At 54.1% G+C, this 114,973-nt stretch carries 105 protein-coding genes and 1 pseudogene (1 of these 106 cut by a window edge); 50 read left to right on the top strand and 56 right to left on the bottom strand.

The window, feature by feature from the left end; all coding sequences use genetic code 11:
• From FEE96_RS00005 to FEE96_RS00015, 3 genes are all read right to left on the bottom strand, one after another.
• Window positions 1–781: flagellin N-terminal helical domain-containing protein (locus FEE96_RS00005; RefSeq protein WP_138160861.1), on the bottom strand; the 781-nt coding region annotated here is incomplete at its 3' end.
• Between the two features lie 209 nt (window positions 782–990).
• Entirely contained in the window at window positions 991–1,350 is a 360-nt protein-coding gene (locus tag FEE96_RS00010; protein ID WP_138160863.1) for a flagellar export chaperone FlgN, read from the bottom strand.
• Window positions 1,343–1,636, bottom strand: a complete 294-nt coding sequence (locus FEE96_RS00015) for a rod-binding protein (protein ID WP_425467291.1) — start codon at window positions 1,634–1,636, stop codon at window positions 1,343–1,345. Before FEE96_RS00015 ends, FEE96_RS00010 begins: the two co-directional genes overlap by 8 nt.
• A gap of 126 nt (window positions 1,637–1,762) precedes the next feature.
• Between FEE96_RS00015 and fliK the strand changes: the two genes are divergently transcribed.
• The 3 genes from fliK to FEE96_RS00030 all read left to right on the top strand — a co-directional run bounded on the left by fliK (window position 1,763) and on the right by FEE96_RS00030 (window position 4,850).
• Window positions 1,763–3,244: a flagellar hook-length control protein FliK gene (gene fliK / locus FEE96_RS00020; RefSeq protein WP_138160865.1), complete on the top strand. Its 1,482-nt coding sequence runs from the start codon at window positions 1,763–1,765 to the stop codon at window positions 3,242–3,244.
• A 4-nt stretch (window positions 3,245–3,248) separates the two neighbouring features.
• Complete coding sequence (locus FEE96_RS00025) at window positions 3,249–3,926, top strand: flagellar hook capping FlgD N-terminal domain-containing protein (RefSeq protein WP_138160867.1); 678 nt, start codon at window positions 3,249–3,251, stop codon at window positions 3,924–3,926.
• A gap of 72 nt (window positions 3,927–3,998) precedes the next feature.
• Entirely contained in the window at window positions 3,999–4,850 is an 852-nt protein-coding gene (locus tag FEE96_RS00030; protein WP_246079226.1) for a phosphotransferase family protein, read from the top strand.
• On the opposite strand, the gene FEE96_RS00035 is transcribed toward FEE96_RS00030, so the two are convergent.
• The 5 genes from FEE96_RS00035 to FEE96_RS00055 form a co-directional block, all read right to left on the bottom strand.
• On the bottom strand, window positions 4,823–6,142 hold the full coding sequence (locus FEE96_RS00035) for an NAD(P)/FAD-dependent oxidoreductase (protein ID WP_171021573.1): 1,320 nt from the start codon (window positions 6,140–6,142) through the stop codon (window positions 4,823–4,825). The two genes, FEE96_RS00030 and FEE96_RS00035, sit on opposite strands and share 28 nt — an antisense overlap.
• Complete coding sequence (locus FEE96_RS00040) at window positions 6,142–6,957, bottom strand: ABC transporter permease (RefSeq protein ID WP_138160871.1); 816 nt, start codon at window positions 6,955–6,957, stop codon at window positions 6,142–6,144. Before FEE96_RS00040 ends, FEE96_RS00035 begins: the two co-directional genes overlap by 1 nt.
• Window positions 6,954–7,835 carry an ABC transporter permease subunit gene (locus tag FEE96_RS00045; protein WP_138160873.1) on the bottom strand — a complete coding sequence of 294 codons (882 nt, stop codon included), beginning with the start codon at window positions 7,833–7,835 and terminating at the stop codon, window positions 6,954–6,956. The genes FEE96_RS00040 and FEE96_RS00045 overlap by 4 nt, the downstream gene beginning before the upstream one ends.
• Window positions 7,835–8,962 (bottom strand): ABC transporter ATP-binding protein, encoded by a 1,128-nt coding sequence (locus FEE96_RS00050; RefSeq protein ID WP_138160875.1) that lies wholly within the window; start codon window positions 8,960–8,962, stop codon window positions 7,835–7,837. Before FEE96_RS00050 ends, FEE96_RS00045 begins: the two co-directional genes overlap by 1 nt.
• A gap of 99 nt (window positions 8,963–9,061) precedes the next feature.
• On the bottom strand, window positions 9,062–10,147 hold the full coding sequence (locus tag FEE96_RS00055; protein ID WP_138160877.1) for a polyamine ABC transporter substrate-binding protein: 1,086 nt from the start codon (window positions 10,145–10,147) through the stop codon (window positions 9,062–9,064).
• Window positions 10,148–10,287: 140 nt separating this feature from the next.
• Here FEE96_RS00055 and FEE96_RS00060 point away from each other — a divergent pair, with 140 nt between their 5' ends.
• From FEE96_RS00060 to FEE96_RS00085, 6 genes are all read left to right on the top strand, one after another.
• Entirely contained in the window at window positions 10,288–10,974 is a 687-nt protein-coding gene (locus FEE96_RS00060) for a GntR family transcriptional regulator (protein WP_138160879.1), read from the top strand.
• 64 nt (window positions 10,975–11,038) lie between these two features.
• On the top strand, window positions 11,039–12,430 hold the full coding sequence (locus FEE96_RS00065; RefSeq protein WP_138160881.1) for an aspartate aminotransferase family protein: 1,392 nt from the start codon (window positions 11,039–11,041) through the stop codon (window positions 12,428–12,430).
• 297 nt (window positions 12,431–12,727) lie between these two features.
• Complete coding sequence (locus FEE96_RS00070) at window positions 12,728–13,828, top strand: ABC transporter ATP-binding protein (RefSeq protein WP_138160883.1); 1,101 nt, start codon at window positions 12,728–12,730, stop codon at window positions 13,826–13,828.
• 82 nt (window positions 13,829–13,910) lie between these two features.
• Window positions 13,911–15,014 carry an extracellular solute-binding protein gene (locus tag FEE96_RS00075; RefSeq protein ID WP_138160885.1) on the top strand — a complete coding sequence of 368 codons (1,104 nt, stop codon included), beginning with the start codon at window positions 13,911–13,913 and terminating at the stop codon, window positions 15,012–15,014.
• Between the two features lie 87 nt (window positions 15,015–15,101).
• Window positions 15,102–16,373 (top strand): ABC transporter permease, encoded by a 1,272-nt coding sequence (locus FEE96_RS00080; protein ID WP_138160887.1) that lies wholly within the window; start codon window positions 15,102–15,104, stop codon window positions 16,371–16,373.
• Between the two features lie 5 nt (window positions 16,374–16,378).
• On the top strand, window positions 16,379–17,554 hold the full coding sequence (locus tag FEE96_RS00085; protein ID WP_138160889.1) for an ABC transporter permease: 1,176 nt from the start codon (window positions 16,379–16,381) through the stop codon (window positions 17,552–17,554).
• A 102-nt stretch (window positions 17,555–17,656) separates the two neighbouring features.
• On the opposite strand, the gene FEE96_RS00090 is transcribed toward FEE96_RS00085, so the two are convergent.
• Together FEE96_RS00090 and FEE96_RS00095 are read right to left on the bottom strand one after the other, a co-directional pair.
• Entirely contained in the window at window positions 17,657–18,961 is a 1,305-nt protein-coding gene (locus FEE96_RS00090; protein WP_246079228.1) for a lytic murein transglycosylase, read from the bottom strand.
• Between the two features lie 82 nt (window positions 18,962–19,043).
• Window positions 19,044–19,793, bottom strand: a complete 750-nt coding sequence (locus FEE96_RS00095) for a helix-turn-helix transcriptional regulator (RefSeq protein ID WP_138160893.1) — start codon at window positions 19,791–19,793, stop codon at window positions 19,044–19,046.
• Between the two features lie 84 nt (window positions 19,794–19,877).
• Here FEE96_RS00095 and FEE96_RS00100 point away from each other — a divergent pair, with 84 nt between their 5' ends.
• Window positions 19,878–20,579 (top strand): glutathione S-transferase family protein, encoded by a 702-nt coding sequence (locus FEE96_RS00100; RefSeq protein WP_138160895.1) that lies wholly within the window; start codon window positions 19,878–19,880, stop codon window positions 20,577–20,579.
• On the top strand, window positions 20,576–20,992 hold the full coding sequence (locus tag FEE96_RS00105; RefSeq protein ID WP_138160897.1) for a DUF1801 domain-containing protein: 417 nt from the start codon (window positions 20,576–20,578) through the stop codon (window positions 20,990–20,992). Before FEE96_RS00100 ends, FEE96_RS00105 begins: the two co-directional genes overlap by 4 nt.
• A gap of 30 nt (window positions 20,993–21,022) precedes the next feature.
• Here the strand turns inward: FEE96_RS00105 and rnr are convergent, their stop codons facing one another.
• Genes rnr through dapE form a run of 3 tightly spaced genes read right to left on the bottom strand, consistent with a single transcriptional unit; the run spans window position 21,023 to window position 25,077 of the window.
• Window positions 21,023–23,284 carry a ribonuclease R gene (gene rnr / locus FEE96_RS00110; RefSeq protein WP_138160899.1) on the bottom strand — a complete coding sequence of 754 codons (2,262 nt, stop codon included), beginning with the start codon at window positions 23,282–23,284 and terminating at the stop codon, window positions 21,023–21,025.
• A gap of 30 nt (window positions 23,285–23,314) precedes the next feature.
• Window positions 23,315–23,920 carry a TIGR04282 family arsenosugar biosynthesis glycosyltransferase gene (locus tag FEE96_RS00115; RefSeq protein WP_138160901.1) on the bottom strand — a complete coding sequence of 202 codons (606 nt, stop codon included), beginning with the start codon at window positions 23,918–23,920 and terminating at the stop codon, window positions 23,315–23,317.
• A gap of 11 nt (window positions 23,921–23,931) precedes the next feature.
• A complete protein-coding gene (gene dapE, locus FEE96_RS00120; RefSeq protein ID WP_138160903.1) occupies window positions 23,932–25,077 on the bottom strand; it encodes a succinyl-diaminopimelate desuccinylase in 1,146 nt (381 codons plus the stop codon).
• A 252-nt stretch (window positions 25,078–25,329) separates the two neighbouring features.
• Between dapE and FEE96_RS00125 the strand changes: the two genes are divergently transcribed.
• Window positions 25,330–26,421, top strand: coding sequence for a transporter substrate-binding domain-containing protein (locus tag FEE96_RS00125; protein ID WP_138160905.1), 1,092 nt, complete (start codon window positions 25,330–25,332; stop codon window positions 26,419–26,421).
• Window positions 26,422–26,436: 15 nt separating this feature from the next.
• On the opposite strand, the gene FEE96_RS00130 is transcribed toward FEE96_RS00125, so the two are convergent.
• On the bottom strand, window positions 26,437–26,784 hold the full coding sequence (locus FEE96_RS00130) for a hypothetical protein (RefSeq protein ID WP_138161628.1): 348 nt from the start codon (window positions 26,782–26,784) through the stop codon (window positions 26,437–26,439).
• A gap of 156 nt (window positions 26,785–26,940) precedes the next feature.
• Here FEE96_RS00130 and FEE96_RS00135 point away from each other — a divergent pair, with 156 nt between their 5' ends.
• Entirely contained in the window at window positions 26,941–28,515 is a 1,575-nt protein-coding gene (locus FEE96_RS00135) for a choice-of-anchor L domain-containing protein (protein ID WP_138160907.1), read from the top strand.
• Between the two features lie 4 nt (window positions 28,516–28,519).
• Here FEE96_RS00135 and FEE96_RS00140 read toward each other — a convergent pair whose 3' ends face one another.
• Window positions 28,520–29,221, bottom strand: a complete 702-nt coding sequence (locus tag FEE96_RS00140) for a histidine utilization transcriptional repressor HutC (protein WP_138160909.1) — start codon at window positions 29,219–29,221, stop codon at window positions 28,520–28,522.
• Between the two features lie 78 nt (window positions 29,222–29,299).
• Here FEE96_RS00140 and FEE96_RS00145 point away from each other — a divergent pair, with 78 nt between their 5' ends.
• Complete coding sequence (locus FEE96_RS00145) at window positions 29,300–29,833, top strand: HutD/Ves family protein (protein WP_171021575.1); 534 nt, start codon at window positions 29,300–29,302, stop codon at window positions 29,831–29,833.
• Here FEE96_RS00145 and FEE96_RS00150 read toward each other — a convergent pair.
• Window positions 29,830–31,197, bottom strand: coding sequence for a formimidoylglutamate deiminase (locus FEE96_RS00150; RefSeq protein WP_138160913.1), 1,368 nt, complete (start codon window positions 31,195–31,197; stop codon window positions 29,830–29,832). The genes FEE96_RS00145 and FEE96_RS00150 overlap by 4 nt on opposite strands.
• 74 nt (window positions 31,198–31,271) lie before the next feature.
• Between FEE96_RS00150 and hutI the strand changes: the two genes are divergently transcribed.
• Genes hutI through hutU form a run of 4 tightly spaced genes read left to right on the top strand, consistent with a single transcriptional unit; the run spans window position 31,272 to window position 36,449 of the window.
• Window positions 31,272–32,486, top strand: a complete 1,215-nt coding sequence (gene hutI, locus FEE96_RS00155; protein WP_138160915.1) for an imidazolonepropionase — start codon at window positions 31,272–31,274, stop codon at window positions 32,484–32,486.
• A complete protein-coding gene (gene hutH / locus FEE96_RS00160; RefSeq protein ID WP_138160917.1) occupies window positions 32,483–34,006 on the top strand; it encodes a histidine ammonia-lyase in 1,524 nt (507 codons plus the stop codon). The genes hutI and hutH overlap by 4 nt, the downstream gene beginning before the upstream one ends.
• The gene (gene hutG / locus FEE96_RS00165; protein ID WP_138160919.1) at window positions 34,003–34,785 is read left to right on the top strand and encodes an N-formylglutamate deformylase; all 783 of its coding nucleotides are present in this window, start codon (window positions 34,003–34,005) and stop codon (window positions 34,783–34,785) included. The genes hutH and hutG overlap by 4 nt, the downstream gene beginning before the upstream one ends.
• Window positions 34,782–36,449: a urocanate hydratase gene (gene hutU / locus FEE96_RS00170; RefSeq protein WP_138160921.1), complete on the top strand. Its 1,668-nt coding sequence runs from the start codon at window positions 34,782–34,784 to the stop codon at window positions 36,447–36,449. The genes hutG and hutU overlap by 4 nt, the downstream gene beginning before the upstream one ends.
• A 137-nt stretch (window positions 36,450–36,586) precedes the next feature.
• Here hutU and dapD read toward each other — a convergent pair whose 3' ends face one another.
• From dapD to FEE96_RS00185, 3 genes are all read right to left on the bottom strand, one after another.
• Window positions 36,587–37,414 carry a 2,3,4,5-tetrahydropyridine-2,6-dicarboxylate N-succinyltransferase gene (gene dapD, locus FEE96_RS00175; protein WP_138160923.1) on the bottom strand — a complete coding sequence of 276 codons (828 nt, stop codon included), beginning with the start codon at window positions 37,412–37,414 and terminating at the stop codon, window positions 36,587–36,589.
• Window positions 37,415–37,676: 262 nt separating this feature from the next.
• Window positions 37,677–38,276 carry a GntR family transcriptional regulator gene (locus tag FEE96_RS00180; protein ID WP_138160925.1) on the bottom strand — a complete coding sequence of 200 codons (600 nt, stop codon included), beginning with the start codon at window positions 38,274–38,276 and terminating at the stop codon, window positions 37,677–37,679.
• Window positions 38,277–38,314: 38 nt separating this feature from the next.
• On the bottom strand, window positions 38,315–39,235 hold the full coding sequence (locus FEE96_RS00185) for a threonine/serine dehydratase (RefSeq protein WP_138160927.1): 921 nt from the start codon (window positions 39,233–39,235) through the stop codon (window positions 38,315–38,317).
• Between the two features lie 75 nt (window positions 39,236–39,310).
• Between FEE96_RS00185 and FEE96_RS00190 the strand changes: the two genes are divergently transcribed.
• Window positions 39,311–40,159, top strand: a complete 849-nt coding sequence (locus FEE96_RS00190; RefSeq protein WP_138160929.1) for an LOG family protein — start codon at window positions 39,311–39,313, stop codon at window positions 40,157–40,159.
• 43 nt (window positions 40,160–40,202) lie between these two features.
• On the opposite strand, the gene FEE96_RS00195 is transcribed toward FEE96_RS00190, so the two are convergent.
• The 3 genes from FEE96_RS00195 to FEE96_RS00205 all read right to left on the bottom strand — a co-directional run bounded on the left by FEE96_RS00195 (window position 40,203) and on the right by FEE96_RS00205 (window position 42,549).
• Window positions 40,203–40,412, bottom strand: a complete 210-nt coding sequence (locus tag FEE96_RS00195) for a hypothetical protein (protein ID WP_138160931.1) — start codon at window positions 40,410–40,412, stop codon at window positions 40,203–40,205.
• A gap of 262 nt (window positions 40,413–40,674) precedes the next feature.
• Entirely contained in the window at window positions 40,675–41,862 is a 1,188-nt protein-coding gene (rlmN, locus tag FEE96_RS00200; RefSeq protein ID WP_138160933.1) for a dual-specificity RNA methyltransferase RlmN, read from the bottom strand.
• A gap of 150 nt (window positions 41,863–42,012) precedes the next feature.
• The gene (locus FEE96_RS00205; RefSeq protein ID WP_138160935.1) at window positions 42,013–42,549 is read right to left on the bottom strand and encodes an invasion associated locus B family protein; all 537 of its coding nucleotides are present in this window, start codon (window positions 42,547–42,549) and stop codon (window positions 42,013–42,015) included.
• A gap of 169 nt (window positions 42,550–42,718) precedes the next feature.
• On the opposite strand from FEE96_RS00205, the gene FEE96_RS00210 reads away from it, so the two are divergent.
• On the top strand, window positions 42,719–43,717 hold the full coding sequence (locus FEE96_RS00210) for an asparaginase (RefSeq protein WP_138160937.1): 999 nt from the start codon (window positions 42,719–42,721) through the stop codon (window positions 43,715–43,717).
• Window positions 43,718–43,752: 35 nt separating this feature from the next.
• On the opposite strand, the gene FEE96_RS00215 is transcribed toward FEE96_RS00210, so the two are convergent.
• The 6 genes from FEE96_RS00215 to FEE96_RS00240 form a co-directional block, all read right to left on the bottom strand.
• A complete protein-coding gene (locus FEE96_RS00215) occupies window positions 43,753–44,067 on the bottom strand; it encodes a YciI family protein (RefSeq protein ID WP_138160939.1) in 315 nt (104 codons plus the stop codon).
• A 46-nt stretch (window positions 44,068–44,113) separates the two neighbouring features.
• Complete coding sequence (locus FEE96_RS00220; protein WP_138160941.1) at window positions 44,114–44,542, bottom strand: SRPBCC family protein; 429 nt, start codon at window positions 44,540–44,542, stop codon at window positions 44,114–44,116.
• Window positions 44,539–44,859 carry an ArsR/SmtB family transcription factor gene (locus FEE96_RS00225; protein ID WP_138160943.1) on the bottom strand — a complete coding sequence of 107 codons (321 nt, stop codon included), beginning with the start codon at window positions 44,857–44,859 and terminating at the stop codon, window positions 44,539–44,541. The genes FEE96_RS00220 and FEE96_RS00225 overlap by 4 nt, the downstream gene beginning before the upstream one ends.
• A gap of 64 nt (window positions 44,860–44,923) precedes the next feature.
• The gene (locus tag FEE96_RS00230; protein WP_138160945.1) at window positions 44,924–45,682 is read right to left on the bottom strand and encodes a TSUP family transporter; all 759 of its coding nucleotides are present in this window, start codon (window positions 45,680–45,682) and stop codon (window positions 44,924–44,926) included.
• A 6-nt stretch (window positions 45,683–45,688) separates the two neighbouring features.
• On the bottom strand, window positions 45,689–46,564 hold the full coding sequence (gene serB, locus FEE96_RS00235) for a phosphoserine phosphatase SerB (protein ID WP_138160947.1): 876 nt from the start codon (window positions 46,562–46,564) through the stop codon (window positions 45,689–45,691).
• Window positions 46,565–46,657: 93 nt separating this feature from the next.
• Window positions 46,658–47,698, bottom strand: a complete 1,041-nt coding sequence (locus FEE96_RS00240) for an AI-2E family transporter (RefSeq protein WP_138160949.1) — start codon at window positions 47,696–47,698, stop codon at window positions 46,658–46,660.
• A 225-nt stretch (window positions 47,699–47,923) separates the two neighbouring features.
• On the opposite strand from FEE96_RS00240, the gene FEE96_RS00245 reads away from it, so the two are divergent.
• The 4 genes from FEE96_RS00245 (at window position 47,924) to FEE96_RS00260 (ending at window position 52,378) form a co-directional block, all read left to right on the top strand.
• Window positions 47,924–49,069: a phosphoserine transaminase gene (locus FEE96_RS00245; RefSeq protein ID WP_138160951.1), complete on the top strand. Its 1,146-nt coding sequence runs from the start codon at window positions 47,924–47,926 to the stop codon at window positions 49,067–49,069.
• Between the two features lie 139 nt (window positions 49,070–49,208).
• Window positions 49,209–50,804: a phosphoglycerate dehydrogenase gene (gene serA / locus FEE96_RS00250; protein ID WP_138160953.1), complete on the top strand. Its 1,596-nt coding sequence runs from the start codon at window positions 49,209–49,211 to the stop codon at window positions 50,802–50,804.
• Between the two features lie 150 nt (window positions 50,805–50,954).
• Complete coding sequence (locus FEE96_RS00255) at window positions 50,955–51,548, top strand: ATP-dependent Clp protease proteolytic subunit (RefSeq protein WP_246079230.1); 594 nt, start codon at window positions 50,955–50,957, stop codon at window positions 51,546–51,548.
• A 98-nt stretch (window positions 51,549–51,646) separates the two neighbouring features.
• Window positions 51,647–52,378 carry a metallophosphoesterase family protein gene (locus FEE96_RS00260; protein ID WP_138160955.1) on the top strand — a complete coding sequence of 244 codons (732 nt, stop codon included), beginning with the start codon at window positions 51,647–51,649 and terminating at the stop codon, window positions 52,376–52,378.
• Window positions 52,379–52,566: 188 nt separating this feature from the next.
• On the opposite strand, the gene tdh is transcribed toward FEE96_RS00260, so the two are convergent.
• Window positions 52,567–53,625 (bottom strand): L-threonine 3-dehydrogenase, encoded by a 1,059-nt coding sequence (gene tdh / locus FEE96_RS00265; protein ID WP_138160957.1) that lies wholly within the window; start codon window positions 53,623–53,625, stop codon window positions 52,567–52,569.
• Window positions 53,622–54,809, bottom strand: a complete 1,188-nt coding sequence (locus FEE96_RS00270) for a glycine C-acetyltransferase (protein ID WP_138160959.1) — start codon at window positions 54,807–54,809, stop codon at window positions 53,622–53,624. Before FEE96_RS00270 ends, tdh begins: the two co-directional genes overlap by 4 nt.
• A 182-nt stretch (window positions 54,810–54,991) precedes the next feature.
• Between FEE96_RS00270 and FEE96_RS00275 the strand changes: the two genes are divergently transcribed.
• Together FEE96_RS00275 and FEE96_RS00280 are read left to right on the top strand one after the other, a co-directional pair.
• Window positions 54,992–55,486: a GAF domain-containing protein gene (locus FEE96_RS00275; RefSeq protein WP_138160961.1), complete on the top strand. Its 495-nt coding sequence runs from the start codon at window positions 54,992–54,994 to the stop codon at window positions 55,484–55,486.
• A gap of 56 nt (window positions 55,487–55,542) precedes the next feature.
• On the top strand, window positions 55,543–56,094 hold the full coding sequence (locus FEE96_RS00280; protein ID WP_212744718.1) for an AAA family ATPase: 552 nt from the start codon (window positions 55,543–55,545) through the stop codon (window positions 56,092–56,094).
• A gap of 22 nt (window positions 56,095–56,116) precedes the next feature.
• Here the strand turns inward: FEE96_RS00280 and FEE96_RS00285 are convergent, their stop codons facing one another.
• Window positions 56,117–56,683 carry a helix-turn-helix domain-containing protein gene (locus FEE96_RS00285; RefSeq protein ID WP_138160963.1) on the bottom strand — a complete coding sequence of 189 codons (567 nt, stop codon included), beginning with the start codon at window positions 56,681–56,683 and terminating at the stop codon, window positions 56,117–56,119.
• Between the two features lie 111 nt (window positions 56,684–56,794).
• On the opposite strand from FEE96_RS00285, the gene FEE96_RS00290 reads away from it, so the two are divergent.
• Window positions 56,795–57,970, top strand: a complete 1,176-nt coding sequence (locus tag FEE96_RS00290) for an acetyl-CoA C-acyltransferase family protein (RefSeq protein WP_138160965.1) — start codon at window positions 56,795–56,797, stop codon at window positions 57,968–57,970.
• A gap of 113 nt (window positions 57,971–58,083) precedes the next feature.
• Here FEE96_RS00290 and ubiB read toward each other — a convergent pair whose 3' ends face one another.
• Together ubiB and ubiE are read right to left on the bottom strand one after the other, a co-directional pair.
• Complete coding sequence (gene ubiB / locus FEE96_RS00295; RefSeq protein ID WP_138160967.1) at window positions 58,084–59,613, bottom strand: 2-polyprenylphenol 6-hydroxylase; 1,530 nt, start codon at window positions 59,611–59,613, stop codon at window positions 58,084–58,086.
• Window positions 59,614–59,616: 3 nt separating this feature from the next.
• Window positions 59,617–60,369 carry a bifunctional demethylmenaquinone methyltransferase/2-methoxy-6-polyprenyl-1,4-benzoquinol methylase UbiE gene (ubiE, locus tag FEE96_RS00300; protein WP_138160969.1) on the bottom strand — a complete coding sequence of 251 codons (753 nt, stop codon included), beginning with the start codon at window positions 60,367–60,369 and terminating at the stop codon, window positions 59,617–59,619.
• A gap of 84 nt (window positions 60,370–60,453) precedes the next feature.
• On the opposite strand from ubiE, the gene mutM reads away from it, so the two are divergent.
• The 7 genes from mutM (at window position 60,454) to FEE96_RS00335 (ending at window position 67,704) form a co-directional block, all read left to right on the top strand.
• The gene (gene mutM, locus FEE96_RS00305; protein WP_138160970.1) at window positions 60,454–61,305 is read left to right on the top strand and encodes a bifunctional DNA-formamidopyrimidine glycosylase/DNA-(apurinic or apyrimidinic site) lyase; all 852 of its coding nucleotides are present in this window, start codon (window positions 60,454–60,456) and stop codon (window positions 61,303–61,305) included.
• A 62-nt stretch (window positions 61,306–61,367) separates the two neighbouring features.
• Window positions 61,368–62,144: an enoyl-CoA hydratase gene (locus tag FEE96_RS00310; protein WP_138161631.1), complete on the top strand. Its 777-nt coding sequence runs from the start codon at window positions 61,368–61,370 to the stop codon at window positions 62,142–62,144.
• A gap of 220 nt (window positions 62,145–62,364) precedes the next feature.
• On the top strand, window positions 62,365–62,628 hold the full coding sequence (gene rpsT, locus FEE96_RS00315; RefSeq protein ID WP_138160972.1) for a 30S ribosomal protein S20: 264 nt from the start codon (window positions 62,365–62,367) through the stop codon (window positions 62,626–62,628).
• 557 nt (window positions 62,629–63,185) lie between these two features.
• Window positions 63,186–64,613: a chromosomal replication initiator protein DnaA gene (gene dnaA / locus FEE96_RS00320; RefSeq protein WP_138160974.1), complete on the top strand. Its 1,428-nt coding sequence runs from the start codon at window positions 63,186–63,188 to the stop codon at window positions 64,611–64,613.
• A gap of 206 nt (window positions 64,614–64,819) precedes the next feature.
• Complete coding sequence (gene dnaN, locus FEE96_RS00325) at window positions 64,820–65,938, top strand: DNA polymerase III subunit beta (RefSeq protein ID WP_138160976.1); 1,119 nt, start codon at window positions 64,820–64,822, stop codon at window positions 65,936–65,938.
• Between the two features lie 51 nt (window positions 65,939–65,989).
• Window positions 65,990–67,087 carry a DNA replication/repair protein RecF gene (gene recF, locus FEE96_RS00330; protein ID WP_138160978.1) on the top strand — a complete coding sequence of 366 codons (1,098 nt, stop codon included), beginning with the start codon at window positions 65,990–65,992 and terminating at the stop codon, window positions 67,085–67,087.
• Window positions 67,084–67,704 carry a LysE family translocator gene (locus tag FEE96_RS00335; RefSeq protein WP_138160980.1) on the top strand — a complete coding sequence of 207 codons (621 nt, stop codon included), beginning with the start codon at window positions 67,084–67,086 and terminating at the stop codon, window positions 67,702–67,704. Before recF ends, FEE96_RS00335 begins: the two co-directional genes overlap by 4 nt.
• On the opposite strand, the gene FEE96_RS00340 is transcribed toward FEE96_RS00335, so the two are convergent.
• Window positions 67,701–68,297 (bottom strand): TetR/AcrR family transcriptional regulator, encoded by a 597-nt coding sequence (locus FEE96_RS00340; RefSeq protein ID WP_138160982.1) that lies wholly within the window; start codon window positions 68,295–68,297, stop codon window positions 67,701–67,703. The two genes, FEE96_RS00335 and FEE96_RS00340, sit on opposite strands and share 4 nt — an antisense overlap.
• Before the next feature lie 86 nt (window positions 68,298–68,383).
• Here FEE96_RS00340 and FEE96_RS00345 point away from each other — a divergent pair, with 86 nt between their 5' ends.
• Together FEE96_RS00345 and gyrB are read left to right on the top strand one after the other, a co-directional pair.
• Entirely contained in the window at window positions 68,384–68,977 is a 594-nt protein-coding gene (locus FEE96_RS00345) for an NAD(P)H-dependent oxidoreductase (RefSeq protein WP_138160984.1), read from the top strand.
• Between the two features lie 84 nt (window positions 68,978–69,061).
• On the top strand, window positions 69,062–71,479 hold the full coding sequence (gene gyrB, locus FEE96_RS00350) for a DNA topoisomerase (ATP-hydrolyzing) subunit B (protein ID WP_138160986.1): 2,418 nt from the start codon (window positions 69,062–69,064) through the stop codon (window positions 71,477–71,479).
• A 52-nt stretch (window positions 71,480–71,531) separates the two neighbouring features.
• Here the strand turns inward: gyrB and trhO are convergent, their stop codons facing one another.
• Window positions 71,532–72,443 (bottom strand): oxygen-dependent tRNA uridine(34) hydroxylase TrhO, encoded by a 912-nt coding sequence (gene trhO / locus FEE96_RS00355; RefSeq protein ID WP_138160989.1) that lies wholly within the window; start codon window positions 72,441–72,443, stop codon window positions 71,532–71,534.
• Window positions 72,444–72,541: 98 nt separating this feature from the next.
• On the opposite strand from trhO, the gene pncA reads away from it, so the two are divergent.
• The 3 genes from pncA (at window position 72,542) to pncB (ending at window position 76,804) form a co-directional block, all read left to right on the top strand.
• Window positions 72,542–73,141, top strand: a complete 600-nt coding sequence (gene pncA, locus FEE96_RS00360; protein ID WP_138160990.1) for a bifunctional nicotinamidase/pyrazinamidase — start codon at window positions 72,542–72,544, stop codon at window positions 73,139–73,141.
• A 65-nt stretch (window positions 73,142–73,206) separates the two neighbouring features.
• Window positions 73,207–75,453, top strand: a complete 2,247-nt coding sequence (locus FEE96_RS00365; protein ID WP_138160992.1) for an ATP-binding protein — start codon at window positions 73,207–73,209, stop codon at window positions 75,451–75,453.
• Between the two features lie 61 nt (window positions 75,454–75,514).
• Entirely contained in the window at window positions 75,515–76,804 is a 1,290-nt protein-coding gene (pncB, locus tag FEE96_RS00370; RefSeq protein ID WP_138160994.1) for a nicotinate phosphoribosyltransferase, read from the top strand.
• 41 nt (window positions 76,805–76,845) lie between these two features.
• On the opposite strand, the gene FEE96_RS00375 is transcribed toward pncB, so the two are convergent.
• Genes FEE96_RS00375 through FEE96_RS00400 form a run of 6 tightly spaced genes read right to left on the bottom strand, consistent with a single transcriptional unit; the run spans window position 76,846 to window position 83,020 of the window.
• Window positions 76,846–77,742 carry a DMT family transporter gene (locus FEE96_RS00375; RefSeq protein WP_246079233.1) on the bottom strand — a complete coding sequence of 299 codons (897 nt, stop codon included), beginning with the start codon at window positions 77,740–77,742 and terminating at the stop codon, window positions 76,846–76,848.
• Between the two features lie 3 nt (window positions 77,743–77,745).
• A complete protein-coding gene (locus FEE96_RS00380) occupies window positions 77,746–79,203 on the bottom strand; it encodes an aldehyde dehydrogenase family protein (RefSeq protein WP_138160996.1) in 1,458 nt (485 codons plus the stop codon).
• The gene (locus FEE96_RS00385) at window positions 79,196–79,669 is read right to left on the bottom strand and encodes a GNAT family N-acetyltransferase (protein ID WP_138160997.1); all 474 of its coding nucleotides are present in this window, start codon (window positions 79,667–79,669) and stop codon (window positions 79,196–79,198) included. The genes FEE96_RS00380 and FEE96_RS00385 overlap by 8 nt, the downstream gene beginning before the upstream one ends.
• Complete coding sequence (locus FEE96_RS00390; RefSeq protein WP_138160999.1) at window positions 79,666–81,264, bottom strand: ABC transporter ATP-binding protein; 1,599 nt, start codon at window positions 81,262–81,264, stop codon at window positions 79,666–79,668. Before FEE96_RS00390 ends, FEE96_RS00385 begins: the two co-directional genes overlap by 4 nt.
• Entirely contained in the window at window positions 81,261–82,076 is an 816-nt protein-coding gene (locus tag FEE96_RS00395; RefSeq protein ID WP_138161001.1) for an ABC transporter permease, read from the bottom strand. Before FEE96_RS00395 ends, FEE96_RS00390 begins: the two co-directional genes overlap by 4 nt.
• Window positions 82,073–83,020 (bottom strand): ABC transporter permease, encoded by a 948-nt coding sequence (locus tag FEE96_RS00400; protein ID WP_138161003.1) that lies wholly within the window; start codon window positions 83,018–83,020, stop codon window positions 82,073–82,075. The genes FEE96_RS00395 and FEE96_RS00400 overlap by 4 nt, the downstream gene beginning before the upstream one ends.
• A 194-nt stretch (window positions 83,021–83,214) precedes the next feature.
• Between FEE96_RS00400 and FEE96_RS00405 the strand changes: the two genes are divergently transcribed.
• Genes FEE96_RS00405 through sigJ form a run of 3 tightly spaced genes read left to right on the top strand, consistent with a single transcriptional unit; the run spans window position 83,215 to window position 85,008 of the window.
• Window positions 83,215–83,601 (top strand): hypothetical protein, encoded by a 387-nt coding sequence (locus FEE96_RS00405; protein ID WP_138161005.1) that lies wholly within the window; start codon window positions 83,215–83,217, stop codon window positions 83,599–83,601.
• Entirely contained in the window at window positions 83,598–84,137 is a 540-nt protein-coding gene (locus FEE96_RS00410; protein WP_246079235.1) for a hypothetical protein, read from the top strand. The genes FEE96_RS00405 and FEE96_RS00410 overlap by 4 nt, the downstream gene beginning before the upstream one ends.
• Entirely contained in the window at window positions 84,130–85,008 is an 879-nt protein-coding gene (gene sigJ / locus FEE96_RS00415; RefSeq protein WP_138161007.1) for an RNA polymerase sigma factor SigJ, read from the top strand. The genes FEE96_RS00410 and sigJ overlap by 8 nt, the downstream gene beginning before the upstream one ends.
• Before the next feature lie 42 nt (window positions 85,009–85,050).
• On the opposite strand, the gene FEE96_RS00420 is transcribed toward sigJ, so the two are convergent.
• Window positions 85,051–86,529: an ABC transporter substrate-binding protein gene (locus FEE96_RS00420; protein WP_138161009.1), complete on the bottom strand. Its 1,479-nt coding sequence runs from the start codon at window positions 86,527–86,529 to the stop codon at window positions 85,051–85,053.
• 164 nt (window positions 86,530–86,693) lie between these two features.
• On the opposite strand from FEE96_RS00420, the gene panB reads away from it, so the two are divergent.
• The 3 genes from panB (at window position 86,694) to glpK (ending at window position 89,938) form a co-directional block, all read left to right on the top strand.
• On the top strand, window positions 86,694–87,533 hold the full coding sequence (panB, locus tag FEE96_RS00425; protein ID WP_138161011.1) for a 3-methyl-2-oxobutanoate hydroxymethyltransferase: 840 nt from the start codon (window positions 86,694–86,696) through the stop codon (window positions 87,531–87,533).
• Window positions 87,530–88,387, top strand: a complete 858-nt coding sequence (panC, locus tag FEE96_RS00430) for a pantoate--beta-alanine ligase (RefSeq protein ID WP_138161013.1) — start codon at window positions 87,530–87,532, stop codon at window positions 88,385–88,387. Before panB ends, panC begins: the two co-directional genes overlap by 4 nt.
• A gap of 66 nt (window positions 88,388–88,453) precedes the next feature.
• Window positions 88,454–89,938 carry a glycerol kinase GlpK gene (gene glpK / locus FEE96_RS00435; protein ID WP_138161015.1) on the top strand — a complete coding sequence of 495 codons (1,485 nt, stop codon included), beginning with the start codon at window positions 88,454–88,456 and terminating at the stop codon, window positions 89,936–89,938.
• 66 nt (window positions 89,939–90,004) lie between these two features.
• Here the strand turns inward: glpK and FEE96_RS00440 are convergent, their stop codons facing one another.
• The 11 genes and pseudogenes from FEE96_RS00440 to FEE96_RS00490 all read right to left on the bottom strand — a co-directional run bounded on the left by FEE96_RS00440 (window position 90,005) and on the right by FEE96_RS00490 (window position 99,132).
• Window positions 90,005–91,261, bottom strand: coding sequence for a flavin-dependent oxidoreductase (locus FEE96_RS00440; RefSeq protein WP_138161017.1), 1,257 nt, complete (start codon window positions 91,259–91,261; stop codon window positions 90,005–90,007).
• An 80-nt stretch (window positions 91,262–91,341) separates the two neighbouring features.
• Window positions 91,342–91,884: an isopentenyl-diphosphate Delta-isomerase gene (locus tag FEE96_RS00445; RefSeq protein ID WP_138161019.1), complete on the bottom strand. Its 543-nt coding sequence runs from the start codon at window positions 91,882–91,884 to the stop codon at window positions 91,342–91,344.
• A 146-nt stretch (window positions 91,885–92,030) separates the two neighbouring features.
• Window positions 92,031–92,492, bottom strand: coding sequence for a c-type cytochrome (locus tag FEE96_RS00450; RefSeq protein ID WP_138161021.1), 462 nt, complete (start codon window positions 92,490–92,492; stop codon window positions 92,031–92,033).
• 115 nt (window positions 92,493–92,607) lie between these two features.
• Entirely contained in the window at window positions 92,608–93,633 is a 1,026-nt protein-coding gene (locus FEE96_RS00455) for a P1 family peptidase (protein ID WP_138161023.1), read from the bottom strand.
• A gap of 3 nt (window positions 93,634–93,636) precedes the next feature.
• Window positions 93,637–93,996, bottom strand: coding sequence for a cupin domain-containing protein (locus FEE96_RS00460; protein WP_138161025.1), 360 nt, complete (start codon window positions 93,994–93,996; stop codon window positions 93,637–93,639).
• The gene (locus FEE96_RS00465) at window positions 93,993–94,739 is read right to left on the bottom strand and encodes an SDR family oxidoreductase (protein ID WP_138161027.1); all 747 of its coding nucleotides are present in this window, start codon (window positions 94,737–94,739) and stop codon (window positions 93,993–93,995) included. Before FEE96_RS00465 ends, FEE96_RS00460 begins: the two co-directional genes overlap by 4 nt.
• Before the next feature lie 63 nt (window positions 94,740–94,802).
• On the bottom strand, window positions 94,803–95,222 hold the full coding sequence (gene arfB / locus FEE96_RS00470; protein WP_138161029.1) for an alternative ribosome rescue aminoacyl-tRNA hydrolase ArfB: 420 nt from the start codon (window positions 95,220–95,222) through the stop codon (window positions 94,803–94,805).
• Between the two features lie 57 nt (window positions 95,223–95,279).
• On the bottom strand, window positions 95,280–95,912 hold the full coding sequence (locus FEE96_RS00475; protein WP_138161031.1) for a queuosine precursor transporter: 633 nt from the start codon (window positions 95,910–95,912) through the stop codon (window positions 95,280–95,282).
• A gap of 109 nt (window positions 95,913–96,021) precedes the next feature.
• Complete coding sequence (locus FEE96_RS00480) at window positions 96,022–96,930, bottom strand: esterase-like activity of phytase family protein (RefSeq protein ID WP_138161033.1); 909 nt, start codon at window positions 96,928–96,930, stop codon at window positions 96,022–96,024.
• Window positions 96,903–97,724: a penicillin-insensitive murein endopeptidase gene (mepA, locus tag FEE96_RS00485; protein ID WP_138161634.1), complete on the bottom strand. Its 822-nt coding sequence runs from the start codon at window positions 97,722–97,724 to the stop codon at window positions 96,903–96,905. The genes FEE96_RS00480 and mepA overlap by 28 nt, the downstream gene beginning before the upstream one ends.
• A gap of 44 nt (window positions 97,725–97,768) precedes the next feature.
• Window positions 97,769–99,132, bottom strand: a pseudogene (locus FEE96_RS00490) (MFS transporter).
• Window positions 99,133–99,327: 195 nt separating this feature from the next.
• On the opposite strand from FEE96_RS00490, the gene FEE96_RS00495 reads away from it, so the two are divergent.
• From FEE96_RS00495 to yaaA, 3 genes are all read left to right on the top strand, one after another.
• Complete coding sequence (locus tag FEE96_RS00495) at window positions 99,328–99,615, top strand: YggT family protein (RefSeq protein WP_138161035.1); 288 nt, start codon at window positions 99,328–99,330, stop codon at window positions 99,613–99,615.
• Window positions 99,616–99,739: 124 nt separating this feature from the next.
• The gene (recQ, locus tag FEE96_RS00500; RefSeq protein ID WP_138161036.1) at window positions 99,740–101,788 is read left to right on the top strand and encodes a DNA helicase RecQ; all 2,049 of its coding nucleotides are present in this window, start codon (window positions 99,740–99,742) and stop codon (window positions 101,786–101,788) included.
• Between the two features lie 30 nt (window positions 101,789–101,818).
• Window positions 101,819–102,592, top strand: a complete 774-nt coding sequence (yaaA, locus tag FEE96_RS00505) for a peroxide stress protein YaaA (RefSeq protein WP_138161635.1) — start codon at window positions 101,819–101,821, stop codon at window positions 102,590–102,592.
• A 13-nt stretch (window positions 102,593–102,605) separates the two neighbouring features.
• On the opposite strand, the gene FEE96_RS00510 is transcribed toward yaaA, so the two are convergent.
• Window positions 102,606–105,017, bottom strand: coding sequence for a response regulator (locus FEE96_RS00510; protein ID WP_138161037.1), 2,412 nt, complete (start codon window positions 105,015–105,017; stop codon window positions 102,606–102,608).
• 147 nt (window positions 105,018–105,164) lie between these two features.
• Here FEE96_RS00510 and FEE96_RS00515 point away from each other — a divergent pair, with 147 nt between their 5' ends.
• The gene (locus tag FEE96_RS00515) at window positions 105,165–110,603 is read left to right on the top strand and encodes an alpha-2-macroglobulin family protein (RefSeq protein ID WP_138161038.1); all 5,439 of its coding nucleotides are present in this window, start codon (window positions 105,165–105,167) and stop codon (window positions 110,601–110,603) included.
• Window positions 110,604–110,713: 110 nt separating this feature from the next.
• Window positions 110,714–112,726, top strand: coding sequence for a penicillin-binding protein 1C (pbpC, locus tag FEE96_RS00520; RefSeq protein ID WP_138161636.1), 2,013 nt, complete (start codon window positions 110,714–110,716; stop codon window positions 112,724–112,726).
• Window positions 112,727–112,895: 169 nt separating this feature from the next.
• Here the strand turns inward: pbpC and FEE96_RS00525 are convergent, their stop codons facing one another.
• Together FEE96_RS00525 and FEE96_RS00530 are read right to left on the bottom strand one after the other, a co-directional pair.
• Window positions 112,896–114,938 carry a hypothetical protein gene (locus FEE96_RS00525; RefSeq protein ID WP_138161039.1) on the bottom strand — a complete coding sequence of 681 codons (2,043 nt, stop codon included), beginning with the start codon at window positions 114,936–114,938 and terminating at the stop codon, window positions 112,896–112,898.
• Window positions 114,935–114,973, bottom strand: the 3' portion of a protein-coding gene (locus tag FEE96_RS00530) for a DUF4159 domain-containing protein (RefSeq protein ID WP_138161040.1). 2,733 nt of this gene lie beyond the right edge of the window; the window shows 39 of its 2,772 coding nt (coding positions 2,734–2,772); its start codon lies off the right edge, out of view — the gene reads right to left on this strand; its stop codon occupies window positions 114,935–114,937. Before FEE96_RS00530 ends, FEE96_RS00525 begins: the two co-directional genes overlap by 4 nt.

Below are 114,973 nucleotides of genomic sequence, written 5' to 3' on the forward strand. Positions count from 1 at the left end.
GTTGCTGGGTCTGCAGGGCCTTCAACCGAGCAGAGGCCTCTTCCATGTTGGTGTCGGTCATCGAACTAACACCCATTTTCATGGAGTCGGTTAGTTTGCTGACAAAATCACCCTGATCTTTCAGACGCGCGGTATCCGAACCGAGTGCAGCAGCACCATCAATGGCCACTGTCAGGAAACCTTCGATTTCTGTCAGCGCAGTTGCGGCGTCAGTCACGTTGGTGAAGGAGGTTAGGTTCGAAGCCAGGTCGATATCGGTTTCAAAATCTACAGTATCAACAGTGATTTCAGTTGCTGTTGGTGTACCCGTAGCACCAACCCGATCCAGTGATGCCAGAACACCCAATGATGTTGCGCCGTTGCCGTCAACGTCAGCAGCCAGAAGGTTGGCACCATTGAACTGTGCAGCACCGATAATGGCAGCAACCTGTGCAGCCTTTGCATCAATGTCGTTTTGGATCTTGGTGTGGTCGACGTTTTCAGACTGCGCTGAGACGATCAGTTCTTTGATTTCAGTTAGTTTTTCCACGATCTGTTCAGCACCGGCCGAAGCAACCGAAACAGTGGCTTCACCAACTGCCAGGCTTTCGGAGATGGCTTCAAAGCCTGCGATATCGGATTCCATTGTTTTCGAAATCGCCCATACAGCGGCGTTGTCGCTGGCGGATCCAACCCGCTTACCGGTGGAAATTTCGTTCTGAGCCTGTGTCAGGTTGTCGTTCACCGACTGCAGAGTCTGCAGAGCAACCATTGCACCATTGTTTGTCAGAATGCTGGTCATAGATACTATCCTTTGATTGCAGGGCGCTTTGGCCCCATCATATCTTGCCCCGTTGGGACATGGTTTGATGTCATTCTGACTGGTGCGTTCGGCCTCTAGCGTTCGCGCCACCCCGTCATCGAGGTGCAAGAACACACTGGCCTGATAGGTGCTAAGAGAGTGCTAATCTCAAAAAAGGCTTCCTTAGAATTTTTCCTAAATTGCTAAGATCAAGCGCGTTTTTCCAAACTGACACTTCCGCGGGTACCATAGCGAGTTCTACGACCTGCTTTGTCATAAACGTCCAAACCTTTGCGCACACGACGCAGTTCCGCCATGCGTGCTGCAACTGCACGGATCCCTTCCATCGCGCTATCCAGAAGAACCTGGTTGCGTGAAACTTTACCTTGGACCTGCGACAATGTTTCGTGCTCCAATTCACCGATAGCGTTCAGATCAGTAATCAGAGTTTCCTTTTTAGCAATCAGTCCACTCAATTTTGTTAGATCGCCGTTGACCAGAGCTTGGCGTTCTTGGTCTAGGATTGAATCAAGGTCATTGATCAGGGCTTGTGGGTTTTGGTCAGTCATTTTGAGCCTCCTTCATAGAGTTGTAGAGCGATTCGGCTAAGCCAATGCCGCCTGCTTGCGCCATTTGTTCCGCCTGAGCGCGGACTAGAAATGTAGAAAACTGGTCTTCACCAGAGCCGCCACCAAATGATTCGCGGCTTTCGCCCAATCCGGCTGACTTCAACATTTCCGCAAGAAACGTTGCTTCCAACTGTACTGCAGCTTTGCGCAAGGGGTCTTGCTGATCAGGCATTGGCTGATGTGACGTAGCCATTGAGGGCGAAATTGAGGCAGTGATATTGGGCATTGGGCGTCTCCGCGTGAATATCTACGAATTACGTCGATTTTTCTTAGACTGCGCCATAACCGGTTAAAATTACCGTAACCGGTTTGTGTAATTAAGGAGGGGTCGAGATAGAATGTCCGGAACAACATGCTTAAACATATACAATCAGGAACGGCTTTTGATGTGGTCAAAAGTTCAGTTGCGCCAAAGTCAAATTCGGCCAGTACTGGTGCGGATTTTCAAAATTTCTATTCAAAAACTGAAAAAAATCAGAATATTACTGGTGACGAAGTACAGCCAGAAGCTCTTGATCCTGAAACAGACCTGCCGATAGCGCCCCAAATTGATGAAGCCATCGATTCGTCAAAAGGTGAGGGCGCCGGTGCAAGTAATCTAGCAGAATCAAAATCCGACGCGGATGATGCTGGCACCACGGACACCGAGAACACAGTACCATTTGTCACAGTTCAAGAGCATTCGGCATCAACTGTGACCCGCTCCGCATTGTCGGTTGAGTCGAGTGAGGCTGGAAAGCAACGTGAGATCACCGGAGATACAACGAGCAAGGGCTCGGGAACTGTACAGGCGACCGCTACATCTACGCCAGCGTCTGTAACTGGTTCACAGTTGGATAAAGGTGACGCTACTGGGCCGAAGCCGGAACAAATTGTACGGCAAGATGCAACTCGGCAGTCGGGACAGCGCAGCGTTGCTGAGTTGCAATTGGCTACGGCACAGTCTGCAGCCAATGAGCAGCATCAAGCAGTGAAGTCTAGTGTTGCAGCAGAGCAGCAACAACAAAACATGGACCGGCTTAGGAACCGATTTGTGCCAGAAAAACAGACGGCATCTGTCAATTCCGCCCAACATACTGGAGAGGTTCGATCGTTTCCAACGATTACAAAGAATTCAGATGCAGTCGAAGCGGAAACTCCGCGGCAAAGGCGTTTTGCACAATCTGCTGACGGTGTGGAGGTTACTACCGGTGATAAGTTGTCCCGCCAGCCAACTGCGCCGACAAATATCGTTGTGACCCAAAATGCTGCTGCAGCGCAGCCCTCGATAGCGGGGCAAGCTGCAGTGAGTGATGCCGAGGTTTTGTTGGATCATTTCAACAAGAACCTAATGTTGGACCCTCTGTCATCAGAGCCTGCTGGGCTGTCTCAATTACTTACTGAGGCAGTGATGAGTCCGGGTACTGCGCACCGCCCGGAAACTCCGCGCCTGGTGGCGGCTCAACTCGCAACGGCCCTGGCAACCAAGGGAGAGCGAAATATTGATGTTGCCCTTAACCCAGAAGAATTGGGTCGAGTGAAAATGCGTGTAACAACCACTGATTCGTCGGTGATTGTGATGATCACGACAGAGCGACCCGAAACCGGCGATATGATGCGCCGCCATATCAATGAGCTCGCAGATGAGTTTCGCCAAATGGGATTTGAGGACATTTCCTTTGAATTTGGCGGTGAGGGCTTCGCTGGCCAGATGGGTGAGGGAGCCGAACAAGGCGCTTCGTTCGGCGGCGGGTCATCTGAAGCGAGTGACACTGATCCCCTCGCCAATAACGTTCCGGAGCCGGCACAGAAAAACCTTCGCCTGGGTGAAACCGGGCTGGATATGAGGATATAAATCAATGCCAACAGCAGTAAGTTCAGCCACACAAGTAGCGCAACAGTCCACTGCGGCAAATTCAGCCGTTACAGATGCGTCATCGTCTGACTATGAAACCTTTCTGAAGATGCTGACCGCACAAGCACGCTATCAGGATCCCTTGGAGCCGATGGATTCGTCCGAATATGCTGCCCAGCTTGCTCAGTTTTCAATGGTGGAACAGCAAGTTGAGAGCAATACATTGTTGGAAGCAATGGCTCAGCAAATGGGCTTAGCCAATATGGCTGCGATGTCTGGCTGGGTTGGGATGGAAGCGCGGGCTGCTGCGCCAGCTCATTTTGATGGTTCGACACCAATCACAGTTGCACCGAATCCGGCTGCTGCTTCTGATACTGTTCAGTTGGTGGTTATGGATTCTGACGGCAACGAAGTGCAACGTGTCCCCTTGCCTGTTTCCGCCGATCCCTATCAGTGGAACGGTCTGAACGATGAAGGCGACCCATTTGCTTCTGGAAACTATTCGTTCACGGTTGAAAGCATCAACAATGGTGAAGTTATCATGTCTGAAACTGCAGAAGTTTACACTCGCGTCCAAGAAACTCAGATGCAGGGTAACGATGTGGTCTTGATCCTTCAGGGCGGGTCAGCGATTTTGGCCTCGTCGGTAACGGCTTTGCGTAATCCAACCAGTTCTGGTTGAGGCAGGGGCGTTCCGATTACCTTTGCTTTCCTGAATTCAGGGAGGTGTTAATCGGAGCCTGTCCTGCAACCAGTGACCACTCAGAACGAAACTGATCTTTTTGCGCATTTACAATTGCGTGGACTGGAAGTTGAAAATCCCGAACGATTGTCCGGGGGGCGGTCAAACTGTGTTTGGCGAGCGGGTGAGATTGTCGTCAAACTGTATCTGAAATATGGTGAAAATCCTCTGTTTGCCAACGATCCTAAGCGCGAGAGGGCTAGTTTATCTGCCTTGGCGGGCACCGGTATGGTGCCACGGCTACTGGATGCCGGAGTATTTAATGATCATCACTGGTTGGCATACTCCCATATTGAGGGTTCCATCTGGCAGTCGGGAACACCTCATGTTGCGCAACTACTGGGGCGACTACACGACCAACCTAGATTTGCTGATTTGCCCGGCGGATGCAACGGAAGCACTAGCCTAGCGGCGCAAACGCGGGCGATTTTGGCGCGTTGCAAAACTACAGGGCACCTGCAGCATCTGTCGCCAGTTGGGCAAGTTGCACCGCTTGAAAAACGGACACTAATTCACGGTGATCCGGTGCCGGGTAATCTGCTGGAACATGATGGTACCCTAACTCTGATCGATTGGCAGTGTCCTCAACTCGGTGATCCAGCAGAAGACCTGGCTCTATTTCTCTCCCCTGCGATGCAGCTTCTGTATCGGGGGCACCCACTTACGCTGGCAGAAGAAAACGATTTTGTTGCGGCGTATCCAGACCGGCGCGTGGTGGAGCGGCTGAAGTATTTAAAGCCCTGGTTTCATTGGAGAATGGCGGCGTATTGCCAGTGGAAAGCAGAATTGGGCGGCAACCGAGACCAAGAGGCAATGCTGCTAGAGCTGGATGCGCTTCAATCCATCAGCCCTAAGGCAACATAGGCTGGCGGCATCAATAGCCGCCGGGCCCGTCCCAGCGGAAATTTCGGCATAGATTGGACCGCTTTGGAATAGGGCATATCGGGCACTCGCCCTTGTACCAAATTTGCCAACAAACGACCGGCATATGTGCCCATCGCAACGCCGTTTCCGTGATAGCATAATCCGGCAAACATACCTGGCATTTCAGGCACTGGCCCTACATAGGGTACCAAATTTCGTGACAAGCAGACCATTCCCGACCAGCAGTGGGTGGTTTCGACAGAGCTCCAAGCGGGAAACATCTTTTCAAAGTCATGGCGTAAGTGACGACGAATTGAAGCTTCAGCGCGGCCAGATGACATCAGCCCCCCACGCATCCCAAACAAAAACCTGCGGTTGGGCATCAGTCTGAAGTAATGCAGCAGGTTTCGACTGTCGTAAGCCATCTGATCGCTGAACCAGCCCTGTGCTTGAAGTTCGTCCTCAGTCAACACGCGTGTCACCATTGCGGTGGATTGGGTGGGCATATAGCGCCCCGCCAACCAAGGCGGAAGATCTTCTGACGAATAGCCATTGGTGGCGATAACCACCTGCCCAGCTCGCAATACACCCTTTGGGGTCGTGACTACAAAGCTTTCACCATTTTTGGATATTTTGGTGGCAGGGCTATGCTGAAACAGGTTTGCGCCCGCTGATTTGGCGGCTTGAGCCAATCCGAACAGGTATTTCCGAGGGTTCATCCCAAAGCCAACAGGTGTGGTGAGTGCCCCATAAAAAGGGCCATTTAGTCCATGCTCAGCCAGTTGATCCTTCTCGAGAAGCTCGACTGGTTCGCCAGCCTGAGTCATCGCGTGGGCTTCGACCCTCAAACGGTTCATCGCTTTGGACGAATGTGCCAATTGAGTTTCGCCGTGTGAATGCGTTTCAGCCTCGATCCCATGGGTGTCGAGCAACTGCCGGACCAGATTAACAGCGGCCACCTCACTCGCCTCGTAAGTTTCAGCAGCTTGAATGCCGAACCGACGACGGAGTGCGGTACCGCTCAGTTTGGAGCCACCCATACAACAAAAGCCACCATTGCGCCCTGATGCGCCCCAGCCAGGGGATTCTGCCTCTAAAACGGCAACGTTGGTGCCGTCTTGAGCCAAGTGCAATGCAGCCGATAAGCCAGTAAAACCACCGCCTACAATTGCGACATCGACCTTTTCCTCGCCACACTGGACTGGCCAGTTGGGCGCTTCGATGGTTTGATCCCACCAGCAACTATCCCGTGGGCCGGGCCCATAAGCGTAATCGGAATAGATGCGCCGCATCAGCTCCGCACCGCTTCCTGTTCTTCACGTTTTTGCCGCACCATCTGATGTTTGGTGATCAGGGAGGCAGTGATTACGCCGAAGGTGACGATCGCAATCATAATGGTCGACAGCGCGTTAATTTCTGGGGAGACGCCTAGTCGTACGGCTGAGAAGATGCGGATGGGTAAGGTCGTTGCCGAAGGCCCTGTGGTAAATGAAGCAATCACCAGATCATCAAGTGACAAGGTGAACGCCAACAACCAGCCAGAAATTACGGCCGGAGCAATGATCGGTAGAGTGACCAACCGGAATGCTTGGGCTGCTGAACAGCCAAGATCCAATGCCGCCTCTTCCAGAGATCGATCAAACGTTACAAGTCGAGATGATACCACGACAGAGACATAGCACATCGAAAATGTACTATGGGCCAGTACAATAGTCAGGACGCCGCGATCTAGACCAATGCCGATGAACAGTAACAATAGGGAGAGGCCGGTTATCACCTCGGGCATCACCAGCGGCGCGTAAATCATGCCAGAAAACAGCGTCCGGCCCATGAAACGGCCACCACGTACCAGTACGTACGCGGCCATTGTGCCTAACACCGTTGCAATGGTTGACGAAAATACGGCGACTTTGATGGTCACCCACGCGGCATTAAGAAACGCTTCGTTATGAAGCAGTTCACCATACCATTTGGTCGAAAACCCAGCCCAGACAGTGACCAGCTTGCTTTCGTTAAAGCTAAAAATGATCAGGATGATCATTGGGATATAGAGAAAGGCGAACCCAAGGGTCAGCGAGACCACATTAAACCAGCTCGTTTTATTCATTGCTCGGCCTCCTGCTGTTTCTGCTGATTGCGTTGGAACAGTACGATGGGGATGATCAAGATCAGCAGGAGAATTACTGCTACAGCGCTTGCCACTGGCCAGTCCCGGTTTGAGAAGAATTCTTCCCACAAAACTTTGCCGATCATTAGCGAGTTAGAGCCGCCCAGTAGGGATGGGATCACAAATTCACCAAGCGTCGGAATGAATACAAGGAAGCACCCTGCAATAATGCCGGTTTTTGACAGTGGAATTGTTACCAACCAAAACGCGGTCAATCTGGAACAACCCAGATCTTCTGCGGCCTCAATCAGTGATCCATCCAGGCGCTCCAGTGCTGAATAAATCGGTAGAATCATGAACGGCAGGTAGGTGTAGACAATGCCAATATAGACGGCTGTATTGGTGTTGAGAATAATGAGCGGCGTGTCGATGATGCCGGTCCAGAGCAGGAATTGGTTCAAAAAACCTTCGTTGCTGAGAATGCCCATCCAAGCATAAACCCGAATCAGGAAAGAAGTCCAAAAAGGCAGGATTACCAACATCATCAGGGTCGGGCGCCACTCTGAAGAAGCTCGTGCCATCCCGTAGGCCATCGGATAGCCCACCAATAGAGTCAGAATCGTCGACACAGTCGCGATCTTGAGGGAGCTGAGATAGGCCTTCCAATACAGGTCATCTTCGGTCAGGAAGGTGAAATTTTCAAAATCCAACTGGCTGAAGTAAGTTCCTATCCCTTCTGCCCAACTGAATTTCGGTACATAGGGTGGGATTGCCAATGCTGCGTCGGACAGTGAAATTTTTACCACAATCACAAATGGCACTAAAAATAGCAGCAACAACCAAGCAAAGGGCGGGGCGATCAGGAAAAAGCGTCGCATCAACTTGCCAGTAGAACGCCTGCCGTGGCGGTCCAGGACAGCCAGACAGTGTCTTCCCATGTATAGCTGCGGCGCGATATCCGCCGGGTGTTTGCAGCCTGTGCCTTAATCACCTCTCCCGAAGGCAGTTCGACATGGTAGGTTGAGATATTGCCGAGATAGGCAATGTCGAGAACTCTACCCTGAACCGTATTGGCGGCACCTTCAGGTTTGTCAGTTGAAATCGCGACTTTTTCTGGACGGATCGCCAAGTGGCATTTCTGTCCGTCTGAGAACGACACACTTGAGGTGGCCTTCAATGGCGCCAGGCCATCAGCCCAATCGATCGAATATGAATCTTCACCAGCGGCACTGGTGGTGCCCTCAATGATGTTCACATCGCCAATAAAATCGGCGACATAGACGGAGTTAGGTGTTTCATAAATGCGATCAGGTGTTGCCACTTGGATGATCTTACCGTGATCCATCACCGCCACCCGACTGGCAACTGTCATCGCTTCTTCCTGGTCGTGCGTGACTATCACAAAAGTCGTGCCGGTTTTCTCTTGAATATCCATCAGTTCAAACTGGGTTTCCTGGCGCAGCTTTTTGTCAAGCGCACCTAAAGGTTCGTCTAGCAGCAGTAACTTGGGAGCTTTGGCTAAAGAGCGTGCAAGTGCCACCCTTTGACGCTGACCTCCCGAAATTTGATGTGGCTTGCGGCGGGCAAATTGTTCAAGACGAGTTAGCCGTAGCATTTCGTCAACGCGGTTGTTGATGTCAGGTTTGGCCATACCTTCGCGTTTCAAGCCAAAGGCAATATTTTCCCATATTGAGAGGTGTGGAAACAGGGCATAGGACTGGAACATCATATTGGTGGCGCGCTTGTTCGGTGGAACTGGAGCGATGTCCTGACCGGCAAGTAGAATTTTACCAGTTGTGGGCGTTTCAAACCCCGCAAGCATCCGCATTAGGGTGGTTTTACCACAGCCAGATGGACCCAGAAGCGCATAGAATTCGCGCTCATAAATGTCGATGGTCAGATTATCGATGGCCGTAAATTCACCAAATTTTTTGGTAACGTTCTGGAAATGGATCAGCGGTTTTTCCTGCGGATCGTCCCAGGGTTCGAATTCAACAGTAGTCAAGCCAGGTCCCTTCCTGCGCGCACAGAATCCTGCGCATTATTTGGTGCAGTTAGTGCGGCAGGGCACAAAAAAGTGCCCTGCCGTATTTTGCAATCCGAATCAGATGCCGGATTTGATCTTGGTCCACATGCGAGTGACTTTGCGCTGTACTTTGACCGGGTAGGGGCGGGTGGTGTACAGGTTCTGCAACGTCGCTTCGTCTGGATAGATAGCTGGATCACCGATCACGTCTTCTTCCAGCATTGGCTGGCTCGCCTTGTTGCCGTTGGCGTAATAGACGTAGTTGGATGCAGCAGCCATGTTACCTGCGTCCATGATAAAGTTCAGGAACTTATGTGCAGCTTCGGGGTTAGGTGCGTCCACGGGAATGGCCATTTGGTCAAACCACATCAGTGCGCCTTCACTGGGGGCATTATAGGCAATCTCGACCCCATTATCGGCCTCGGCAGCACGATCACGAGCCTGAAGGATATCACCAGACCAGCCGATCGCTACACAGATGTCGCCATTGGCCAGAGCATTGATGTACTCCGAGCTGTGGAATTTTTGTACATACGGGCGTATTGCCGATAGAACGGGTTCGGCTTTGGCAATTACATCCGGGTCCTGGCTGTCGGGATCTTCACCGATGTAAGCTAGAGCGGCCGGAATGATTTCGGATGGAGCGTCCAGAAAATGCACGCCGCAATTCGCCAGCTTTTCCATATTTGCCGGATCGAATACTAACGATAGCGATCCAACCGGCGCGTCATCACCCAGGGCTTCTGCTACCTTGGCTGTGTTGATGCCGATGCCGGTGGTGCCCCACATGTAGTTGATCGAATGTGCATTGTCGGGGTCGTATTGGGCAGTGCGTTTTTCGATTACATCCCACATGTTTTCAGAGTTTGACAGTTTGGCCATATCAAGCGGTTGGAACGCGCCGGCGATGATTTGACGCTGTAGGAACGTGCCAGATGGCACTACAACATCATAACCGGAGCCGCCCGCAAGCATTTTGGTCTCTAGCACCTCGTTACTGTCGAACACGTCATAAATCAGCTTGATGCCTGTTTCTGCTTCAAACTTGGTCAACAACTCTTCGTCGATATAGTCGGACCAGTTGTAAACGCGGACCTCTTCGGCGGTGGCAGCAGCGCTGCTCAGAGCGACGATGGCGGTCAATGTCATCGTTTTGAGTGTCATGAGTATCTCCCTGTGCGTGCCGGTTTTGCGATCCGGCTGGAAGGATTTGATCAAGTTTTGCCTCTTTCGGCAATAGTGTTTATGTTTCCACTACCGGCAATTTCGCGCAAGCTGGTCAAAATTGAGAAGGAAACGCTACTGTGAGACCACCCAATAGTCAGCCCTCAGAGGCGTCGGGTAGTGGGGCCAAAGCCCCCGCGCATGAGACAGTTTATCAAACATTGCGTAAGCAGATTCTGTTTGGTGATTTTGCACCCGGTCAGGCCGTCACAATCCAAGGTTTGACAGGATCTCTGAACGTTGGAATGACGCCTGTACGTGAGGCGATCAGAAGGTTGATTTCGGATGGTGCATTGGTCTTTCAAGGCAATCGCCGTGTATCAGTTCCGATCCTATGTGCCAGCGATATAGATGAGCTAAATTACGCAAGAAAAACAATAGAATGTGAGATTGCACGCCGCGCCACCTCACGCGTATCACCTGAAGACATACTAGAGCTACAGGCGATAGATGATGCTCTGGATCGGGCTATATCGACGGGAGATGTGGCGGGTTATCTAGCCCAAAACTATCGCTTCCATACAGTACTCTATAGCCATGCGGATGCCCCAGTCCTGACGGACCTAGCGGATCGACTTTGGCTTCGATTCGGGCCGTCTCTCCGGGTGGTTTGCGGACGCTTCGGAACCCAGAGTTTCCCAGACCGCCACAAAGACATTCTTGAAGCGTTGCGGAAGGCAGATTCTGAATTGGCGGCTTTGGCGATGGGACGCGACGTTGCGCAGGGCATGGAGCAGGTAAGTCTGGGTCTGGATGAAGGTAACTGATTCGATTGACTCTGGATAATTTGATCATATTCTTGGGGCAGTCTCTGAAATAGGAGTTCATCTGATGAACGCAATCACCAATCATTTGCCCACCGCCGAACTGCAGGCTTTGGATGCGGCTCACCATATGCACCCGTTTACAGCCAACGCTGAGCTGGCTGAGAAGGGTGCGCGCGTTATTACCCGTGCGAGCGGCATCACCCTCACTGATAGTGAAGGTAATGAGATCCTCGACGCAATGGCCGGCCTTTGGTGTGTGAACATCGGCTATGGCCGTGATGAGTTGGCTGATGTCGCGGCACGTCAGATGCGCGAACTGCCTTATTATAATACCTTTTTCATGACCACCCATGCGCCGGTGATTGCGTTAGCCGCAAAAATTGCCGAACTGGCGCCGGGTGATTTGAACCACGTCTTTTTTGCTGGCTCCGGTTCTGAAGCTAATGACACCAATATCCGTATGGTGCGCCACTACTGGGCAGAAAAGGGCAAGCCAACCAAGTCAGTCATCATTAGCCGCAACAATGCTTACCATGGCTCGTCCGTAGGCAGCGGTTCATTGGGCGGCATGAGTGGTATGCATGCTCAGGGTGGACTCCCGATCCCGGATATCCACCATATCGAACAGCCGCATTGGTGGGCCGAAGGGGGGGATATGGACCCCGAAGAGTTCGGTTTGCTGCGTGCCCAAGAGCTCGAAAAGGCAATTCTGGAGCTGGGCGAAGAGCGCGTCGCAGCCTTTATCGCCGAGCCGGTGCAAGGAGCTGGAGGTGTGATTGTACCGCCTGCCAGCTACTGGCCGGAAATTCAGCGGATCTGCGACAAGTATGAGATCCTGTTGATTGCGGATGAGGTGATTTGTGGATTCGGGCGTACAGGCAACTGGTTTGGATGCCAGACAATGGGCATCCGTCCCGACATCATGACCATCGCGAAAGGGCTTAGCTCGGGCTATGCGCCCATTGGCGGTTCAGTTGTCAGTGATGACGTTGCAGCAGTCATTGGTGCTGGTGAATTCAATCACGGGTACACCTATTCGGGTCATCCGGTTGCAGCAGCAGTCGCACTGGAAAACCTGCGCATTCTGGAGGAGGAGGGCATTGTTGACCATGTTCGCGACGTGGCGGCGCCTTACCTCAAGGAAAAGTGGGAAGCTCTAGCTGATCATCCATTGGTTGGTGAAGCGAAAATAGTCGGGATGATGGGTTCCATCGCTTTGGTTCCGAACAAAGATAGCCGCGCTCCCTTTGCCGAAGCTGGTACTGCTGGGTTCATATGTCGTGAGCGATGCTTTGCCAACAATCTGGTGATGCGTCATGTCGGTGACAGAATGATCATCTCGCCACCTTTGGTGATCACTCCTGCAGAAATTGACGTGTTGATTTCTCGTGCACGTAAGGCGCTGGATGAATGTTACGCTGAGTTGCAGAAGCGAGATCTTCTTAACGCTGGCTAAAGGCCGTTCGCATTGAGTTTTTCGGCATAGAGCCCAAAACAAGCGCCCTTCAATTTGTTTCTGGAATGGAGGGCGCTTGTCGCCTCATTGGTACGGTCACGCAAAAATTCAATTGTTCATTTTGAAAAAAGGGCGCAAACATAGAGAATTCAGGCGCTATCGGGGCAATGCAAAGTTACGTGGTACCTAAAATAATAATCGGATCATCCGGTTGCATACCAATGAACAGGTATGTTTACATGTAATACGACAAGTGCAGAGCCAATCTGCCGGACCGTAAAAACCAGGGAGTGTGATTTGGCTGATGCGTCAAACCATGATGCGTTCGTAGAGTTCGAACGTGTCCAAAAGAGTTACGACGGCGAGAATCTTGTCGTTAAAGATCTTAATTTATCCATGCCCAAGGGCGAATTTTTGACAATGCTTGGGCCATCAGGTTCGGGCAAAACTACTTGCCTGATGATGCTTGCTGGTTTTGAAACGGCTACTCATGGCGACATTCGTCTGGGCGGCACATCAATCAACAACATCCCACCGCACAAGCGCGGTATTGGCATGGTGTTCCAAAACTACGCCTTGTTCCCTCACATGACGATTGCAGAGAACCTTAGCTTTCCTCTGGAAGTGCGCAAATTGGGTAAGTCCGAGCGCGAAGAAAAAGTGATGCGGGCGCTGGATATGGTGGAAATGGGAGCCTTTGGCGGTCGTCGCCCGGCTCAGCTATCAGGTGGCCAACAACAGCGAATCGCACTTGCGCGTGCACTGGTTTTTGAACCTGAGTTGGTTTTGATGGATGAACCGCTGGGCGCTCTGGACAAGCAGCTGCGCGAAAAAATGCAGTTTGAAATCACACACCTCGCGCACCGTCTTGGGATTACCGTGGTTTATGTGACCCACGACCAAACCGAAGCTCTGACGATGTCAGATCGGGTTGCAGTGTTTGAAGATGGCCGCATTCAGCAGCTGGCACCGCCAGATAAATTGTACGAAGAGCCTCAGAACAGCTTTGTTGCTCAGTTTATTGGTGAGAATAACACTCTCGAAGGTGTGGTGAAGGAGATCAACGACGGCGTTGCTCTAGTCCAGTTGGATAATGGTGATCTGATCGACGCGAAGCCGATCAATGTTTCCCAACCCGGCGAACGTACCCGTGTTTCCATCCGACCTGAACGTGTTGAGTTCAATAAAGATCGGATGCCAGAAGGCGCCCATACGCTCAAAGCGGAGGTGATGGAGTTCATTTACATGGGCGACATTTTCCGTACCCGCTTGCGGGTTGCAGGCAAAGACGATTTCTTTGTCAAAACCCGAAACGCACCCGATCAAGTGCGTCTGACTCCCGGCCAAGAGATAGAAATTGGTTGGCTGGCCGAAGATTGCCGTGCACTGGACGCTTAATCCAGAAATGGTTGAACTCCCGGCGACTAATGACCGGGAGCCAATAAATACACGAACAAGATTTAACAAGGAGAGAGTCCAAATGAAACTCACCAAACTGTCTGCCCTAGTGGCATCGACCGCGCTTTGCGCGCCGATGGCAATGGCCGAGGACATGGCCAATGAACTGACCATCGTATCTTGGGGTGGTTCTTATTCTGCGTCACAGAAAAACGCTTATCATGACCCCTATACCGCTGAAACTGGCGTAAAGATCATCAACGATGAAAGCTCGGCAGAAGCTGTGGCCAAAATTCGTGCGATGAACGAAGCTGGCAATGTTACTTGGGATGTTGTTGATGTTGTTGCATCTGATGCGATGCGTCTGTGTGACGAAGGTCTTGCTGATGAGATCGACCACGACGAAGTCCTGGCTGCCGCACCTGATGGTACCCCAGCCTCCGAAGACTTTGGCAACCTGATCGTTTCTGAGTGCTTCGTTCCTCAGATCGTGTATTCGACCACTTTCGGTTACCGCACCGATTTGGTTGGTGACACTGCTCCAACTTCGGTTTGTGCCATCTTTGATCTCGATGCTTATCCAGGTAAGCGTTCGCTGCAAAAACGCCCAATCGATAACATGGAGTGGGCTCTGTACTGCGACGGCGTTGCCAAAGAAGATCTTTATGATGTTCTGAGCACCAAAGAAGGTGTTGCACGTGGCCTGGCCAAGCTCGACACCATCAAAGACCAGGTTGTCTGGTGGACTGCTGGCGCAGAAACTCCACAGCTGCTGGCTGACGGCGAAGTTGTAATGGGTTCGACCTTCAACGGTCGTTTGTTCTCAGCGATTGCTGAGCAGGATCAGCCAATCGGAATGCTGTGGGACATGCAGTCGTTTGACTTGGACGGTTGGATCATTCCAGCAGGTCTGAGCCCTGAGCGTAAAGCTCGTGCTCTGCACTACCTCAACTACGCAACAGACACTCAGCGTCTGGCTGACCAGGCCAAATACATCTCGTACGGTCCGGCTCGTGCTTCTTCGGCTCCATTGGTTGGTAAGCACGCGGAACTGGGTATCGACATGGCGCCACATATGCCAACAGATCCAGCAAATGCGACTAACGTGCACACCTATGACTACGAATGGTGGGCAGACAACCGTGACGATCTGGATGCGAAATTCCAGGCATGGTTGGCCAAGTAATTTCCACTTGAGTTGACATCGGGACGGGGCTTGCCTGTACGGCAGGTAGGCCCCTCCCCACCAAAAAAAACCGACGGGGACCCCGACATGAGCGACACCACTCAAAACGGTTCGGTTCTGGCTGCTGATGGCACACCGCTGAAGCGCAGCTTGGCCCGCGCACTGCGGCGACAGAAAATCCGCGCATTGTTGCTGATCGCACCTCTGCTGCTGTTTGTTATGCTGACTTTCATTATGCCGATTGGGGACATGCTGTTCCGGTCGGTTGAGAACGACATTGTTTCTAAGACATTGCCGCGCACAGTTGTGGCACTTAGGGACTGGGACGCCAACAGTGGCGAAGCCCCCGGCGAAGAAGTTTTTACTGCTTTGGCAGCTGATCTACAGATCGCGGCAGAAGCTAAACTACACACACGTGTTGGCTCACGCCTGAACTATGAAACACCGGGGATCTCGTCGTTGTTTCGTAAAGCAGGCCGTAAAGTCAAAAAATGGGATGTCGAAAATGATGGCCCATTTAAGGAGCAATTTCTAGAAATCCACAAAGGTTGGGGCGATCCTGACGTTTGGCGCACCATTCAGACCTACTCGCCCAAGTTCACAAACGGCTACTTCCTTAACGCTGCAGATCTACAAAAAGGGGCTGATGGCCCTGAGTGGCGCCCTGAGGATGAGCAGATATACTGGTTGCTGTTCAAGCGTACGATGTTCATGTCGATGGTCATCACCATTAGCTGTATCGTTCTAGCTTATCCCGTAGCCTGGATACTGGCAAACCTGCCTGCTCGCAGTGCAAACTTATTGATGATCCTTGTCCTTCTTCCGTTTTGGACATCGCTATTGGTGCGGACTTCCGCTTGGAAAGTGATGTTGCAGCAGCAGGGTGTGATCAATGAAACTCTGGTTTGGCTTGGGTTAGTTGCTGATGACGCCCGCCTGGTCATGATCAATAACCAGTTTGGTACGATTGTGGCCATGACACATATCCTTCTGCCATTTATGATATTGCCGATGTATTCGGTGATGCAGACCATTCAACCGACCTATCTTCGTGCGGCAAAATCTCTGGGAGCGACCAACTGGACTGCGTTCTGGCGAGTTTATTTCCCTCAATCGATACCGGGTATTGGCGCGGGTTCGATCCTCGTGTTCATCCTTTCCATCGGGTACTACATCACCCCTGAATTGGTCGGTGGTACCAAAGGTGTCTTCATTTCCAACCGGATTGCCTTCCACATCTCGTCCTCGCTCAACTGGGGTCTGGCTGCGGCGTTGGGTGCTATCCTGCTGGCGGTGGTTCTGGTCCTGTACTGGGCCTATGACAAAATTGTCGGCATCGACAATGTGAAACTGGGATAAAACAGATGGCTCTAACACCTGTAGAAAACCAAACTCCCGGATTTGTTGCTGCGGTAGCCGCCGGGTCAGGGGCCTTCTTTGGCCTGTTTATCGGAACGTCTCAAGGTTCAGGTCCGATGGGAATGCTTATTGGCGCAGTCCTGATGGCACTGCTGGGCTTTGCTTTCACTATGATGACGAACAAGGAAAACCAAATCCGTTGGGCTTTAGCCGCAGCTTTCGTGGTCGCAGGGTTTGCAACCGCGGGCCTACCTGCTGCAGTGCTTGGGGTCTTTTTCGGATGGTTTGCCGGATGGTTTATCTTCTGGCTGGCAACTTCGCGCTATCGCGCCCACCTCGCGCCTTACCTGACCGCTGGTCAGGTCCTGTGGTATTATACGTTTCGTGTAATATGTGGCGTAATTTTTGTCTTCCTGATCACACCGATCTTGGTGGTTATGCCGCTTAGCTTCAACTCTCAGGATTTCTTCACCTTCACCCCAGAAATGCTGCGGTTTGATCCTGCTGGCTTCTCGCTGAAACATTATCAGGACTTCTTCAGCAACCAGGACTGGCAGAACGCGCTGTGGAATTCGGTCAAAATCGCGCCGATGGCCACTCTGCTTTCAGTCACTTTTGGCACATTGGCAGCAATTGGTCTTAGCCAGCCCCATGTACCGTTTCGGCGCGCAATCATGGCGGTTCTAATTTCGCCTATGATTGTTCCACTGATCATCTCGGCTGCTGGGATGTATTTCTTCTACAGCCGTATTGGGTTGCAAGGCACCTATATGGGTGTGGTCATGGCTCACGCTGTTTTGGGCATTCCCTTTGTGATCATCACGGTTACGGCAACACTGGTGGGCTTTGACCGTTCGCTGACACGCGCTGCAGCCAATATGGGTGCTGGGCCGGTTACTACATTCTTCCGGGTACAAATGCCTTTGATCCTACCGGGTGTGATTTCCGGTGGTCTGTTTGCCTTTATCACCTCATTCGATGAAGTGGTGGTGGTGTTGTTTGTAGGTTCAGCTGGTCAAAAGACCCTTCCATGGCAGATGTTCATCGGCCTACGGGAACAGATCTCACCGACAATTCTGGCGGTTGCGACTATCCTAGTGGGTATTTCGGTGTTGCTGCTCGCCACACTTGAATTGCTACGCCGCCGCTCAGAGCGCCTACGCGGAATGTCACCTGGCTGATCTGTGCTAGACTTATCAAATCTAAAGGCCTCGGATCGCTCCGGGGCCTTTTTGTTTTCTACTCCATTTGTCCAAAGAGCACAGAGACCTACGGAGCCAGAACTATCGTAGCCTCTTCAATAAGCTGAGAGAGGCATAACCATCTGGCATCAGTCCGTTAGCCACTTGGTAGGCACGGACTGCGGCAATAGTATTGGGCCCGATCCTACCGTCTGCACCTTGCGTGCTGAACCCCTGACGAGTCAGCAGCATTTGCATTTCCTGGCGTTCATCAAACGTAAGCGACCGGTCCTCAGTTGGCCATTGGGCTTGAATTGGTTTGCCCCCCCGAAGACGGTCACTCAGGTGCCCTACTCCAATCACATAGGCGTCGGCGGCATTGTATCGTTCAATCACCGAGAAGTTTTTGAAGATCATGAAGGCAGCGCCAGAACCGCCAGCAGGTAACAGAATAGCCGCTTGGCCATGGCTTGGCACCAGTTGGCCGTCGATGTCCTTTACACCTAGCAATGCCCAATCCACTGGATCCTTGGTAATTGAACGGTTGGCTAGGCCGTAGTTGAAATCTTTAGGTAGGATTACCTCAACGCCCCACGGTTGCCCCTGAGCCCAGCCGAACCGCGCTAGGTAAGCTGCTGTTGAAGCAAGGGCATCCGTTGGGTCATCTGACCAAATGTTGCGTTTGCCATCACCTGTGAAATCAACAGCATAGGCCAAATATGAAGTGGGAATAAACTGAGTGTGACCCATCGCTCCAGCCCAGCTTCCGGTCATCTGACGCGGTGGGATGTCTCCGGACTGAAGAATTTCAAGAGCTGCAATCAACTGGCTTTCGAAGAAACGGCCCCGGCGGCCGTCAAAGGCCAGAGTTGACAAGGAACGCACCACGTCCATGTCGCCACGATAGGTACCGTAAGAACTCTCCATTCCCCAAACCGCAAGCAATACCTCTTTGTCTACTCCATACATGGCTTCAATATCTTCCAAACGTCTGCTCAGATTTTGTAGTTTGGTAATTCCGCTTGCAATTCGTTTGTCCGAAACGGCGCTGTCGAGATACTGCCAGATTGTTTTGGTGAATTCAGACTGATTTTGGTCACGCCGGACTACTTCAGGATCGTAAACTACTCCTTCAAAGGCTCGATCCAGGGTAGCAGGAGAAATGCCCTGAGCTGTCGCGCGTTTACGGAACTCAACAAGCCAGTTCTGAAAATCGTGATTTGAAGACATACCACTGCTTGATTTAGCCGAATTTATATCGGGACGGGTTTTTGGGCGCATAGCAGATACGAGGGCGAGCCGGGTGTCGGGTTGCTCTTCGAAAAAAGCGATTGGTCGACTCTCAGGAGGCAAAGAAACTTCGGGTGCGTCCGCCACAGCACCAGTTCCGGCTAACGCAACAAACATGGTCAACGTCCATATGTGCATTCTGCACCTCATTTTTCTGCTCGTGAGAAATGTAAGCGCTCTGGCTCCGCCGAAAAAGAGGTCAGTCTTCAGTCGCGCGGGGTTCCGCCGTTTTTGAAGGGGGGGGAGCGGAGGTTTGCGCCGCCTGCCTTTCCGCTCGAATTTTGGCCAGGGCATCACGTAACATAGCCACCCGATGTGGGCGGAAGCTTTGAGTGGTGACCTGCAGTTCCGACATCCGGTCTAACCGAAAAATTCGAAAATCTTTCCTCAATTTGCACCAAGCGATCAACACGGTTGAGCGGTCAAAATAGATCAAACCCAAAGGCTTTACCTGACGACATGTAGAGGCTCCATTTGCGTCGGTATAGTCGAACTGAACCTCCAACTCTTCCCAAGTGGCGTCTCGCAGATCCGCGACCTTGATTTTAGGTGCTTCGGGACGCTGAAACCGATGGGCGGCCAATACAGAATGACGCAAGCGATGTGCCTGGCGTGGTGGTAACCTGCCTTGCAACTTACGTAGTGCCTCACCTGCTGCTTCGGCCAGATCGGGGTCGCCGATCTGTTGCACTTCACGCAATCCAAGCACCAGGGCCTCAAGTTCGGTATCACGAAAGCCCATAGGTGGCAGGGCATTGTCTTCAATGAGTGTAAAACCATATCCGGCGGCACCATCAATCACAGCACCCATTTCACGAAGGGTTGCGATATCACGATGAATACTGCGGGCGGACACACCCATTTCAAAACCAAGGCCGGCAGCGGTTTTGGGGCCGGGGCCTTGGCGCAGGGCTTGCATGAGTTGGAAGAGGCGATGAGTTCTGGACATGACTCATATTGACTACACCTAATGACAGTAACTGTCATTAGCGCCCGTTAGGTGAAGGGCAGAAATCAAAATAGGAAATGATACATGCTGACCCTTCTAACCTATCCTCGAAATGGCGATGTTTTTAGCCTCAGCCCATTCTGCGTTAAAGCAGCACTGCTTTTGGCCTATTCGAAAAAAGCTTGGCAACGGGAAGATTTGAATGATCCGCGTAAAATGCCTCATCGCAAGCTACCCGTTCTGAAAACTCCAGCAGGATTGGTTGCAGACAGTGTCGAAATTCGTAAGTATCTCGAAAAATTGGGAACGGATTTTGATCACGGGCTGTCAGTGCGTGAAAAGGCTCAATCTCAATTCCTTATTAGATTTGCTGAAGACAACTTGTACTTCCATGTCGTTCAAGACCGTTGGTTAAACGACGCAGTTTGGCCGACCATTAGGGATACATATTTCAAAGAAATACCTGCGTTAATCCGTCGGCCGGTAACGAACTCAATCCGCCGGTCTGTCCGTAACGGGCTGGCGTTTCAGGGTACAGGTCGGTTTAGCGACGGTGAGCGCTTGGCGCGATTGGATCAGGACTTGCAAGCCGTGACGTCACTGTTGAAGGACCGTGGCTTCCTGTTTGGCAGTCAGATTACAAGTGCCGATTTCAGTGTCGCTTCAATGCTGCAGGCTCTGCAAACAACGATGGTCGAAACAGATATTGTTCGCCGTGTCAGTGGCGATCCAAAATTGAGCGGTTATATTAACCGGGTGTTCCAAGAGGCCGTTCCTTTGCCATGAAGTATCCTTTTCCCAGTGCCAAGATTGAAGACGCGTTTGATCTTGGTGACACTGAGGCGCGCCAGGGGTTGTTGGCACTGCGTGATCTGATTTTTGAAACCGCTACTGACCTACTAGAAGCGGGTCGGATCGAGGAGGCGTTGCGTTGGGGACAGCCTGCATACCTGACGCCCGAAACCAAATCGGGGTCTACAATCCGGCTGGGCGTACCTAAGGGCGCTCGGTTTGGATTGTTCGTACATTGCCAAAGCCGGCTGATTCCCGAGTATCTGACAACGTTTCCAGCTTGGGATCGTGTAGAAGGAACTCGGGCAATACTATTTGATCACGCCAGCGAGATAGAAAGCCTGCGGCATGGGTGGCTGATTAAACGGGCTTTGACCTACCACCTTCGTCCTGCCGCAAAAGGATAGATGGTGCGTGCTAGCACGCACCCTACCATGTCAGCGCTTTTTTCGTACGACCTTGCGTTTGATCTTGTCAGTTTTCCGTTTGATCTTACTCGCCTTACGCTTCCCACCTGAGCGCCCTGCCGGACTTGTTCGACGGCTGCGGGGCAGGGGTTTGTCATCAAGGGTCAGCAATTCAAGTTGCAAGCCTCCGGTCACCGGAGTGGCCTCGGTTAGCCGGACTGTTACTTGCTGGCCGATGGCAATGATCAACCCGGTATCGGACCCCATCAGGGTGCCCGCATCTGCGTCAAAATGAAAGAACTCACGGCCCAGACTACGTACGGGAATCAACCCGTCGGCACCGGTTTCATCAAGCTTCACAAAAACACCAAAACGAGCGATGCCATTGATTCTACCGGTGAATTCGTTGCCAACGCGCTCGGATAAAAAGGCCGCCAGATACCGATCTGTGGTATCTCTTTCGGCCATCATCGACCGTCTCTCGGTGTCAGAAATATGGGTGGCAGTCTGTTCCAGTCTATCGACTTCAGCTGGATCTAACCCATCTTTACCCCATCCATGTGAGGTAACCAGTGCCCGATGTACGATCAAATCTGCGTAGCGGCGGATTGGTGACGTGAAATGCGCATAGTTGCGCAGCGCCAGTCCGAAGTGTCCGAAGTTTTCGATACCGTAATAGGCTTGGGTCATGGACCGTAACGTAGATATATTAATCAGCTCGGCTTCATCAGTACCAGCGGCGGCATTTAGAAGAGCGTTCAGATGCCGCGTTTGCAGAACCTGTCCTTTGGCCAGAGTAAGTCCTGCAGCCGCAGCGGTTTCACGCAAGGCATCTAGTTTCTCCGGGGACGGTTCTTCGTGGACCCGGAACAACTGTGGTGCACGTTTGGCAATCAGTGTTTCAGCGGCAGCGACATTCGCCAAGATCATGAATTCTTCGATCAGCCGGTGCGCATCCAACCGCTCGCGGAAGTTGACCGATTTGACAGCTCCATTCTGCCCGAGAATAATCTTACGTTCGGGCAAGTTTAGTTCCAGCGGCTGACGGGCCGCGCGGGCCGCTTTTAGGGCTGCATAGGCTGCGTATAGCGGTTTGATGACATCTTGCAGAAGTGGCCTTGTTCGGTCATTTGGTGCGCCATCCATGGCCTCTTGCACTTCGCCGTAATGCAGCGAAGCAACGGATCGCATTAACCCACGGACAAATTTGTGCGCAATCTTGTTCCCTTCGGCATCCAATTGCATCCGGACGGCAATACAAGGACGCGGGACACCTTCGTGTAAGGAACAGAGATCCCCCGAAAGTCGATCCGGCAGCATGGGTACAACACGGTCGGGGAAATAGCTGGAGTTGCCGCGTTTGCGGGCCTCGCGATCCAATGCAGTTCCTGGGCGCACATAGGCAGCCACATCTGCAATAGCGACCCAGACCACATGACCACCGGGGTTCTTGGGGTCATCATCTGCGTGCGCATAACATGCGTCGTCATGGTCGCGCGCATCTGAGGGATCGATGGTGACCAATGGCATGTCACGAAGGTCTTCACGGCCCTTTAAGGGCATAGGCTTGGCCGCGTCAGCCTCAGCAACAACGGCATCGGGAAACGCGTCAGGGATGCCGTGTTGATGGATAGCAATCAGTGAGACTGCCTTGGGCGCAGATGGGTCACCTAGGCGGTCAACAACTCGGGCGCGGGGGAGACCCATACGGCCCTTGGGGCCCGCTTGTTCTGCCTCGACCAGTTCACCGTCACGGGCACCATGGGTGGCGTCATCAGCCACGATCCATTCATTTGAAGCGGATTTATCGATGGGCACAATGCGGCCACCTTCCGATCGCTTGCGGAAGATCCCCAGCACGCGTTTGGGGTTGGACCCAATGCGGCGGATGAGCCGGGCTTCGTAGTTATGGTCGCCTCCTTGCACTACGGTGAGGCGCGCCAGAATGCGGTCGCCTTCCCCCAATGCCGGATCACTGGCGCGCGGCAGCACGAGTACAATGGGTTCGACCCCTTCACCGTGCCATTCCAGTGGCTGTGCAAACAGATCGCCATCGGCATCGGGGGCTTTCACCAGCAGCACGGAAACAGGCGGCAACCGGTCCGGATCACCATAGCTTTTCTTGCGCTTTTCAAGATGGCCTTCAGCCTCTAGCTCTTTCAAAGCTCGCTTTAGATCAATGCGGTCAGACCCCTTGATACCAAAGGCTTTGGCAATGTCGCGTTTCGAGGTGAGGGTCGGGTTCGCTGAAATCCAGTCGAGAATTTCAGCCTTGGAAGGTATACGGCTCATACTCCCGCCTAACATAGCAAGCGGATAAGGTCATCGGCTAAAATGCCGGGTGGTTTGTGGCAGATCTTCGATAGTATCAACGTCACGCAAGCGATCTATCAGTGCAATGCGATATCCTGGCAGGGTGGTTAGGGTGTCATTCAATGCGTGCTCACTTGACCAACGGACATCGGCAAACAGGCCCGGTGGCTGGCGGCGCGGATACTTCATGCCCACCAGCCAATATCCGCCATCCAGCGCTGGTCCAAACACTGCATCGTGGTCACCCAAACTGTCAAAAGCGCGGGCAATATGGGACTGCGTGATGCCGGGGATATCAGCACCAATTAAACAAGTGGGGCCACCGGGTAAGCCCGCATTTGCACTGCGTAACATCCGTGCCATGCGCTGCCCAAGATCGCCACGGCCTTGGGCCAGTCGGGGAAGCTCTGTGGGCCAGACCGGTGAGTGCACAGCACAATCTGGAGCCACCGCAAGAACAATGCGCCAGCGTGGGTCGTGCAGGCGCCGAAGCAGACGCGCAGATTGATGGCGGAACCACCAGGCAGCGCCCACCATGCCTAAGTCCCGTCCCAGTCGGGTTTTCACCCGACCAGCTTGTGGCAGTTTAAGCATGATCACCAAAGTACGGGGCAACCAAATTGCCTCTACGAGAAAAAGTCTGTCAAAATTCGACTGTATACTGCTTTTAGCTGGTGAATTTGGGCCACTTCAACGCGTTCATCCACTTGGTGCATGGTGCGCCCAACCAGTCCAAATTCTACAACGGGACAGTGGTTTTTCACGAACCGTGCATCCGAGGTGCCGCCGGTGGTTGATAGGGTGGGTTTCACTCCACATTCGGCTTCAACGGCTGCGGCCACAAGGTCCGACAACGGGCCGGGCGGGGTAATAAAGCTTTCGCCAGAAACTTTGACATCTACATTGATCTGCAAGTCAAATTCAGTGGCAATTTTGGCAGTTTCTTGTTGAAGCCATTGGGTCAAACTCGCACCGGAATGTGCGTCATTGAAACGGATATTCACGGCAGAGGTCACCTGCGCAGGAATCACGTTGGTTGCTGTATTGCCGGTGTCGATGGTGACAACTGCCAATGTTGACGCGTCAAAGTGATCAGTGCCCTTGTCCAATTCGTGGCTGGCTAACTGGTCCATAAGCCGTACCATGGCGTTTAGCGGGTTATTGGCGCGATGGGGATATGCCGAATGACCCTGTATTCCAATAACTGTAAACCGGGCAGTGAGCGAACCGCGGCGGCCAATCTTGATCGTTTCACCCATTTTGTCGGGACATGTGGGCTCTCCGACCAGACAGGCGGTCATCGCTTCGCTCTCTGTGGCCATATAGTCCAGCAATGCGGTGGTGCCATCTATCGATTCGCCTTCCTCATCACCTGTAATGGTCAGGATCACGGCGCCTTCAGGTGGCGTGGACTGTACAAAATCAATTGCTGCAGCAGCAAATGCAGCGACCCCCGATTTCATGTCAGTAGCCCCGCGGCCATACATGAATCCGTCTTTTTCCTCTGCGCCAAACGGTGGCATGGTCCAGGCCGACTCGTCACCCAAAGGCACCACATCGGTGTGGCCGTTAAAACCAAAAGTGCGGGGGTGCCCTTTATCGCCCCAGCGGGCAAACAGGTTGCTGACTTCACCTCGGTCGGTACGGGTGCAGACGAAACCAGCCTTGCCTAAAAGCTCTTCCAGCAGCACCAATGCACCGCCTTCAACTGGGGTGACCGAGGGGCAGCGAATGAGTTCAGCGGTCAGGCGGGCGGGGTCGGTCAGGGACATCTGTAGGCTCCGGTAAATCTGTAATGTCTTGGCGTAGCGCGAAATCAGATATGGTGCAATTCACCAACTCAGAAGCGATCACCGCAGATCTTGCGCATAAATAGTTTTTAGGACTGATCCGCACCGCAGGCCCAGCAACACACTGACGCACCAAATATTGTACAGCGGGCTTTTGGTGTCACAGTCAAGGTTGGACTGTAAGTTGGACAAGTTCGAGACGCTTGCTTGACGAAGGTGTTCAGCCTAAGAAAAATGGTAACCACATATTCCCATGATCTGAATGGCCCCTTGCTCCGATCCATTGCCTATTTCTGTATTCTGCTACTGACTTGGGGCCAGCCCCTGACAGCGCAGAACTTGACGGTTGCTACCGTCACCCGACCACCGTTTTCCATGATTGAAAGCGGCGGTGATACTGGTTTTTCAATGGAGCTGCTCGAGGCACTTTCCAAGCGTCTGAACTGGAACTACAGCATCAGTCGGCAGGAGGGGTTTTCCGATATGCTCGATCTGGTGCGTAGCGGACAGGCTGATCTGGCAATCGCGAATATCTCCATCACCGCAGCCCGCGAAACGGAGATGGATTTTAGCCATCCCATTTTTGAAAGTGGTCTACAGATGATGGTGCAGGCGGAGGATGTGCGTGAGCCGTCGCTTCTTAAGGCGCTATTGTCCTGGGACTTAGCAGCAGCCATTGGAATCGCATTTGTGTTGTTGCTCGGTGGTGGCATGCTGATGTGGGGATTTGAACGAAGGGCTCAACCTTACTTTGATAGACCGCTGAAAGAGGCTTGGTTCCCATCGTTTTGGTGGGCGTTGAACCTAGTGGTTAATGGTGGCTTTGAGGAACGGGTCCCGCGTACTCCGATTGGCCGTATGTTTGGTGTGATACTCGTAGTTTCGTCGCTGTTTGTGGTGTCTGTTTTTGTAGCCAAGATCACAGCAGTGATGACCGTTGATGCCATCAATGGAAGCGTCAATTCTGTGAATGACCTGTACGGAAAACGAGTGGGCACAATCCACGGTTCAACAGCCGCTGGATTTCTGGATAGACGTGAAATTGACTATAACAGCTACGACGGGCTGACTGAGCTGTTGGATGCCTTTGAGACAGGTAACATTCGAGTGGTGGTCTTTGATGCACCGATTCTCAGCCATTACAGCTCTCATCAGGGCAGTCAGTTTGGTCGCACAGTTGGTGCGGTGTTCCTCAAAGAAAATTATGGCATTGTTTTCCCGGAAGGCTCGCCCTTGGTCGAAGATGTCAACCGCGCCTTGTTGGCGCTGCGCGAAGACGGAACATATGATTCCATCTATCGTCACTGGTTTGGGTCTCGCAACTAAGCCGGTGCCAAGCGTTTAATGGACAGTGTTGTCTTCGTCACCAAAGAACGGGGTCATCTGCGCAACAATCACTGAATTCTCTTCCAGGGCCCGCTGCATCAGTTCGCGTTCTTCGGTCTCGATTTCATGCCCCTCGGCTTCACGTTCGGCTAAGGTGCCATATCCAGTGACATCCAGCGGTGCGGTGTCAGCTTGCTTTAGAATAGCAACTGTTTCACGCACGGCTTCGGCTTCATCGATGCCCGAGGCATAGATCATAAGAGCCGCACCAGTGGCGTCTTTGGGCAGCCCGTCGCCCTCTTTGCGTCCGATTTGAACGACAAGCGTATAGACCTGCTGGCGGGATATTTTCTTCTTTTCCATGCCGCTGCCATACCCCTGTACTGGGGCCTTGGTCAACTAGGGTCCCCAAAAGGTCTGCGAAGCACGGTCCAATGTGCAGAACTGGTTGGGTAATTTTCTAATATGAAACTTTTGTAGTCTAGGAATTGGGTCAAAGCATTAAATCAGGATTTTGTTATGGCCATCGCTTCAGAGCTCCCAATTGATACCACAGCTACTGCAATGGACATGGCTAATTCCATGTTCGGCAATGGTGTTTCTATCGTCGACGCTAGCTATTCAGGCGCGCAGTCTGCCTCGGGAATTTATAGCAATGGCGATACAGTGGCGTCAGGTATCACGCCATCTGACACTGGTGTCATTTTGTCTACCGGCAATGCTGCTGATATTACCAATAGTTCCGGAGATGCGAATTTACGCGCCGATACATCAACCAACAATCATTTGGATGGAACCAGTGAGCTGGACGCGTTAGCGGGCATGGAAACGTTTGATGCTGCAGTGTTTGATGCCACTTTTGTACCTGAAGGCTCGGTCCTGACGATGCAGATTACCTTCTCGTCTGAGGAGTATCTGGAATATGTGGACTCTGGATATAATGACGTTGTTGGTATCTGGGTCAATGGCGTGCAGGCGGAGTTGACCATTGGCGACGGTGATATTTCCATCGACAATATTAACGATAGTTCGAATCAAAACCTCTATGTCAACAATGCTGCTTCTGACGATCCTTACAATACCGAGATGGACGGGTTCACTATTACAATGACCCTCAAGGCACCTGTTATTGCGGGTGAGGAAAACACAATTCGTATCGGCATAGCAGATGCTGGCGATGGCGTGTATGATTCTAACTTGTTGATTGCAGGGGATTCCGTACAGGTCGAACTTATTGCATTGGATGATGACCTAACCATTTCCGGAGACGGATCAGAAACCTTGGATATCTTGGGCAATGATATCAACGAAGGAGGTGCGTCATTAACCATCACCCATATCAACGGCCAGCCTGTATCTGCTGGTGATACTTTGGTCCTGCCAACGGGCGAAGAGGTCACCTTGAATGCTGATGGTACGTTGGCAATTTCCAACGACACAGATGTCGATGAAACCAACACATTTACCTATACGGTTGCAGATGACTTGGGAAATACAGATGTTGGTATTGTTGAAGTTACAACCGACACAAGCCTGCCAGGGGCGGCATGTTTTGTCGCGGGCACTTTGATTGATACCGTTGAAGGGCCAATAGCAGTTGAAGAGCTGGAGCCTGGTTGCCTGGTTGAGACACGCGATCACGGAGCGCAACCGTTACGTTGGATTGGCCGTAGTCCCCGCCGCGCCGAAGGCGCCGATGCTCCAGTCGTTTTTGCCGCAGGTGCGCTGGGCAATCATCATTGTATCGCCTTGTCTCCCAACCACCGGGTGATGATTGCGTCAGAACGTGCGGAGCTTTTGTTTGGTCAGTCCGAAGTCCTGATCAAAGCCAAGCACCTGGTCAATGACTGTTCGATTCGCGTGCAGGCCGATGGCAAGCCTGTGGTTTATGTGCATTTGCTTTTTGATCAACATGAGATCATCTGCGGTAACGGGTTAGAGAGTGAAAGCTACCATCCTGGTGCTGAAACGCTGGATGCTTTTGACCCTGAAACACGGGCTGAAGTCATAGATCTAATTGAAAAATGGCAGGGGTACGGCCCCTCTGCGCGTCCAGCATTGAAGTCACATGAAAGTCGGTTGTTGTTGCACTAAGTAATCAGTATTGTGTGCTCATCCTATAACCGGGATGAAAAGTCATTCTTACAAAAGTGACCGGTTGTTGCTGAAACCACGTGGTGCGTTCCATTTGGAATAGTGGTGCGCCCGGAGGGCAAGTTAAAAATTCCGACATCTGGTCGTTTGCAGCAATGGCCAGAAAGGTAATTTCAGCGTTTGAAAACGGCATTTCTGAAAGCAACCATTCATTTGGGCCAACCGCTTTGAAATCGGCTTCACCCACCTCAGGAACGGCAGCGATGTTGATCCAGCGTTCTTCGAATTGGAACGGTCTGTTGTCAGCATAGTGCATGCAATGCAAATGCAGAACCTGTGCATCAGCCTGCAAGCCGACCTGCGAGGCTAGCCAGGCTGGAGCGGTAATTTGCTGTCTCATCACCAATGCGTAACGGTAGGTCGCATTGATTTCTTCGATCTGCTGCCGGACCACTGCGATATCCAGTTTGGCTTGCTTGACAGGCGTCATAGCCACCCGCGTACCGCTTTTGCGTTTGCGATCAATTATGCCGCGATCAGCCAATTCACGCAGCGCCCTGTTCACGGTGGCGCGGGCACAGCCAAACTCTGCTGCCAGTTCCAGTTCGGTTGGCAACAACGCACCCTGCGGCCAGTGCCGGTCTTCAATGCGCCGCAGAACCTCGTTGCGGACATCCTGAAATCCGGTTTTCTTTCGTTGTGTCACTGGTTGCCCTATCACTGGAATTAGCTCTGGCTTAATGACATTATGTCTGCATTAAAGCGGGAATGTAAAGGAACCCCTATGCGCTTATCTATCAACCAATCTGCAGCGGTACAGTGGAAAAACGGTGGTGGAACTACTCATGAGTTGGGCCAGCGTGTCGAGGCGGGTGAATTAATTTGGCGTCTAAGCTTGGCGAATATCGAAAAAGACGGCCCATTTTCGATCTTTCCAGGTCTGTGCCGAATCCACACGATAGTAGCGGGACAGGGGCTTTGTCTTTCTGGTGATGGCAATACCCTCTTGGTTAAGCCATTTCAGCCTGTGTCGTTTGATGGGGGCCTTAAGCTTGAGGCGCAGTTGGCAGATGGTCCATGTCGGGCCTTTAACGTAATTTTCGACCCCAGACGGGTTCAGGCAACAGCTCATCTACACACCACAGGCACCATGACTGTGGATGTCGGAGAGCACGCCCTATTCGTCTTGGCGGGAGAGATGGACCTTGGTGCAGCTGGGTGTTTTTCCAAGTTTCAAGGATTGGTATTGAACGGTCCCGCCACCGGTGAAATATCCGATGGCGGGGTGGTGCTGCATATCTGTTTCGCGCAGACCTAAATTGCCGATAGCAAGCTGTGGATAGCCTGACGATATTTGGCGACAATGGCCTCGCGCGATACATGACGTCCGCTCTGCACTTGGTGGCGCCCCGCAGACCATAGATCGGTGACAAGTTTATCCCCGGCGGCAAAGCATAGACCATCGAGAATCTGATCGTCGCGCAGCGCGCATAGTGAAGGAGTGGTGCTGTCAATTGCGACCAGATCTGCCAATGCGCCCACCTCGATCTGTCCAGCCTTGCGGCCGAGTGCCTGGGCGCCTCCGACAGCCGCGCCCAGATAAAGGGTTTCACCCACCGACCCCTCGCCGGGGATGATTACATTACGGCTGAGTTCACGTAACCGCTGTGAATACTCCAGCATTCGCAGCTCTTCAGGCAGCGAAATCCGTACATTTGAATCCGAACCAATGCCAAAGGAACCGCCGTGAGCCAGATATTCAACGCCGTTGAATGGGCCGTCACCCAGGTTGGCTTCGGTGATTGGACACAAGCCAGCCACAGCGCCAGACTGCGCCATATCTTGGGTTTCTGCGTTGGTCATATGGGTCGCGTGGATCAAGCACCATGTGTCGTCAACCGGTGCATTCTGTAACAGCCATTCCACTGGCCTTGCACCTAGCCAAGCCTCAACATCAGCAACTTCTTTGGGCTGCTCCGCGATGTGGATGTGTGCAGGGTTGCCAAGTTGAAGCGCCAAAACCTCTTTTAGATCATTGGGGCAAGTGGCACGAAGAGAATGAGGTGCGATACCCACTCGGGTATCGGCGGGTAGGAGGGAGGTTGCAAGTTGCCGGGCCTCAGTTACCAGATTGCTATACTCGTCAACGGTGTTGCCAAATCTCTTTTGACCGCCACCCAAATCGGCCTCACCCGCACCGCCATAGCTATAGAGAACTGGCAGATGGGTTAGACCAATCCCTGTTTCGCTGGCAGCGGCAAAGACTCTCTGGCTCAGCTCACTAATCGAACTATACCGTGTCCCACCGGGTTGGTGGTGCACATAGTGAAACTCGCCGACAGAAGCATAACCAGCTTCCTGCATCTCCATAAACACCAAGGCAGCTATAGCTTGGTATTGTTCCGGCGTTACATGCTCCACAAATTGGTACATCAACTTCCGCCAAGTCCAGAAACTATCCTTTCCAGCGGCTCGAACCTCGGTCATCCCTGCCATCGCACGCTGAAAACTATGTGAATGCAGGTTTCCAAGCGAGGGCAGCAGGGTTTCGACAAGCATATCCCCTGGCTGCGCAGTTGTGTCCATCTGCAGTGCAGTGATCTGCCCCATATCGTGGGTCAGCCGCAAGTCGTGAACCCAGCCGTCAGGAGTACAGGCGCGTTTGGCGAATATAGTCTGCATGTGACCCTCTTATGTATAGACATAATGATGTTAATCTCATACCTTCCCCTCATCAAGAGATTTGCGAGGGCGGAATGAAAGAAACATCCCAGTATGTTCTGGCCAATGTAAACGTGGCCACGATGGTACCAGAAGCCGAGCCGTACGGAATGATACCTGCGGGAGCAGTGGTTATTGCCGGTGGAAAAATCCAATGGGTTGGTGTTGCGGCTGATTTGCCCGAAACCTACGCCAGTTGGACGGTACAGGATATGGGCGGTCGATTGGTCACGCCTGGTTTAATCGATTGCCACACCCATGTGGTGTTTGGGGGCGACCGGGCCCAAGAATTCGAAATGCGCCTGAACGGAGCCAGCTACGAAGAAGTGGCGCGGGCAGGCGGTGGTATTGTCTCTACCGTTTCGGCCACACGCTCTGCGACATTAGATGACTTGGTGGCCTCAGCATTGCAGCGTCTCGACGCCTTGATCGCTGAAGGGGGCACTGTGGTAGAAGTGAAATCCGGATATGGTCTGGACCACGAGACCGAACTGACAATGCTGCGAGCAGCCCGTCAATTGGCCAAGCTGCGTCCCGTGACCATCAAAACCACGTTTCTTGGGGCCCACGCGGCCCCCGCCGAATACAAAGGTCGCGATGATGACTATATCAGCGAGGTCTGCATTCCAGCCCTACGCGCTGCACATGCAGAGGGGCTGGTAGATGCTGTTGACGGATTTTGCGAAGGTATCGCCTTTGGCCCGGAACAGATCGAGCGGGTATTCAAGGTGGCGCAGGAATTGGACCTGCCAGTCAAGTTGCACGCAGAACAGCTAAGCCATCAGGGCGGTACCCTACTGGCTGCCCGATATGGTGCGCTGTCCGTTGACCATGTAGAATACGCCAATGAACAAGATGCAGAGGCAATGGCGGCCTCTGGCTCTGTTGCAGTGATACTGCCCGGCGCCTTTTACACCCTGCGTGAAACGCAGGCCCCACCAATTGAACACTTTCGCAGCCACGGTGTGCCAATGGCATTGGCAACCGATTGCAACCCCGGCTCTTCGCCGATGACCTCTCTGCTATTGGCAATGAATATGGGGTGCACCTTGTTCCGCATGACCCCGGCAGAGGCATTGGCTGGTGTAACCCGCAATGCCGCTCGTGCCCTGGGCATGGCAAACCGGGGCCAAGTTGCGCCGGGATTGCAGGCTGATTTGGCGGTCTGGGATGTCAAAACCCCCGCAGAGCTCGCTTATCGGATTGGCTTTAATCCGCTCTACGCACGTATCCATAAAGGTGAAATATGATCTCGTTAATGCCCGGCGCGGTAACTCTTGCCACGCTTAAAGACATCTACCGTAATCAAACTCCGGCACAACTGCACGACAGCGCACGCCCGGCTGTTGAAGCCGCTGCACAAATGGTCGCAAGCGCGGCGGCTGGGGAAGATGCAGTTTATGGCATCAACACCGGTTTTGGAAAGCTGGCCAGCAAAAAGATCGCGCCCGAAGATACGACCACACTGCAGCGGAATTTGATCCTGTCGCATTGCTGTGGTGTTGGCGACCCGCTGCCCGAAGACAAGGTGCGGTTGATGATGACGCTCAAGCTGCTGTCGATGGGGCGCGGCGCTTCCGGCGTTCGGTGGTTAGTAATAGAGCAGATTGAACAGATGCTGGCGCATGGGGTCATTCCAGTGGTTCCCTCACAGGGGTCAGTTGGGGCTTCGGGCGACTTGGCGCCACTGGCACATATGGCGGCGGCAATGATTGGCGCGGGCGAGGCCGCCTATGAAGGCATTCGCATGACCAGCCAAGAGGCCTTGGAAAAGGCAGGTTTAGAGCCAATAGTTCTGGGTCCAAAAGAAGGTTTGGGCCTGATCAACGGCACCCAATTTTCGACAGCGTGCGCCCTTGCTGGGCTGTTCGATGGCTGGCGTATGGCCGAGGCCTCAATGGTTATTGCCGCGCTTAGTACTGACGCGATTATGGGTTCAACTGCGCCGCTGCTGGCTGATATTCATTCGCTGCGTGGACATGCTGGTCAAATCGACGTTGCTCGCGAAATGCGAACAGTTATGGAAGGATCTGAGATCCGCGAAAGTCACCGCGAAGATGACACTCGGGTACAGGACCCATATTGCATTCGTTGTCAGCCACAGGTGCTGGGCGCTGCATTAGATGTGTTGCGAATGGCCGCCAGTACACTCGAAATCGAAGCCAACGCAGTGACCGATAACCCGCTCGTTTTGGTCAATGAAGGCCGCATTGTCTCGGGCGGAAATTTCCATGCGGAATATGTGGGTTTTGCTGCTGACCAGATTGCACTGGCTCTGGCAGAGATTGGTGCAATCGCCCAACGCCGGGTGGCTCTCATGGTTGACCCAACTCTCAGCTACGACCTACCGCCATTTCTAACACCGAATCCAGGTCTCAATTCTGGGTTTATGATTGCTGAAGTCACCACCGCTGCATTGATGAGCGAGAACAAGCATCTCGCCAACCCGTGTGTTACCGACAGCACGCCCACCTCGGCCAACCAAGAGGACCATGTGTCGATGGCCGCCCATGGTGCGCTGAGGCTAGGACGCATGAATGACAATCTATCGGTGATATTAGGCGTTGAATTCCTTTGCGCTGCGCAAGGGGTCGAGGCCCGTGCACCTCTGGCCACATCAACAAAACTGAATGATGTGATTGCCATGTTGCGGAGCCAAGTCCCGACACTTGGAGAAGATCGGTATTTGGCTCCGGACATCGAAACCGCCAGCACAATGGTGCGCGATGGAAAGGTGGCAACAGCTGCCGGGTTGGAGGTCGCCGCATGATCGAAACGATCCAAGGTAATAGCCCAGTGGTGCTGGGCCTGCCTCACACAGGAACCGAGGTGCCGCCTGAAATTTGGGATGGGTTGAACGAGACCGGGCAGGCGCTTGCTGACACTGATTGGCATATCCATGACCTGTATGCAGGGCTGGTTGCCGATATCACCAGTGTACGTACCCCCATCCACCGCTACGTGATCGATGTAAACCGTGACCCGGCAGGAGAGTCCCTGTATCCCGGACAGAATACGACTACGTTGTGCCCGCTCACTGACTTTGATGGCCAGTCAATTTATCAATCTGGTGCTGAACCAACTGCAACAGAAATTTCGCGGCGCCGTGATCTTTATCATACGCCGTATCACGCGGCTTTGCAGGGTGAGCTGGAACGGGTCAAGGCGATCCATGGATTTGTCATTCTGTATGACTGTCATTCGATCCGTGGCGACATCCCTTTTCTGTTTCAGGGGCGGTTGCCAGATTTCAATATTGGCACCAACTTGGGCGCGACATGCGATGGCGCAATCGAGACGCTGGTTGCAAATAGGTGTACCGCAGCATCGGGCTATTCCAGCATCCAGAATGGCCGCTTTAAGGGCGGCTGGACCACACGTCACTACGGCCATCCAGCCAAGGGGCAACATGCTATCCAGATGGAACTTGCACAGGCCACGTACTGCGCCGAGACATCTCCCTGGACTATGATTCCTGACAGGGCTGGCACTCTGCGCACCCATCTCACCGACATTCTCACTGACCTGAAAAACTGGAGACCGACATGAGCGATCCCCGCAAAAACACTCGCGACATCTATCCACCAACTGGCACCGAAATCACGGCCAAGTCTTGGATGACCGAGGCACCAATGCGGATGCTGATGAACAATCTACATCCAGACGTTGCAGAAAACCCGCACGAGCTGGTTGTCTATGGCGGTATTGGCCGCGCAGCGCGCACCTGGAAAGATTTCGACATGATTGTCGACAGCTTGAAATCACTGGAGGACGATCAAACCCTACTGGTCCAATCCGGTAAGCCGGTTGGGGTCTTTCAAACTCACAAAGACGCGCCACGGGTGCTTATCGCGAATTCAAATCTGGTGCCACACTGGGCCAATTGGGATCACTTCAATGAGCTCGATAAAAAGGGTTTGATGATGTACGGTCAAATGACCGCAGGGTCATGGATCTACATCGGTACCCAGGGCATCGTGCAGGGTACTTATGAAACTTTTGCAGAAGCGGGCCGTCAGCACTACAACGGTGACCTGACCGGCAAGTGGGTTCTTACCGGCGGTCTCGGTGGTATGGGTGGCGCACAGCCTTTGGCAGCCGTGATGGCCGGGGCAAGTTGTCTCGCGGTGGAGTGTAATCCCGACAGCATCGACTTCCGTCTGCGTACCAAGTACCTGGACGAAAAGGCAGAAACGCTCGATGAAGCTCTAGAAATGATCGACCGCTGGACCGCAGCAGGTGAAGCTAAGTCGGTCGGCCTTTTGGGCAACGCTGCCGAGATTTTCCCTGAACTGGTCAAACGCGGTGTGCGCCCAGATATCGTGACAGATCAAACTTCGGCACATGACCCGGTAAATGGCTATTTGCCACTGGGCTGGACCATGGGAGAATGGAAAACCCGTCGCGAAAGTGATCCCAAAGGGGTGGAAAAAGCCGCTCGTGCCAGCATGAAGGTGCAGGTTGAAGCGATGTGCGAGTTTCATGCTCGCGGCATTCCGACCGTCGACTATGGCAATAATATCAGGCAGATGGCGCTAGAGGAAGGTTTGGAAAACGCTTTTGATTTCCCAGGCTTTGTTCCTGCATACATCCGACCACTGTTTTGCCGCGGAATTGGCCCGTTTCGTTGGGTAGCTCTGTCAGGGGATCCAGAAGATATCCGCAAGACTGACGCTAAAATGAAAGAGCTGTTTCCGGATAACAAAGATCTGCATAACTGGCTCGACATGGCGCAGGATCGTATCGCGTTTCAAGGCCTGCCAGCACGGATCTGCTGGATTGGTCTTGGGGATCGTCATAAGGCGGGGCTGGCTTTCAATGAAATGGTGCGCACTGGTGAGTTGTCCGCGCCGGTAGTGATTGGTCGCGATCACCTAGATTCGGGGTCTGTAGCCTCACCCAACCGTGAAACCGAATCTATGATGGATGGGTCAGACGCCGTATCTGACTGGCCGCTGCTAAATGCGTTGCTGAACACCGCATCAGGCGCCACCTGGGTTTCACTTCACCACGGGGGTGGCGTTGGTATGGGCTTCTCGCAACACTCGGGTGTGGTAATATGTTGTGATGGGACTGAAGATGCCGACCGCCGCGTAGGTCGCGTGCTATGGAATGATCCAGCTACAGGTGTCATGCGCCATGCGGATGCAGGATACGACATAGCCAAGGATCACGCCCGTGAGCATGGGCTGAACCTACCGGGTATTCTCTAACCAGTCGGGGGCTCTGCTCCCGCTGCAAGCAGCTCCCCCGGGATATTTATAGCTAGATGAATGCAGGATCCTTGCTTCATCTAGCCGACAATATCCTGGGGTCTGGGGCAGAGCCCCAGCCGCCGCAGGTCAAAGAATTAGTCACGTAGCAATTCATTGATGCCAGTCTTGGAACGCGTCTTTGCATCGACGGTTTTCACAATCACAGCGCAGTACAGGTTGATACCATTTTTAGACGGCATCGAGCCGGATACCACGACTGAATAAGGCGGGACTTCGCCATACATGACTTCGCCGGTTTCACGATCAACGATCTTTGTCGACTGGCCAATGTAGACGCCCATGCCCAGCACCGCGCCTTCACGCACGATGCAGCCTTCGACCACTTCAGAACGCGCACCGATAAAGCAATTGTCTTCGATGATGGTTGGGCCTGCCTGCATAGGCTCCAACACGCCACCAATGCCAACACCGCCAGAGAGGTGCACGTTTTTACCGATCTGAGCACAGGAACCAACGGTGGCCCAGGTGTCTACCATGGTGCCTTCATCGACATAGGCGCCGAGGTTCACAAACGAAGGCATCAGCACAACGCCAGGTGCAACAAAGGCAGATTTCCGAACAATGGCGTTGGGGACTGCACGAAAGCCGGCGGCTTTCCATTGGTTTTCACCCCAACCCGCAAATTTGCTGTCCACTTTGTCCCACCAGCTGCTGCCCTGCGGGCCACCGGATTGCATCTCCATATCCTTGATGCGAAAGCCGAGCAGAACCGCTTTTTTGGCCCATTGGTTTACGTGCCAGTCGCCGTTTTCCATTTTTTCAGCAACACGCAGGCTGCCACTGTCGAGTGCATTCAGCGTATCCTCGATGGCCTCCCGGGTCTCTCCGATTGTTGCAGGAGAAATGCTATCGCGTGCCTCCCAAGCGGCTTCGATTGCGGTTTCCAGCTGGGTGTTGGACATGTGATTAGCTCCGAAAACAGAATGGTTTGGGCTTTCATAGCGGCAATTGTGGGGGAGGTCATTGCCGGATTGCGCCGAAAGTGGCGTTGTTGGGCGACAAATAGCGCCTTCCCTCAGGTTTAAGGAGTTGGTTTACGTTTGGCGTCGACATAGCTGCGACGGTCTGCACCGGACAGGCTGAGCCAGCGCAGTCATGACTATCACATATCTGAACTGCAGCTGTAGGGTTGAACAGCTTGATTAGGCGTGTGGTGTATCGCGGCTAGCGAACACGACGTAGATGTCGGCGAAGTATTTCACAGGCAGCAGTCGTGTCCCGGCGGCCCATCGCCTGAACAATGGCTGCATGATCCTTGTCAACGCGGCGAGTCCAGCGATGTTTCCAGTTGGCAAAAAGATGGCGCGCCGAGGCAATGTGCAGGTCGTCAATTGTTGCCAGTAACCTGGGCATGGAGCACGGGGTTAGGATGACTCGGTGGAAGTTTCGATTGAGAACCTCCCAGGACTGCATATCCTCGGCTTCATCACAAGCGAGACGGGCAGCTTCGGCTGCATCCACATCATCCTGCGTCTGTTTGGCGATGGCATGTGTCAGAGCCAATATTTCCAATGAAACTCGCATTTCGATGACTTCGAGAATTTCCCCTGGATCCAGCGCTGTCACCCGTGTGCCACGTCTGGGAATGGACTGCGCTAACCCATGGGCTTCCAGCCGCAACAACGCCTCGCGCACCGGCACATGGCTGGTGTCGAACTCGCGGGCGATATGGTCTTGGCGTAATTTCTCACCTGCAGGTAAGTCACCCGCAACAATACGTTCGCTCAGGCTATGGTAGATTGTGTCGGCAATTGTCGCTGTCATAGATAATAGATAAAATCGACGCCGCCGACCTGCAAGCGCTATCCTAGTGGATCTGGTGCGATATTTCCGCCGCAAATCAACACAGCTACACGCTCGTCTTCTGCCGGACAGTACGCTCCTGACATTAGGGCTGCCAAAGCGGTGGCACCTGCTGGTTCGACTAGGATACGATGTTGGGACCACAAGGCTTGCTGAGCTTTGGTGATCGCTGCATCACTGACTGTAAGCGACTCGATGCCTTGGGAAAGTGCCAGATCAAAACAGATCCCGCCAATTCGTTTGGCCCCTAACGCATTGGCAGCTACTCCAGACACTTCAACGTCGACGGGTGTATTGGCCTGCAAAGCGGCATTTAGTGCTTTTGATGTTTCCGGTTCAACTGCCACCACCTTTTTCTCACCTCCAAACCAGGCCATTGCCCCAGAGATCAGCCCGCCGCCGCCCACTGCAATTAGCAATGTGTCGGCTTGCAGCCCCTGTGCCTGCCATTCGGAAAAGCAGCTCCCTTGCCCGGCAACTGTGGCAGGAGCGTCATAAGCATGCACCTGCATCGCACCCGTTTCGGTTTCGTACTTCTGGGCCAGCTCCATGGCATCGGAATATGCCCCCGGCACTACTTGCAGATCAGCGCCTGTATTTTTGATCAGTGCGATTTTGGAAGGACCTGCCATTTCAGGAACGTAAATACGCACCTTGTGGCCCAGTTTGTGCGCTGCATACCCCACTGCGGCGCCATGGTTGCCACCTGATGCGGCCACCAGTCCAGCGGCTGGCACTGGTTCACTTAGCAGCGTGTTAAATGCCCCACGCGCCTTAAAGCTTCCGGTGTGCTGCATGTGCTCCAGCTTTAGTTCGACCGGGAAATTCAGTCCAAATCCATTGACTTGCATTGTTGGTGTAATTTGTGTGTGGCCTGCAATGCGGTCCGCCGCTGCCTCAATTTTACTTTTCCAGCCCATCATTCACGCCTTTGCCTAGTGTTGCGGCAATGGACATTATAGGCTGAGGGAAAACAAGCAAGCAGGATCCAAAAAATGAATGATGACCGCCACAGCCGTTTCCGCGATGCCCATTCTGACAGGGATCAGGCTGGACACGTTCCGTCAACACCGCAGACTGATGCGCCTGCATATCGTTTAGCCTTTGCAGATGAGGATTTTCTCTGTCGTGAAGAATTGCGGCCGGTGCGGCTACAGTTGGAGCTTCTGAAGCCGCAGTTGTTGCTGGACGAACGTGGTATCGAAAGCACCATTGTGTTGTTTGGCGGCGCCCGTATTCCCGATCCCGAACATAAGGATAAGGCCCGAACCCAGACATTGGCGAATTTATCTGATTTTTATGATGAAGCACGTGAATTTTCCCGCTTAATGACGCTGAAGTCAAAAGAGAGCGGTGGCCGTGAAAATGTGATCGTGACCGGGGGCGGGCCTGGCGTGATGGAGGCTGGTAACCGTGGTGCTGTGGATGCGGGCGGGGCCTCTATTGGGTTAAGCATCGTGCTACCGCATGAGCAGGCGCCGAATGAATATGTGACGCCTGATCTCAGCTTTAATTTTCACTATTTTGCCATTCGGAAAATGCACTTTTTGATGCGCGCTCGGGCGATCTGTGTGTTCCCCGGTGGTTTTGGCACGATGGATGAGCTGTTTGAAAGCCTGACCTTGATCCAGACAGGCCGGATGGAACGTGTCCCGTTCCTGCTGTTTGGCAAGGAGTTCTGGCATAAAGTTATCAACTGGGATGCGCTGGCGGATGCAGGCACCATTTCAGATCAGGATCTTGACCTGTTCCGGTTTGTTGATACGGCGCAAGAGGCGATGGAGCTCATTGAAAACTGGGAGCCCGCACCGCCGCGCGATAGTCTTCCTGGGCGGGAAAAATAATCCGCCCCAAAATCTATTCTGCAATCAAAGATCTGTGTAGTGATCAACCCATGTCTGTTGGCAATACACCCAGTTCAATGCCTTGGGTCAAGCTGGTCAGCACCTGTTTGCCGCTCACATCTTTGATTGCATAGCCATAGCCTTTGAGCCGGAATTTCCACTCGCGCGCGCTCAGTGCTTTTGCTTTTTCGTCACGTACTAGGGCCAGTACGCCGTCTTCGATCATGCTGCCGCCGATATCTGCCTGTGCCATTGTTCAGTTCTCCTGACTTTGATTGTTCTCAAGAAGGAAACTGATTGTTCAGGATGGCGGAAATTTACCGGAATTGAGGAAATTTTGAGACGTATTAGGGCAGCTTGCCCAACGGGTGAATAAAGTGTTGAGGATTTCTTTGGCTCCAGTCTCGCCTCACAGAGGCTGGAGCTTAGTCTGACTTTCACCCAGGGAAAGAGGTTTGCGCCTCCCCTGGGCTTTGCGGAACCTTCAAGTCAACAAAGTTGATTCAATCAGCGGGTCAGGAATTCAATCCAGCCTCTGCCTCGATCTGCTTGCGACTTTTGCGGGCACGCTCGGTGGCTGACTTCAGCTGGCCGCAGGCGGCCATAATGTCTTCGCCACGCGGTTTGCGGATGGGTGAGGCATAGCCAGCGTCGTGAATGATATCCGCAAACGCGTGGATTCGGTTGCCCGAACTGCGCTTGTACGGCGCGCCTGGCCATTCATTGAACGGGATCAAGTTGATCTTTGCCGGAATACCCTTGATCAGCTCGACCAGCCGGTGGGCGTCTTCTTTACTGTCGTTGACCCGGTCCAGCATCACGTACTCAAAGGTGATGCGTTCTGAGTTTGCAACACGAGGGTAGTCACGCAAGGCTTGCAGTAATTTCTCTAGGTTCCAGCGTTTGTTGATTGGCACCAACTTGTCGCGCACTTCATCCGTGGTGGCGTGGAACGAAATCGCTAGCATGCAACCGATTTCATCAGCCGTGCGGGCAATTTCTGGAACGACACCACTGGTTGACAAAGTGATGCGGCGACGGCTGAGTTGAATGCCTTCGGGATCCATCGCGATTTTCATCGCGTCGCGGACGTTTTCAAAGTTGTACAGCGGCTCACCCATACCCATCAGCACGATATTGGACAGACGTCGGGTGTGGTCGTCAGAGCGGGTGCCGGGTACTGGCCATTCGTCGAGATCGTCACGCGCCATCATTACCTGTCCGATAATTTCGGCAGATGTCAGATTGCGAACCAATTTCTGGGTGCCGGTGTGGCAGAATGAACAGGTTAGGGTGCAACCCACCTGAGATGAGATGCATAGGGTGCCGCGATCGGTTTCGGGAATATAGACCACCTCGACCTCGTGACCGCCGGCGATACGAACCAGATATTTGCGAGTGCCATCTTCGGACACTTGTCTGGTGATCACCTCTGGAATTTCGATGACACAACGCTCAGCCAAGTCTGCGCGCAGGGACTTGGACAGGTTGGTCATGTCGGCAAAATCGCGTTTACCCCACTGATAGATCCACTGCCAGATCTGCCCAACTCGCATCTTGGCCTGCTTTTCTTTGGTGCCCAACTTGATCAGGGTTTCGCGTAGTTGTTCACGAGTTTGGCCAACAAGATTGATCTTGCCGCCCTCAGGCAGCTTGCGCGGCAGGGTCAGAACATCTTGGGTAATCGGTGCGTCAGCAGTCATGGCTCGGAACTCGGCAATAAGGGGTGGATGCGGCTCTATATAGGAGATTGCGCCAAGATCAAAAGAATTCGGTGCATATTGTGATCTAGAATAAGAAAACCCCGGTCACCAAGAGGTGCCGAGGTTGTTTTGAATTCACTGGCTTGCAGCCTATTTGGTGCAGCGTTTGTCGGCGTCTTCAATTGCTGCGGTAAAGCCCAGCAACGAGAAACTGTCCTGGGTCTGGGTGCCGCGTGCGGAACGCGCAGTTAACACCGCCTGCGATCCACGCTTCATTGCGGTAATGATCTTTGCGTCATCCGCGGCAGTAGCAGGCCAGGCCCATTCACCATCTGTAAACAGCTCAAATTCTGTTTCGCCAACCGTCATGTTCACGGTTGATCCCGGGGCAAATGGATAGCCGCCGGTAAAGGTCACCTGACCATTGTCGCCACCGTCTGGGCGGTAGAACACAAAAAGCTGAATTTCGCTGCGCCGCACGGCTACAACGCGACCATCGCGGGTGTTTACCGATTCCTTGGGGGCAGAGACGCCCCAACATTCAACCGGGTCATTCCCCTGAAAAACACTCCAGTCCACGTTGGCGGCAACGCGGTTGGTGCTTTGGGTTTGTTGTGCATATGCAGTAGTGGCGACCATGCCTGCCAGGCACAGGCTCATAACTGCATGGGCAAATTTCGATGCCATTTGTCCCGACTCCAAGACTGTCATAACCTCAATAATGCCAGAGTGCCTGCAGTGTTACCCACTGTCTAGACTTGTATCCCTCGCATGTTGACACAAGCATACTAACGTCATTAGCACCACTGGTGAAAGTGCGATTGGCAGGAAATCGCCAAGAAAAAGGTCTAATATCATGACAAATCCGGTTCCGATTGCCGAAATCTGGCGTGGCCAGTTACTCGAAAGCCTTCACCTAGGGCATGCTGTAGTCTGTGATGACAGTGGTCAGGTGGTCCGCAGTTGGGGTGATCCCGATGCGGTGATCTATCCACGTTCCTCCGCCAAGATGATTCAGGCACTGCCATTGATCACCTCGGGGGCGGCTGAAAAGTTTGGCCTGACCAGCGAGCAACTGGCCCTAGCCTGTGCTTCGCATAATGGGGCTGAGATTCATACGAGCCGAGTCAACTCCTGGCTGACGCAACTGGGCCTGACTGACAGTGACTTCCGCTGTGGGCCACAATTGCCCAATGATATTCCGGCTCGCAACGGATTGATCAAGACCGACACCAGCCCTTGTCAGGTGCATAATAACTGCTCTGGCAAACATGCCGGCTTCCTGACGCTAGCCCAGCATATGGGCGCAGGTCCTGAATATGTCGAGATGGACCATCCGGTGCAGCAAGCCTGCTTGACAGCGTTTGAGGAAACCACAGAGCAGGACAGTCCCTGCTTTGGGATTGATGGCTGCTCGGCGCCAAACTTTGCCACCACGGTAACAGGTCTGGCACGGTCAATGGCTTGGTTTGCTTCGGCTTCGGATCGGTCCGACCGTTCGTCCAGCGCAGCGCAGCAATTGGTTGCTGCGATGACTACGCACCCTGATCTGGTAGCCGGTGAAACCCGTGCGTGTACCAACCTGATGCGGGCCATGGACGGAAAGGTCGCGATTAAGACCGGGGCCGAAGCTGTATTCATTGCCATTATTCCAGAAAAGCGTCTGGGCGTTGCACTGAAGATTGTCGATGGTGCTACCCGTGCCAGTGAATGTGCGATTGCGGCAATACTGGTGTCACTAGGAGTATTGGATGCCAATCACCCAGAAACTCTGAAGTATATGAATACGCCAATTCGGAGTCGGCGTGGAATTGAGGCCGGCATTGTACGGCCTGCAACTGAACTGTTGTTCTGAATCAGAACGCCCGGCTGAAAAGCCGGGCGTTTACATTACATTTCGAGAATTTCAGCCACTTCTACTGATCCGCTGACCTCAGCCACCATTGGGCAACCTTTGGCTAGTTCGCTGGCGGCTGCTATGTCGGCGGCTTCGACGACGGTGTAGCCGGACAGTGGGTTGGAGCCGCCATCATCGGTGATACCATCCGCACTTACGGTCTTGGACATGCCAACAGGGGCGCCAGGCACGATCAGGGCATCACCCATTGAAGCCATCCAGCTTTTCCAGGCATCCATGACCTTGGCACCTTCTTCGGGTGTGTCGGGTTTCTTGCCGCCGTGGTAGGCGAAAATGAATTGAGCCATGTCGAAGTTCCTTTGCTGAATCGGGTTTAGAAAAAGTACTTTGTTGTTAGGTGATGTTTGCCGCCAACTTGCGCAACGACGAGGTCCAGCCCTGTTCATGGCGGGCGCTGATGTCGTCGTCACCCAGCTCGCGGTGATCAATGACCAGTCGCGCGCCAGAGTCATTGGCAACCACGGTGAAAGTCACATGGCTTTCGGTGTCGCGCTGATCGTTTTCATCATGCCAACCCCAAGTGAAACCAACGGATTTTGGCGCGTCCACGTGGGTCACATGACCTGAAACCTTGAACTGCTGGCCTTCGCCGTTTCGCATGATCGAAAACCATGGACCTGTGCGGCTGAAATCAAGTTCGTGCACAGGCACATCCATGCCTTCGGGCCCCCACCATTTCAGCAATTTTTCCGGTGTACTAATCCACTTAAACAATCGATCTGGGGTGACTGAAAAGTCTCGTTCCAACCTTAGGTCGGTCATGTATCGTCCTCCATCATCGCAGCTTCGAGCCGGTCCAGACTGCTTTCCCAGAACTCGCGCTTTGATTTGGTCCATGTTGCAATTAGTTGCAGTCCCTCGGGGCGGGCGGAATACAGCCGCTTTGTACCCTCGGCACGTTGCTGGATCAGGCCAGCCTCGCGCAGGACCTTTAAATGCCGTGAAATGGCTGGTGCCGTGATGCCCGAGCCACGTACCAGATCGCCTGCCGGCAATTCGCCGTGGTCCATCAGCTGTTCCACAATCGACATGCGGGTTTCGTCAGCCAGTGCAGAAAATGATTTTAAGAGTGGTGTCATAGGTCATTAATTAACTTGTGCGTTAATTAATGTAAAGGCTAAATTGATATGCGGTTGAGATGTTTCAAAACATGTCCCAAAGTAACTTTACTGCCAAGGTGACCGAAGTGATCACTAACAGTGGCTTAATCAACCGAGATCCTTGTTTTTGCGCCATCTTGGCACCTGCGGCAGCCCCGGCAATCTGCGCCATACCCATAGCCAATCCGGTGATCCACCAGGGGGTCGCGACAAAAGCAAAGGCCAAGAGCGCGCCAGCGTTCGACGCCAAGTTCAGCAACTTGGTATGAGCCGTCGCCTTGAGGATGCCGTATCCTGCCATTGATACAAAGGCGAGCATGTAGAAACTGCCAGCACCTGGGCCAAGTAATCCGTCGTAGGCTCCGCATAGTGGCACCATTGTTGCTGCAAACAACATGGGGGAAAGGCGGCGTACACGGTCACCGTCATCCAATCCTTTTTTGGTGGCAAAAAATCCAGCGATGCCAATTAGCAGTAATGGAAGTATCATTCTGATCCAGCCAGTTGGCAGAACGGTAACCAACAGCGCACCAGCAATTGAGGCAACAAAAGCAATCGCGGCAGCTCTGCCTTGCTCACGCAAATTTACATGCCCACCACGGGCATAGCTTAACGCTGCAGTGCCTGCGCCAAACAAACCCTGAATTTTGTTGGTGGCCAGAGCGGTGATCGGATTGGCGCCTGCCAGCAGCAGAACCGGTACCGTAACCAACCCTCCACCGCCGGCAACGGCATCCATGAAACCCGCCACAAAACCTGCCGCCAGCAATAGCAGCAGGGTCTCAAAACCCACTTCAAGCATGTAGTGTTATCCCTTGAATTCGTCCCGGGCATAGCCTTGCAGATACAGCAGCGCGCTTAGGTCGCCGTGGTTGATGCGGATGTCGCATTGCGCAGCGACTGAAGGTTTAGCATGTAGCGCTACCCCAGATCCGGCCCGATCCAGCATGCCCAGATCGTTGGCGCCATCGCCAACAGCCATCACCTCTGAATCACTGATGCCCAAACGTGTGGTGATTTGCTCCAGGGCTTCAACCTTGGCTTCGCGCCCCAGTATTGGTCGGCCAACATCGCCAGTCAGCCTGCCGGCGTCGATGATGAACGTATTGGCGCGGTTTTCGTCGAAGCCCAATTCGGCAGCGACTTTGGCCGTGAAGGCGGTGAAGCCACCCGACACAAGTGCTGCATAAGCGCCATCTGCTTTCATCGTGGCCAAAAGCGATTTGCCTCCGGGCATCAAGGTGATGCGCTCGGCCAAGACTTTGGCGATTATACTCTCAGGCTGGTCAGCCAACAGGCCAACCCGCTCAATCAGCGCGGCCTCAAAATCGAGTTCACCGTTCATCGCACGGGCCGTGATTGTCTTTACGTGGTCACCGACGCCTGCCTCATCGGCCAATTCGTCGATGCATTCCTGTTGGATCATGGTGCTGTCCATATCCGCTAGCAGCATTGCCTTACGGCGGCCTTTGGTCTGTTGGATCACCAGGTCGACACCCAGACCCTGCAGATCATCCCAGACCTGCCACTGATTGTCAGGTAGAGTTTCAAGTGCAAATTCGGCTGCTTCATCTGGCGCCAGCCACAATGCATCCCCGCCACCCCAGGCGTTTCGCAGTGATTCGAGCAGTGCCGGATCCAACGATGGCTTCACGGGATTGCAGAGCAGAGTGACTGTATACATGGGCGGTCTCCATCGGAGGATGAGGGTAGGGCGCTGTTGTGCCCCTAATAGCCACGGTTGCCACTGGTAACCAGCCCTCCTTAACCAGCCGACCTAAAGATCACCAGATTCGGACATCATCACAGCGATAAACCGGGCATTGGGAATTTCCGCCAGAATGATCATTACCATTGCAGTCAGAGGCACCGCCAAAATAGCGCCCATCATGCCCCAAAGCGCGGTCCAGATCGCCAGTGACAACAAAACTGTGAACGGGCTGAGGTTTACCGACCGGCCTAGGAATTTTGGCTCGATGTAATAGCCGACCGCAATCTGCGGCACCATCAGTGTGACCAACGCCAGCGCTGTGTGACCAAACGAGGTGAACTGCACCAGACTCATGGTCACCGGAAAAACCACAGCGATAATTGAACCGATGTAGGGGATATAGTTAAGCAGCCCGATCAAGATCGCCCAGAATGCTGCCTGCTCAATGCCTAATAGCAGCAAGATACCGTAAGAAACAAAGGCAAGGATCACATTAACCAGTGTTTTGGCCGCCAAATACCCACCGATCTTTTCGTTGATCTTACGGGCCATTTCCAGGGCGTGCTCAGCCCTTTCCGGATCACCCATCGCATGTCTGGTCTTGTTGGGGAGATTGTCTAGCTCGGCCAATATGAACACCGCATAAAGCGCCGCTCCAACGATCACAGTGCCACCATTGCTGATGGTGGCAAGGGCGGCTGGCATCAATGTGGTGGCATCGATCAGATCCAACAACCGTTCACCCAAATTGGCCCAGCTTGGGAGTTCGTGCACGCCCAGCATGTTGATGAGCTTGTCCTGCAATTTATCAAAGTTCTCGGCATACCCCGGAATGGCACCTGAAATCGCTGCTGCGTTGCTGGTGATAAACCCCGCCAGCACCAGCACTGCGAAGGTGAAGGCCAGCAAGACTAACAGTCTTCGCCAGCGTCGCGGTAGCAAGCCCAGAACTGGTACTCGTACAAGTGCCTCGGCAGCTGTGGTCAAAATATAGACAGCGATGATGCCAACTAACACAGGCAGCACAATCGATTGCCCTGCCTGCAGCAACCAGCCCAGCATCAGCATTAGCGCAACCGAATAGGTTACCATTGCCAGTCTGCTCATAATCAACACCCGATTCTAAATATCTAAGCGCGAGTTAATACAGTGCTGGGGTCACGGGCAATGTATTGCAGTAAGTTTCCGATCGTAGTCATCGCGTGTCGCAATTGCGCGATAAATCGGCGTTATCGTGAATTTTCCCGGTTGCGTGCCGCATCGCAGCACCCTAGCTCTGGCGGTGGGACACCCTTCCCCAACGAAGGGCATTTATCTGTAAGGATAGCATCAATGGCTACTCAGCAACCGGCTACGCGGCCGGACAATCCGCGTTTTTCTTCGGGCCCCTGTGCCAAACCCCCTACATTCGAACTGTCCAAACTGGCCGACGCTCCATTGGGTCGCAGCCACCGCGCAGCTCCTGGCAAGGCCAAGCTGAAGGATGCCATCGAAGGCACCCGCGAGATTTTGGGCATCCCCGCTGATTATCGTATCGGTATCGTCCCTGCGTCGGACACTGGTGCCGTTGAGATGGCTTTGTGGTCGCTGCTGGGCGAGCGCAAGGTCGAGATGCTGGCCTGGGAAAGCTTTGGCGCGGGCTGGATCACCGATGTGGTCAAGCAGCTGAAGATCGATGCCGAGGCCAAGGTGGCGGACTATGGTCAGATCGTCGATCTGGCATCGGTCGATTTTGCCAATGATGTTGTGTTTACCTGGAACGGCACCACCTCGGGTGTGCGGGTTCCTAATGGTGACTGGATTTCCGACGACCGTGACGGCCTGACCATTTGTGACGCCACTTCGGCAGCCTTTGCGATGGACCTGCCCTGGGACAAACTGGATGTGACCACATTCTCTTGGCAGAAAGTGCTCGGCGGCGAAGCTGCCCACGGTGTTATCGTGCTAAGCCCGCGCGCTGTTGAGCGTCTGGAAAGCTACACCCCAGCCTGGCCGCTGCCCAAGATCTTCCGCCTGACCAAAGGTGGCAAGCTGATCGAGGGTATCTTTACCGGTGCCACCATCAACACCCCGTCGATGCTAGCGGTTGAGGATTACCTGTTTGCTCTCGACTGGGCCCGTTCGATTGGTGGTCTTCAGGGGCTGAAAGCCCGTGCGGATGCCAATGCGCAAGCCGTATTTGATTTCTGCGACGCTAACGATTGGATCGCCAACCTGGCCGAGGACGAGGCAACTCGGTCAAACACATCCGTGTGTCTAAAGTTCACCGATGACCGCATCTCTGATGGTGCGGGTTTTGCCAAGGCAGTGGCGAAACGTCTGGATGTCGAAGGCATTGCCTATGACATCGGCGCCTATCGCGATGCACCTGCGGGTCTGCGGATCTGGTGTGGCGGCACGGTTGAGACGGCTGACATTCAGGCCATGCTGCCTTGGCTCGCCTGGGCGTTTGAGGCCGAAATCGCAGCTCAAGGATAAGTCAGTCGCCCGGCGGCACCGCCGGGCAGCGCCCGACCTTCCCCACGGGAGGGCCCTCTGCACCCACCCAGGGTCAGGCGCTCCCCTAAAAGAACCCCATTCAGGCTCAATGTGGCCCCCGATAAAAGGACCAAAAACCATGGCTCCCAAAGTACTCGTATCCGACAAGCTTAGCGAAACAGCGGTTCAGATTTTCCGCGACCGCGGCATTGATGTGGATTTCCAGCCCGACCTGGGCAAGGACAAAGACAAACTAGCCGAAGTGATCGGCCAATACGATGGTCTGGCAATTCGCTCTGCCACTCGCGTCACGCCAACCATTCTGGAAGCAGCGACCAACCTGAAAGTGATCGCACGCGCTGGTATCGGCACTGATAACATCGACAAAGAAGCTGCGTCGAAAAAGGGTGTGATCGTCATGAACACGCCGTTCGGCAACATGATTACCACTGCAGAGCACGCTATTGCGATGATGTTCGCTGTGGCACGCCAGATCCCCGAGGCCAGCACTTCGACCCATGCCGGTAAATGGGAAAAGTCCAAGTTCATGGGGACTGAGCTGACCAACAAGACACTGGGTGTCATTGGCGCAGGCAACATCGGTGGTATCGTTTGCGACCGTGCGCAAGGGCTGAAAATGAAAGTTGTCGCCTACGATCCCTATCTGGGTGAAGAAAAAGCCGACAAGATGGGTGTTGAAAAGGTTGAGCTGGACGAACTACTGACCCGCGCTGACTTTATCACCCTGCACGTTCCATTGACTGACCAGACGCGCAATGTTCTGTCGCGTGAGAACCTTGCCAAGACCAAGAAGGGGGTTCGCATCATCAACTGTGCCCGCGGTGGTCTGGTAGATGAGGAAGCCCTGGCCGAGCTGTTGAAATCCGGTCACGTGGCCGGTGCTGCCTTTGACGTGTTCGCCCAGGAACCTGCCAAGGAAAATGCGCTGTTCAATCTGCCTAACGTGGTCTGCACCCCGCACTTGGGCGCTGCAACCACCGAGGCACAGGAAAACGTCGCCCTGCAAGTGGCCGAACAGATGTCGAACTATTTGCTGACTGGTGCTGTTGAAAACGCGCTGAACATGCCATCGGTCACAGCTGAAGAAGCCAAGGTCATGGGCCCATGGATCAAGCTGGCTGATCATCTCGGTAGCTTTACCGGTCAGATGACAGACGAGCCGATCAAGGCGATCAACATTCTGTATGATGGTGTCGCATCTGAGATGAACCTGGCGGCACTGAATTGTGCGGTTGTTGCGGGTATCATGAAGCGTGCCAACCCTGACGTGAATATGGTCTCGGCCCCGGTTGTAGCCAAGGAGCGTGGTGTTCAGATCTCGACCACTAATCAGGACAAGTCAGGTACGTTTGACGGCTACATCAAGGTGACAGTTGTCACAGACAAGCGCGAACGTTCGGTTGCGGGGACAGTGTTCAGCGACGGTAAGCCTCGGTTTATCCAGATCAAAGGCATCAACATCGATGCCGAGGTCGGTGCGCACATGCTCTACACCACCAACGAAGATGTGCCGGGTATCATTGGTACGTTGGGTCAGACCATGGGTGAAAATGGCGTTAACATCGCTAACTTCACTTTGGGCCGTGCCGCTGCTGGTGGCGAGGCGATTGCGCTGCTGTATGTGGACGGTCAGGTGCCCGCCGAGGCCCGTGCCAAGCTGGCTGAAACCGGGTATTTCACTCAGATCAAACCACTAGAGTTTGATGTCGCCTAACCTCAAAGTCACAAGTTAACCAGTATTAGGGAACTGCCATGACGGTGGTTCCCTTTTTTGTTGAAACCACCCTTGCAGATCCTGCGATCTCCTGTTGCTATGGCGCCAATTACCAACCGCATTGGTTCGTAGAAAAAATAGGTGACAGACATGCTTTCCAAAATGCAGGACGATTCCAAAACATCTGAGGATGCCCCGACCTCTGGCAAGATTGACACGCTGTTTTTCAAAAGCCGAACCGTGATTGTCACTGGTGAAATCAACGACAAACTCGCGCAAAAAACAGTCGCACACCTGCTTGCTTTGGCCGAAGAGAATGACGACCCTATCGATATGTTTATCTCGTCGCCCGGTGGGCACGTGGAAAGCGGCGACATGGTGCACGATGTCATTCGGTTTATCCGTCCCGAGGTGCGTACTATTGGCACCGGTTGGGTCGCGAGCGCTGGCGCATTGATTTATGTCGGTGCCCGTAAAGAGAATCGTTTCTGCCTGCCCAACACCCGTTTTCTGCTGCACCAACCGTCCGGTGGGATCGGTGGTCAGGCTACAGACATGATGATCCAAGCCGAGCAAATTCGCATCATGCGCGAGCGATTTGATAACCTGTTTGCCGAAGCTACAGGTCAGACAGCTGAGAAAATTGCAGCCGATACCGGGCGGGATTTTTGGCTGACCGCTCAAGAGGCCATTGATTATGGTCTTTCCGGTAAGATCATCAACTCCTCGGATGATTTGGCTTAAGCCTTCTACAATACATCAGGGCCCGAAACTGGATAGATCGGGCCCTTTAGGCTGACCTTCACCGCCTGTCTCGCAATTGCGCATATTGGAACCATTTTATGACCTCCCCCATCTACGCAATCGGCGACATTCATGGGCAGCTTGAAATGCTCGAAACCGCATTGCACCGGATCGAAGTGGACGGCGGCCCCAATGCACGAATTGTCTTTCTTGGTGATTATACCGACAGAGGACCCAACAGCCGCGGTGTGATCGAACTTTTACAGCAAGGTCAGGCAGAAGGCCGGAATTGGACCGCTTTGCTGGGCAATCATGACCGGATGTTTTCAATGTATCTGGAGGACTACCCGAGAACCGATTCCCAGTTGTTGGTTGGCTTTCACTGGCTGCACCCCCGTATCGGTGGCGTTCAGACACTCGAGTCATACGGAGTCGAAGTTGCTGAAGGTGACCGTACCTATGAGGTTCATGCCCGAGCTAAGGCAGCGGTTCCGCAATCTCACTTAGATTTCCTTGCCAGCCTTCCCAGTCACCATCAGGAAGGGAAACTTTTGTTTGTACACGCTGGTATCCGCCCCGACATCGCGCTGGAGAAGCAGAGTGAGAACGACAAGATCTGGATACGAAGAGAGTTTTTAGACCACAGTGCCCTACATCCTTGGTTGGTTGTGCATGGCCACACTCATGTGCCGCAGCCCGAACATCGCGGCAATAGGGTCAATTTGGATTCGGGTGCTGGATTCGGTCGTCCGTTGACGGCAGCTGTGTTTGAGAATGGCGAGGCTTGGGTGCTTGGTAAGCGCGGGCGTGTTGCTCTTTTGCCTGAGTGAGCGAATAACGCACGCTTTTCGAGCGTAAATCGTAGCTATCTAAAGGATAGGTGTGCTAACCTTTAGGCGTGGCTGGAGGCCACATTTTTAATTAGTTATTTTTTGTGTACCTTCTGATGACCTCAGAAGACATTTGTGGCCCCCAGTCATGAAGCTCCATTGAGCTGCTCGAAATCGCTAACGGTGTTTCAATTTTCCGGCGCGACGCGCCAGTCCAAAACGACTTTCCCGCTTTGCCCGGACTTCATAGCTGCAAACCCTTGCTCAAAGTCGTCCACTGCAAACCGGTGGGTGATCACCTCACTGACATCCAATCCGTTTTGCAGCATCGCGATCATCTTATACCAGGTTTCAAAAATCTCGCGTCCGTAAACGCCTTTGATGGTGATCGCTTTGAACACAATGCGGCTCCAATCCACGGGTGACTTGCCTGGAGGAATACCCAGCAGGGCAATGTGGCCCCCCATCACCAGAGCCTCGACCATCTGATCCATCGCAGCTTGGTTGCCGGACATTTCCAACCCGACATCAAAGCCCTGGGTCATACCCAGTTCGGCAATCACATCGTTCAGGTCTTCGTTGGCGACATTGACCGGGCGGACGTTTGCGACCTTTTCCGCCAGTGCCAATCTATCTGGGTTCACATCAGTAATTGCCACATGGCGCGCGCCAACATGGCGGGCCACGGCGGCGGCCATGATGCCAATGGGGCCAGCACCAGTGATCAGCACATCCTCACCCACCAGATCAAAGCTCAGCGCGGTGTGAACCGCATTGCCAAGCGGGTCGAGGATGGCGCCGATATCATCTGAGACTTCATCCGGCAGGGGAACCACATTGAACGCAGGCAGGCGCAGATATTGGGCAAAGGCACCCTGTTCATTAACACCGATCCCACGGGTTTCTGGGTCTAGGTGGAACTTACCCGCACGGGATTGGCGCGAGTGGTGGCCTATCAAGTGGCCCTCACCGCTGCACCTCTGGCCGATTTTCAGGTCGGTCACGTTACGCCCTAGTTCGACAATCTCACCGGCGAATTCATGGCCGGTGATCAGCGGAGTAGGGACCGTTTTTTCGGCCCAGGCGTCCCAATTCCAGATGTGAACATCGGTGCCGCATATGCCCGTTTTGTTGATCTTGATCAGCACATCATCGGGGCCGATTTCCGGAACCGGTGCGCGGGTCATCCACAGCCCTTCTTTGGGATGGGTCTTTTCCAGCGCCTTCATAGTGTTTGGTCTGGTCATTTGATGATCCCCAAATCCTTGCCCACCTTGCCGAACGCGGCCAATGCACGCTCAAGCTCTTCTCGTGTCAGTGCCGCGTTCATCTGGGTGCGGATACGGGCCTGACCGCGTGGTACCACAGGGAAGAAGAACCCAGATACATAAACACCTTCGTCAAACAGCCGTGTGGCCATGTCCTGGGCCAGCTGAGCCTCACCCAGCATGACCGGCACAATCGGATGTTCACCCGGCAACAGGTCAAAACCTAGCTCTTCCAGTCCGGCGCGCCAGAATTTGGTGTTCTCGAACAGTTGGGTGCGCAGATCGACGCCTTCTTCAACCAGCCGGATGGCCTCGAGCCCGGCAGCAACGATTGATGGCGGCAGCGAATTGGAGAACAAATAGGGCCGCGCCCGCTGCCGCAGCAGGTCGATCACTGGCTGCGGCCCGGCGATATAACCGCCGATGGCCCCCCCAAGTGCTTTGCCCAATGTTCCGGTCACGATGTCCACATCGATGCCAAAGTGATCTGGCGTGCCAGCGCCGTTTGGCCCCATGAACCCAGTGGCGTGACAGTCATCGACCATCAGAATCGCATCGTATTTATCAGCCAGTGCGCGGATTTCCGGCAGCTTGGCCAGATAACCATCCATTGAGAACACACCGTCGGTGGCGATCATGATGTGGCGCGCGCCGTCTTCGCGAGCCTGCTTCAGCCAGGCCTCAAGATCGTTCATATCGCTGTTCAGATAGCGATAGCGCTTGGCCTTGCACAACCGGATGCCGTCGATGATCGAGGCATGGTTCAAGCTGTCCGAGATAATCGCATCCTCGGGGCCAAGCAGCGGTTCAAACAACCCGCCATTGGCGTCGAAACAGGCGGCAAACAGGATGGCATCGTCCTTGTTCAGGAACTTGGCCAGCCGCTGTTCCAGCTCGCGGTGAATGTCCTGGGTGCCGCAGATAAAGCGAACCGAGGCCATGCCAAACCCCTTGTCCTCCATCACTCCGCGCGCGGCGGCGATCAGGTCGGGGTGATCGGCCAGCCCCAGATAGTTGTTGGCACAAAGGTTGATGACTTGCTGTTCACCCACCGTAATCTCGCCGCCCTGAGGCGAGGTGATCATTCGTTCCCTTTTATACAATCCATCAGACTCGATCTGGGCCAGCGTGTTTGAGATGTCAGTCAGAAATGCAGTGGTCATGGGGCGAACTCCTTATCCTTGGAATCGCATCTATCATAACGGATAAGATTCCCAAATAGGAGAATTCACTATTTTGGAAAAAAATCCGTGAAATAGGATTTTCGATCGGGCTAAGTGAAACAACTTGAACGCGGGCGCCATCGCAGCGATTGTTAGCGGTATAGTGAACTTGGAGAAATTGAATGACTAAAGATGCCGCACTGGCTCAATTTGAGGGCGCCTTGTCTGCGGCTACGACGTCGGATCAGGCCTATGCGGCGCTCAGTGATCTGTGGAAAAGTGTTGTCGGCGCAAAACTGTTCACTGTGATGACGGTTGATATGGAAACTGAATTGGCGCAACGACCCTATACAAATGACCCAGTCAACTATCCGACATCTGGTACCAAACAGATCACGCGAAATAGCTGGTTTTCCGTGGTTCATGAACGGCATGAGTGTTTTGTTGCGAATTCTATTGAGGAAATTGCAGAGGTCTTTCCGGACTATGAGCTGATCAACTCGCTTGGCTGCCAGTCAGTGGTTAATCTGCCCATTGTAATCGGTGGTACGCTGGCCGCGACGGTGAATGTCCTACACGAAGAGGGGTATTATACCGAGGAGCGTGTTCAACGCGCCAAAGATATGCTGAAGCTGCCATCCATGGCCGCGTTGTGTGTGGCGCAACGGTTGTCGTGACTGGTTCGCTACGTTCCTAGAGCTCCACAACAATCTAATTTGGTTCGGCTGTAGCTATGGTGAACAAGTTCATATTGATTAGCGGTTGTTCGGGCGGCGGAAAGTCTTCTGTGGTCTCTGAACTCGGGAGCAAAGGCTATAAAACGGTTGAAGAACCAGGGAGGAGAATCGTCCAGGAAGAGCTTGCCAAGGGTGGAAGGGCGCTTCCTTGGGTTGATGCCGCTGCATTTGCCTATCGAGCCATTGATATGGCGCGCGCAGATCTAACCTTGGTGAGTGAATCTTCAGGTTTCACGTTTTTTGACAGAGGCTTGGTTGACGCCGCGATAGCTCTTGAGAGTTGCTCGGGGCTCAAAGCCAAAGAAACACTGGGCAAATTTCGGCAGTACAACCAGCAGGTTTTTCTCGTTCCTCCATGGCCAGAAATATATGTGTGCGATGCAGAACGTCGGCATGGTTATGACGATGCAGTCGAGGAATTTGAGCGGATCAGGGCGGCCCTCCCTGCTTTGGGCTATGATGTCAATTTACTTCCTAAGGTGGGCATCGGTGCGCGTGCCGACTTCATAATTTCTACGCTACGCACGTCCCAAGTTTTGCAAGAATAAGGTTGGGAAGACAGGAATGTTTTTAGGCATTCTTCACAATCAAAAACACCCGCGCTGGGCCATTTGGTGCAGTAATCGAATGGTCCACATCTGCCGCATAGCGGGCGGTGTCGCCTGCCTTTAGCTGGTTGCGGGCATTACCTGATATGACGGTAATGTCGCCTTCCAATGCGGTGAGTTGCTCAAGCGTGCCACGGGTATGTGGCTGGCTGTTCAATGCGCCGCCTTTGTCGAACCGAATATCATAGACCTCGTGGCCGCCAGCCTCTTCAGGGGGCGAAAGGATGCGGATGCGGCAGCCGTGGCCCATGTTCTCAATCTTTGGGACATCGTCTGACCGAAGCACGTCAATCCTGTCCTGAGTATCTTTAGCCTCTAACAATCCGGCAAAATCGACCTGCAACGCGCGGGTCAGGTTCCATAGGGTGGAAATGGTGGGAGAACTTTCACCGCGTTCGATCTGACTGACCATTGACCGGGACACGCCCGACAGGTTGGCTACGGCTTCGAGGCTCAGGCCTTGGGCGCGCCGCGCCTCTTTCAGGCGGGCAGGGAGCAGTGTCAGGATATCGTCTGTGTTTTCCGTCATAGCGGAGTCCTGCGCTTCGTGATCACTTTTGTCAATGACGGGACGTCCCGGAAGACTTGGTGATGCTGCGACTGCATAGTGCGGGCAACGGATTTCATGAGGAGAGAAACCATGACAGATATCGTCATTCTGGACGGAGCACGGACAGCTATCGGTACTTTTGGTGGAGCATTGGCCAATACAGCACCAATTGATCTCGCGACCACGGTTTCCAAAGCTGCGATGGAAAGATCGGGTGTGGCGCCAGAGCAAATCGGGAATGTGGTGTTTGGCCACGTCATCAATACCGAGCCGCGAGATATGTATCTGAGCCGGGTTGCAGCGTTACAGGCAGGCGTGCCAAACGCGACCCCGGCGATGAACGTCAATCGTTTGTGTGGGTCGGGGGCGCAGGCCATTGTTTCTGCCGTGCAGTCTTTGATGCTAGGTGACGCGGATTTTGCCCTGGCAGGCGGTGCGGAAAACATGTCGCGCAGCCCATTCATCATGCAACAGCAACGCTGGGGCGCAAAGATGGGCGATGTGAAATCGCTGGATATGATGCTGGGTGCGTTGAACTGCCCGTTCGGCACTGGGCATATGGGTGTAACCGCGGAAAACGTTGCGGATGAACATGAAATCACCCGTGCCCAGATGGATGAGTTTGCATTGCTTAGCCAGACCCGCGCGGCAACCGCGATTGAAGCAGGGTATTTCGCAAGCCAGATCACGCCGGTTGAGGTGAAGGTCAAGCGTGACAAGGTGCCGTTTGAAGTGGATGAGCATCCCACCGCCAGCAATCTTGAAAAACTGGCTGGGCTGCGAGCCGTGTTTCAAAAAGACGGTCGCGTGACAGCCGGCAATGCCAGCGGCATCAACGATGGCGCCGCGGCCATGGTACTGGCAACGGCCAGCGCTGCTGAGGCCGCTGGGCTAAAGCCCAAAGCGCGTATTCTGGGTTACGCACATGCTGGAGTGCGCCCTGAAGTGATGGGCATCGGCCCGGTCCCTGCCGTTCAGGCCTTGTTGAAGAAAACGGGTCTTTCAGCAAGTGATTTTGGCGTGATTGAAAGCAACGAGGCTTTTGCGGCTCAAGCGTTGGCGGTGAACAAAGAGCTGGGGCTTGATCCTGCAAAGGTGAACCCCAACGGCGGTGCCATTGCACTGGGTCATCCAGTGGGGGCGACGGGCGCCATTATCACCTTGAAAACCCTGTATGAGTTGGAACGAAGTGGGGCATCAAAAGGGTTGATCACCATGTGCATCGGCGGCGGACAGGGTATCGCATTGGCGATAGAACTGCTCTGATATCTCAAGGCGGAGGAGGGGGCTGTATGCCCCCTCTTGGCCGAATGGCCAATTCACCCCCTAGGATATTTTTGGCTAGATGAAGACAGGTAAATAGACAGCGAGGTCCCGAATCAGAAAAATTGACTGGCAATTGCAATTAGGCTGGCGCCAACCACAACGCCGGTCAGTGCCGGTGTGATCCAGTTCGTGCCAACACGACCGCGCGAGTCTGGAGAGCTGGATTGGGCGATCAGCGCCGCTTCGACCAAGGCAGGCAATCGGGGGCCAAATCGGGCCATTACCTGCGCTGTTGACATCAAATCTTTGACCACAGCGCGTGGACCAATGGATTTTTTGATGTAATCCTCCACCACGGGGTGGGCGGTTTCCCAGATGTTGATATGCGGGTCCAGTGAACGGGCGACGCCTTCAACCACTACCATTGTACGTTGCAACAGAATCAGCTCGGTGCGGGTTTCCATTCCAAAACGTTCAGTGACTTCAAAGAGATAGTTTAAAAGACGTCCCATTGAGATGCTGCTGGCATCCATACCGAATATGGGTTCACCGACGGCGCGCAGTGCACGTGCAAATTCGTCGACATCGCGGTCGGCAGGGACATAGCCCGCCTCAAAATGCACTTCAGCAACGCGTTTGTAATCGCGTTTGATAAAACCAAACAGGATTTCGGCGTAGACCCGGCGGGTATATTCATCGATGTGCCCCATGATGCCAAAGTCATAGGCGATGATATCGCCATTGGCGGCCACCTTGAGGTTGCCCTGGTGCATGTCTGCGTGGAAAAAACCATCGCGCAGAGCGTGACGCAGGAACAGGCTGAGCACACGGTTGCCTAACACCCGACGGTCATGCCCCGCTGCGTCCAGTGCAACATTGTCGCCCATGGCAACGCCATCAGCCCAATCCAGCGTCATCACCCGGCGGGCTGAGTAATTCCATTGGATAGAAGGAAGTTGGAAGCCTTCATCAGAGCCAGTATTGGCAGCAAACTCGGAAGCCGAGGCACTTTCCAGGCGTAGGTCAAGTTCGGCCTGTACCACGCCATCAAAGTGTTCAATCACCTCCATTGGTCGCAGGCGCCGGGCGCCGGGGGCGAAGAGGTCGACGATGCGTGCGGCGAAGTAAAAGGCGTCAACGTCCTTGTTGAAAGCGCGTTCGATGCCGGGACGCAGGACCTTTACTGCAACTTCTTTGCCACTATCAGCCAGTCGGGCTCGGTGAACTTGTGCGATCGAGGCAGCTGCGATTGGCTCACTGAATTCGGAAAAAACCTGATCAACTGGCAAGCCCAGCTCCTTCTCTACCTCGGCCATGGCCTCGGATTTGGAGAAAGGCGGTAGTTTATCCTGAAGCACCCGCAATTGCAGGGCCAGATCCTCACCGACCAGATCGGGTCGGGTGGAAAGCATCTGACCTAGCTTAATATAGGCAGGACCCAGTGCTGTTAATGCCCGGGTTGCAGGCGGCATATCAGGGTTGCCTTTGTAGCCTAGCCACTTAAACGGCCAACCCAGCGTGTGAGCGAGAAAGCGCAGGGGCTTTGGAGCCTCAAAAGCATCCAGAACGACACTCATGGCACCCGTACGTTCCAGTGTTGCGCCCGTTCGGATCAGGCGAATAATATTGTGTGGACCGCGCATAGTTTAGATTTTCCAACCAGAGTGCAGGGCGGCGATGCCGAGGCTGAGATTGCGATATTTGGCGTTCTCAAAACCTGCAGTGCGAACCATGCCCAAAAACGTGTCCTGATCCGGGAAATTGCGGATTGATTCGACGAGGTACTGATAGCTGTCGTAGTCGTTGGCGATCAATTTTCCCATGCGTGGGATCACGTTGAACGAATACAGGTCATAGGCCTTTTGCATCGCTGGGTTGGGTAATTGACTGAATTCCAGTACCATCAGGCGTCCACCGGGTTTCAACACACGATAGGCTTCGTTCAAGGCTTCTTGCGGACGGGTGACGTTCCTGATGCCAAATGAAATGGTGTAAACGTCAAAGGTGTTGTCCTTGAAGGGCAGGGCCATGGCATCGCCGGTGACCCAGTCTAAACTGTCAGCCATTTGGTCGGCTTCGGCACGGGTGCGCCCTGCTTCAAGCATTGGTGTTGTTATGTCGAGAACGGTTGAGTGACCACGGCCAGCACGTTTCAAAAAGCGATACGAGATATCGCCGGTACCACCGGCCACATCCAGCAGACGCTGACCGGGGCGAGGGGCAAGCCAATCCATCATCGCATCTTTCCAGACCCGGTGGATGCCGACGCTCATAACGTCGTTCATGATGTCGTATTTAGAGGCTACCGAGTTGAATACGCCCTGAACACGACCGGCTTTTTCGGTCTCAGGGACGGTTTCAAAGCCAAAATGTGTGGTGTTCTGCTGTGTGTCTGCCATGGGGCTGCCATTTTCTGATTTCGCCTCTGTTATAAGGTGCTGACAGGCAGGTACAATGCGGCGGTTTGGATTGGGAGCGATGACATGCCGGAATTACCCGAAGTTGAGACAGTGCGCCGCGGGTTGAGCCCGGCAATGGAAGGCGCGGTGATAGCTCAGGCACAGGTCAATCGGCCAAATTTGCGTTGGCCATTCCCTGAAAACATGGCTGCGCGGCTGACGGGGACGCGTGTTTTAGCATTGCGGCGGCGCTCAAAATATCTGTTGGCTGATCTCGACAATGGCGAGACATTGTTGGTCCACCTGGGAATGTCAGGACGGATGACGGTGTCAGGCGATCCATTAGGCCAATTTGTGCATGATCACCCGGCGGCGCAGAAGCATGATCACGTAGTGTTCGACATGACCAACGGAGCGCGCATCACGTTTAACGATCCGCGACGATTTGGGGCGATGGACCTTTTGGACACGGCAACTGCCAATCAACATAAATTGCTGTCGGTCTTAGGCCCTGAACCATTGGGGAATGATTTCCATGAAGATTACCTGGTCGAGGCCTTCAAGGGGCGAAACACACCGGTGAAATCTGCGCTGCTGGATCAGGGAATCATCGCGGGCTTGGGCAATATCTATGTGTGTGAGGTTCTTTTTCGGTCACAAGTATCGCCACGTCAAAAAGCGGGGCAGATTTCTGCAAGTCGTGTGGCAGGGCTGGTTCCGGTGATCCGAGACGTTCTAACGGATGCGATAAAAGCAGGAGGATCATCGCTGAAGGATTTCCGTCAAGCTGATGGAAATCTTGGATATTTTCAACACAGTTTTGATGTTTACGGGCGAGAGGGTGCCCCCTGCAAGCGTGATGGTTGTAGCGGTATAATAGATAGAATCACCCAGTCAGGTCGCTCAACCTTCTTATGTGGCAAGTGCCAAAGATAGCTTGAACGAGATGTTCTGCGTGATAAGAAATTGTTCTTAACGGAATAATGAAAGTTCACAGTATGGCCTTTGAGACGATCAACGTCGAAGTGCAGGATCACGTTGCCCTTATCAAGCTGAACCGGCCTGACGCGTTGAATGCGCTCAATACGCTGCTGTTGCAGGAACTGGGTTCAGCCTTGGAAGAGGCGGATGCCAATGACAAGGTGCGATGCATCGTGCTTACCGGATCCGAGAAAGCATTCGCAGCTGGTGCCGACATCAAAGAGATGTCGGAGATGAGCTTTGTTGATGTGTTCACTACCAATTTGTTTGCTGACATCAACAACCGGATTGCAGCAATCCGTAAACCAATTATTGCAGCAGTGAGTGGTTATGCGCTGGGCGGTGGATGCGAAGTCGCGATGATGTGCGACTTTATCATAGCTGCGGACACCGCCAAATTCGGCCAACCAGAAATCAACCTGGGTGTCATTGCGGGTATGGGCGGCAGTCAACGGTTGACCCGGTTTGTCGGAAAATCCAAGTCGATGGATATGAATTTGACTGGGCGCTTCATGGGCGCAGAAGAAGCAGAGCGCTCTGGGTTGGTGTCACGTGTTGTACCAGCCAAGAAGCTGATTGAAGAAGCCGTGGGGGCTGCACAGAAAATCGCTGAGAAGTCTCTGCTGACAGCTGCGGCAGCCAAAGAAGCGGTGAACCGTAGCTACGAGTTGACCTTAAGCGAAGGTATGTTGTTCGAGCGCCGGGTGTTCCATTCGATGTTTGCAACCGAAGATCAAAAAGAGGGCATGGCTGCATTCTTGGAGAAGCGCGAGGCGCAGTTCCGCGACAAGTAAGCTATTTGCCTAGTTGATTGAGTAACGAGCAGGCCTGGCGGCCTGCTTTTTCATTTTCTGCGAGGGTCAAGACTCATCTTGCCAACATGGTGATTTCTGGATAGATGACGCCAGAATAAATGCGCGTGCAGCCCGCTTGGCTAGAATCACACCGGTGGATCAATCCGGGTTGGCTGGCATTGCGCGTCAGAGATAAAACCCGAGAGTAAGGTCCAATACCATGGCAAATACACCACAAGCAAAAAAGCGCGCCCGTCAAAACGAGAAGCGCTTTGCTGTAAACAAAGCCCGTCGTTCGCGCATCCGCACATACCTGCGTAAAGTTGAAGAAGCTCTGGAGAGCGGCAACAAGGACGACGCAATCGCTGCCCTGCGCGCTGCACAGCCTGAACTGATGCGTGGTGTTACCAAAGGTGTTTACCACAAAAACACAGCATCACGTAAAGTGTCGCGTCTGGCAGCACGCGTTAAAGCACTTAGCTGATTCTTTTCTTTTATGGTCGTTAGGCCAAAGTGAAATTACCGTGAAGGGCGCTGAAAATTTCAGCGCCCTTTGCTTTTTTGACACGCTTTTTTGCATCCATAGCGGGTGGGAGAGATTCTTTATCCACAATCCCCGAGTCAACATCAGAGTTTCATTGATGGGTGACCCTCGATTTTGCTACCAATGATACAGCGATTCATTCGCTGGGGGGACTAGGCTGCTCGCGAAATTCCTGATGGGCATCGGGAATCTTTTCGTGACTGAAAGTTCAGAAATGCAACGTGTGTTTGTTGCGTGGATTGAATGAAACTGCTTCGGGCGTGCCCGAACAGCAGCCCAGTCGCATTGTGTAATGTTGACTAAGTCCATGTGGCAACATGGATATTTTTTACTATGCGAACGTTCAGTGAGCCTATCCCTGGTTTGGGATAGTGTTGGCCAACTTGGGATGGCCGGCACGCGGTATGGTTGTGCTTGGCCATTGGCGTTTGATGCGATTGTGAGGGTGAGTGCATGGCCAGTTTAGGCCGCCAAAAACGGGACGTATGAGGCGCGGAATGACACAAGAAAAATGGAGCCAACTGAGGCAACGGTTGCTCAAGACAGTTGGACAAAACAATTATACAACGTGGATTGAACCACTTGAATTTGACGAATTGGAAGGCGGCGTGGCGGTGTTCCATGTGCCAACCAATTTTATGGGTAATTATGTTAGCCAGAATTTCGCAGATCTTATTCTGCACGAGTTCACCCTATCAGGTGAGCCGGTCCAGCGCTTGTCGTTTAAAGTTGCAGCCAACTCACCAGTCCGCCCGGCCCGTGCACCTGAGCGTGCCGAAGAACCGTTTGTGGAGCTGACTGATCTAAACGAAGCTGCCGACACCGCTACATCAGCAGTTTCGACTCCTGCGTCGAATACCACTGGGCAGAACACGATGGGATCGCTGCAGGCCGCACCTCTTGATCCACGGTTCACGTTTGACAGCTTTGTAGTTGGTAAGCCAAACGAGCTGGCCCATGCGGCGGCACGTCGAGTCGGTGAAGGTGGACCCGTCACCTTTAACCCGCTGGTACTGTATGGTGGTGTTGGTTTGGGTAAGACACACCTGATGCACGCAATTGCCTGGGAGCTGACCGCGCGGAACCCAGACTTGAATGTGCTGTACCTTTCAGCTGAACAATTCATGTATCGGTTTGTGCAGGCATTGCGTGAACGTCGGATGATGGATTTCAAACATCTGTTCCGGTCTGTTGACGTGCTGATGGTTGATGATGTGCAATTCATCGCCGGCAAGGGCTCAACTCAGGAAGAGTTTTTCCACACCTTTAACGCTCTGGTAGACCAGAATAAACAGATCATCATTTCCGCGGACCGCGCCCCGGGTGAGATCAAGGATCTGGAAGACCGCGTTAAGTCACGTCTGCAATGTGGCTTGGTTGTTGACCTTCATCCCACTGATTATGAACTGCGTCTTGGCATCCTTCAGACCAAGGTCAAGCAGTATGGCACCACCTATCCCGGGCTCCAGATTGCTGATGGTGTTTTGGAGTTCCTAGCACACCGTATCTCAACCAACGTCCGCGTGCTTGAGGGCGCTTTGACCCGGTTATTCGCCTTTGCCTCGTTGGTTGGGCGTGAGATTGACATGGAACTGACACAGGATTGCTTGGCGGATGTTCTGCGCGCTTCGGAACGCAAGATCACGGTCGAGGAAATTCAACGCAAGGTATCCGACTATTACAATATCCGGATGTCAGATATCATCGGCCCGAAACGGTTGCGCTCTTTTGCGCGGCCGCGGCAGGTGGCTATGTATCTGTCCAAACGACTGACCAGCCGGTCACTGCCAGAAATTGGCCGCCGGTTTGGTGGTCGCGACCACACTACCGTGATGCACGGGGTTAAGCGGATCGAAGAGCTGAAGCAGACCGACGGACAAATTGCCGAAGATGTCGAAATGCTGCGCCGCGCTCTGGAAGCGTAAGATGCCTGTTTGATTTGAGGGCCTCGGATGTAATCCGGGGCCCTTTTTCCGTGTCAGAACGCAACGGTTGTTAAGCAATGGGGCTGATGTATCCCGGGGCCTCTTGACGGCAGGAGCATTCCCCTGAACAAATCCATGAAAAGCCTTGTGCCGCTTGGGTAAAACGTTATTTTGCCCTTCCCGGCCATTCGCAGAGGATTGAGGGAATGAAGATAAGTATCGAACGTGGCACCCTGCTAAAGGCGGTGTCTCAAGCCCAATCTGTTGTGGAACGCCGCAACACTATTCCGATCCTCGCAAATGTTTTGATCGAGGCCGAGGGTGAGCACGTACAGTTTCGCGCCACCGATTTGGATATCGAAGTGGTTGATAAGGCCATTGCGCAAGTCGAACGGGCTGGCGCCACTACGGTTGCTGCGACCACGTTGCACGAGATCGTTCGCAAGCTGCCAGACGGGGCACTGGTGTCGCTGACCGCTGATGCGGCAACTGGGCGCCTAACTGTTGAAGCTGGACGCTCCAATTTTTCGCTTGCGACCTTGCCGCGCGAAGATTTTCCGGTGATGGCCTCATCTGAATATCAATCGAATTTTTCCGCTCCGGCTGGTATGCTGCGTCGTCTGTTCGATAAGTCGAAGTTTGCCATCTCTACAGAAGAGACACGCTATTACCTGAATGGTGTCTACATGCATGTGGCTGATGGTGATGATGGCAAGGCGCTGCGCTGTGTGGCCACCGATGGTCACCGCCTGGCTCGCATCGATGCTGACCTGCCTGCAGGGGCTGCCGATATGCCAGGGGTCATTGTCCCACGCAAAACTGTTGGTGAATTGCGCAAGTTACTGGATGATGACGAAATGGAGATCGCAGTTTCGGTCAGCGAGACAAAGGTGCGATTTGCCACACCAGATATCACCCTGACGTCAAAAGTGATCGATGGTACTTTCCCCGACTACACGCGCGTTATTCCGCAGGGCAACACCCGTCGTCTGGAAGTGGATGCCAAAGAGTTTGCGCAGGCTGTGGACCGCGTCGCAACAGTGTCGTCAGAACGCTCACGCGCCGTAAAGCTGCAATTGGACGAAGACAGGCTGGTTTTGTCAGTCAATGCGCCTGATAGTGGTGCGGCTGAAGAAGAGCTGGCCGTTGCTTATAGCGATGAACGGCTCGAGATCGGGTTCAATGCCAAGTACCTGTTGGAAATTGCCAACCAGGTAGATCGTGAAAATGCAGTCTTCATGTTCAACTCGTCCGGGGATCCGACCTTGATGCGTGAAGGTAGTGACCAGAGCGCAGTCTATGTTGTCATGCCGATGCGGGTTTAATCGCCTGTCGTTGGGAAAGGCTTTTTTAACCAGAAGAAATGAGGCCGGGCGATGCTCGCTCTGACCGCGTTGACCCTCTCGCATTTTCGCTCGCACAAGCGAGCGGAGCTAGAATTGGATGGCCGACCCGTGGCCATCCATGGTGCTAATGGAGTTGGAAAAACCAATATTCTGGAGGCTGTCTCGTTGTTTTCTCCTGGTCGCGGTTTGCGCCGTGCAGGGGCAGCTGACATGGCCCGCCGTGACGAGGCGCTGGGTTGGAAGCTGACCGGACAGCTGCAATCGCCCAGTCAGATTTATGAAATCGATATCTGGTCCGAGGCTGGTGCTGCGCGGCAGATACGGATTGACGGGAAGGCTGCAAATCAGATTGCACTGGGAAAAATCTGTCGCGTGGTTTGGCTGGTGCCAGCGATGGACCGGTTATGGATCGAGGCTGCTGAAGGTCGGCGTCGGTTTTTAGACAGGATGGCACTTAGTTTTGACCCAACCCATGCCGAAGCAGCACTGACCTACGAAAAATCAATGCGTGAGCGTAACAGGCTGTTGAAAGAGCAGGTGCGAGATCCGGCCTGGTACCGTGTGCTGGAGACACAGATGGCCGCAGCGGGTCATCGGGTGCATCAAGTGCGGTTGCAAACTTTGGAGTTTTTACGCCAAGCGCAGACTGAGTCCGAAACTTCCTTTCCAGCTGCTGAACTGGATTTGGTTCAGAGCGAAGGGACGATGCCCATAGGTGAGAGCGACTTGCGCGATGCATTAGCCGAAAGCCGTTTTCGCGATTTGGCAGCTGGCCGGAGCTTGATTGGGCCACATCGCAGCGATCTGATTGGCAGCTATGCTGCCAAGGGTGTCGCCGCCAAGGATTGCTCGACTGGCGAGCAAAAGGCACTGCTGGTCTCACTGATCTTGGCCAATGCTCGTGCGTTAGCGCAACGGGAGGGTGCACCGCCTATGTTGCTACTGGATGAGGTGTCAGCCCATTTGGATGCCAACCGATGTGCTGCGTTATATGATGAGATTTGTGGTTTGGGTGTGCAGGCCTGGATGACAGGCACGGGACCTGAGTTGTTTGCTGCATTGGGAGCAAGAGCACAGGTGTTGCAGGTGACCGAGGCCGATGGGATGTCGCAGATTTGCCAGTCATGAGTGTGTCTATCGGCGATTTGGCGCTTTATGCTGGCGCGTTGTTTGTGTTGTTTCTGACGCCGGGGCCGGTCTGGCTTGCAGTAATAGCACGATCGGTGTCGGGTGGATTCCGTGCTGCATGGCCTCTGGCCCTTGGCGTGGCTTGCGGTGATATCCTGTGGCCACTGACCGCAGTGGTTGGGATGTCCTGGCTGGTATCCGAGGTAGAGGGCCTACTAGGCTTACTTCGCTGGGTTGCCAGCCTGATGTTCATCGTCTTGGGGGGGATGTTGATCCGTCACGCTGGCGATGGCGTGCAAGAAAACCGTGCGTTGACCCGGCCGGGTACATGGGCAGGCTTCTTGGCTGGCGTTGCCGTAATTCTGAGCAATCCTAAGGCGGTTTTGTTTTACATGGGGCTATTGCCTGGATTTTTTGACCTGTCACAGCTGAGCAAGTGGGACATAGCAGCGATTGTTGCCTTATCGTTCCTTGTCCCCTTGTTGGGGAATTTGGCAATGGCGGGCTCGATCCACTATCTGCGCACTGCGATTGCAAATCCGGCAGTTCTTCGGCGGATAAACTTGGTGTCAGCCGTCCTGTTGATCGGGGTGGGGTTGGCAATCCCACTTCTTTAGGCTTGGGGTTTCAACCAGACTTGTAGGAGCGGGGCCAACGCTTTTGCAGGGCTGTCATCATTGGCGTGTTCTGCGCAAAACCACAGGGCTAGTACGTGATTCAGGAATGCCTGAATGCCCTCGGCCAAGACTTCTGCAGGGGCATCATCGCGGATTTTCTGGACCTGCTGCATCTGCCCTAGCCAGCGCGCAAAAAGGGTGATCTGGCGTACAAAACTTTCTGTAACCACTTCGTTGACTTCGGAACCCGTTGATCCGGAGTAACGAAGTAGAACGTCAAAAATTACCCGGTCCTGAGCGACAAAGCTCAAGCAGGGCTCTAGTTTTTGAATAAGGTCATCAACGGAGGTAGGGGGCGGCAATGTCTCCATCTTCTCAAGATCTTCCATCACCCGTGCACCAATTAGCACTGCCAGCAGCCCGTCTTTGTCTTTGAAATGTGAAAACAAGGTACCTTTGGCGACACCTGCTTGCGCCACAACATCTTCGACCCGCAATGCGGAATAGCCCTGAGTTGTGACTATTTTCTCAGCTTCACTCAGTAGTCGTGCACGAGTTTGCAGACGTCTTTTTTGCGGTGCGCGTGTTTTCACGGAAATGTTACCTCAGATATATTGACCGTGGTCAGTTTAATTTGCATCTAAATGTGACCAAGGTCAATTTACTTCAGGAGCTCGCCATGCCAACTCGCAAAATCATTGTTCTTAACGGACATCCCGGTGCTACATCGTTGTCGAAATCATTGTGCCAAGCCTATATAGGTGCCGCCAAAGCACAAGGCCATGTAGTGCGGTACCACGATCTGTCAGAGATGTCTTTTGATCAAGATTATGGCCAAAGCGGTTACCAGAATTCCAAACCGCTTGAACCAGTGTTGGACGCGTTTTTGTCAGATCTGGAATGGGCTGAACATATTGTGCTTGCGACACCGCTTTGGTGGGGGGCAATCCCCGCTAAGCTAAAGGGATTGTTTGACCGGGCGCTATTGCCAGGGCGGGCCTTTGATACCCGAAAGGTCAACTTTATGGGGCTGCCAGATCCAATGTTGAAGGGCAAAACCGCAAGAGTTTTGCTGACGTCAGACACCCCATCGATTTTCTTGCGCCTGTTCTATGGTAATGCAGTGAAGAAGTTCATTAGCCGTCAGATCATGGGATTTGTTGGGATCAAGCCAACCAAATTCACAACATTTGCGCCAGCCACTGATGCTGTTGAGACAACGGTAAATACCTGGTTGAGTAAGGTGGAGATTTTAGGCGCTAAGGCGACCTGACTGCGGGCATAAAAAGGGGGGTATATGCGTGACAATCCCCCCTGAATTCCGTATAAATTCGCAAAGAGTAAAAGGAAGTCGCGAATGTCCGGAACCGAGCAAGCCCCCGCAGAATATGGCGCGGATTCTATTAAGGTTCTCAAGGGTTTGGAGGCAGTCCGAAAACGACCAGGCATGTATATCGGTGACACCGACGATGGTTCGGGCCTGCACCATATGGTTTATGAGGTGGTCGATAATGGCATCGACGAGGCGCTGGCCAATCATGCGGATCACGTGCGGGTCAAAATCCACGCTGACAGTTCGGTTTCGGTCTTTGATAACGGGCGCGGGATTCCGGTAGATATCCACGCCGAAGAAGGCGTGTCAGCGGCCGAGGTCATCATGACCCAGCTGCACGCAGGCGGTAAGTTCGACAGTAACTCGTACAAGGTCTCCGGTGGCTTGCACGGTGTGGGCGTGTCGGTGGTGAATGCACTGTCTGATTGGCTGGAGCTGCGGATCTGGCGCAATGGCAAAGAACATGTCGCACGGTTTGAGCGTGGCGATACTGCTGAGCATCTAAAAGTTGTTGGTGAATGTGACGACCAAACCGGTACCGAGGTTCGGTTCATGGCTTCGACCGATACGTTCAGCAACTTGGAGTATTCGTTTGAAACGCTAGAAAAACGTCTTCGCGAACTGGCGTTCCTGAACTCGGGTGTGAAGATCATCTTGATTGATGAACGTCCAGCTGAGCGGCTGGAATCTGAGCTGTATTACGACGGCGGTGTCAACGAATTCGTCAAATACCTGGATCGCCACAAGACATCCGTCATGGAAGCGCCGATCTACATCAAGGGTGAGCGCGATGATATCGGGGTCGAGGTCGCGATGTGGTGGAACGACAGCTATCACGAAACGGTGCTGCCCTTTACCAATAACATCCCGCAGCGCGATGGAGGGGCCCACGTAGCCGGATTCCGCGGTGCCTTGACGCGAACCATCAATAACTATGCCCAGTCCAGCGGCATCGCAAAGCGGGAAAAGGTCAGCTTTACTGGGGATGACGCCCGTGAAGGTCTGACCTGTGTGTTGTCGGTGAAGGTGCCGGACCCGAAATTCTCCTCGCAGACCAAAGATAAACTCGTCAGCTCCGAGGTGCGCCCGGCAGTTGAGGGTATGATGAACGAAAAGCTGGCCGAGTGGTTTGAAGAAAACCCTAATGTGGCCAAGCAAATCGTTGGTAAGATCATTGAGGCTGCTCATGCACGTGAAGCCGCCCGCAAGGCCCGTGAACTGACCCGTCGCAAAACGGCGATGGATGTGAACTTCCTGGCTGGCAAATTGAAAGACTGTTCCGAGAAAGACCCATCCAAAACCGAAGTCTTTCTGGTGGAGGGTGACTCGGCTGGTGGTTCGGCGCAGACAGGTCGTGACCGCCAGACACAGGCGATTTTGCCGCTGAAAGGTAAGATCCTGAACGTTGAGCGGGCCCGGTTTGACCGGATGCTGGGCAGCCAGGAGATCGGAAACCTGGTAATGGCCCTGGGCACCGGCATTGGCCGCGATGAGTTCAACATCGACAAGCTGCGTTACCACAAGATTGTCATCATGACCGATGCGGACGTCGACGGTGCGCACATCCGTACCCTGTTGCTAACCTTCTTCTTCCGGCAGATGCCTGAGTTGATCGAGGGCGGCTATCTCTATATCGCCCAACCGCCCCTGTATAAAGTCAGCCGCGGGAAGTCCGAAAGATACCTGAAAGATCAGGCGGAAATGGACAACTATCTGGTCAACCAGGGTGTCGAAGGCGCCGTGCTTCGGCTGGGGACCGGTGAAGAACTTGCCGGTCAGGATCTGACCCGCGTCGTTGACGAGGCACGCAAGCTGAAGCGGGTTTTGGATGCCTTTCCAACCCATTACCCGCGCCATATTCTGGAGCAGGCAGCAGTGGCTGGTGGCTTTGTACCGGGTGCTGTGGACACTGATTTGCAGGGCGTGGCTGACAAGGTTGCGACACGACTGAACCAGATCGCATTGGAATACGAACAAGGTTGGCAAGGGCGCATCACTCAGGATCATGGGATCCGTCTTGCCCGTATCCTTCGCGGTGTTGAAGAGGTGCGTACATTGGATGGCCCAATGCTTCGCTCGGGCGAGGCACGCAAGGCCGGCAGTTTCACTCAAGGCCTGCAGGAGGTTTATTCCACCTCAGCCACATTGATGCGTCGTGATCGTAATCAGGCCATCCATGGTCCATTGGGACTACTCAAGGCGATCTTGGATGAGGGTGAAAAGGGGCTATCGCTGCAACGTTATAAGGGCTTGGGCGAAATGAACCCTGACCAGCTGTGGGAAACCACCCTTGATCCGGACGCGCGCACCTTGTTGCAGGTTCGTGTGGATGATCTGGTCGAAGCCGATGACCTGTTTACTAAATTGATGGGCGATGTTGTTGAACCACGTCGGGAATTCATTCAGAAAAACGCGCTGAGTGTCGAGAATCTGGACTTCTGATTCAGGCTTAATCGCTATGAATAAGGCCACCCATTTTGGGTGGCCTTTCCTATTACAGCTGTACGCTGCCAAGGTGATTTTCGTTGCGCTCGCGGGCCAACTGCATTTGCTTCTGGCGTTCGCGAAATCTCATTTTGTCGGAATCTGAGGTTTCATCAATACACTGATGGCAGGACACACCGTATTCAAACCCAGGATGCTTTGTGTCCTCTGGTAGGATTGGTCGGCGGCAGCCGTGGCACAACTTGTGAGGTCCGACTTTCAGGCCATGGCCCACCGATACGCGGTTGTCGAAAACATAACAGTCTCCTTGCCAGGTGCTGTCTTCAACGGGCACTTCTTCGAGGTAGCGCAGGATGCCGCCTTTCAGGTGATAGACATCCTCGATGCCTTCGCTGATCAAGTAGTTGGTCGATTTCTCACAGCGGATACCACCGGTACAGAACATGGCTACACGTTTGTTGTGAAACCGATCCTTATTGTTGGCCCACCAAGCGGGAAAATCGCGAAAACTTTCAGTTTTAGGGTCAATTGCACCCTCAAAGGTTCCGATACCCACCTCGTAATCGTTGCGCGTGTCGATCACAACTACGTCTTCGGCCTGTATTAGATCATTCCAGTCTTGCGGCTCGACGTAATGACCAACATGGGCTTTAGGATCGACATTAGGTTGCCCCATGGTGACGATCTCTTTTTTAAGCCGAACCCTCATTTTACCAAATGGAGGCTCGTCGTCTTGGGCCTCCTTCCACTCAAGATCAGAAAAACCGGGCAGGTTACGGATGTGTTTCAGAACCGAATCGATCCCTGAACGCGAACCGGCAATTGTGCCGTTGATGCCTTCATGGGCCAGCAACAATGATCCTTTGACCTGCTGGGCCAAGCAAAGCTCCAACAACGCCGGTTTGACAGCAACTGGGTCGGGAACATGGGCGAAGTGGTATAGGGCGCAAATTACATACATGGTTCAGCAGTTAGTCCGCGGCTCCCTTAGGATCAAGGCCCACGTTGACCTGAGAGGTGTCATTGCCTAGGCCTGAGCGGACAAAGCAGGAGATTCAAGTGACCAAAGCCCTACTCGTTGTCGATGTTCAGAACGACTTTTGCCCCGGTGGCGCCTTGGCTGTACCAGGTGGCGACGCTATCGTACCCGTGATCAACCAGATGATGGCGCACTATGAGACGGTGATTCTAACTCAGGATTGGCACCCCCAAGGGCATTCGTCTTTCGCGTCCTCACATTCGGACAAATCACCGTTTGACACTACTACCATGCCATATGGGGCTCAGGTTCTATGGCCTGATCATTGCGTTCAGGGGACAAACGGGGCAGCGTTTCATGCCGACTTACGAACCGATGCGGACCTGATTATACGCAAAGGGTTTCGCCCCCAGATTGATAGCTATTCTGCGTTTTTTGAGAACGACCAATCCACTCCCACTGGATTGTTTGGATATCTGAAAGAGCGAAATATCAAGGACCTAACTCTTGTTGGTCTGGCAACAGATTTCTGCGTTGCATTCTCAGCGCTTGATGCTGCACGCTTGGGGTTTTCCGTTCAGGTTGAGCTGGACGCATGCCGTGCCATCGATATGGAGGGATCTTTGAAAGCGGCATTAGAGAAAATGCAAAATGCTGGGATTACCCTGGGTCAGCTTTGAGTCTCCAATTGTTAAGATCGTTGGTCTAGCTAAGGGTTGTAGTGGCAAAAATCCAAGGCAAGACGATGACCAAAACGGGGGCAACCTCATCTGGAAATCTGGCTGACTATAGCCAGATCTATAGTCCTGAAGGGCTATTCCTTCGCTACGCCAAAGGGCGAGTGAAGTATTTCGTTGCCCGTTTGGCCTTCATTATGGCAGCAGGATTTCTTTTGTTGGGACTGGTGCCGCTAAAGGCAGGCCTACTGTCAGTTTCGCTCATCATACTGGGTGAAATCGTTGATTGTCTTTTTCTTCACCAAGCACCGAAGATGCTTCAGCAAGGGCGACCATTGCACTGGTTGAAGTTTGTCAGCATTCTGACCGCGGCATTGCAAGCGTTGCCCATCGCGATTTGTGCCGGGCTTACCTGGGCTTTGCGTCCTGATCACGGTGAACCATTGTTTGCTATTGGGGTACTGACCAGTGCCGCGATCAACGCAGGGCTGATTTTGCCATTCAATCGAGGTGCGGCCAAAACAAAATTAGCCATCTATGGCTTGGTGCCATTGGTCATGATCGGTGTGCAGTTTTGGATCACACATGATGCCGATCGCGACGTTCGAATGGATCTGGCCGGGTTGGCAATGCTCTATACCTCGTTGATGTGGTTTATCAATTTTGTCTCTAAGAGTTTTGAGCGCAATCGTGACCATGTTCTAGCGCAAGTAGATCAACGGCAACAATTGGAAGTGAACAACGCACTGTTGTTAGAGCAACAGCAACAGGCCCAACGGCTGGCCATGGTGGCAGAACACGCCAATGACAGTGTGTTCTTGATGGGGGTGGATGAGCACATTACCTGGGCCAATGATGCTTTCACCCGGATAACAGGATATGGCTTTTCAGAGGCTGTCGGGCGTCGCCCACGCGATCTGTTTAACAGCATGACAACAGACCCTGAGACGGCCACCAAACTTCTGGAAGACAGAATCAAAGGCGTACCTTGCAGGACGGAAATCTACGTCCAGCGCAAGGATGGCCAATTCATCTGGCTGGAGACAAGCCAGGTTCCGGTTCGTGGCATAAACGGTGAAGTGGGTACCGTTGTTGTGATTGAGCGTGACATCACTAAAGCACGTGAACATGCACAAGAACTGGAAAACGCTCGTCGTTCTGCGGAAGAAGGCGAGCGGACCAAAACTGAGTTCCTCGCAACCATGAGCCATGAAATCCGCACCCCTATGAATGGTGTGATCGGCATGGCTCAATTGCTTGAAGGCACAACACTGGATACAGATCAGCGGTTGTACACCGATACAATTCTGAGTTCCTCCCGGACGCTGCTGGCCTTGATTAATGACGTGCTGGATCTGTCAAAGTTGGACGCCGATAAAGTGTCCTTCTCACTTGTTGATTTCGACATCCGCACATGTTTCGAGGAGACACTTCACCTTTTACAGGTTCAAGCCCAGCAAAAAGATATCCTACTCATCTTAGATGTGCTGGGTGAGGTCCCACATTTGGTTCATGGGGATGACGTTAGGATTCGCCAAATTTTGCTCAACCTGGTCGGCAACGCTATCAAGTTCACCGAACTCGGCGAGGTACGGGTGACACTGAGCGTCAAGGAAGACCGGAACGGCCTACTGCTAGTGTTCGCGGTGAAAGATACAGGCATCGGTATTCCAGCAGACAAGCTTGACCACGTGTTCGAACGGTTCTCTCAGGCTGAATCTGCCACCACTCGTCGGTTTGGCGGCACAGGTCTTGGACTGACAATTTCTCGCAAGTTGGCCAACGCAATGGGCGGGGAAATTACTGTCAGTTCCAAACAGGGTAAGGGGTCCAGTTTCTTTGTAACTCTTGAGCTGGGGACAGTGCAGGAACAAGAAATTCCCCAAAAAATTCCAGCTGAAACTGAAATACCCATAGCTCTCCCCCGTGCCGGAATGCGGATTTTAGTTGCAGAAGACAACAAAGTGAACAGGCTGGTAATGCGCAAGTTCTTGCGTGATGTACCAGTTGAGTTGGAGTTCGCCCACAACGGCAAAGATGCTGTTGCAATGGTCGAGACGATGAAGCCTGACCTGGTCTTTATGGATATGTCGATGCCGCTGATGAACGGCATCGATGCGACTTTAGCTATTCGCGGAAATGGCAAGGAACAGCCTGTCATCGTGGCATTGACCGCGAATGCGTTTGATAGTGATCGTACGGCCTGCTTGCAGGCGGGGATGGATGAGTTTCTGCGCAAGCCATTGAACCGCAGCGAGGTTCTGGCAGTGCTTCGACGTCACGATAATAGTGACCAAGTTCTGACAGGTAGCTGATTCTCTTGCTCCCGGCGCGGTGCTGTCCTATCAAACAGTGAACCAACGCATGAGGTCGCCTGTGGATATTGCTACCCGGGTCTATAATCATAAATGGAAGATTGATCCGATCGTGCGATCGTTGATCGATACCGATTTTTATAAACTCTTGATGTGCCAGTCGGTGTTCCGCAATAAGCCCGACACTCAGGTGACGTTTTCGCTGATTAACCGTTCGGTGCATGTGCCGCTGGCCCATTTGATCGACGAGGGTGAACTGCGGGAGCAATTGGACCACATTCGGACCCTGTCGTTGTCGCGTGGTGAAAGTACTTGGCTGCGAGGCAATACCTTTTACGGCAAACGGCAAATGTTCCGTCCAGACTTTATGGAGTGGTTCGAAAACTTGCGTTTGCCCGCCTACCATTTAGAGCGCAAAGGCGACCAGTACGAATTGACCTTTGAGGGTAGTTGGCCCGAGGTGATGATGTGGGAAATTCCCGCTCTCGCGGTCCTGATGGAGCTGCGCAGTCGTGCGGTTTTGAACAATATGGATCGGTTTGAGCTCCAGGTTCTCTATGCTCGGGGTATGACTAAAGTTTGGGAAAAAATCGAGCGCCTGCGCCAAATCGATGGGTTGTCGATTGCGGATTTCGGCACCCGTCGACGTCACTCGTTCTTGTGGCAGGATTGGTGTGTACAGGCGATGAGCGAAGGGTTGGGTGACAAATTCACGGGCACTTCCAACTGTAAAATTGCCATGCGCCGCGAGCTAGAGGCGATTGGCACCAACGCACATGAACTGCCAATGGTCTATTCTGCGCTGGCCCAGGACGATGTCGCATTGGCGCAGGCACCTTATGACGTGCTGTCGGATTGGCATGAAGAACATGATGGTAACCTACGTATCATCCTTCCAGACACCTATGGAACCCAGGGGTTTTTGGATCGTGCACCTGATTGGCTGGCTGGCTGGACAGGCATTCGTATCGATAGTGGTGATCCTGCTAGGGCCGCCGAGGCAGCGATCAATTGGTGGCAGCAGCGTGGTGAAGACCCCAGTCAAAAACGGGTGATTTTCTCGGATGGCTTGGATGTAGAAAAAGTTGCCGAGCTGCAGAAAAAATTCGCAAGCCGGGTCAATGTGTCCTTTGGCTGGGGTACCCTGTTGACCAACGACTTCCGTGGCTTGGTGCCAAACGATGGCTTGGCGCCGTTCTCTGTAGTCTGCAAAGCTGTGTCGGCCAATGGACGCCCCACAGTCAAACTGTCGGATAACCCGGAAAAAGCAATGGGCCCGCAGGATGAGATCGCTCGGTATAAGCGGGTGTTTGGCGTTGGTGAGCAAGAACGGATTAAGGTGGTAGTCTAAACATCACCCAGCTTGGCTGACGTTTAGGATTTGTCTCCCAGCTACGCTAGGGCAGAGGCGGCGCGCAGTCGTCGTTCGCGCCAGATGACCAGTAATCCACCGCCAATTATCAGAAATACGCCGGGAAACAGCGCGTTGTAAGGTGTCTCGTCAAAGAAGATCCACCCGAGGACAAAGGCGATTGGAATGCCGAAATAGCTGAAGGGTGCCAGATTACTTTGTTCGGTCATTCGGTATGACACTACCATACACAACACAGCCGTGCCACCTACCGCGCCCATGGCAAAGATCCAGAACAAATCGGACAGGCTTGCAATTGGGGGGAAATTTCCAATCGCCAGAGCAAGGCACAAAGATCCTATCAGGGCGGCAATCGTAGAGTACAGGTTGATTAGTGGGCTGGGGACGTCCGTGTCCATTAACCGCGCGGTTACGCCAGCAAGTGCGTACAGAAACGCCGCCCCCAGAGGGGCAATTGCAACATAAGTGAAGCTGTCACTGCCGGGCTGCATGACCATGATGACACCGCCAAACCCCATCAAGACCGCTGCCCAGCGTATCCAACCCACGCGTTCACTCAGTAGGGGAACGGCAAGGGCAGTGACAAAAATAGCATTGGCATAGGTGATGGTTGACGCGGTGGCAAAAGGCAGGACGCCCAGTGAGTAATAAAACAGGAACTGCGCCACCGTGACGTAAAGCCCGCGCATCAATCCAAGCTTCCATTGTCGCAATCGCAAGGGGCGACCAGATGCGTGCCACTGGCGTGATGACCAAAGGGCAAGGACCGAAGGAAAAATGCCAAAGAAGTTGCGATAGGCAGATAGTTCTGCCGCACCATAACGGGGCGACAGATGTTTAATAATCAGACCCATGACATCGAACAGGATCACTGCCGTCAGTGCCAGCGTGATGGCAAGTCCAACCGAGGCCTTCAAGGCTTAGCCATGGTGCGCTGCGACTGTTTTCAGCTGCGAAAATCCATACAGCGCCTCGAACCCTTTTTCGCGGCCATGGCCAGATTTTCCAACTCCACCAAATGGCAGTTCAACACCACCTCCGGCCCCGTAGTTGTTCAGGAACACCTGTCCAGCCCGCAGCTTTTTCGCCAACCGCATTTGCCGGGCGCCATCACGGCTCCATACGCTGGCGACAAGGCCGTAGTCGGTGGAATTGGCAATCTCAAGAGCTTCTTCTTCGGTGTCAAAGACGATGATGACCTGCACTGGACCAAAGATTTCATCCCGCGCTAGGGAGTGACCAGAGGGGACATCTTTAAATAACGTCGGGCGTACATAGGCCCCGGTGTCTGGCGCCCCGTCTACGATAACCCCTTGTGCTGCCACAGTTAGATCCGATCCTTTTTCAAGGAACCCCTCAACGATCTGCTTTTGTCGATTTGAAATCAGTGGCCCGACGCGCAAATCATCTGTGGCTGGGCCAACGGTCAATTCGCCATAGGCCGCACTCATACGTGTGACGACCTCGTCGTAGACACCACGCTGCACCAGAATACGAGAGGAGGCCGAGCAGGTCTGGCCGGCATTCTGACATCCAGCGTTGACTAGAAACGGCAGCGCTGCATCCAGGTCTGCATCATCAAAAACCAGCTGAGGTGATTTGCCGCCCAGCTCCAACGTCACGGGGATAACGTTTTTACCAGCCGCCTGCTGGATCAATGCACCTGTAGCCACAGAACCGGTGAATGAAATATGATGCACGCCTGGATGTGATGATAGCGAGGCGCCAGCTTCTGCCCCCAGTCCTGGCACCACGTTCAAGGCGCCAGCGGGCAATCCTGCTTCTACTGCAATGTGGGCAAAAGCCAGCGCTGTCAGGCAAGCTTCCTCGGCAGGTTTCAACACACAGGCATTGCCCATCGCCAGGGCTGCACCAACGGAGCGACCGATGATTTGCATCGGATAGTTCCAAGGGACAATATGGCCCGTCACCCCATGCGGTTCGCGTAGGGTGTAGACGGTGTAGCCATCCAGGTAGGGAATGGTTTCTCCGTGTACCTTATCAGCGGCACCGCCGTAAAATTCGCAGTACCGTGCCAGTGCAACAGCGTCTGCCCGTGCCTGGGTCAGTGGCTTGCCAACATCCATCGCCTCAAGCGCTGCCAGTTCATCAACACGCTCCAGCACCAATTGACCGATGCGGGTCAGAATACGGCCACGCTCCAATGCGGTCATCCGGCCCCAGTCGCCATCCAAGGCTGCCTCTGCGGCTTGCACTGCGGCGTCAATGTCACTTGGCCCACCGCGCGCAATTTCACAAATGTCACTACCATCCGATGGGTTCACTAACGTCAGTGTCTTGTCGTCGGTAGGGCTGACCCATTCGCCGCCAATCAGGCAGGTGGTGGGATTGAACCATAGGGGAGTAGCGTCAGTCATTGTTTGGTCCTGCAATATCGAAAGTGTAGCTTTTGATCTGGTGTTTAGAAAAGGGGGCCCCTTCGCGCAGATCGCGCACGCCGGGCATACCGCTAAGGCAAGTCCCCCAAAAGGCGGCGGCTTGCTTGGAATGGGCGGAGAGGCCCATGCGCCAGCGCCCGGGAAATTCCTGCAACAGGATTTGCGCCGCCTGATATCCAAGCCCTTGGCGCCGGTGTTTTGGGAAAATTGCAAATTCAGACAGTTCCCGGCGGTCTTCGGGCAGGTTTAGGACAATGGCAAAACCAATACGGGAGCCTCCATTGTTGATCCAGAACGCTGTAACATCCTTGCGGTGTAGCACCTGTTCAGCCCGGTCATCCGGGTTCATTGGGGCGGTGGGGGCTATTTCAAAGAAATAAGGCGCCAGCGCAGCGGCTAGTTGGGCACGCTCACGTGGTAAAATCAGGGTCAATGACAGGGTCATGCAACGATAGCCCCTTTACCAAGGTCAGGTAAAACTGGTGCAGCAGCTAAGAGCGACTGAGTATAGGCGTGTTTTGGTGATGTGAATACGGCCTCGGTAGCACCTTGTTCAACAATTTCACCGGCTTTCATCACAAGTACCCGATCCGTAATCGTCCGCACCACGTTCAAGTCATGGCTGATGAACAGATAGGTCAGCGCATAAGATTTGCACAGCTCGGCCAGTAGATCGAGAATTTGCGCCCGTACAGACACATCCAGTGCCGAGACAGCTTCATCAAACAGGATCAACTCTGGGCGTGTGATCAAGGCGCGTGCAATGGCGATGCGTTGGCGTTGCCCACCGGAAAATTGGTGGATAAACTTGGCGGCATCATCAGGCGATAGCCCAACTGCAGTGAGAGTTTCAGCGATCAAGTCACGTCTAGAGCTGCCTGTGGGGGGCTTGTCCAACAGATGAAAGGGTTCTGTGATCAATCGGTCAACCCGGTGGCGCGGATTGAAACTACCAAATGGATCCTGAAACACCACCTGCATTTTACGACGCTGTTCAGCAGATTGATTGATGCCGATAGGACCACCGTCCAACAGAATTTCACCGCCTTGCAACGGTTCCAATCCGAGAATTGCCCGTGTAAGGGTCGATTTCCCACAGCCAGACTCGCCCACCAACCCCAGCCGCTCCCCTCGGTTCAAGGTGAAACTGACATCCTTGACCGCGCGATAGTGGCCGGGCGCACCAAATAGCGACTTACGCGGCAGGCGGTAGTCACGGACTGCGCCTTTGACCTGTAGCAGTGGCTTAGGTGCTGGGGCAGGTGGTAACGCGACCTGATGGTTTGATGCCGCAAACAGCATCCGGGTATAAGGATGTTGCATGTTGGCCAACAATCCCTGAGTCGTCCCGCTTTCTACGACCTCTCCGTGTCGCATCACTACAATGCGATCAGCCAGGTCGGCGACCACCGCCAGATCATGGGTGATCATCAACAGCCCCATGCCAAAGTCTTGTACCAGATCTTTTAGAAGGGCCAGGATTTGAGCCTGCGTGGTCACGTCCAGTGCCGTCGTTGGTTCGTCAGCGATTAGCAATTTTGGGCGAAGGGCGATGGCCATTGCGATCACCACTCGCTGGCGCTGACCGCCGGATAACTCGTGGGGAAAGCGGCTTAGTGGAAACCGGTCAGCGGGCAGGCCAACACGTTCCAGCATCTCCTGTGCATGTTGGCGCGCATTGGCTGATGACATCGCTTTGTGAATCAGGATGGTCTCCATCACCTGATCGCCAATCGTTTTGACGGGGTTCAGCGCTGTCATGGGTTCCTGAAACACCATCCCGATGGAGGCACCGCGCAAAGCGCATAACTGCTCCTCGCTTTGTTCCAATAGATTGATGCCGTCCAGCGAGAGCGTGCCGTTGGCCTGCGCCAATTCAGGCAACAACTGCATCACGGCTAGCGCGGTCATAGACTTTCCCGATCCGCTTTCGCCAGTGACCGCGACGATCTCACCCGGGGCGACCGAAAGAGAGACATCTTTCAGGATGGCACTGTCGCCAATCGATAGCGTCAGGTTTTGAATGTTAAGTAGGCTCATGTCCGGGCCACCCGCAGTTTGGGGTCCAGCCAGTCTCGTAGCCCATCCCCCATCAAGTTTAAGCCCAGAACGGTCAGGATGATGGCCGTGCCCGGGATCAGCGCTAAATGCGGGGCAAAGCTGACCATGGTCTGTGCATCCGCCAGCATTCGGCCCCAACTGGGGGTAGGGGGCTGCGCGCCCAGTCCAACATAAGACAGTCCGGCCTCGGCCAAGATGCCCAATGAAAACTGTATCGTGCCCTGTACAATCAATAGGTTGGCGACATTGGGCAGGATGTGTTCAGCAGAAATGCGAGCAGCGTTTTTGCCAGCTACACGGGCTGCCAGAATGAATTCGCGCTGCCACAGCGACAGGGCTGCACCACGGGTGATCCTGGCAAAGACAGGGATGTTGAAAATACCAATGGCGATGATCGCGTTAACCGCACCCGCGCCAAAAATAGCAGTGATCAGAATAGCGATGACCAGTGACGGGAAGGCAAACACCAGATCATTTCCCCGCATGATCAGCTCGTCTAGCCAGCTGCCACTACGGGCGGCGGCAGCTAACCCCAGCGGCACCCCGATGCTCATACCAATGCCAACCGCGACAAGAGCCACCGCAATAGAGGTACGGGCACCAACCATGATCATCGAGAATATATCGCGGCCAAAGTGGTCCGTGCCCAACCAGTGGATTGCATTGGGGGTCTGTAGCTTTGAAGGGATATCCATCGTGGTATGATCAAACGGTGTCCAGACAAAGGACACCATTGCCGCCAGCAACACCAGCGCCGACAACGCTCCGCCAAGGATCAGATTTCGGCTCATGTGCGGCTCCTAAGTCGCGGATCTACGGCTGCATAGGCCAGATCAACCAGGAAATTCACGGTGATCACTGCAAACACCAGCAGCATGACCACCGATTCCACAACGATCAGATCACGGGCTGAGATTGCCTGAAACACCAAACGTCCCAGCCCCGGCAGATAGAAAACCTGTTCAATGATGATGGCACCGGCCAGTAGAAACGAAAACTGTAACCCGATGATAGTCAGCACCGGGATTAGCGCATTACGCAGCCCATGCCGCCACAGGGCTTGACGGCGGCTCAATCCTTTGGCGCGGGCGGTGCGCATAAAGTCTTCACCCAGTATGTCCAGCAGTGCCGAGCGCATGACCCGCGCCAGAATTGCGGCCTGTGGCAATGCCAGTGAAATGGCAGGCAGTGTCAGTGAATGTAGCCCGGCTAGAAGGCCTTCGTCCCAGCCGACAAAACCTCCAGCGTTGAACCAGCGCAGGTTGATAGCAAAGATCAGCACCAACATCATCGCAAACCAGAAGTTTGGCACAGCCACACCCAATTGAGTTGCACCCATCACTGCCATATCGCCTGCCTTTCCCCGACGTGCGGCTGCGTAAATACCTGCAGGAAAGGCTATCAATGTTGATAGGGCCAGCGCATACAGCGCTAGCGGTAGCGACACCCACAACCGGTCCGCGATCATTTCCGCTACTGGGGTGCGATAGGTGTAAGAGGTTCCAAAATCACCACTTAGCATGCCGCCGACCCAAGCCGCATAACGGCTGAACTTGGACTGATCTAACCCCAATTCAGTACGCAGTGCAGCCACTGTGTCGGGCTGTGCATTGATACCCAGCATAAAGGAAGCCGGATCGCCGGGTGCGATTTCGATGACAAAGAAAATCACCAGTGAGGCAACAGCCAGACTGAGGATTAGGGAGAAGAGACGTTTGACGGAATAGCGTAACATTACCGTCACGTTAGGAGCGGGTTTTGCCAACGTCCAGAGTTATGAAGAAAGAAACGCAAGGGCACTTATGAAAACTGTATATTGTTAACGGTTTAAGGGGTGTTTGGTGCGTGATACGCGCCTTTATCATTTTTTTGACTTTGCTGTCACAGAAGCAGGTTCTCCCTCGTCTGATTGGCAAAAGGAGAGATCTGATGGTGCGATCTGTATTGCTAGCAATTGGGGCATATTTTGGGGGGTTAGGGGTGTTGATGTGGCTGGCACCAGAACTCTGGTACGAGTTGACCCCCGGAGTGGTAATGACGGGGGCATTCAACCTGCATTTCGTCCGCGACATCGCTATGATCTTTTTGGTTTCGGGCTGTGGATTGATTTGGGGCGCTTTGCGGCAGGACCAAACCGCTTGTGTGTTTGGGGTGGCTTGGCCGGTGATGCATGCTGTGTTTCATTTTTGGATCTGGGGTGCGCGGGGCGGGCCCATGGATCTGATCGCCTTGAGTAATTTGATCGGAATCCAGCTCCCGGCGTGGTTGGCCGTGTCTATGATTGTGCGCCTCCGCAATAAGGAGATGAACCGATGATCCGCTGGTTCCTGCAACGCGCTACGCGTGCCTTTGGTCGGAAATACCAATATGATGTTTCCTACATGTTAGACGTGATTGACGTGTCTAGATCTGCCGGAGCGCGACTGGCTTTGTATCCGGCGGTAATTGGCTACCGCGGTTTGAAAAATGCTGATGAGGTGATTGCAGGTGCACTCTTGGCTTCGACATTGGATGGGGATTGTGGACCCTGCGCGCAGCTGGTGATCGACATGTCGATCGATACTGGCGTGTCATCGGAAAAATTGCGGACCTGTGCAGATGGGTACAGTGAACTGGCCGGGGATGTGGGGTTGGGATATAGGTTTGCCGTTGCTGCCATTGCTGGCGATTTAGAAACTGACCGGATGGCACAAGAGATTACAAAGAAGTTCGGGCGCAAAGGGCTTGTTGCGGTTGCTTATGCTTCGGCATCGGGGCGGTTCTATCCTGTTTTCAAAAGGTCATTGGGGCACGGGGCGACCTGCAGTCGTCTAAGGTTTGGTAAACAAGAGGAGCTGGTTCTGAATGAGTAATGATGACGCGACTCGGGAGTTCGAACGGCATCGGCCACGCCTTATTTCGATCTGCTATCGTATGCTAGGTGAACGTGCAGCATCCGAAGATGCCGTTCAGGACACTTGGTTGCGGTGGGCTGGTACAGACCGGGATGCGGTGAAGAACCCCGAGGCCTGGTTGACACGAGTGGCCACCCGCATCGCCATAGATGCCTTGCGCGCGGCACAGCGGCGGCGGGAAACCTATGTCGGTCCATGGTTGCCCGAACCACTGGTCGTCACAGCTGAGCGCACGGTTGAAGCGGATTTTATTCAAGCTCAGGACTGTGGATTGGCTCTGCTTTGGGCAATGGAACGGTTGGATGCAACGGAACGGGCGGCGTTTATCCTGCGCGAGGCTTTTGATGTGGCCTATGTTGATCTGGCTCGAACCTTGGGTAAGTCCGAGGCCGCCTGCCGTCAGTTGGTTAGTCGCGCCCGTAAACGTGTTCACAACAGCGGGCCACGATTTGATGTGTCCAACGTCCAAATCTCAACTCTGATCGGGGAATTTTTTACGGCGGCTTCTAACGGAGACTTTGATGCTGTCACCAAATTGCTAGCAGCAGACGCTGTTGCGATAACAGACGGCGGCCCATCTGTGCGCGCCGCTCGTCGGCCGCTGCTTGGGTCAGAGGAAATCGGATTGGTCATGTTGTCAGTTGCGGCCAAAACGTTGGGACAACCTGGTGGGCGGATTGTCCCTTGTTTTGCCAATAATCTTCCAGCGCTCATGCACTGTGTAGGCGACAGGATCGAAGATATCATTACATTGCTGCCCGACACGCAGGGACAGGTAGCATGGATGTACATTATGCGCGCACCCGAAAAACTGGCTGCATTGAACTGAAAAAGGCCCCGTTTCCGGGGCCTTGAACTGCTCTTAAAGGTATTACTTGGCCCAGCTTACGGCCGTCAGGTCTGTGGCTTGAGTGGGCGCATTGGTCCACAACCCCTGAACGTCGGCTTTGGCCACACTCAGTTGGGCAAGCTGGAACAAGTATCCGTTCACGTAGTCTTCGGATAGGATGGTTTGCGCCTGCTGCATCAGGTCAATTCGCTTGCCAGGATCAGTGGTGGCATTCAGGCCTGTCATCAACTCCTGGAAGCCCTTGTTGTCGTACTGGAAATAGTACTCAGAGCGGGCATAAATACCGATGTCCATAGGTTCAGTGTGGCTGACAATGGTCAGGCCAAAATCTTTGCCACGGAATACTGTTTCCAGCCATTGGGCCCATTCCACATTGATGATCTCAGCTTTGATTCCAACTTCGGCCAGCTGTGCGGCAATGATTTCTCCACCGCGACGCGCATAGGAAGGCGGTGGCAGGTGCAGTGTGGTTTCAAACCCATCGGCCATACCCGCTTCGGCCAACAGTGCCTTTGCCTTCGCTGGATCATAGGCAGAGTTACCGGTCAGATCGACATAGGCAGGGTTGTGTGGCGCAAAGTGGCTACCGATTGGGGTGCCATATCCAAACATAGCGCCGTCGATAATCGCTTGACGGTCGATGGCATGGGCCACAGCTTGACGGATGCGGACATCATCAAAGGGTGGCTGCTGGTTGTTGGTCGACAGGATGGTTTCACCCTCGGTCGAGCCGACCAGAACCTGAAACCGGGGATCGGCTTCAAACTGGGGCAGGTTTTCTGGAGCAGGGAAACCAGTGAACACGTCGACATCTTCGGCCATGACAGCTGCAAAGGCCGCAGTCGGATCGCTGATGAATTTGAAGGTTGCGCTATTCAGAACTGCCGGAGTGCCCCAATAGTCGCCATTTTTGGCTAGCTCAATTTTGTCACCCTGAACCCAGTTGGAAAATTTGAAAGCTCCTGTCCCAACTGGATTGGTTTTGATGTCGTCGATGCTTTCAGGCGCGACGATAACCGCGTCACCCCAGGCCAGGTTAAACAGGAAGTTACCATTTGGCTCGGCCAAGGTGACCGTGACGGTCTGTGGATCGACAACCGAAACATCGGTGATACCTGCAAACAGTGCCTTTTGTGCGTTGGTGCTGTCTTCAGCGCGTGCGCGATCCAGGCTGAATTTTACATCCTCACTGTCCATGGCAGTGCCATCGTGGAACATGACACCTGAATGTAATTTGAAGGTATAGGTTAGCCCATCGCTGGAAATGTCCCAGCTTTCGGCCAGTCCGGGCACCACAGCGCCATCGCCCATAAACCGGGTCAGACCTTCGAAAACATTGGAATAAAGCACCGAGTCAATTGCGCCAGCTGCTGCACTGGTCGGGTCCAGGTGGGGCGGCTCCAACTGCATCGCTACAATAATCGAGTCCTTCGCGGCGGCCGCACCCGCGGTCAGCGCCAAGGCCGAACTGGCCGCAAGTATGATGGATCTGAATGACATAACAAAACTCCCCGTCTGGTTGTTCGCGCCATTTAATCCCAGCGCTTTGTCGTTGAGTGTTCCTGCTTTGCGTTAAGTAATCAAGACCATGGGTGCATTTGGCGCACTAGAAGCACGCCGCGTTACTTGGTAGTCGTGCGCTATTCGAACGGGGACGACTGCTAATGAGTGCGACATCCAAACAATCAGCTATGACAGCCGATGATATTCGTGCCCGCAAGGGCAACCAACCTATCGTCAGCCTAACGGCTTATACGACTCCCATGGCGCGGTTGATGGACCGTCATTGTGATTTTGTGTTGGTCGGCGATAGCCTTGGCATGGTGCTGCACGGGTTGCCATCGACACTGGGTGTGACGATGGAGATGATGATCCTGCACGGTCAGGCGGTATCACGCGGTTTGGACCATGCGATGTTGGTCATAGATATGCCGTTTGGTTCATACGAAGAGGGCCCGCAACAGGCGTTCCGCAATGCCGCCCGATTGATGGCAGAAACCGGTGCTGCAGCCGTGAAACTGGAGGGCGGAGTGGAGATGGCTGAAACCATCCGGTTTTTGGTCGCGCGCGGAATTCCTGTCATGGCGCACATTGGTTTGACACCACAATCCGTCAACACGCTGGGTGGATACAAGGTGCAAGGCCGGGAAGAGCAGGGTGATTTGGTACTGGCCGATGCCCAAGCGGTGGCCGATGCCGGGGCATTTTCAGTGGTGCTTGAAAAGGTGCCGCAACGTTTGGCCGATCAAATTACAGCCGAGGTTTCAATCCCAACCATTGGCATTGGGGCGTCCGCAGGATGTGACGGGCAAATCTTGGTGGTAGATGACATGTTGGGTTTCTTCACTGCATTCAAAGCGAAATTTGTAAAACGATATGCCGACCTTGGCGATTCAGCCGAAGCCGCTATTGCTGAATATGCCGCCGAAGTTCGGGCGCGGGAATTCCCCGCAGCTGAACATGTATTTGGCGATCAGGCCCCTAAGCAGAGTACCAAGAAATGACAGCACCTATCTTGCGCAATCTGAACGAGTTGCGCGCTAAACATGCATCGTGGATCCGTGCGGCTGAGAGCGTGGCAGTGGTTCCCACTATGGGGGCGTTGCATGCCGGTCATTTGTCACTTGTTGAGGCCGCCTGTGCTGATTGTGATCGTGTGATCGTGACCATTTTTGTCAATCCACGACAATTTAACAATGCAGCGGATTTGGCCAACTACCCGCGTACCGAACATCAAGATGCCGAGAAGCTGGCCGGGCATAATGTGGACGTGATCTATGTTCCTGACGGCAGCCAGATCTATCCAGATGGTTACGCGACTAACGTGTCGGTCTCAGGTGTGAGCGATGTGTTAGAGGGTGAGTTCCGCGCCGGGCATTTTGACGGTGTGGCAACTGTGGTGGCTAAACTATTCCTGCAAACCGGGGCGCATCGGGCCTATTTTGGCCAAAAAGATTTTCAGCAATTGATGGTTGTCAAACGCATGGCGCGGGATCTGGATATCCCGATTAAGGTGATCGGCTGCCCCACAGTGCGCGAACCATCTGGCCTTGCAATGTCTTCGCGCAATCTGCGCCTCTCTGCCGAAGGACTGGATCGGGCGGCTGGCTTGTATCCGGTCATGCAACAGGTCGCTGCTCGGCTGGCTGGGGGGGAAGGGTTTGGCCCCTTGGCGGATGAGGCCCGGAGTAAATTGGAAGCATTGGGTTTTACCGATATCGAATACTTTGACCTGCGTTGCGAGGATCGCCTGCAATTGTTGCAAACACCAACCCGCCCCGCCCGTTTGCTGGTGGCGGCATGGATGGATGGCATCCGCTTGATCGACAACATCGAAGTTCCTGTACTAAATAATTAGTAAGGACTGGTAGCGGTAGCGGATTTACGGCTAGTGTCCACTCTGAAACGTTTTGGAGGGGCGGACATGAGCAATATTCTGGCAATCGATCAGGGCACCACATCGACACGGGCAATTTTGTTTGATGCTCAGATGCAGGTTGTTGGTAGCGCTCAGCAGGAATTTACGCAGCACTTCCCTCAGGCGGGTTGGGTTGAACATGATCCCGAAGACCTGTGGAATACAACGGTTGAAACCTGTCGGCAGGTGATGGCTGAAAACGAGATCACGGCATCCCAAATCGCGGGTATTGGTATAACCAACCAGCGTGAAACCACCGTCGTGTGGGATCGTGAAACCGGCAAACCCATCCACAACGCCATTGTCTGGCAGGATCGGCGGACCACCGGGATATGTGAAGATCTGCGTGATGCAGGTCATGAGGCGTCGATCAGCCATCAGACAGGCTTGCTGCTTGACCCCTATTTTTCGGGTACCAAACTCAAATGGATCCTCGACTCTTTACCCGGCAGTCGTGAACGGGCGGCGAACGGAGAGTTGTTGTTTGGCACCGTGGACAGCTTTTTGATCTGGCGATTGTCAGGCGGCACTTCGCATGTGACTGACGCCACCAATGCAGCGCGAACGCTGATGTACGACATCCGCGAAGGTCAATGGAGCAATGAGATTTGCAGCCTGCTGGATGTTCCAATGGCAATGCTGCCCGAGGTCAAAGATTGTGCAGCTGATTTTGGCACTACCAGCGCTGATATTCTGGGGGGTGAGATTGCTATTCTGGGTGTGGCTGGTGACCAACAGGCTGCAACGATCGGTCAGGCCTGTTTCCAACCCGGCATGATGAAATCCACTTATGGCACAGGATGTTTTGCGCTGCTCAACACTGGGGAAACTCCAGTGGTGTCTAAGAATCGAATGCTGACGACCATCGCCTATCAGCTGAACGGCAAGCCAACCTATGCTCTGGAAGGTTCCATCTTTATCGCCGGTGCTGCGGTGCAATGGCTGCGCGACGGGTTGGGCGTGATCGAAAACGCAGCGCAAACGGGTGATCTGGCTCCACAGGCTGATCCTGGTCAGGATGTGTTGCTGGTGCCTGCGTTTACTGGTCTGGGCGCGCCCTATTGGCAGCCCGAATGTCGTGGTGCTGTGTTTGGCCTGACCCGCAATTCTGGGCCTGCTGAAATCGCCCGTGCGGCATTGCAAAGTGTTGGTTATCAGACCCGTGATCTGTGGGAGGCAATGCGCGCCGACTGGGGCGGGGATACCCATGTCACCCTGCGCGTTGATGGCGGAATGAGCGCCAGCAATTGGACCATGCAGAGCCTGTCCGACCTATTGGGTGCTGCGGTTGACCGACCGGTGATGCAGGAAACCACCGCGCTGGGTGCTGCCTGGTTGGCCGGGATGCAGGCTGGAATCTATCCTGATCAGGATGGGTTTGCAGAGACTTGGGCGCTGGATCGTCAATTCACACCACAATTGGACGTTGCCCCGCGCGAGGCGGCATATGCCCGCTGGCAACGGGCAGTACAGGCTGTGATCGGGGTGTAGTCCTGCTTCGCCTTGCGCGGAATAGGCGGGCGCCTGACCTACAATACCGGGTCAGGCGCGTTTTGTTTAGCTGACCCGCGCTCCTTCGGCGATGATGCGCGGTTTGGCATTCAGCGTTTCAATGGAAAACCCAGCCAAGGTTTTGTATTTTTCGGCATGTGCAGCCAGATTGTCCAAAGATATCACGCTGCCGATATCTTCAAAATCGCCACCACATAAATCTTCGACCTGTTGCAACACCCCATCGGGGCCGTTGCCTGACCGATTGGCATTACCAACCCCGGTAGCGATGGGGCGGACTTCGTCTTCAAATGCTTGCAGTGCCTGTGCTGTGATACCGTGCTCGATCAGACGCGCACCGATGATACGAGCATCAAGGATGGCTTGTCCTGCACCGTTGGATCCAACCGGATAGGTAGGGTGCGCTGCATCACCCATCAGGGTGACATTGCCGAAAGTCCATTGATCCAACGGATCTCGGTCAACCATCGGATATTCATAAACCATTTCAGCCCCTTTGATTAGGGCAGGCACGTCGATCCAGTCAAACTTCCAATCGGCAAAATCCGGTAGGAAATCGTTGATATCGGCTGCGCGGTTCCAGTCTTCTTTCTTCCACGGTGCTGATGGATCAAAGCTCTTCTCGGCAATCCAGTTAACTGTTGCGATGCCATTTTCATCAGGTTCCGAAATTGGATAGGCAACCAACCGTACTTGATCATGGCCAATCATCACCATGGCAGCACCGCCTAATAGCGCCTTGGCGCGGGTGGTGGCGCGCCAAAGGATGCGGCCATTCCAGATTGGCGCTCCTTCATCAGGTGCAATCTGCGCCCGCAGGGCGGAATGAATGCCATCGGCGGCGATAACCAAGTTTCCCTCAACTCGACGACCATCTGCCAGAAGTAATGCAGCGCCGGTTTCGGTATTTTCAAACCCTGCAGCCCGCGCCCCAGTGGTGATACAGTCTGGACCCGCACGATCCAGCAACACATGGTACAGCATCATTTGCAGTGCACCGCGGTGGACAGAGTACTGCGGCCAGGCATAGCCAGCCCAAGTTCCGCGCGGTTCCTCCCAGATGGTTTTCCCAAGTTTTGAATAAAACCCATATTGCTTGGTCTTTACCCCAATCGCGTCGAGCTCGTCAGCAAGATCAAGATCCAGCAACTCGCGCACTGCATTGGGTTGAAGGTTGATGCCAACTCCCATCGGTTTAATCTCGGCGGTGGCCTCATAAATATGAAAAGGCACGCCAATCTGATGCAGGGTCAGCCCAAGCGTCAGTCCTGCGATACCGCCACCCGCGATGAGAATAGTCATAAGTATACCTCCTAGTTATGGGCATCTAGGAAGCACATTGGACAAAGCAGGGCAAGACGGCAGATAGACCTGCTCTCGGTTCAGTTCTTGGATGCGATGATTAAGTCTGGGCCAAAAATTGTGTCGGCATAATTTTGCAGGTATATTTTTAGCCAAGGGGTGAACCGCTCGGGATGTCGGGCAACCTCTGCGATTAAATCGTGGTAGTTTACCCAACGGGTGTCCATGACCTCATCCGGGTTTACCATCAGTTTCAGCGGTCGATGCACATGGGCCAAGAATATATCTACAACTTCGTGCTCGATCAGGTCGTTGCCGACATCCGCACGGTACTCCAGACGATGTCGGTACTCTGGGTAAAGCCCGGTAATTCCAAGCTCTTCTTGCATACGGCGCACAGCACAGGCAGAGGCCTGTTCGTCCCACATCGGATGGGTGCAGCAGGTGTTCGCCCACAGACCAGGTGTGTGATATTTGCCAAGAGCTCGGCGTTGCAGCAGGATATCCAGCCCTTTTACAACAAATACCGATACCGCCTTGTGTTTTAGGCCTTTTTTATGGGCCAGCAGCTTGTCTGTTGGGGTCAGAGTGCCGTCAATCCAGGCTGGAATCATTGTGTTCATACCGGGTCCACGATTGTTACGAGTCGGGTCAGGCCCACCAAGGGCATCGTCGAAGTTAATCGCTAATATCAGGTGACCGTGATTGCAATAGAACGAAAGGCCGCAGCAACGAGCTGCGGCCTTTCACTTGCTCAAAGGGTGTTACCTTAGTTGCTGGCGGGTGCTTCAGCAGCTTCTTCTGTTTCTTCCGCTACGGGAGCAGGGCTAACGCTGGCCAGGAAGGCAAAAATGTCTTCGCCACCTTTTTTCAGCTTAAAGGACATTTTTGATTTGGCTTTGCCATCCCCTGTGACTTCGCGCAGGTATCCTTTGGGATCAGTTACAAAGCCAACAAAAGTTTCCTCGGACCAGACCAGGCCTCCTTCACCGGCGGCAACAATATCCTTGCCATATTTGAATCCTTCAACCGTGCCTGCGGCGCGGCCAGGAAGGCCAAATAGGTTCGGGCCGGTCTTGCCGCCTTTGACGATCGCTTCGCCATCTGCCGATGTCACGCTGTGGCAGGCCTTGCATTTTTTAAAGGCTTTCTCGCCCTTGGCAATGTCACCCTCGGCAAATGCCGGCACGGCCAGCAGGCCAATAAATGCAGTTGCAATAAGTGTTTTCATATTTTTTGCTCCGGTTCATGTGGCTGTTGGCAATACGAGCCTTGGCTGCACAATAGTCAACTGTCAGGCTGCGAGTTTGATCTATATCAGCTAAAATGTCGCGAAAGTTGTCAATTCAAGAGTTTTTCCAACATGGCAGTAGGTCGCCGGGTGCGGGTTTTGCGTGGAATACCGCCCGGGCGATGGCCCTGCTCAGGCAAACTGCGGCGGCGTGTCCAATCAGGGCAAGATCTGGCTCGCTACTTGGTGTCGTTTGCTCTGAAGTGCTCAGGCCAAATACCAAGTCCCCGTCCCACGGCGTGTGTGCCGGAACCGTAGCCCGCCCAATGCCGTCATGTGCGGCGGTAGCCAATCGTTGACATTGAGCCTTGGTGAGCGGCGCGTCAGTGGCTACGATCGCAATTGTGGTGTTCCCACGCTCATCTCTCAGCGGTAAATTTGCGGCCTGCCGCAACATCTGTTGCTTCTTGCGGCTTTCTTGTGGCCCAACCAGACCAGCTGTTGGATCCGGACCCAAACCGCCAAATTCACCGTCAATTTCAAACGAGGCGGCCCAAAAATGGCGATCACCGGGCGTGGTAACTGCTCCCAAAGGATTGGCTGCGACCAATGCGCCGACAGTTATACCATCGTCCAGAACCAAAGAAGCTGATCCTAACCCGCCTTTCAGCATTGAAGTCAGCGCACCTGTGCCTGCTCCTACCGTCCCGATTTCAAAATCTTCATCTGCGGCGTCATAGGCTGCGCGACCCAAATCACGGTACGGGTTGTTCTGCCAGCTTTTGTCACCGCCATTTAGAAGGTCAAACAGTATGGCTCCAGGAACCAGTGGGATGATGGCAGGCCCCAATTTGAAACCCCGCCCTTGCGCGCGCAGTCCGTCAACTACGCCGGAACAGGTATCCAGCCCATAGGCCGATCCACCTGACAGAACCAACGCGTCAACACCTCCCGCAGATTTGTCGGGGGCAAGCAGATCGGTTTCCCGCGTGCCGGGGGCACCGCCCATGACATGCACCGACGCAGTAAATGGTTGGTCGGCGGTCAAGACGGTTGCACCAGATTTCAACGCATCATCCTGAGCATTGCCGACTTTTAATCCCGGAACGTCCGTGATCAGGTTTTTGGGGCCGGGGATCACGTTTCAGATCCTTGGCTTGGGGGCGGCAGTGGCTGGGTCACCGGAACCAGAGTTGGGCTCGCCCTTAGGTTCGATCAACAATACTTTGCATTCATTCTCTGCACGGGGACGATGGGTCACACCTTTGGGGACGATATATAATTCGCCCGCGCGCACGATTTCCGAGGGTTCGCCTTCAATGTCCATCACCATCTCTCCTTCGAGAACGAGAAAGAAGTCGTCGGTGTCAGCATGAAAATGATACGGATACTCGCCTTGGAATTTAACCACCATGACGTCGTTGCCATTATAGTCTGCAATAACTTTGGGGTCCCAGTGAGAGCTGAATAGGGCTAATTTCTCTACCAAATTTACACGGCTCATATGCAACGTCCTCCGTCTACTTCCATTGCGACACCTGTCACCATGCTGGCCTCATCCGAGCATAAGAAACAGGCTGCGTTGCCCATGTCTTCTGGGGTAGAGAACCGCCCGATTGGAATGGTCGAGATAAATTTGGCGCGGATTTCAGGCGTGTCTTCCCCCATGAAGGATTTCAGCAACGGTGTTTCGCCCGCAACAGGGTTGATTGCGTTCACACGAATACCCTGCGGTGCCAGTTCCACTGCCATGGCTTTGGTGGCGGTGATCATCCAGCCCTTAGAAGCATTGTACCAGTTCAGGTTGGGACGCGGGCTGACACCAGCGGTAGAGGCAACATTTAGAATCGCGCCAGATTGGCGGCTCTTCATGTGGGGGACCAATGCACGAGCAGTCAGGTAAACGGACTTCATGTTCACGTTGAACACCCGGTCAAAATCATCCTCGCTGACCTCGTCCAATGGTGTTGGCAAATGAGTCACACCAGCGTTGTTGATCAGGATATCGACATGACCAAATGTGGCAATTGCAGCCTGCGCCATGGCATCAACCGATGCGGCATCTGCCACGTCAACGGTTTGCGCAATTGCATTTTCTCCGCAGGTTTCTGCCATCTTAGCAGCGGCATCGCCGTTGATGTCGGCAACCATAACCCGGGCGCCCTCGGCCAGAAACTTCTCAACAATACCAGCCCCAAACCCCGAGGCTCCACCGGTGACAATGGCAGTTTTTCCGTTCAGCCGCATGATCTTCTCCCAATTAGTTAGGCCGCAAGGTAGCAGCGTAATTGGCAGGCGCAATCAGAGGTTCTAGTCGTCGCCGAATTTACCACGCGTCGCTTTCAATTCACTGCGTTGTTTTTTAGCGGTGATACGGCGCTGCACTGAACCACGGGTGGGTTTGGTGGCGATGCGGCGTTTTGGTGCGGTTAGCGATTTGCGGATCAGTTCCACCAGACGTTCACGCACAAGGTCACGGTTGCGCTGTTGTGAACGGGTTTCATCACACTGCAAAATCAACGCGCCGTCTTTATTCCAGCGGCGACCGGCCAATCGTTTCAAACGGTTCTTGACCGGACCACTTAGCGAAGGTGAGCGTTCAGCTTCAAACCGAAGTTCAACAGCCGAAGATACTTTATTCACATTCTGACCACCGGGGCCCGAAGCGCGCATGAAGCTTTCGCTTAGTTCCCAGTCCTGCAGGGTGATGGAGTCATTGATACGCAACATGAGTGGCGTCGTAACGTGAGCGGGCGCACTGGCAAAGAGTGCGCCCGCAGTTTTTTCTTAGCTGTGGGATTGTTGTCCCGCCATCAAGCGATTGACAATGATACGGAATGGAACCAGCGCCAGCAGAGCCAGCGACAGTTTCACCATCCAGTCAGCAACGGCCAGTGAGACCCACAATGGGGCAACAGGGCCAGTACCCAGTAGTGGTAGCATCTCACCGGCCCAGGAAATGTCATTTCCCGGTTCAATCCAGGTCAACGCCCCGGAAAAAGCAATGCTAAAGAAGATGGTGGTATCAACCACCGAGCCAACCAGAGTGGAGGCCAGCGGTGCACGCCACCACGCGCCCTGACGAAGAGCCGAAAAGATCGACACATCCAGCATTTGCGCGGTGAGGAATGCCAAGCCAGAGCCGATGGCAATACGCAGAGTGACCAGCGGGCCGAACTCGCCCATGATTTGGGTGCCAATCAGCGAGCAGATGACGCCGACAATAAAGCCGACAAACACGACTTTGCGTGCAGGCCCGGCCCCATAAACGCGGTTCATCACGTCGGTTACCAGAAAGGCGAATGGATAGGTAAAGGCGCCCCAGGTCAGCCATTGGCCGAACAGAAATTGCACCAGAATATTGGAAGCGACCACAATCGTGGCCATGGCAAGAATGCCAGGGAGATGTATACGTGTCATTTTTGAGCCCGTTTTTACAAGGTAGCGGCGACTTGTTCTGCGCGAAACGCAGAAGACCGGCCCAGTTAGCCGCGTTGATCTCATTTGGCAAGTGTTCTGATAAACGGCGTCAGCGCGGCAAGGCGTATTCCACTAGCTCGGTACGTTGGATGGAATAGAAGTTGTCGTCGGAAATCATGGTTGCACGCAGCGTGCCACTGTCATCACGCCAAACTGACAGGCCTTCCAGATTGTCATGAGTGCCAAATGTTGTTTTAAGCAGGATCTTCTCGTTAGCCGGACCCTCAGCTGTGATATCCCAACGCCGCAACCGGCTGCGAAAGCCAAACAAGCCAAAATCCCGTTCCAGTAGGTATAGCCGACCGTCAGGGCCGAAATCAGCACTGACGGGCAAAAAATTTCCCAATGGGGGCAGAGTGAATGGGGTGGACCATGTTCTACCATTCCAACGCCAGACTGGGATCTGACCGTCGTCGTTTAAGGCGCGTTCGGGCAGAGTGTACAGCCGTCCACGGCTATCAATGGCCAAAGCTTCCAGCGCTTTGTTGATCGGCAGGCTTCGAAACTCGCTTGGGCGTGGCAGTACCTGAGCGCGGCTGCTGGCCTTACGGTGCTTAACCACGCGTGAAATGCCTTCAAACGAAATGTAAATTGTTCCGTCACGAGCAATTGCCAGACCTTCGCTGTCAACGATGCGGCCTTTTAAAATTTTTCCGGAAGACGACTGAAGCGGTCGGGTGGTTTTGACTTCAATACTTGAAATCTGCCCACCCTGGCGGCGAATGCGTGCAGTGGCCAGGGTGGCACGATCGCTGAGAACGGTCATTGAACGGCCATCCCTGCCAAGCGACAGCGCCGAAAACCCGCCAAACCAACTGTCGTTCATATCCCAGACATAGCTGCCCAAATAGCGTGCGCTACTGGATGCTGCCGGCAGGTTTGCAGCATAGGCGACAACTGCCATGGTAGTGGCAATCAGCAGGCCAAGTGTTAGTTTGATTGTAGAACCGAGGCGCATTGTTTGGGCAGATCCGAGAGTGTGTATTCGCGGCGAGGTTTAGGCTTTGGCGCGTTGGGGTCAACCTGCTTTGGCTTTGGTGGGTTTAAAATGTCATTCACCCATGTCTGTGCCGCGTCACAGCCGTCCCCTTTGGGGGGGGCTGCTTGGTTGGTACAACCGCGCGCGCCTTTGGGGCATTTTAACCGGACGTGGAAGTGATAGTGATGTCCCCACCAAGGCCGGATTTTGCGCAGCCAGCGACGGTCACCAGTTTCATCCTTGCACATCTGGACCTTGGCGCCCGGAAACACAAAAATCCGTGCAACGCGCTTGTCTTTGGCGGCTGCGCGCAAAAGGGCGTGGTGTTGCGGTGTCCATTTAGAATTCACAAACGCACCGTTATTTCGCCGCATCGAGACGGATGAAATATTCTCGCGTTGCTTGGGGCTTAGATCCAAACGGTCAGGGGCCAACATCCAGATATCAATATCAAGACCAACTTGATGGCTGCGATGGCCGGACAGCATCGGGCCGCCACGTGGCTGGCTGATATCACCGATATACAACCCGTCCCAGCCACGCTGCTTGGCCGCAAACCGGCTGAGTTTTTCGATAAAACTAATCGTCTCGGGGTGACCCCAATTGCGATTGCGCGAAAGCCGCATCGCTTGCCAGGTGGGACCGGTTTCAGGCAGTTGTACAGCGCCAGCCACGCATCCCTTGGCATATGATCCATAGGGGGCAGGCCGCTGCTCCGAGCCATCGGACTTAGCCCCAAACAGCTGCTTGGCCGGTGTCTCGGCAGTTGCCATACTCGTAACGCAGAAAACTAAAACCAAACTGGCAATTAGGTGTTTCACTCCTGATCTCCTTCGGCACGTACCCAAATCAAAAGAATCAGTCCCAGTATAAACAGGACAACCACTGGCGATATGCCCAAGCGTGCGCTGCCGGTGATGGCGGTGGTAATCCCAATTAGCATCGGTGCCAAAAACGCGGTGGCGCGGCCTGATAATCCGTACAAACCAAAGCTCTCAGTTGGATATTCTGGGTTGGTGTGGCGCACCATCAAGCTGCGGCTGGTGGCCTGCAAGATTCCGCCGAAGCCGCCGATGAGGACACCGCAGCCAAAGAATATCATGTCTGGGAGCGTCGAACCTTCGGACAGTGGGATGCTAAAGAACTGTTCGCGTGACATGCCGACAACTGTGATGCAGACCATTGTCAGGACAATGATGGAGACAATGATAATGGGCTTGGGCCCATATTTGTGGTCGGCGAGGCCTCCAAGCCAGCAAAACAATGCGGATGAAATAACTGCCACGATGCCAAAAGCCCCAATTTGGGGAATATCCCACTCCAACACCAGCCGAGCGTAGATCCCACCAAAAATATAAAGCCCATTCAGCGCGTCGCGGTACAGCATAGATGAACCGAGATAGCTAGCCAGACTCAGCCGATTGCGTAGGTTTTTCAGGGATTGCACCACCAGCTGGATTGCGTTCCCACCCCCCCCTTTTGACCCGTGCTTTTGCCATCACGTACCCACAGAAAGTAGGGAATCATGAACACTGCAAACCAAATGGCGGTGATTGGACCAACTGCGCGAGTGCCTTCGCGGGCTGCCGCATCCAGCCCAAATGCCGGGTCCAGCCCGATCAAAGTTTTGCCGTTGCTTTGCTCGACAAACAGCAGCAACAGGATAAACAGTGAAATCACACCGCCCAGATAGCCAAAGGCAAATCCGGACCCGGAAATTTTCCCCACGTCGTCTTTACCGCACAGGGATGGTAGTTGGGAGTTGATAAAAATCAGTGCAAACTCAGCGCCGATAAAACCAAAGCCAAAGCTACCCAACATCCACCACAGGTTAGATCCTTCCGGATCCATGAACCATAACCCACCAGCGCCGATCACATACATGATCGAAAATCCGAGAACCCACCGCGTGCGTCGCCCTGAAATATCAGCCAAGGCCCCCAACAGCGGTCCGCCGAATCCGATAATCAACCCAGTGACTGTCAGACACAGCGACCAGATCGTCTGAGCCTGTGCTTTGGCTGCTTCGTCTGCCAGACCCTGGCCCATAAAGAAATCAGCCGCTACAGCAGCAAAGAATGGGCCAAAAACAAAGGTGACAAGCAGGGTGTGATAGGGTTGGCTGGCCCAATCAAAGAAATACCAGCCCCAAATACGCTTGCGCGTTGAAATCTCTTGCATACCTGCCCCTAAAATATCTTTTACCCGGTATGACAGGGGCGGTTGCCCCTAGGCAAGCCAATCCTGATGTGGGGCGGGCTGATGTGAACCTTTCATGTGTCATCGAAACTTCACGTCAACCACAAACCTGCGCAAGACTTGCGCTTTGGCTGGTTGCTGCTTACCTGTGACTCAAACGAGAAAGGACTTGTGCAAATGATGGCAATCTACGGACCTCTGGATCTGATTCTGAGCGTGGTCTATTTTGTGATGATCGCACATATCATCATGAGCTGGCTGATCAATTTTCAGGTGTTGAACCTGCACCAGCAATTGGTTGGGCAGATCTGGGACGGCCTGAACCGGTTGTTGCAGCCGATTTATCAACCCATCCGGAACATTCTGCCCAATACCGGCCCGTTGGATCTGGCTCCGCTGGTGGCAATTCTGATCGTCATATCGTTGCGTGCCTACATCCTTCCGACAATGTTCGGCTTTATGTAAGAAACTCAGGACGTGCCCGATTGTATCAACGGGCGCGGTCCTTACCCTCTTGCCGCCCGATTCCGCATGTGAGATTGTGCCGCCAAGACGAGCAGCACCACTCCCACGATGAGGGCCATTGCCCATGACCGCCCTGCCAGGCGCTTCCCCGCTTTTGCGCGATGTATTTGGTTTTGACGACTTCCGCCCCGGGCAGGAAGAAATCGTTGATGCCGTGACTGCCGGTGAAAATGTTCTGGCAATCATGCCAACAGGCGGCGGTAAATCCCTTTGTTTTCAGCTGCCTGCGCTGATACGTGATGGTGTGACAGTGGTGATTTCACCGCTCATTGCATTGATGCGCGATCAGGTGCGCGGGCTGCAAGAGGCGGGTGTCGCGGCCGGCGCGCTGACATCCGGCAATACCCAAGAAGAAACCGATGCAGTTTGGGAGGCTCTAGAGGCCGGGCGGCTTAAGCTGTTGTATATGGCCCCTGAACGCCTGGCATCGGGGGCCGCGATGGGCATGTTGCGACGTATCGGCGTTAGCATGATCGCGGTGGACGAAGCCCACTGCGTTAGCCAATGGGGCCATGATTTTCGCCCCGATTATCTGCGCATTGGTGAGCTGCGTCAGGCGTTGGACGTACCGTTGGCGGCCTTTACCGCCACTGCTGACGCAGAAACCCGTGACGAGATTGTTCAGAAACTATTCGACGGTCAGCCGCCACGTGCCTTCTTGCGCGGGTTTGATCGCCCAAACATCCACCTTGCCTTTGCCGCCAAGGACGGGCCTCGGCGGCAAGTCTTGTCCTTTGCCGCCGCGCGCAAGGGGCAATCGGGCATTGTCTACTGTGGCACCCGTGCCAAGACAGAGGCATTGGCCAAGGCGCTGCGGGATGACGGCCATACCGCGTGTCACTATCACGGTGGCATGATGGCCGAGGACCGGCGCGTTGTCGAAACCCGGTTTGCTCGTGAAGATGGGTTGATTGTAGTCGCCACTGTTGCCTTTGGCATGGGGATCGACAAACCGGACATCCGTTGGGTCGCCCATGCCGACCTGCCCAAAAGCATCGAATCCTATTATCAGGAAATCGGCCGGGCAGGGCGAGACGGTGCCCCGGCCGAAACGATGACCCTGTTTGGACCTGATGATATCCGCCTGCGCCGCAGCCAGATTGACGAAGGATTGGCCCCGCCTGAACGCCGCGCAGCCGATCATGCCCGGTTGAACTCATTGTTGGGGCTTGCTGAGGCGCTGCACTGCCGACGTAAAAACCTGCTGGGGTATTTTGGAGAAACCACCGAGCCTTGCGGGCATTGTGATTTGTGTGACAGTCCAGCCGAAGTCTTTGATGGCACTACCGCAGTGCGCAAGGCGCTGTCTGCGATATTGCGGACCGAGGAATGGTTTGGGGCGGGACACCTGATCGATATTTTGACGGGCACCGAAACGGACAAGATCCGCACGCGCCGCCATGATCAGCTATCGGTTTATGGCTGTGGTGGCGAATATGACAAACGGCAATGGCAGGCCGTGTTTCGGCAGATGATGGGGCATGATCTGGTGCGCCCTGATCCCGAGCGGCACGGTGCGCTAAAAATGACCGAAGCGGCCTTGCCGGTGCTAAAGGGCGAGGCCCAGATTTCGCTGCGCAAGGACTCTATCAAAAAAGCCAACCGTCGTCCCGCGATCAAGACATTGGTGAGCGAGGAAGACGCGCCACTGTTGTCTGCGCTAAAGGCCAAACGCCGGGCACTGGCAGAGGCGCAAAAGGTGCCGGCTTACGTTATTTTCCCTGATCGTACCCTGATCGAAATGGCAGAAACGCGACCAACAACACTGGACGGTATGGCCCATGTCGGCGGGGTGGGGGCCAAAAAGCTGGAGCGCTATGGGGACATGTTCCTAGAAGTGATCAATGGCGCAGTCGAAGAGGTTCATCCTGCCCGGCGTAAGTTGGCTGGTCGGTCCGCCGGATCGCTGTATGATGCGCTTCTTGAGGCGCAGTCTAAACTGGCTCGTGGTGCCGAGGGCACTGATAAACCGCTCAGCTGTTCTGCCAGCCTGCTGGCCAAGGTGGCGCAAATGCGGTCGGGTGACGAAACGGGCCTTATCCGGTTATTGGGTGAACGGCGGGCCGAAAGATTTTCAGCGGCCTTTTTGGATGTGCTGCGGGCAGAGGATTAGAGAATGTCGGATGTAAACAATGGATCTGGTATGTTGGTGGTCATTTCGCCAGCGAAAAAGCTGGATTGGGCGGTGCGTGATGTCGCGGAAACGCAGCCGGATTTTCAGGACGATGCGATCCGTTTGGCCCGCACTGCGCGCAACCTGACACTGGGCGATCTGAAAAAACTGATGGATCTGAGCGATGATCTGGCTCGGCTGAACCGCGACCGGTTTCGCGCCTTTGCAGATGCACCCGCTGCGGACGTTACACGCCCGGCAGCATTAGCTTTTGCTGGTGATACCTATCAGGGTCTTGAAGCAGGTTCACTGGACGCTGAGGAAATGGCCTGGGCTCAGGACCATTTGCGGATTCTGTCGGGTCTCTATGGTGTTTTGCGGCCACTGGACGCCATGCAGCCGTACCGTCTGGAAATGGGCAGCCGGTTAAAGACACGTCTCGGTAAGAACCTGTACGAATATTGGCGTGACCAGCTCAGTAAGGCGTTGAATGTGCAGGGCGAAGCGACCAACAGTCAGGTTCTGGTAAACTGCGCCAGCCAGGAATACTTTGGCGCGGTTGCCCCCAAGGCGCTAAAACTGAAACTGATCACTCCAGTGTTCATGGAGGACAAGGACGGTCAACCCAAAGTGGTCAGCTTCTTTGCCAAACGTGCGCGCGGTGCAATGGCGCGCTACATCATCCAAAACCGGTTGAGAGACCCAGAAGGCCTGTTTGAATTTGACAGCGGTGGATATGCCTATCAGCCCAAGCTTTCTACGCCAGAAAAACCCGTCTTCCTGAGGCCCTACGCCAACAAGTAGTTAGCTGGGGTAGTTAGGGCTGAACTTGCTGTGTTTCTTCTGGGACGTGCAACGCGATGCGTTCGTGAATAACCGCTTTGCGGAGTGGCTTGGTCAGATAAAAGTCTAAGCCTGCTGCCAGAATACCTTCGGAGTCTCCGTCCATGGCGTGGGCGGTGAGTGCAACGATGGGGACATGGCGACCCGAACTAGCTTCGAGTTTACGAATTTCACCGGTGGCTTGTTTGCCATCCATTTTTGGCATGGAAATATCCATGAAAATGAGATCAGGATCAAAATCTGAATAGGCCTCAACCGCTTCAAGCCCATTGTTGGCAAAGCGAATTTCGATGTTCAGATCTTTGATCATCTTACGAAATACCAGCTGGTTGGTCTTGTTGTCTTCAGCGGCCAAAATACGCATTCGGCGCTGAGTGTTGGCTTCGGGTTGTGGCTCCGGTTGAGCCTCCACAACTGGAGCACTGTCTGTGGTTTCGGCTTCAGGTTCCACAACAGGTGTTTTGATTTCAAAGTCAGGCTCAACCTTGGCGGGGTCGGTGGCGGTGATACTGTCGGGGCGATTGGACCGGAAACTGGGCATGACCGCGATTTCTGCAGGAGAGGTCTGTGTAATGATTTTATCTTCGCCGGAGGGTGGTGTGTCCTCGGTCGCACTCTCATGTCTCTTTGCTGGAACCATTGCCCCCATGGTGGACAGCTTGGCAAACAGATCAGCCCGAAGCACGGGCTTTTGCAAAATACCCTGGATCATATCGCGCGTAGAATCGTCCATGGCGAAATTTGAGTTTGAGCTGATCAGCAGGAATGGCACATCCGGCCAGTCCCCTTGCCGCAATGCGCTTGCCAGTTCAACACCATCCATATCGGGCATATTATGATCGCTGATCAGAAGGTCGACGGTGTTGTCCATCTGCTGCAAGACTTCAGCACCTGATCCAACTGCGGTCACTTTAGCCCCAAGTACCTGCATTTGCCTTTGCAGAATGTCGCGATTTACTGGCAAGTCATCTACAACCATTACGTGTTGCAGCGCGGCTGGAAGAATTTCCGCATTGGGTTGTGGTCCCTCGGCCATTGGCAGCGGAATTTGAAATCCGAAGCAAGACCCTTGTCCTTCTTCGCTTTCAACCCAAACTGATCCCCCCATCATCTCGATCAGACGTTTCGAAATGGCCAGTCCCAGCCCCGTGCCTTCGAATTGGCGGTTTCTCTCGTTTTCGACCTGGTTGAATTCACCAAAGATATGTTGAATTTTTTCTTTGGGAATCCCGATACCGGTGTCTTCGATCGCAACGTGAATAGCGCTGTTACCGCCGTCCGTATTGGGGACACCAGTAATGCGCAAAACAACATGACCCTCTTTGGTGAACTTGACCGCATTGCCGACGAGATTGGTCAACACCTGTCGAATACGGCCAGGGTCCCCTAGATAGCGTGTAGGCAGGAACAAGTCATAGTCCACCACCATCGCGATCCCTTTGTCGCGCGCAGTGGGTTGTAGCAACATCACCACTTCGTGAATGCAACGTTCCAGATCAAAATCTTCACTGTGCAACACCAACTTGTCGGCTTCGATCTTGGAATAGTCGAGCACGTCATTGATGATGACCAACAACGCTTCACCGGAGTTTTTGATGGTGTCAGCATAAAGCCGCTGTTCATTGGTCAAACTGGTGTCATTCAGCAGTTCGGCCATGCCAACAACTCCATTCATTGGAGTGCGGATTTCATGGGACATATTGGCTAGAAATGCGGATTTGGCACGGTTGGCGGCTTCGGCACGCTCGCGCGACGTGCGTAGCTCTTCCTCATATTGAACTGTGGACGTAATATCCAACGCCAGACTAACCACGTCACCACCGTGGCCGCGTTGGTCAATCAGTTTAAGGTAACTGTTGTTCCACAGGCGAATGACCACGGGTTCTGGTGTTGGTGATGTCCACCTGGTGGCCATCATCTCGCGCCATTCATTTGTGCTCATCCGCCCAGTGTTGACCAATCCTTCGTCAGTCAGAATTTGCAGGATGCGCATATAGGAGACGCCGGGGGTCACCTCTTCCAGACCATCGAATGTATTCAGATAGGCAGTGTTGGCGCCAATCAGCGTGCTATCAGCACCAAAAAAGGCAAAGCCGTCTTGAATCGTTTGGATTGAATGCCAGAGACGGCGTTCTGCAACTTCAATTTTTTCGTTGGCCACGTGCAGGTCAGATTTGACCTTTTCATTTTCACCTCTGACAGAGGCAACTTCATCTCTAAACGTCGCAACCTCGGCTTGAGTGGCCCCAATTTGTTTGGTCAAGGCCAGTGCATGACGCCCCAACTTGCGGTTGGCTGCCGAAAGCTCCGCCTGCTTTAGTTCAAGCAGGCGTTCAGCAGCTAAGCGGGCACGCCGCTCTTCAGCAAGTTTGTTAGCAATAGGCATCCCTACGGGCTCCAGATGCGACGACACGGGTGTTGGAATACCCAAGATCAATTCAGAACGTGAAAAAGCACTTAAGCTCTAGCTACGTTGTCGTCCTTGCCATGTGGTTAATTGCGTGACAGCCTGATTGAGAATTTGGAGGGTATCATGTTACGAGTTGTTTTTGGGTTATTCGCTTTATTTTTCATCGGGTTATTTCAGGTTCCCGCGGCGAAAGCCGACTCGCTTGTTCCTCCGTTCCGCTTTGTCGCAACCAAGGATGTCGATTTTTATGGCTCTGATTTACAAGCGATTTTCGATACTGACCTCAAGTCCTGTATCCGCGTCTGCGTAAATCAAGACAATTGTGCGGGCTTTTCCTTCAATTCCAGGTCGAATTCCTGCTTCCCTAAGAGTGAAATAGGGGAGTCCACGGCCTATGAAGGTGCGTTTTCTGCGTTAAAGCAGCAAATACCGTCGGTGATTCGCGCAAGGGGCGAGTTGAGAGCTTCGGAGCTATCGTTCGTCAAACCCAGAGATCTGAACCGCGCCCGTGATTTGGCGCGCGACATTGGGTTGCGTCATCCGGCAGGAACCCGCCGACAGGATCGGATGATCGAAGCTGCCCACAACCGGGCGCGTGTGGGGGATTATCAAGCCGCGATGCGTTGGATGGGCTCCGCGATTTCGTTGGGGGGTCAAGCGGAGTTATGGGAGGAATACGCCGGATACCTGCTGCGCCTTGATAACGTAAGTGGACGCCAGCGCGAGTACCGAGCGCGCGCTCTTTCGGCAGCCTTAAACAGTTACCTGCGTAGCGAAACTGAAGGGGCCAGGGTCACAGCATTGATCACGACTGCCAAAGCTCTGAAAAAACTGGGTCGTGGGCGAGACATGTTGCCTGTCCTGCGACTTGCCGAAGATATCCAGCCCCGCCAATCCACTTCAGAGATGTTGGATGATGCCATTGCCAAGTATGGTTTCAGAGTTAGCGATAGCACAATTGAAAGCGACAGCGCCGCACCACGCATTTGCATAGAGTTCTCAGAGACGCTGGTTAAAACCGGTGTTGACTACAGTGATTATCTCAAATTGCCGGACGCCCGTATGGTGGCAGAGGCCGATGGAAAACAGCTGTGCATTGACGGTGCCGAACATGGTCAGCGCTATCGTCTTACTCTGCGTCGGGGGCTGCCGGCTGCCAGCGGTGAGATGTTGTTTCGAGATATTGAACTGACTCATTATGTGCGAGATCGCAGCCCTGCAGTCCGCTTTCCTGGTCGTTCGTATGTGCTGCCTAAATCTGATCTGGCGGCGTTGCCCATTGAAACCGTGAACCTGACAGAGGTCGACCTGCGCCTGCGCCGGGTCAGTGATCGAAACCTACTGCGTGCGGTGCAAGACGGGTTGTTTGGCCGCCCACTATCACAGTGGCAGGACGAGTATTTTTCCAAGGATATCGCCCAGGAAGTCTGGACTGGCTCTGCCGAGGTCCAAGGAGACCTGAATCGCGATATGACAACCAGGCTGCCATTGGCCGAGGCGATCGCGGGGCAGCCAGTTGGCATCTACGCGCTAAGCGCACGCATTCCCGGTGCTGATCCCTATGACAATCCGGCAGCAACCCAATGGTTTGTACTGTCAGATCTGGGCATCAGTTCGATGTCTGGTTCGGACGGTCTGCATGTGCAGGTGAACGGGCTTTCTGATGCCGCTGCCAAATCCGGGGTCAAGATTACGCTGGTGTCACGTGCCAATGCGGTACTGGGCACTGCTGAGACCGATGAAACCGGATATGCCAGTTTTGCGCCGGGTCTGGCCCGTGGTCTTGGGGCCTCTGCGCCCGCAATGCTTCTGGCGCAGCAAAATGATACGGATTTTGGCTTCCTGTCGCTGACCGATCCTGGTTTTGACCTGTCCGACCGTGGAGTCGAGGGACGGGCTGCTCCAGGTCCTGTTGATGTGTTCCTGGCGACTGATCGCGGAGCCTATCGCGCGGGTGAGGTGATCAATGTCACTGCTTTGGCTCGCGACAGCAAAGCGCAAGCAATCGAAGGACTGCCATTGATTGCTATTCTGTCCCGTCCAGATGGGGTGGAGTACAGTCGACATATCTCGGACGGTGGTCAGATGGGCGGGCATGTTTTTGCCCTTCCGGTTGGAGTGTCCGCGCCGCGTGGCACTTGGCGGTTGGATATCAAGAACGACCCCAAAGCCCCTGCTTTGACCAGTCGTCAAATTTTGGTCGAAGATTTCTTACCTGAACGCATTGATTTCACTCAAACACTTCCCACGGCTACCCTACGTCCAGGTGACAGCCCACCGCTAAATATTGAGGCGCGTTATCTGTTTGGTGCACCCGGTGGAGATCTTAAGATCGAGGGTGAAGTCAGCCTCCGGGCTGCTGCGACGGTTGAGGGTTGGCCGGGTTACCGCTTTGGCCGTTATGATGGGCGTAGCACCACTCAGACCAGCTATTTCGGCGGTGACAAAACAGACGCTGCCGGACTGGCCAGCGTTGCCATTGAAATCCCCACCGGCGCAGCCGAAGGCAAACCAATGACGGCAACGGTCACCACGCGCATTGCAGATGGCGCCGCTCGCCCCGTTGAACGCCGGCTTTCCGTTCCTGTGCGGCCGGATGGACCCGTCATTGGAATTAAACCTTTGTTCGAGGACGAAGTGAGCGAAGGCAGTGAGGCCGCGTTTGAGGTGGTGGCCCTCAGTCCGGATCTGCAGGCGATGTCGATGCCGGTGAAATGGACCGTAAATCGGGTCCGGACCCACTACCAGTGGTACCAGCTCTATGGCAACTGGAACTGGGAACCAACCACCCGACGTACCCGCATTGCCACCGGTGAGGCCATGCTGTCTGAGGTACCATTGGCGCTGTCCCAACCAGTGGACTGGGGCCGGTATGAGCTGGTGATCGAACGGCTGGATGGGACTGAACATGTTTCGGCTGCGGTGGACTTTTACGCCGGCTGGTATGCTCCGGCAGATGGGTCTTCGACGCCAGATAAACTGGAACTGTCACTCGATAGTAAAACCTATCAGCCCGGCGATACCGCCCAGTTGCGCATCGTGCCACGTGCGGCAGGAACCGCGCTGATTTCGGTGATGTCGAACCAGTTGATTGAACGCCACGCAGTAGAGGTCCCTGCTGGGGCTTCGGTCATTCCGCTCACCGTGACCGAGGACTGGGGCAGTGGTGCCTATGTCAGCGCTATGGTGATTAAGCCGATGGAAGGCGCAACGGATAAGGTTCCTGCGCGGGCATTGGGACTGGCGCACGCCAGCGTCACTCAACCCGGTCAGCAGCTGACGGTTACGGTTGACGTTCCAAAGGTCGTGCGCCCACGCGGGACCGAAACTGCCAAAATCCACGTCGATGGCGCAACTGCCGGGGACGAAGTCTGGCTGAGTGTTGCAGCGGTGGATTTGGGTATCCTCAACCTCACAGGTTTTAAGAGCCCAGATCCCAGCGCATATTTCTATGGACAGCATCGTTTGGGAATGGAGCTGCGGGACGTCTATGGCCGCCTGATTGATGGTCAAAACGGTGCATTGGGGCAGGTTCGGTCCGGTGGTGACGCTGATACTGGCCTTGCCATGCAATCGCCGCCTCCGACTCAGGATTTGATGTCGGTGTTTTCTGGTCCCGTTCAGGTGGATGCCAATGGTGAGGTTGATTTTCCGATCGACCTGCCTGCCTTTAATGGCACCGTTCGGCTGATGGTGGTGGCTTGGTCTGGACGTGCTGTTGGTCAGGCGGAACAGGATATGCTGGTGCGCGATCCGGTGATAGTCACCGCCTCGGCCCCTAGGTTCCTGGCCCCCGACGATACCAGCCGGGTGCTGCTGGAAATTGTCCATGCCGATGGACCCAGTGGTGAAATGGCACTTTCTGCGCAGGTCTTGGGTGAAGGGCTACAACTTGGCCAATTGCCCAGATCGGTGGCACTTGCGGATCAGGGAAAACTCACGCTGGAGCTACCGGTGACAGCCGTACAGGTCGGAAACCCAGAGATCGAATTGACCCTGACCACGCCAAGTGGGCAGGAACTGGTGCAACATCTGCGTCTGCCGGTTCGCGCCAATGACCCAATGGTGTCACAGACACGGCGGTTCTCGCTGGCATCAGGGAAGACTTTCAGGTTCAGCAGCGATGTCTTCTCGGGCTTGCGAGCGGGTACCGGGCGGGCGGTTATGTCAGCTGGACCATTGGCAAAATTTGATGTGCCGGGACTGCTCAACTCCTTGGATCAGTATCCCTATGGCTGCACTGAACAAGTGACCTCCAAGGCGATGCCTTTGCTATATCTATCGTCTGTTGCGCAAGCTTCGGGGCTCGGCAATGGCCCGGCTGTCAAGGCGCGGGTGCAGGATGCAATTGCCAAGGTGCTGACCCGTCAGGCCAGCAACGGTGCCTTTGGATTATGGCGTGCTGAAAGTGGTTACTTCTGGCTGGATGCCTATGCCAGTGACTTCCTCAGCCGGGCGCGGGCGCAGGGGTATGATGTGCCTGAACAAGCCTTTCGCCAAGCGATGGATAACCTGCGTAATCGCGTGAACTATGCTTCGGACTTTGACCATGGCGGCGAAGACTTGGCCTATGCTCTGCTGGTGTTGGCACGTGAAGGCGCGGCGGCAATGGGGGATCTGCGCTACTATGCGGATGTAAAAGGCGAGGATTTTGGCTCCGCTCTGGCGGCGGCACAATTGGGGGCGGCCTTGGCAGCTTATGGTGATCAGACTCGCGCCGACAAAATGTTCGCACGGGCGGCTTACAAACTTGGCCGTTTCACCCCCGAAGCCTCACTGTGGCGCGCAGATTTTGGCAGTAATCAACGCGATATAGCTGGTGTTCTGGCCTTAGCAGTAGAGGCTGGCAGCGATGCAATCAATCGCGATGACCTGAGCAATCGCATCGTGCGCGCGAGCACTCAGCGATCCACACAGGAGGCAGCATGGACTCTGATGGCGGCGCAGGCCCTCATCACCACACCTGAGAACTCGGGACTGCTAGTCGATGGCCAGCCGGTTCCCGGCGCTTTTGTGCAGGTGTTGGAAAGTGATGCAAGCGGGCAAGCTATTGAAATCTCAGCAGCGTCCGGTCGTAGCACCGATATCACCCTGACCACCTTGGGTGTGCCAGAAGTAGCGCCCGAAGCTGGAGGCGGGGGCTTCACGCTGCAGCGTCTTTACTACGAACTGGACGGCACGCCGATTGAACGCAGTGATTTTGCCATAGGTGAGCGGTTTGTCACAGTGCTGCGGGTCATCCCGCATGAGGATCTGGGTGCACGGTTGATGATCAACGACCCGCTGCCCGCCGGATTTGAAATCGACAACCCCAACCTGCTGCGCTCGGGCGATTTACGCGATCTGGACTGGTTGAAACTGGCCGAAGCAGAACATGCAGAATTCCGGTCTGACCGTTTTCTTGCAGCGGTTGACCTGCGCGGTACAGGGCGGGTGACACTCGGCTATATTGCCCGTGCCGTGACACCGGGTAGCTTTCACCACCCTGCAGCTTCGGTCGAGGACATGTACCGCCCAGCCTACCGTGCCCGCACGGCGACTGGTCGCGTTACAGTCCGGTGAAACCTGAACAGCAATATCCGAAGAATGCCTCCTCCTTACTGGGGGAGGTAAGACGCAGCCCGAGCTATCGTTCACGAAAAAAGTGGAAAAGGTGGGCGGTCGGATCTGCAATATTACTGCTTTTTCTCGTCTTCATTGGCAGTCATGCCTTTAATAGCTGGGTTGATCGTACCGAACTGCCAGTCACTTTGGCCGAAACATCGACCGAGATCCGGGATCGCAATGGCGCATTGTTACGTGCTTACCCGGTTGGGACAGGTATATGGCGGTTGGCTGTACACCCTGATCAGGTGGATCCCGAATATCTGACGATGTTGGTCCGCTACGAAGACAAGCGATTCTGGTCACACTCTGGTGTGGATATCAGAGCGATGGCGCGGGCGGTTGGGCAAGCCGTGTGGAATGGTCGGGCTGTATCGGGGGGATCTACGCTGACTATGCAGGTGGCGCGGCTGCTAGAGGATGGCAGCACCGGACGCTGGTCAGGTAAGCTACGTCAAGCGCGTTTGGCACTGGCGTTGGAACGGCAACTGACTAAACAGCAGATTCTGACCCTCTATCTGACCCACGCGCCTTATGGCGGCAATCTGGAAGGTATCCGCGCAGCGACGTTGGCCTGGTTTGGTAAAGAGCCGAACCGGCTAACGCCTTCTGAGTCAGCATTGTTGGTGGCCCTGCCACAATCGCCCGAGCGCCGTCGCCCCGACCGGGCGGTTGAGACTGCACAACGCGCGCGTGACAGGGTGCTGGTCCGTATGGCAGGTCAACAGGTGATCGACGACGAAGAGATGATGGTGGCACAGCGCGCACCAGTTCCACGCCAAATGTTGCCGTTTGCTCAATTGGCGCCACATCTGTCTGACCGGATGCGGGCCGAAGACCCGACAACGACGCAAATTGATCTAACGGTTGACGCAGGTGTGCAGGAGCGCATGGAGCAGCTGTTGCACAATGCGGCCCAACAGGGCGGCGCACAGATGTCAGCGGCACTAATCGTGGCGGATGTCCAAACTGGAGATATCTTTGCCTCGGTTGGCTCGCCCGGCTACCGCGATGGAAGCCGGCTTGGCTATGTGGATATGACCCAGGCGCTGCGCTCTCCCGGATCTACTTTGAAACCTCTTATCTACGGGTTGGCCTTTGACCAGGGATTGGTCCATCCCGAAAGTCTCATCCATGACGGGCCAATTAACTTTGACGGCTATGCGCCGCAGAATTTTGACGGCGAATTTCGCGGGGACCTGCGGGTGCGTGAGGCGCTGCAACAGTCGCGCAATATCCCGGTGGTGAAGCTGACAAATGAATTAGGTGCACCCAGAATTATGGCGGCCTTGCGCAGGGCAGGTGCCGCGCCCAAACTCCCCGGAGGTGTACCGGGATTGGCCATTGCGTTGGGTGGGGTTGGAGTCAGCTTACAGGATTTGGTCCAGTTGTACGCTGGATTAGGTGCTGGAGGTCAGGGGCCAGTGTTGCGGTTGCGGCTTGACGCCGAGCTGCAAAATCAGGGTCGGTTAATCTCTGACGTGGCGGCTTGGCAGGTGATGGACATTCTACGCGGGTTGGCGCCACCACCGGGTGCGCGTGCAGGTGTGTTGGCCTATAAAACCGGGACATCTTATGGGCATCGTGATGCTTGGGCTTTGGGCTGGGATGGACGTCATGTGATTGGCGTTTGGATGGGGCGCGCCGATGGGACGCCGGTGCCGGGGGTGTTTGGTGGCGGTTTGGCCGCACCTGTGTTGTTTGAGGCTTTTGGCCGGTTGAAACCTGACTTTGAGCCGTTACCGCCGCCACCGCCCGCAACGCTGATTGTCAGTTCGGCGGAATTGCCGCAACCTCTACGTCGCTTTCGCCCCCGCACTGCGGCCTTTGAAGAACCAGCAGGTGCGCCGCAATTGTTGTTCCCTCCGAATGGAGCCCGACTGGCACTAGGGAATGCACCTTTGACTGTAAAGCTTCGAGGTGGCGCAGCCCCATTTCTGGTGCTGGCAAATGGGTTGCCGGTGACACAGGGGCAACATCAACGCGAGTTCGAAATCCCTAATCCTGGGCAGGGGTTTTCTGCATTGGTGGTGGTGGACAGTGAGGGCCAATCTGCCCGCACAACGGTGCGCGTGGAATAGCTCCGTCAAGCTAGTATTGATGGTCTCCCGTATTCGCGCAAGCCACCGGCTGGTGCCGGTACCCCTTGCGGACTTGGGCGTAGCGCCGCGCGATGCGCGGCGCTACGCCCAACGGGAGGTCAGCCTCCGATAGGAGGTGAGCGACGGGCGGGAGTGGTGGGTTTGAAAATCACCGCCGACCTTCGCGCATCCAGGCAACCGTGATGAAGAAAGATGCCAGCAATAGCACTAGCCACGGTGGCATCAATTGTGATTGCACTACCGACAATGTTTCATAGGCATCGCGTGGCGTTAATCCGATCCAGCCCCTTCCGGCTGCGGGTCGTCCGGCGCGGACGTTGCGCAGAACAGGAACGCCATCTTGCAGTCGCAATAGACCACCACGTGTGGGTTTGATCACGGGCTGCAAGACGTCTGTCGTGGCCATGGTTTCCTCGAACTCGCGTGGAGCAGCGGGGCCCAGACCAATGACGGCGGATTGGTTTCCCTCGCTGAGCCGATACAGGCCGATTTCAGGCCCTTCAAAACCGGTCTCCCATAGCCCCGGAATACGTTCGGCCAGGGTAAGTTCTACGGTGGCGCCGTCGGGTTGGGTGACGGTGACCGGGCCGATGGTGTCGTCCAGCGTTCGGCGTAGGATGCGCATACGTTGACCCGTGGCCTCGGCCCAGAGTGCTTCCTCTTCCAGCTCCGGTTCTTTCATCATCCAGTGTGCCAGCCGACGCAGTAATTCCAGTTGCGGCCCGCCGCCTTCGTAGCCACGGCTCCAGAGCCAGGCATGATCTGATCCCAATAAGGCAACCCGACCTTCACCCACTCGGTTCAGCACCAGCAATGGGCGATCTTCCAAGCCAGACATCACTACATGACCCTGTGGCTGATCTATCTCAATTTGACGCAACCAGCGCCCCCAAGTGCTGACGTCGCCCAGATCAGCGGTCACGGGATGTCGTTGTCCAAGATCGGTCACGGAAGGCTGATAGGGAAGCTCAATAACCCGCGCGGTTGGGCGTGCAGGAAGGACGGTGGATAGGGGGGAGCGATAGATGCTGTCGGCAGTGGCGAAATCGGGCCCGGCGGCCACCAAAACAGCGCCCCCCTTGGCCACGTAATCGGCGACATTGTCCAGATAGATCGCGGGCAATATTCCGCGCCGCTGATAACGATCAAAAATGATCAGGTCAAAATCGTCGATCTTTTCCAGAAACAGCTCGCGAGTGGGGAAAGCGATCAGAGACAGCTCGTCCACCGGCACCCCATCTTGTTTTTCGGGAGGGCGCAAAATGGTGAAATGGACCAGATCCACAGCACTGTCGGATTTGAGAAGATTACGCCAAGTGCGGCTACCGGGATGGGGTTCACCTGACACAAGCAAAACGCGCAGCCGGTCACGCACTCCGTTGATCTGTACCAGCGCAGTGTTGTTTCGCCCGGTCAGCTCGCCTGCTTCTTCGGGTACCGTAAACTGAATGACGTTGCGCCCCCCGTGGGGCAGAGTCAGCGGTAGATCAATGTCGGTGCCAATCGGCAAAGTAAATCGTTGCGGGGGAGCCCCGTCGATTGAGATTTCTAAAGGTGCCAGAGGCGTGTTTTCTGGTGCGGCGCCCTGATCCTCGATGCGCAGGGTCAGGGTTACAGGTTCCCCGATGATCGCAAACCCCGGTGCGTTTCGGACAATCAGGCGGCGGTCCCAATCAGTTTCTTTGCCGGTCATCAACAGGTGCAGTGGCGCAGGTAGGGTTGGCGCATTTTGAACATCGTGAACCTGACCATCCGACAGCGCAATGATGCCCGCGATCCGTGCGCGGGGTTCTTCGGCCAAAGCTTCGGAGATTGCGGTCATTAGCTGCGAGCCGGTATCTCCTTCGCCGTCGGCGAGCGAGATCCAGCGGGTCTCGGTATTAGGGCGATCTGTCAGGTGTTCGGTCAGTTCCTGCTTGGTAACTGCCAGTTGTGTTGAACGATCTGAGAGTTGGTTGCTGGCCGTTTCATCCGTAACCACGAGAACGATATCGCTCAGCGGCGCACGATCCTCGACCTGATAGACAGGTCCCGACAGCGCGGCGAGCAGAACCAAAGCAGACAGGCCGCGAAGCGCCCAACCGGACAATCCCCGCCACAGGGCTGCCGCGATGCTGAGCAGCGTAATTGCAGCAAGTGTCCAGATTACCACCCAAGGGACCAGCGGATCAAAAAGGATTGTCTGTGTCATTGTCCCAACCTGTCCAGCAGTGCAGGCACATGCAC

The organism is Parasedimentitalea maritima (assembly GCF_005771405.1).
In the GTDB taxonomy this organism is placed as follows: Bacteria; Pseudomonadota; Alphaproteobacteria; order Rhodobacterales; family Rhodobacteraceae; genus Parasedimentitalea; species Parasedimentitalea maritima.

What these genes read in the sequence shown, in the direction of transcription:
- FEE96_RS00010 (WP_138160863.1), bottom strand. Translation starts at nt 1,350, where the DNA reads ATGACTGACCAAAACCCACAAGCCCTGATCAATGACCTTGATTCAATC.
- FEE96_RS00015 (WP_425467291.1), bottom strand. Translation starts at nt 1,636, where the DNA reads ATGCCCAATATCACTGCCTCAATTTCGCCCTCAATGGCTACGTCACAT.
- fliK (WP_138160865.1), top strand. Translation starts at nt 1,763, where the DNA reads ATGCTTAAACATATACAATCAGGAACGGCTTTTGATGTGGTCAAAAGT.
- FEE96_RS00025 (WP_138160867.1), top strand. Translation starts at nt 3,249, where the DNA reads ATGCCAACAGCAGTAAGTTCAGCCACACAAGTAGCGCAACAGTCCACT.
- FEE96_RS00035 (WP_171021573.1), bottom strand. Translation starts at nt 6,142, where the DNA reads ATGCGGCGCATCTATTCCGATTACGCTTATGGGCCCGGCCCACGGGAT.
- FEE96_RS00040 (WP_138160871.1), bottom strand. Translation starts at nt 6,957, where the DNA reads ATGAATAAAACGAGCTGGTTTAATGTGGTCTCGCTGACCCTTGGGTTC.
- FEE96_RS00045 (WP_138160873.1), bottom strand. Translation starts at nt 7,835, where the DNA reads ATGCGACGCTTTTTCCTGATCGCCCCGCCCTTTGCTTGGTTGTTGCTG.
- FEE96_RS00055 (WP_138160877.1), bottom strand. Translation starts at nt 10,147, where the DNA reads ATGACACTCAAAACGATGACATTGACCGCCATCGTCGCTCTGAGCAGC.
- FEE96_RS00065 (WP_138160881.1), top strand. Translation starts at nt 11,039, where the DNA reads ATGAACGCAATCACCAATCATTTGCCCACCGCCGAACTGCAGGCTTTG.
- FEE96_RS00075 (WP_138160885.1), top strand. Translation starts at nt 13,911, where the DNA reads ATGAAACTCACCAAACTGTCTGCCCTAGTGGCATCGACCGCGCTTTGC.
- FEE96_RS00080 (WP_138160887.1), top strand. Translation starts at nt 15,102, where the DNA reads ATGAGCGACACCACTCAAAACGGTTCGGTTCTGGCTGCTGATGGCACA.
- FEE96_RS00085 (WP_138160889.1), top strand. Translation starts at nt 16,379, where the DNA reads ATGGCTCTAACACCTGTAGAAAACCAAACTCCCGGATTTGTTGCTGCG.
- FEE96_RS00090 (WP_246079228.1), bottom strand. Translation starts at nt 18,961, where the DNA reads ATGTTTGTTGCGTTAGCCGGAACTGGTGCTGTGGCGGACGCACCCGAA.
- FEE96_RS00095 (WP_138160893.1), bottom strand. Translation starts at nt 19,793, where the DNA reads ATGTCCAGAACTCATCGCCTCTTCCAACTCATGCAAGCCCTGCGCCAA.
- FEE96_RS00100 (WP_138160895.1), top strand. Translation starts at nt 19,878, where the DNA reads ATGCTGACCCTTCTAACCTATCCTCGAAATGGCGATGTTTTTAGCCTC.
- FEE96_RS00105 (WP_138160897.1), top strand. Translation starts at nt 20,576, where the DNA reads ATGAAGTATCCTTTTCCCAGTGCCAAGATTGAAGACGCGTTTGATCTT.
- rnr (WP_138160899.1), bottom strand. Translation starts at nt 23,284, where the DNA reads ATGAGCCGTATACCTTCCAAGGCTGAAATTCTCGACTGGATTTCAGCG.
- dapE (WP_138160903.1), bottom strand. Translation starts at nt 25,077, where the DNA reads ATGTCCCTGACCGACCCCGCCCGCCTGACCGCTGAACTCATTCGCTGC.
- FEE96_RS00125 (WP_138160905.1), top strand. Translation starts at nt 25,330, where the DNA reads ATGGTAACCACATATTCCCATGATCTGAATGGCCCCTTGCTCCGATCC.
- FEE96_RS00130 (WP_138161628.1), bottom strand. Translation starts at nt 26,784, where the DNA reads ATGGAAAAGAAGAAAATATCCCGCCAGCAGGTCTATACGCTTGTCGTT.
- FEE96_RS00135 (WP_138160907.1), top strand. Translation starts at nt 26,941, where the DNA reads ATGGCCATCGCTTCAGAGCTCCCAATTGATACCACAGCTACTGCAATG.
- FEE96_RS00145 (WP_171021575.1), top strand. Translation starts at nt 29,300, where the DNA reads ATGCGCTTATCTATCAACCAATCTGCAGCGGTACAGTGGAAAAACGGT.
- FEE96_RS00150 (WP_138160913.1), bottom strand. Translation starts at nt 31,197, where the DNA reads ATGCAGACTATATTCGCCAAACGCGCCTGTACTCCTGACGGCTGGGTT.
- hutI (WP_138160915.1), top strand. Translation starts at nt 31,272, where the DNA reads ATGAAAGAAACATCCCAGTATGTTCTGGCCAATGTAAACGTGGCCACG.
- hutH (WP_138160917.1), top strand. Translation starts at nt 32,483, where the DNA reads ATGATCTCGTTAATGCCCGGCGCGGTAACTCTTGCCACGCTTAAAGAC.
- hutG (WP_138160919.1), top strand. Translation starts at nt 34,003, where the DNA reads ATGATCGAAACGATCCAAGGTAATAGCCCAGTGGTGCTGGGCCTGCCT.
- hutU (WP_138160921.1), top strand. Translation starts at nt 34,782, where the DNA reads ATGAGCGATCCCCGCAAAAACACTCGCGACATCTATCCACCAACTGGC.
- dapD (WP_138160923.1), bottom strand. Translation starts at nt 37,414, where the DNA reads ATGTCCAACACCCAGCTGGAAACCGCAATCGAAGCCGCTTGGGAGGCA.
- FEE96_RS00180 (WP_138160925.1), bottom strand. Translation starts at nt 38,276, where the DNA reads ATGACAGCGACAATTGCCGACACAATCTACCATAGCCTGAGCGAACGT.
- FEE96_RS00185 (WP_138160927.1), bottom strand. Translation starts at nt 39,235, where the DNA reads ATGGGCTGGAAAAGTAAAATTGAGGCAGCGGCGGACCGCATTGCAGGC.
- FEE96_RS00190 (WP_138160929.1), top strand. Translation starts at nt 39,311, where the DNA reads ATGAATGATGACCGCCACAGCCGTTTCCGCGATGCCCATTCTGACAGG.
- FEE96_RS00195 (WP_138160931.1), bottom strand. Translation starts at nt 40,412, where the DNA reads ATGGCACAGGCAGATATCGGCGGCAGCATGATCGAAGACGGCGTACTG.
- rlmN (WP_138160933.1), bottom strand. Translation starts at nt 41,862, where the DNA reads ATGACTGCTGACGCACCGATTACCCAAGATGTTCTGACCCTGCCGCGC.
- FEE96_RS00205 (WP_138160935.1), bottom strand. Translation starts at nt 42,549, where the DNA reads ATGGCATCGAAATTTGCCCATGCAGTTATGAGCCTGTGCCTGGCAGGC.
- FEE96_RS00210 (WP_138160937.1), top strand. Translation starts at nt 42,719, where the DNA reads ATGACAAATCCGGTTCCGATTGCCGAAATCTGGCGTGGCCAGTTACTC.
- FEE96_RS00215 (WP_138160939.1), bottom strand. Translation starts at nt 44,067, where the DNA reads ATGGCTCAATTCATTTTCGCCTACCACGGCGGCAAGAAACCCGACACA.
- FEE96_RS00220 (WP_138160941.1), bottom strand. Translation starts at nt 44,542, where the DNA reads ATGACCGACCTAAGGTTGGAACGAGACTTTTCAGTCACCCCAGATCGA.
- FEE96_RS00225 (WP_138160943.1), bottom strand. Translation starts at nt 44,859, where the DNA reads ATGACACCACTCTTAAAATCATTTTCTGCACTGGCTGACGAAACCCGC.
- FEE96_RS00230 (WP_138160945.1), bottom strand. Translation starts at nt 45,682, where the DNA reads ATGCTTGAAGTGGGTTTTGAGACCCTGCTGCTATTGCTGGCGGCAGGT.
- serB (WP_138160947.1), bottom strand. Translation starts at nt 46,564, where the DNA reads ATGTATACAGTCACTCTGCTCTGCAATCCCGTGAAGCCATCGTTGGAT.
- FEE96_RS00240 (WP_138160949.1), bottom strand. Translation starts at nt 47,698, where the DNA reads ATGAGCAGACTGGCAATGGTAACCTATTCGGTTGCGCTAATGCTGATG.
- FEE96_RS00245 (WP_138160951.1), top strand. Translation starts at nt 47,924, where the DNA reads ATGGCTACTCAGCAACCGGCTACGCGGCCGGACAATCCGCGTTTTTCT.
- serA (WP_138160953.1), top strand. Translation starts at nt 49,209, where the DNA reads ATGGCTCCCAAAGTACTCGTATCCGACAAGCTTAGCGAAACAGCGGTT.
- FEE96_RS00255 (WP_246079230.1), top strand. Translation starts at nt 50,955, where the DNA reads ATGCTTTCCAAAATGCAGGACGATTCCAAAACATCTGAGGATGCCCCG.
- FEE96_RS00260 (WP_138160955.1), top strand. Translation starts at nt 51,647, where the DNA reads ATGACCTCCCCCATCTACGCAATCGGCGACATTCATGGGCAGCTTGAA.
- tdh (WP_138160957.1), bottom strand. Translation starts at nt 53,625, where the DNA reads ATGACCAGACCAAACACTATGAAGGCGCTGGAAAAGACCCATCCCAAA.
- FEE96_RS00270 (WP_138160959.1), bottom strand. Translation starts at nt 54,809, where the DNA reads ATGACCACTGCATTTCTGACTGACATCTCAAACACGCTGGCCCAGATC.
- FEE96_RS00275 (WP_138160961.1), top strand. Translation starts at nt 54,992, where the DNA reads ATGACTAAAGATGCCGCACTGGCTCAATTTGAGGGCGCCTTGTCTGCG.
- FEE96_RS00280 (WP_212744718.1), top strand. Translation starts at nt 55,543, where the DNA reads ATGGTGAACAAGTTCATATTGATTAGCGGTTGTTCGGGCGGCGGAAAG.
- FEE96_RS00285 (WP_138160963.1), bottom strand. Translation starts at nt 56,683, where the DNA reads ATGACGGAAAACACAGACGATATCCTGACACTGCTCCCTGCCCGCCTG.
- FEE96_RS00290 (WP_138160965.1), top strand. Translation starts at nt 56,795, where the DNA reads ATGACAGATATCGTCATTCTGGACGGAGCACGGACAGCTATCGGTACT.
- ubiB (WP_138160967.1), bottom strand. Translation starts at nt 59,613, where the DNA reads ATGCGCGGTCCACACAATATTATTCGCCTGATCCGAACGGGCGCAACA.
- ubiE (WP_138160969.1), bottom strand. Translation starts at nt 60,369, where the DNA reads ATGGCAGACACACAGCAGAACACCACACATTTTGGCTTTGAAACCGTC.
- mutM (WP_138160970.1), top strand. Translation starts at nt 60,454, where the DNA reads ATGCCGGAATTACCCGAAGTTGAGACAGTGCGCCGCGGGTTGAGCCCG.
- FEE96_RS00310 (WP_138161631.1), top strand. Translation starts at nt 61,368, where the DNA reads ATGGCCTTTGAGACGATCAACGTCGAAGTGCAGGATCACGTTGCCCTT.
- rpsT (WP_138160972.1), top strand. Translation starts at nt 62,365, where the DNA reads ATGGCAAATACACCACAAGCAAAAAAGCGCGCCCGTCAAAACGAGAAG.
- dnaA (WP_138160974.1), top strand. Translation starts at nt 63,186, where the DNA reads ATGACACAAGAAAAATGGAGCCAACTGAGGCAACGGTTGCTCAAGACA.
- dnaN (WP_138160976.1), top strand. Translation starts at nt 64,820, where the DNA reads ATGAAGATAAGTATCGAACGTGGCACCCTGCTAAAGGCGGTGTCTCAA.
- recF (WP_138160978.1), top strand. Translation starts at nt 65,990, where the DNA reads ATGCTCGCTCTGACCGCGTTGACCCTCTCGCATTTTCGCTCGCACAAG.
- FEE96_RS00335 (WP_138160980.1), top strand. Translation starts at nt 67,084, where the DNA reads ATGAGTGTGTCTATCGGCGATTTGGCGCTTTATGCTGGCGCGTTGTTT.
- FEE96_RS00345 (WP_138160984.1), top strand. Translation starts at nt 68,384, where the DNA reads ATGCCAACTCGCAAAATCATTGTTCTTAACGGACATCCCGGTGCTACA.
- gyrB (WP_138160986.1), top strand. Translation starts at nt 69,062, where the DNA reads ATGTCCGGAACCGAGCAAGCCCCCGCAGAATATGGCGCGGATTCTATT.
- trhO (WP_138160989.1), bottom strand. Translation starts at nt 72,443, where the DNA reads ATGTATGTAATTTGCGCCCTATACCACTTCGCCCATGTTCCCGACCCA.
- FEE96_RS00365 (WP_138160992.1), top strand. Translation starts at nt 73,207, where the DNA reads ATGACCAAAACGGGGGCAACCTCATCTGGAAATCTGGCTGACTATAGC.
- FEE96_RS00380 (WP_138160996.1), bottom strand. Translation starts at nt 79,203, where the DNA reads ATGACTGACGCTACTCCCCTATGGTTCAATCCCACCACCTGCCTGATT.
- FEE96_RS00385 (WP_138160997.1), bottom strand. Translation starts at nt 79,669, where the DNA reads ATGACCCTGTCATTGACCCTGATTTTACCACGTGAGCGTGCCCAACTA.
- FEE96_RS00390 (WP_138160999.1), bottom strand. Translation starts at nt 81,264, where the DNA reads ATGAGCCTACTTAACATTCAAAACCTGACGCTATCGATTGGCGACAGT.
- FEE96_RS00395 (WP_138161001.1), bottom strand. Translation starts at nt 82,076, where the DNA reads ATGAGCCGAAATCTGATCCTTGGCGGAGCGTTGTCGGCGCTGGTGTTG.
- FEE96_RS00400 (WP_138161003.1), bottom strand. Translation starts at nt 83,020, where the DNA reads ATGTTACGCTATTCCGTCAAACGTCTCTTCTCCCTAATCCTCAGTCTG.
- FEE96_RS00405 (WP_138161005.1), top strand. Translation starts at nt 83,215, where the DNA reads ATGGTGCGATCTGTATTGCTAGCAATTGGGGCATATTTTGGGGGGTTA.
- FEE96_RS00410 (WP_246079235.1), top strand. Translation starts at nt 83,598, where the DNA reads ATGATCCGCTGGTTCCTGCAACGCGCTACGCGTGCCTTTGGTCGGAAA.
- sigJ (WP_138161007.1), top strand. Translation starts at nt 84,130, where the DNA reads ATGAGTAATGATGACGCGACTCGGGAGTTCGAACGGCATCGGCCACGC.
- FEE96_RS00420 (WP_138161009.1), bottom strand. Translation starts at nt 86,529, where the DNA reads ATGTCATTCAGATCCATCATACTTGCGGCCAGTTCGGCCTTGGCGCTG.
- panB (WP_138161011.1), top strand. Translation starts at nt 86,694, where the DNA reads ATGAGTGCGACATCCAAACAATCAGCTATGACAGCCGATGATATTCGT.
- panC (WP_138161013.1), top strand. Translation starts at nt 87,530, where the DNA reads ATGACAGCACCTATCTTGCGCAATCTGAACGAGTTGCGCGCTAAACAT.
- glpK (WP_138161015.1), top strand. Translation starts at nt 88,454, where the DNA reads ATGAGCAATATTCTGGCAATCGATCAGGGCACCACATCGACACGGGCA.
- FEE96_RS00440 (WP_138161017.1), bottom strand. Translation starts at nt 91,261, where the DNA reads ATGACTATTCTCATCGCGGGTGGCGGTATCGCAGGACTGACGCTTGGG.
- FEE96_RS00445 (WP_138161019.1), bottom strand. Translation starts at nt 91,884, where the DNA reads ATGAACACAATGATTCCAGCCTGGATTGACGGCACTCTGACCCCAACA.
- FEE96_RS00450 (WP_138161021.1), bottom strand. Translation starts at nt 92,492, where the DNA reads ATGAAAACACTTATTGCAACTGCATTTATTGGCCTGCTGGCCGTGCCG.
- FEE96_RS00460 (WP_138161025.1), bottom strand. Translation starts at nt 93,996, where the DNA reads ATGAGCCGTGTAAATTTGGTAGAGAAATTAGCCCTATTCAGCTCTCAC.
- FEE96_RS00465 (WP_138161027.1), bottom strand. Translation starts at nt 94,739, where the DNA reads ATGCGGCTGAACGGAAAAACTGCCATTGTCACCGGTGGAGCCTCGGGG.
- arfB (WP_138161029.1), bottom strand. Translation starts at nt 95,222, where the DNA reads ATGTTGCGTATCAATGACTCCATCACCCTGCAGGACTGGGAACTAAGC.
- FEE96_RS00475 (WP_138161031.1), bottom strand. Translation starts at nt 95,912, where the DNA reads ATGACACGTATACATCTCCCTGGCATTCTTGCCATGGCCACGATTGTG.
- FEE96_RS00480 (WP_138161033.1), bottom strand. Translation starts at nt 96,930, where the DNA reads ATGCGCCTCGGTTCTACAATCAAACTAACACTTGGCCTGCTGATTGCC.
- mepA (WP_138161634.1), bottom strand. Translation starts at nt 97,724, where the DNA reads ATGGCAACTGCCGAGACACCGGCCAAGCAGCTGTTTGGGGCTAAGTCC.
- FEE96_RS00495 (WP_138161035.1), top strand. Translation starts at nt 99,328, where the DNA reads ATGATGGCAATCTACGGACCTCTGGATCTGATTCTGAGCGTGGTCTAT.
- recQ (WP_138161036.1), top strand. Translation starts at nt 99,740, where the DNA reads ATGACCGCCCTGCCAGGCGCTTCCCCGCTTTTGCGCGATGTATTTGGT.
- yaaA (WP_138161635.1), top strand. Translation starts at nt 101,819, where the DNA reads ATGTTGGTGGTCATTTCGCCAGCGAAAAAGCTGGATTGGGCGGTGCGT.
- FEE96_RS00510 (WP_138161037.1), bottom strand. Translation starts at nt 105,017, where the DNA reads ATGCCTATTGCTAACAAACTTGCTGAAGAGCGGCGTGCCCGCTTAGCT.
- FEE96_RS00515 (WP_138161038.1), top strand. Translation starts at nt 105,165, where the DNA reads ATGTTACGAGTTGTTTTTGGGTTATTCGCTTTATTTTTCATCGGGTTA.
- FEE96_RS00525 (WP_138161039.1), bottom strand. Translation starts at nt 114,938, where the DNA reads ATGACACAGACAATCCTTTTTGATCCGCTGGTCCCTTGGGTGGTAATC.